The following is a 115,343-nucleotide window of genomic DNA, read 5'->3' on the forward strand; positions in this document are numbered from 1 at the left end:
GCACGGCAAGGTGAGCTTCGTGAGTGAAGTGCTCGATCCCGACACGCGCCGCGCCAAGGTGCGCATCGCGTTCCCCAACACCGACGGCCGTCTCAAGCCGAACATGTTTGCAACGGCGACGTTTGCCGTGCCCCAACAGCGCTCGGTCTTCGTGCCGAATTCGGCGCTGATCATGAACAACGACAGCACCGTGGTGTGGGTCGAAGTCGCCCCGTGGACCTTCGTCAAGCGCACGGTGCAGCCGGGTTACGGCGAGCCGGACGGTGCGCGCGTCGGCGCCGGGCTGACGGCAGGCGATCGCATCGTCGTCAAGGGCGGGGTACTGCTCAATGATTAACCGCCTCATTACCTTCTGCCTGCACAAGCGTGTCGTCATCTGGGTGGTGGCGCTGCTCGTGGCTGCCTTCGGCTGGTACAGCTGGACGCAAATGGCCGTCGAAGCCTACCCGGACATCGGCGACGTGACCGCGCAGGTCACCACGCAAGCCCCCGGCCTTGCGGCCGAGGAAATCGAACAACAGATCACCGTGCCGCTGGAGCGTGCGCTGGGTGGTACGCCCGGCGTGGTGTCGATGCGCTCGTCGTCGACGTTCGGCCTGTCGCTCATCACGCTGGTGTTCCGCGACGGCGTCGAAGACTACTGGGCCCGTCAACGGATCAACGAACGCATTGCAGGCGTCACGCTGCCCTCGGGCATCACGCCGGGACTCGACCCGGTGACCGGCCCGGCGGGCGAAATCTATCGCTACACGCTGGAGTCGGATACCAAGAACCTGATGGAGTTGTCCGAGCTTCAGCGCTGGGTCGTGATCCCCGCGCTGCAACAGGTCGCGGGTGTGGTGAATGTCGACAACTTCGGCGGCTTCACCATGCAGTACCAGCTTGAACTCGACCCGGTGCAGTTGCAGCGCTACAGCATCGGTCTGAACGACGTCACCACAGCCATCAACAACAACAGTGCCAACGCTGGCGGCAGCCGCATCTCGCGCGGCGAGCAGGGCTATGTGATTCGTGGCATCGGCATGGTGCATTCGCTCACCGACCTCGGCAACATCGTGGTCACGCAGCGCAATGGCGTGCCCGTGCTGGTGAAGGATCTGGGGCGTCTGACGTACAGCCATCAGGAACGCGAAGGCATTCTCGGCAAGGACCACAATCCGGACACGATCGAAGGCATCGTCGAGATGCTCAAGTATCAGAACCCGTCCGAAACGCTCAAGGGCGTACACGCGAAGGTTGAAGAACTGCGCAAGCAGCTTGAGCCGCAAGGCGTTCGTCTCGTGCCTTACATCGACCGCGACGACCTCGTGCAGAACACCATCCACAAGGTGTCGCACACTGTGGCTGAAGGCGTGGGTCTCGTGTGCATCGTGTTGATCCTGTTCCTCGGCAGCCCGCGCAGTGCGCTAATTGCCGCTGTGACGATTCCGCTCGCGCTCGTGGCCGTGTTCATCATGATGCACTTCACGAACATGCCGGCGAACCTGTTCTCGCTGGGGGCGATCGACTTCGGCATCATCGTCGACGGGGCCATTGTCGTGACTGAAGCGATCTTGCGACGGCGAGAAGCGGCACCCGAGGCCGTGCTCACCGAAGGCGACGTGCTGAGCGCGACCCTACAGGTGGCACGCCCGATCCTGTTCGCCACGCTGATCATCATCACCGCCTACCTGCCGCTGTTCGCCTTCGAGCGCGCAGAAGCCAAGCTGTTCTCGCCGATGGCCTACACGGTGGCCTACGCATTGGCCGGCGCCTTGCTGTGCACGTTCATGCTGATTCCCGGACTGGCGTACGTGGCACTGCGCAAACCGCGCAAGGTCTTCCACAACGTGCCGCTTCAGCGCGCGCAGGCCGGCTTCCAGCGCTGGCTCGACAAGTTGCTGAACGCGCCCCGCATGGCCATTTCCATCGGTGTGTTCGCACTGGCGGCGGTGGTGGCGCTGGGCGCGACGACCGCTCGCGAATTCCTGCCCGATCTCGACGAAGGGTCGCTGTGGCTGCAAGTGCAATTGCCGTCGGGCCTCTCGCTCGACAAGGCCAGCGAGATGGCCAGCGAATTGCGCACGGTGCTGCTGAGCTTCCCCGAAGTGTCGTATGCCGTCACGCAGTTGGGGCGCAGCGACAGTCAGGCCGATCCGTGGACGCCGTCGCATATCGAAGCGCCGGTGGGGCTCAAGCCTTACGACACGTGGCCGCACGGGGAAACCAAGGCCGAGTTCGTCAGCAGGCTCAACGATCGTCTCAAGCAGATTCCGGGCATGTCGGTCGGCATCAGCCAGCCGATCATCGACGGCATCAACGACGCCGTGGGCGGGGCTCACAGCCCGCTGGTGATCCGCATCGTCGGCGACGATTTCAAGGAACTTCGCCGTATCGGCACCGAAGTCGTTGGCGTGCTCAAGCAAGTACCAGGCACGGCCGACGCGTCGATCTTCGAAGAGCCGCCAATTCCGCAGATCGTGGTGAACGTGGATCGGGCTGCGGCTGCGCGGTATGGCATCAACGTGTCTGACGTGACGAATCTGATCCAGACCGCGATTGGCGGTGCGTCGGTGAGTCAGGTCTACGTGGGCGACCGCCAGTACAACGTGACCGTGCGCTTCCCGCCCAACACTCGCAATAGCCCCGAGACGCTGGGCAATCTGTTCGTCAATGCCCCGGGCGGTGCGCAGATTCCGTTGTCGGCACTCGCCAGCATTCGGTATCAGAGCGGTGAGGCGACCATCACGCACGACATGAGCAAGCGTGAGCTGATCGTTCGCATCGACTATGCGCAGCGCGGGCTGTCGGATTATCTGGCCGACGCCGAGAAGCGCATCGATGCCAACGTGAAGTATGACCACAGCAAGTACCAACTCGTGTGGGGCGGACAGTTCGAGAATCAGCAGCGGGCGCAGGCACGGCTCACGCTGATCATGGGGCTGGTGCTCGCGTTGATGCTGGTGTTCCTGTTCGCGGAATTCGGCAAGCTGCGTCAGGCTGCGTTGATTCTGGGCGTGGTGCCGCTGGCAACGCTGGGCGGCTTGATTGCCCTGCGGCTGACGGGCGAAACGTTGAATGTGGCGAGTGCGGTGGGCTTCATTGCGCTGTTCGGGGTGGCCGTGCAGAACGGCATCATCATGATTGCCAACATCAACCGTGTGCGCGCGGAGGGGCTGGGCTTGCGTGAGGCGGTGATTGCAGGCGCGGTCGAGCGCTTCCGTCCGGTGCTGATGACGGCGACGGTCGCGACCGTGGGCATGTTGCCGGCGGCCATGGCCATTGGTGTCGGCACCGACGTGCAGCGCGCACTCGCCACCGTGGTGGTGGGCGGGTTGATCGTCGCCACGTTGCTGACGCTGTTCATTCTGCCGACCTATTACTACGTCCTCGAACGCTATATGGAGGAACGCGCCGCAAAGCGTGCCCTCCAAGCGGCCGAACCGGCACAGGGGTAAAACATGACTTATCGTTATTCCGGGGCGCGCTGCGCCGTGGCGCTGGCAGCCGCGCTGTCGATGGCCGGATGTGCCGTCGGGCCCGATTTCAAAACGCCGGAAGCGCCTGCCAATGCGGGTTACACCGTCGACGCCCTGCCTGCGGGCACCACGTCGGCCGACACGACGGGCGGCAGCGCCCAGCGTTTTGTCTCCGGCATGGATATTCCTGCGCAGTGGTGGACGCTGTTCCACTCGCCCGAACTCGATGCCCTCGTGAAAGAGGCCATCGAACGCAATCCCGACATGGACGCGGCGCGAGCCGCGCTCAAGTCGGCCCACGAAGCAGTGCGAGTGCAGCAAGGCGACTTCTTCCCACAGGTCAATGCGTCGTTCGCTCCGACGCGCCAGCAAATCGCATCGCCGCTGGCGAGCCCGGCCGCCAGTGGTGACGATCTCTACAACCTGCACACGGCGCAGGTGTCCGTGTCGTACACGCTCGATCTGCTCGGCGCGAACCGGCGTCAGGTCGAATCGCTCATCGCGCAAGCGGATGCACAGCGCTTTGCACTGGAAGCGACGTATCTGACGCTGACCAGCAACGTGGTGGCCGCAGCCATTCAGGAAGCGTCGTTGCGTGGGCAATTGGCCGCTACGCAGGAGATCCTTGCGCTTCAGCAGCATTCGCTTGATCTGCTGCACAAACAGTACGACTTGGGGCAGGTGGCGCAGGCTGACGTGGCGGCACAAGAAGCGTCGTTGGCACAGGCGCAGGCAGCGGTGCCGCCGCTGGAGAAGCAGCTCGCGCAACAGCGCGATGCGCTGGCCCGCTTGCTCGGGCGCATGCCGAACGAGCGCATCGGTGCGCAGTTCGATCTGAGTAGCTTGCAGTTACCCGAAGCGTTACCGGTCAGTTTGCCGTCGCAACTGGTCGAACAGCGTCCGGATGTGCGTTCCGCGCAGGCGCAGTGGCACGCGGCGGGTGCTGCGGTAGGCGTGGCCGTGGCCGCACGTCTGCCGAGCATTACGCTGAGTGCGAGCTACGGGGCGAGTGCCGAAATTGCCCGGGAACTGTTCAGCCCGGGCACGGCGTTCTGGACGCTGGCGGGTAGCCTGACGCAGCCGATCTTTGCTGGCGGTGCCCTGTTGCACAAGCAGCGCGGGGCCGAGGCGGCCTACGAGCAGGCAGGTGCGCAGTATCGCGGCACGGTGCTCACGGCGTTCCAGAATGTCGCTGACACGCTGCATGCCCTGCGCACGGATGCCGACGCCCTGAGTGCATCGCTCAATGCCGAGCGTGCGGCGAAGCGCAGTCTGACGATTGCCCAGAAGCAACTTGAACTGGGCGATATCAGCTACCTGACGCTGCTCAACGCTCAGCAGACGTATCAGCAGGCGCGTATTGCGTTGGTGCAGGCGCAGGCCAATCGCTACGCCGATACGGTGGCGCTGTTTCAGGCGGTCGGTGGCGGCTGGTGGCATCGCGACGATATGCAGACGGCTAAGGCGGGCTGACGTCGCGACGACGCTTGCCTGAGGTTGACGTCATCGACGGTGTTACGATGCCGGCGCATGACGTCAACTGTGTTGCCAACGCTGTGGTGCTGACAGGAATCACCGAAATGATCGACTTCGCCGTACTGCCCTACTTCCTCGCCACCGTGGCGGTTCTCGTGGCCATTCCCGGCCCCAACACGATCTATGTGTCGACGGCGAGCGCGAGTCAGGGGTTCCGATACGGTCTGGCGTCGTGCTTCGGCGTGATGCTCGCGACGCTGGTGCATGTGGGTTTCGCGGCGGTCGGGCTCACGGCGCTGCTGATGGCGTCGCCGATTCTGTTCACGGCGATCAAGACGGTGGGGGCGGCGTATCTGGTCTATCTGGGCATCAAGGCCATCCGAAGCAAGGCGCAGCCCGACCCTGTCGACACCATGAAGGCGCCTGTACCTGCGCTTGGCGCGTCGGTGCGCAAGGGCTTTCTCGTCAATCTGCTGAACCCGAAGACGGGGTTGTTCATCGCGGCGTTCCTGCCGCAGTTCGTGAATGCTGCCGCTGGCAACGTCCCACTGCAAATCGTGACACTCGGGGTAATGCTCGTGGCAGTAGGCAGCGTGAGCGACGTGACATACGCCGCACTCGCCCGCACGATCGGCAAGGCCATCGCGAATCGGGGTGCCAAATCGGGCGCAGGCAAATACATCACCGGCCTGCTTTATATCGGCCTCGGCGCCGCCGCCATGGCGACGTCGAATGGTGCGGGGAAATAGGAGACACACGCCTCGCTACGTGAAAACAGCCGCTTGAGCGGCTGTTTGGCGGTCGCTGACCGTGTGTATCGCCGGGCTTCCCCGTTCGACTGTCGTCCATCATCCTCTCGATCATTTCGGGAATGGTCTGGATTCGCGGCCTACCATCCAACCTTGCCCCATAAGCACACGCGAAATGCCTCATGCGCGCCAGTGATCGGTCCCATCGATCACCTCACGTCCGGGCGTCATTGTGGGCGGGCTGTGCAAGCCGCAAACTATCGGGCATGAACCCGATCTCCGTCTCCGGTCAGTTGCTCGACGCAACCGGCCATACTCGCCGATTCATCGATCTGCCTGCCCTCTTCGGCGATACGCTCACGCGTCTGCCGGTCGTCTTACGCCTGTTGCTGGAAAATGCGCTGCGCAACCTGTCCGGCGATGAACGTCAGGCGGCGATCGACGGTGTGCTCGATTGGCTGGAACGCGGCACCAGTCTCCACGAAATTGCGTTTTACCCGCTGCGCGTGCTCATGCACGACACCACCAGCACGCCCGCGCTGATCGATATCGCCGCCATGCGCGATGTGCTCGCCGAAGCCGGTGCCGACCCGTCGCAACTCAACCCCGTGCTGCCCGTCGACGTCTCCGTCGATCACTCGCTCGCCGTGCAATTCCATGCGCAAGCCGATGCCGCGCAGCGCAACCTGTCCGAGGAAATGCGCCGCAATGCCGAGCGTTATCGCTTTCTGCGATGGGCGTCCGGCGCACTCGACCGCGTTCGCATCCATCCGCCGGGCACCGGCATCATGCACACCATCAACCTCGAACAACTCGCCACCGTCGCGAGCGAGTGCGAGATCGACGGTGAGCCGTGGCTCGTCCCCGACACCCTCATCGGCACCGACAGTCACACGCCGATGATCAACGGTATCGGCGTGCTCGGCTGGGGCGTAGGCGGGCTCGAAGCGCAAACGGTCATGTTCGGCATGCCGGTCATGCAACGGATTCCGGATGTCATCGGCGTTCGTCTCTCCGGGGCACTCCCGGCAGGGACCACCGCCACCGATCTTGCACTGCGCGTGACCGAAGCCCTGCGAAACCTTGGCGTCAGCGGCGAATTCGTCGAGTTCTACGGCACCGGCGTGGCAACGCTCAGCGCCAACGAACGCGCCGTGGTCGCCAACATGGCCCCCGAATACGGCGCCAGTACCGGCTACTTCCCAGTGGATGCCCGCACCCTTGCCTATCTGCGAGAAACCGGACGCGACGCGTCGCATATCGCCAACGTCGAAACGCTCTACCGGCGCGCCGGACTGTGGTTCGACCCGCACGCCACGCCGCGCTACACCCGGACGATCGATATCGACCTCGATAGCGTCGAGCGATACGTCGCGGGCCCCTTCCGGCCGCAAGACCGGCTGCCCAGCGGCGCGACAGGCCGCACATTGGGCACCGATCCGGCCTCGCGCCGGGGCGGCTTGCCCGACTGGCCGATTGCGCTAGCCGCCATCACCAGTTGCACCAACACGTCAGACCCCGCCTTGCTCATCACCGCCGGATGGGTCGCGCGCCGCGCAAGAGCGCGTGGCCTGCACGTGCCGTCGTGGGTCAAGACGTCGCTCGCCCCCGGTTCTCCCGCCGCCGCCGACTATCTCGCCCGCGCGGGACTCGATCACGACCTCGCCGCGCTAGGTTTCGATATCGTCGGCTTCGGCTGCACGACGTGCATCGGCAACGCAGGTCCGCTGCCGGAACCGATTGCCCGCGCCCTCGCGGACGCCGCCGCAACGCCCGTCGCGGTCGTGTCGGGCAATCGAAACTTCCCCGGACGCATTCATCCAGACCTCGGGCACGCGTTCATCATGTCGCCGCCGTTGGTCGTTGCCTTCGCGCTGGCCGGTACCGCTGCCATCGATATCGAGCACGATCCGATTCAATTCGACGCCCACGGTCTGCCGGTTTATCTGCGCGATCTCTGGCCCACGCGCGAAACCGTCGCCGCCAGTCTGGCAGCCGTGCGCGCCGACGACTTCGGTACGGCATTTCACAACGCGAGCGGCAATCCGCTGTGGGCCGGTCTCGACGTATCGCACGCCCCTCGCTATGCATGGTCGCCACGCTCCACCGCACTGCGCCGGCCGCCCTTCGTCGCCCGTGACGAAGGCAGCGTGCTCGGCGACTACGACGCGCATGTGCTGCTCGCCCTCGGCGACGATGTCACGACCGACCATATCTCCCCGGCCAGCGCCATTCCGCCCGACAGTCCCGTGGCCGACTTTCTGGTCGAACGCGGCGAGCCGCGCGACGACCTGAACGTCTTCGCCTCAAGGCGAGGCAACTGGGAGGTGATGGTGCGCGCGGCGTTCTACAGCAAATCGCTTGTGAATTTGCTTGCCGCCGACTTGCCCGTCGCGCATACGGTGCATGGACCGAGTCAGGACGTCATGCCGATTTTCGATGCCGCCCAACGGTATCGCGAAGAGGGCCGCCCCGTCGTTCTGGTCGCCGGTGCCCGCTACGGCACCGGGTCGTCGCGTGACTGGGCGGCAAAAGGACAACGGTTGCTGGGCATTCGCGCCGTCGTCGCCGTGAGTTTCGAACGCATCCACCGCTCGAATCTGATCGGCATGGGTATCTTGCCCTTGCGTCTACCGGGGGGCGTCACACCGCAGACGCTTGCGCTGACCGCGCAAGATCGCATCCGGATCAGGGCATTGCCGTCGGACGTCGCACCGCGCGCCGCCATCGAGATCGTGATCACGCGTGGCGACGGCCGTACAGAATCGCTGGTTACGACAGCGGCGGTAGAAACGCGTCTGGAAGTGGACCTGCTGCAACGCGGTGGCGTGATCCCGTCGATCCTCGCCCGCGCGTTGCGTTGATGGTCTAGTTGAAGGGCTTGATTGTCTTGCCCCGGCGGGCTGAGTTCTTAGCCCGCCGTACGCCGCCCGGTCGAGCCATGCACCAGTCGTGAGTACGACACGAGCATGGTCACCAGCTCCTGCGTGGCCATTGTGAACGGGGCCGAACGCCGCGCGATCAGGCAGACGTCGCGCGGGTCGAACGTCTCCCGAATCGGGATGCTGATCAACGCGCCAGAGAATAGCGGCATCTCGGCGAGCACTTGCGGCTCGATCGTCAGATAGTCCGACTCGGACACGATATGCAGCGTCTCGAGCAGCGACTCCGCCGTCAACGCGATCTTGGGATGTCCCAGACTCTCCGTATTGAACAGACTGATGAGCCGGTTCTCGGCACCGACGATCCCCGCCGGACGAATGCTGACCCACTCGCAATCGACGAGATCGCGCACCGACGTGGCGTTCGCCTTCGGATGCCCCTTGCGGGCAATCACACTCGGTGACGACCGATACAACCGCTCGATGCTCAGGTCGACATCGCTCACCTGCGGTGCCAACGGCGCGATCACGAAATCGAGCCGGCCATCGCGAATGCGCTCGATCAGCATCTTCGTGTAGCCACTCGTGACATGCACCCGCACCTTCGGAAAGCGCTCGACAAAGCGCTTGACCACCGGCAGCAGCAACTCGGCCAGCGGCTCGGAGGTCACGCCCAGCGTGATATTGCCTTCCTCTTCACCAGTCGATTGCTTGACGTCTTGCGTGGCCAGATCGCAGTCACGGATGATGGCGTTGGCCCGGATGAGGAAACGCTCGCCCACCGGAGTGAGTGTCACCCCCTGATGCGAGCGGTTGAGCAACGCCGTGCCGAGCTCCGACTCCAGCGCCTGAATGGCCTGTGTGAGTGTGCTCTGGGCGATGTCGAGCGCGCGCGCCGCCGCGCGGAAGCTACCCTGCTCGACGACGGCGCAAAACACGCGCAATTGAATGAGTGTCATGCTCAGCATCCTACCCGAAACCGCCTGTCGCCAGCCTCGGCGACGGCGTTCGTTGTCGGCGTGTCACACAGCGCAAACCGGTGCAATCCCAACCGTTTTGACGGTCTTCACCGGTAACACCGGCGCCACCAGACTATAGAGATCCTTGCAATCGTCCGGCTCGGGAATCAGGTCGATGGTCTTGCCTGCGCCCGCCGTCTGCGACAGATCGCGCAGATAGCGCAACGTGGAAAAATCTTCCAGCGCGAAGCCTACGGAATCGAACACGGTCACCTGCTCGCGCGACTCGCGCCCGGCGCTCTGCCCGGCAAGCACTTGCCAGAAATGCACCACCGGCGAATCCGCAGGCATTTGCTGGATCTCGCCCTCGAGACGCGTCTGTGCTTCGAATTCGACCATCACGCGAGCGGTTTGCAGAATATCGCGATCCAGTTCGGTCTTGCCCGGGCAATCGCCGCCGACCGCGTTCAGATGCATCCCCGGCTCGATCATGTCAGCCGTGAGGATCGTGGCGTAGGTCTTGTCGGCAGTGACTGTCGTCACGATATCGGCACCGCGCACCGCGTCGCGCACCGATGCCACCGGCAGCAATCTGAGCCCGGGAACGCCCGCGAGATTACGCATGAGCTTGGCCGTCGCGCCCTGATCCACGTCGTACAGGCGGATCTCGTCGATCCCGAGCATCTCGTGAAACGCCAGCGCCTGAAACTCGCTTTGCGCGCCGTTGCCGATCAACGCCATGACGCGGCTGTCGGTGCGCGCCTGACAGCGGGCCGCCAGCGCCGACGTCGCCGCCGTGCGCAGTGCCGTCATCAGTGTGAATTCGCACAGCAGCAGCGGATATCCGGTGCTCACTTCGGCGAGCGCGGAGAACGCCATCACCGTCAGCAGGTTGTGCCGCGTGTTGACGGGATGGCCGTTGACGTACTTGAATCCGTAGAAGCGGGCATCAGACACCGGCATCAGCTCGATCACCCCGTTATCGGAGTGATTGGCCACGCGTGCCGACTTATCGAAGTCGTGCCAGCGCAGGTAATCGTCCTGCACATAGTCCGCGAGCGTGCGGATGAACGGGGCAACGCCGGTTTGGCGCAACAGGGTCTGTATATCGTTGACGTCGAGGAATCGAGTCATATGCATCTCTTTTGTGGAGGTTCGGTTCGGCCTACATTGGCGGGCAGTCGGGTGTCGTAACGGTCAGGGTCAGGGTCAGGACGAAAGGGACGAAAAGGATCAGGCGCCGAGCAGCATGCCGGAGCGCTGGACGCGCTGGCCGGTAACGCGGCCAAGCGGATCGCCCGCATTGACGAATCGCACGTCGCGGCGCATATACAGCACGCCTTGTGTCCGGCTCGACACGGTGCGCACTTCGCCCGTCAACGGCGCAACGATGTCGAAGACCGGTTGCCCGACTTCGACCATCGTCCCCAGTGCCGCGCGGTGCACCAGAATGCCGGCGCACGGCGCGCGGAATTGCTCGCTGCCGGCCAGCGGCGTGGCGGGATGCAGCAGCGGCGGCAACGGCTGGGCATCGCCCGCGATATCGCCAATGTGGGTCAGGTATTGAATGATCGCGTCGGCATCGGCGTCGGCCTGCTCGTAACTGACGTCGCGCTGGCCGCGATGCTCAACGGTGACAGAGACCGGCCCTTCTGGCATCGGGTAAGTCGTGCCGAAGTGCTGGCGAAGCTGCCACCACGTGTAGCTCTGCGCCTCGTCGAACGAAAACGCGCCCGAATCCAGCGCCAGCAGACTCGCCCTCGAGCCGAGATAGCGCGCCAGCGGCTCGGCCGCCGGCCAGCATTCATCGCCGGTATAGAGGTGCATCGTCGCTTCGCGCGAGCAATGCAGATCGAGCACGATATCGGCGTCGTGAGCCTGCGTCATCAGCAGGCGTTGCAACGATCCGAACGCATCCGTCACGGGCAATTCCGCCAGCGCCTCGCCCCAGGCCGTGCGTACGCGCTGACGATTGACGTCGACGTCGTCGGTCAGTGCGCCTTCCAGACGCTGCACAACGGCCTTGAACACCATCGGGAAGCCACGGTTGTAGTTGCGCCCGCTGGCCAGCTCGAAGCGCCCTTGCGGCGCGCCCATCAGCCATTGGTTCAGCCCCATGGGGTTCGCCATGACGACGAGTACGACTTCGGCGCGCAAGCGGCCCTGCGCTTCGAGCGCGAGAAACTTGTCGCGAAGCCTCGTCGCTACCAGCATGGCGGGCGTCTCGTCGGCATGCAACGCTGCCTGCAAGTAGACCTTGCGGCCCGAGGATGCATTGCCGAAATGCTCGGCGACCACCGCTTGCGAGGTGCCGCTGCACAAATGAGAGATGGGATGCGTGACGCTATGCATGGTAAGAAATTAGTGACCTAACGTAAGACGGCTAACTCGCACAGCGCAGGCCGGCGAATCGATATCAGCATGGTAGGCAGTCGCCTGACCGGCAGGAATGCAGATCCGCCGATCGGGATTGCCTATAACAATCACTGCCCGCTCGCGAATACCGCGACGCGGTGTTCCGGGTCGGGACTGTGGGCGACCGGGCACAGATGCGGTAAGGCTTCGCCCCCCTGTTCTGGATCGAAGTACGCCAGCGGCGCATCGTTCGACTCGTGTTCGGAAAATTCGCGCGTATGCACGGCAAAGCCCGACTCGCGATCGCCTCGCAATTCCGGCACGGCGCGCAGCAGACGGCGTGTGTACGGGTGCGCGGGACAGTCGTAGATCGCATCGCGCGTGCCGCGCTCCACGACGTGCCCCCGATACATCACGATGACGTGATCGGACAGTTGTTCAACCACACCCAGATCGTGCGAAATCAGCAACAGCGCAAAGCGATAGCGCGCCTGCAATTCGGTGAGCATGTCGAGCACTTGCTTCTGCACCGTGACGTCCAACGCCGATACGGGCTCGTCGGCCACGATGATCTGTGGATGTGCCGCCAGCGCGCGCGCAATGGCCACGCGCTGGCGCTGACCGCCCGACATCTGATGAACAAACCGCGTGCCGAAGCTCGCCAGCCCCACGTCGGCCAGCACTTGCGCCACCCGCTCGCGACGCTGCGCGGTACTCAGCGACGTGTCCAGCCGCAGCGGCTCCTCTACCAGCGCGTCCACGCGCATGCGCGGATCGAGCGACGAGTACGGGTCTTGAAACACCATCTGCACGGCCCGGCGCGACGCCCGCATGGCAGCGTCGCCACCCTGCGCCGGAAACGGCGCACCGCGCACGCTCACCTGCCCTTGCGCGCGGGGCAGCATGCCCATCACAGCCTTGGCGAGGGTTGTCTTGCCGCTGCCCGACTCGCCCACGATCGCCAGCGTCTGACCGGCATGCACGCGGAACGAACACGGGTAGACGGTTCGCACGGCCTTGCGCCGGAACCAGCTTTGCGGAACAACGTAATCCACCGCCACATCGGACACTTCCAGAATTGGCGCATCGGTGATCACAGTGCCCGCAGGCGCGCGCGTCCCCGCGTCGCGGCGTGGCAAAGACTCAAGCAGACGCAACGTGTAATCGGTTGAAGGATGTGACAACACCCGCGCCACCGGCCCCGACTCGACGGCGTCGCCCTGACGCACCACCAGCACGCGCTCGGTGTACGCCGCCACCAGCGCCAGATCGTGACTGATGAACACCAGCGCCGTTCCCTCCTCGCGCGCGAGACCGATCATCACGTCGAGGACTTCTTTTTGCACCACACAGTCGAGTGCTGTTGTCGGCTCATCGGCGATCAACAACCGGGGCTTGAGCAGCATCACAGCGGCGAGCAGGATGCGTTGCCGCATGCCGCCCGAGAACTCATGGGGATACCGCGCCATGCACCGCTGCGGATCGCGCACGCGCACCCGGGCGAGCATCGCCAGCGCTTGCTGACGCGCCTGTGCTGCCGCGACGCCGCGACGGCGCACGAGCGCTTCGATCATCTGCTCGCCGATGCGCATGGCCGGGTTGAGCGAGACCATCGGCTCCTGAAACACCATACCGATCTCGGTGCCTCGCACGTCGCGCCATTGCGTGGCGTCGAGAGCGAGCAACGAGCGGCCGTCGAACGCCAGCGTGCCGGCGCGGGCCGTCGCCGATTCCGGCAGCAGGCCGAGCAGCGCCTTGCCGATCAGCGTCTTGCCACTCCCCGATTCGCCCACGACGGCAAGCGATTCACCGGCGCGCAGCGTCAGATCGATATTGCGCACGACATCGCGCTGACCGCCTTTACCGTCGGGAAAAGCAATGCACAGCCCCTTGATGTCGAGCAGCGGCGCGCTCGCTGAGGCCGCTTCGGTCCCCTGCGTAGACGACGGCGGAACCGGCTCAACCGACTGGGCGTTTGCGAGCGCGTTCATTTGACCTCCTTCAGTCGCGGGTCGAGCAAATCGCGCACGGCGTCGCCCAGCAGGTTGATACCGAACAACGCCAGCGAGATGGCCGCGCCGGGGAACAACACCACCCAGAACGCCTGATCGATGGCAGAGCGACCGTCCGCGAGCATGCCACCCCACGTGGGTTCCGGGGCGGGCACGCCAAGCCCGAGAAAACTCAGGGCACTCTCCGCGAGCAGGGCCGAGCCGAACAGCGACGTCGAGAAGATCAGCAACGGCTGCACGCAGTGAGGCAACACGTGCCGCACGAACGTCCACGCCTCGCGATTGCCCATGGTGCGCGACGCTTCGACGTAATCGCGCATGCGCAGCGACAGCACGGCCCCACGCGCAATGCGGCTCACCGATGGCGTGTAGGCAAGGCCCAGTGCCAGCACTACCCCCCATTTCGAGGGCCCAAGCACGGTCATGACGCCGAGTGCCAGCAGCAGACCGGGGAAGGCCATCAAGGCGTCGACCAGCATGCCCGCCAGCCGGTCGGGCCAGCCGCCGACGTAGCCGAAAATCGCGCCGATCAACGTGCCGGCAGCCAGCGCCAGCACGACCGAGGCAACACTCACCGTCAGGCTCAGACTCGCGCCGGCCATGATGCGCGAGAGCACGTCACGGCCGAACGCGTCGGTGCCGAACCAATGCGCCGCGCTCGGTGCGGCGTAGCGGGCGTAGAGATCCACGTCCACCGGGTTATAGGGCGTGTAGACGAGATCGACGGCGGCGATGAGCACCAGCAGGCCGACCAGAAAGCCGCCGATCCACAAATTGGCCCGTCGCACGGATAGCAGGGAGAACAAATAGGTCATGGGGCGTTCAGTGCTTGATTCAGTGCTTGATTCAGTGCTTGATTCGAGGGTCGAACAGCGGATACAGCAGGTCGACGGCCAGATTGATCACGACGTAGATCAGGGCGATCACCAGCAAACAGCCCTGCACGACCGGGTAGTCACGCGCGTAAATGCTCTCCACCAGCAGGCGCCCCATGCCGGGCAGCGTGAATACGGTTTCGATAACCGCGCCGCCTGCCAGCAAGTGGCCGACCACGAGGCCGATCACGGTGAGCGTCGGGCCGAACGCGTTGGGCAACGTGTGCCGCACCAGCACGCGGCGCTCGCTCAGGCCCTTGGCACGGGCATGGGCGATGTACTCCAGGCGCAGCACGTCGATGCTGCTCGCGCGGATCATGCGGGTGACGACAGCGATCTCGCCCAGCGCAATGGCAATCACCGGCAGCACGAGATAGCGCAGCGAGCCCCAGCCGGCCTGCGCAAACGTCTGATAGCCGAAAGTGGGCAGCCAGTGCAGCTTCACCCCGAAGATCCAGATGAGCAAAATGCCCGACCAGAAACTCGGAATCGAGACGAGCAGCACCGTCGTCATGACGATCGCCAGATCGCTGCGGCGATTCTGCCGCCACGCCGCAAACAGCCCGGCGGGTATCGCGAAGAGGCAGGCGACGAACGTTGCGCCGAGCACGATCTTTGCCGTCACCGGAAAGGCTTCTGCGATCAGCGCGCTCACCGGACGATGCCGGGCAATCGACATGCCCAGATCGCCGCGCAGCAGGTGTTCGATCCAGTGCAGATACTGCGCAGGCCAAGGCTCGTCGAGCCCCAGCGAGTGACGCAGATGTGCGAGCAGCGCCGGGTCGTTCAGGTCGCCCAGCATGAGCGTGGCGGGGTCGCCCGGAATGGCGCGAATCATGCCGAACACGAGCAGCGTCACGATAAAGACCGTGGGCACGGACATTGAGATGCGCTTGAAAAGGTACGCCGGCATGCCGTCAGTCCTTCGTCACGTTATAGAAGCGTTTGAGACGGATGGGCCAGCTTGTCACGCCATGCAGGCGAGAACTGACCAGCATCAGATCGGGCGAGTTGTAGAGCACGAGCATGGGCACATCGGCCAGCATGCGCTGGTGCAATTCGCCGAACACGCGCGCACGCACGCGGTCGTCGGTCTCGCCCGCGATGCTGCGCAACAGGTCCAGCGCCGCCGGGTCTTCCCACTGCACCAGCGCATTGCGCGACTTGTCGCCTAGCACGTCGGCATACATCAACGCCGGGTCGGTGCGCGCCGTGTAGCCGAACGCCATCAGTTGGAAGCGCCCGGCGCGGTAGTCCGCCAGTTGCTTGCCCCACTCCACCACTTGCAGCTTCACATTGATGCCGGCGCGCGCGAGCAGCGATTGCAGATACACGGCCATGGTGAACATGTGCGTGTAGCGGCGATTGGTCTCGAGCGTGATCGGCTGGCCGCGATAGCCCGCTTCGTCGAGCAGGCGCTTCACCTCCGGCAGCGACTTCACGTACCCCATGCGCGTGGCCGGGCTTGCCAGCGCACTCGCGTTCGGCACGAGCGACGGGTTGTAGTCCGAGCGCCCTTCCGTCACAGCATTCGCAATGCCCGGCAAGTCGGCGGCCAGCGCAATTGCACGGCGAATGCGCACATCGGCCAGCAATGGGTCGCGCGACTGAATCAGCAGCATGGCGGGGTCGGCACCCGGCCCGGCCACGACGTGCCATGCCGGATCTTTCGGCGGCACCATTTGCTCGGAGAGATTCATGGCGTCGATCTGGCCCGACATCAGCGCGGACATCTGCGCCGTCTCGTCCGGAATCGTAACGAAGCGCACGTCGGCATGCGCCACCTTGGCACCGGCTGCCCCGTTCGCCGGCTCCGGACGCGGCCGGTAGGCAGCAAACGGTTTGAGCAACACGTACTGTCCCGGCTGCCAGTCGGCGAACACATAAGGCCCGGTGCCGATGGGCTGCGCCCAATGACCCTCGGCATCCACGCTGTCCGGACTGAGTACCGCCAACGGGCAGCGCGGGTCGGCCATGTGATTGAGGAACAAAGCCGACGCGCGATCGAGATCGAACGTGACGGTGTAGCGATCGATGACGTGCACGCCCAGCACCTTGGCGCCCGCGTGGCCATCGTAGGCGCGACGGCAATAGAACCCGGTCGACGGGTTCATGAAGTATTCGTAGCTCCACTTCACGTCTGCCGCCGTCATCGGCTTGCCGTTGTGAAACTGCACGCCGTGGCGCAGATGAAACGTGTAGGTCTTGCCGTCGGGGGAGATGTCCCACCGGTCGGCAAGCATCGGACCGATGCTCAGGTCCGCACGCAACGCGACGAGTGACTCGACCACGTGCGCGAGGATGTTGTCCGTCGCCGTGTTGCGTAGAAGGCTGCCCGGCATCGACGTGGGCGTGTCGGAACTGACGGCAAAACGAATCTCGTGACGGGGTGCGGCAGGCTGCGATTGCGGCTGTGATTGCGCCTGCGCCGACGAAGCGCACACCAGCGCCGCTGCCAACGCGAGGCTCGCCGCAAGACCGGCGTGCCAACGCTTGCGGAGTTCGCGCCGACAAGGTGGCCGGGACATCGGAGATAACTGGGAGATCGGGGACATCGGGGACATCGGTTTGTCGTTGTACTGAGGGGACTGTCCGGGCGAAGCGGCGCGCAGGCTCATGCCTGGCGCCCCGCCGCATGCGCTCAGCGCAACCGATATTCGACGAATTCGCGCGATTCGTAGGGCTTGCGCGCGATCCACAGCACACCGTCGGCGGCGTCCATCAACGTGGTGCAAACCGTCGCCGCAATGCTGTCGAAGCTCACCTTTCGCGGCACGCGCAGCACGCCTACGGGGCTGCCGAAGTCATCGGCGAGTACGCCCTTGATGACGGTCCAATCGATCTTGCCGAAGCGTTCGCGGCCGATGTTCAGGCCTGCGGTCACGCGGCGCTGGCGGTAGATGGAATCGGGGCTCTTGGCCAGACCGAGATCGCGCAGCTTGGTGCGGGCCACCGGGCACAGCCAGTGATTGGCATGCACGAGGAGGTCGTCAGTCGGCGTGAGCCAGAAAATCTCGTCCGGTGCGCATTCCAGATTCACGGCCTCACCGCGCGCATCGGCCAGCATCAGGTTATTCGACGCATAGCGGCGCGTGTTCCACAGCGCTTTCATGGCGTCGGCAAGACTGGTGGAATCGAGCATGCGACGGCGAATCAGCGAGAGCGGCGTATTGGCTTCGCTCGCGTTTACATAGTCGCGATCGGACGTCAGGAAGTTGCCGGACAGCGACAGGCCTGCGCTGTTGATGCCGTGGCGGCCAAGCGTACCGGCTTCGGTAAAGACGAGCAGATCGGGGCCGTCGTCGCGGCGCATGCGCAGCACGATCCCGGTATCGGCGCACTCGGCCCGCCAGTCCCAGTTATGCGCATGCAACAGACGCCCGTTGGTGCTCGCCTGCGGCATGACGATCAGGCCCGTGCAGCCATCGTCGAGCGCCTTGCGCGCTTCGCCGATCTCGTCGTGCCCGTACATCATCTCGGTGCGGCAATTGATGATGACGACGTCTTCGAGCGTGACGTTCGCGCCCTCGGCGATGCCCCGCATTTCCTCCAGATACGTCGCGTCGAAGGCTTCGATGGTGGGCACCATCCGACGTGCCAATGCCTGTTGCCGTTCGCTCGACACGCCCCGGCGATCCAGTTGCGTGCGATACAGCGCCAGACTGCGCGCCACGCGCTCGGGCACCTGACGACCGTGTGCAAGGCCCCGTTCGAACGGCGTGCCGCTCACATCGACGAGGGGAAAGGCTTCATTGGCATGCATGGCTTGGCGTATCCGGTGGTGAACGTGTGGATGAATGACACGCTGCCATCGTAGAAGGCCAAATAGACCGCGGGAAGCACGGTCCCGGTGATCGGTATCGGAAATTCCGATCACCCCTGCGCGATACCTCGAGATATCGATCGAATCGGGCACATCGAGCGGAGCCAAGACCCCCGCCGATGGCCGATGCGACGCAATCGCGGCAATTTTGATTAGGGTTTATACCAATCTCGAAGCGCCGTATCGGAAAAACCGATCGCGATTGCACCGTGCCATCAATACGTCATCGTCTGGGACGCATCGACGCCATTCGTTCAGAACGTGTGCCGCATGCCGATGCGCACCGCCGTCGACGACGGCCCCTGCCCGGTGTAGGTCCCCTTCACGAAGGTGGGTGCCGCCCCGCCGCCGAGGAACACCGGTGCCGCGCCACCGCCCGCATACAGCCACGTGGCTTCGACGTAGACGTCGGTGCGCTTGGACAGTGCGTAGTCGGCGAGCCCCGTCACGTTCTGCCACTTCTGCACGCCCATCTTCGAATACCAGTAGCCCGCCATGAACGTCCACGCCGGGCCCCAGCGATAGATCTGATTGGCCTCATAGGTATTCATCACGGTACTCTCGTTGCCGTTGCGAAAGCGCGTGCTGGTGAACAGCAGGCGCGTCGTATTCGGCCCATAGCGGTAGCTGCCACCCACGCCCCAACTGGCGATGTTGTCCAGCACGGCCGGCCCCGGCGGCAGATCCGGGAAAATTGTCGTCCCCGCCTGCGTGGGCGCATTGACGCCGGAGTTGTGGGTATTGGTATAGGCCGCCCCGAGGCTGAGGCCGTCGTTCGCATACTTCGCGCCGAAGGCAAACACGCGGCCGGTCCCGGCGGAAACATCGGACGACGGCGTGGCGTACAAGCCGCCCACCGTCAGCCCTGCCCAGTTCGGCGACGTGTATTTGATAGCGTTATTGATGTGCAGCGTACCCGCCAGATGGTCGAAGTCGCCCGGGTGCCAAGAGTACTGCCCCGCCAACTGCCCCATCGTGAACTGCGTGAGGTTGTCCCAGAAGAAGTCGTACTGCTTGCCGAGCGTCAACGTGCCCAACGTGTTGTCCTGAAGCCCCAGCCACGCCTGCCGGCTGAACAGCACGCCGGACTGCACCATCGTGCCGGAGTAGAGATTGAAGCCGTTCTCGAGGGCGAAGATGACGCGACGTCCGTCGCCCAGATCCTCGGTGCCACGCAGGCCCCAACGGTTGGCCTGAATCGCGCCGTCGTTCGCCACGAAGGTGCCATGGCCGTTCAGGTTGCTGAAGTACGTGAGGCCGGCATCGATGATCCCGTACAACTGCACCGAGCTTTGCGCCTCGACGGGAGCGGCAACGGCCAGCAAGGCCGGGGTCAACAGAACAGCGAGCAGCGAAGCGAGCGGCGTACGGCGTGCAGCAAGGCGAGTCATGAGGTTTGTCTCCATATGTATTTTTTTAGGCAAAACGAAGCCGTCACCCTCTGGTGGGGCGAGACGGGAACAGCAGGGACTACGGAATCTTCAGAAGTCGGGGCAGGCGTCGGCTATTGCATCGGCCACCGGCCCTCGCAGGTCATCCGGAAAACCGGTAGACGACGGAATCGACCCGAAAGCGCACGTCGGCGTCGAGACTGTTGGTTACGACCACATAGCGCTCGCCATCGATATCGAATGTCGACGCATCGGTGCCGCCGAACGTATCGATCCATGCGAGCGCATCGAAGCCGTCGCCACGCCATTGCCACAACACCGATTGCTGGACAGGCTCGGGGGCCTTCGGTGTGCCGGTGATGAAGCGCACTTGCAACAGATAACGCGGTGCGCCGGGACGGCTGGCAGGTATCTCGCAAAGCTCGCGGCCACCCGCGCCGTCGAGCGTCTGCGTCGCGATGAATTGGACGCCGTCGAAACGGTACAGCGTTGTATGGCTGAGCAGATTGGCGTGGACGAGCCATAGCGTCTGGCCGTCGACGAAGAAATGGAAAGCGCGTCCGCCCGGCTCATCGAAGGTTTGAAGCGTCTCGAACTGGCTGCCGTTCCAGCGAAAGATGCGCGATCCACTGACGTGATCGGCGTAAGCCACATAGTGTTTGCCGGCATGCGCGATGTGCGCCCAGTTGTAGCCCCATCGGCCACCGGTCGCCTGAAACGGTTCGAAGCGCTCGCCATTCCATGCGAACACGCAGGACTGATCGGGGTGCCGGGCTACCGGCCCCTCCACCGTGACGCCTTGCGCGAGGCCAAGGAAGTGCCGCCCGTCGATCTCGAAGTGACGCCACTGTTTGCCTGCGAAGACTTCGAATCGCTGGTGCTCACGCCATTCGCCATGAAGACGCTCGTACAGCACGGCATGCGTATTCAGATCGTACGGCCCGCTTCCGGTGCGAATGCCCACGCAGGCGAGGAATTCCCGCGTGCCGATAGTGAAGTGCTCGACGTCTTCGCCACCGGGCAGTGACAGGCGCTCGGCGAGTGTGAAAGCGCCCGCGCCCTCCCCCGCTTTTGCTCCAGCCTCCCAGCGGTAGAACAGTGCATCGACGTTACTGTCGCCGCCGTTCATATAGGGCACTTCGCCCGCCACGTCCTTAGACATCTGCGCAATCGCCAGCCAGCGCTCGCCATCGCGGGTGAATGTCGCCACGGCTCTCGCAGCGCTGGTCGGCAGCGTCTGCACCGGGGTGAAATTAACGGCCATGATTCACTTCTCCGTGCGGCACTGGTGCGCCGTAGGTATCGGGGTGTCGTTCATGCCCTTCCGCCTGAGGCGGCGTGCGCCAGCGGGCAACGCTCACGCCAAGGGCACCGATGACGGCCAGACAGGCAGCGAAAACGAAGAGTTGCGGCAACGGCATCTGGCGGGCAATCAACCAGCCACCGACGGTCGGTCCGATGATCGAGCCGAGACGCCCGATGGCCATCGTCGCGCCGACCCCGGCGGCACGCACGTCCGTCGGGAACAGACGGCTGGCAATCGCCGGAAACGTCAGTTGCCCGCCGACCAGACACGCGCCGACCGCGAAGAGCATTCCGAACGTGGCATGCCCCACGCCGATGAGATTGCCGAGCACCACGGTCAGCACGGCACCGCCGATGAAAGAGCACGCCACGGGCACGAACGGCCCGGCCCGCGTCACGACCGTCGAGAGCAGCAGCGCGCCGACAATCGCCCCAATGTTGAGCGTGACCGCGCCCATCGCTGCACGGTCGGGCGCTACGCCGTTCAGGTGCAACAGCGTCGGCATGAAGCTCACGAGAAAGCCCGACAGAATCATCGTCGCGAGCACACCGACCCACAGCGCCGATGCCGCGACACCACGTCCGTCGGCGAATACGCGCGGCAACATGCCACGGCGTTGCAGGACGGCCCCCGGGCGTTCGCCTTTGTGGGCACCGGCAGGCGCCGTGGCGGGCAGCACCCAGAGCACCGGAAGGATGACGAGCAGCGCAAACGCCCCGCCCATCTGGAACACGAACGGCCAGCCGAAGCGCATCATCAGCACGGCCGAAATCGCGCCGCCCACGACTGCACCCAGCGGAAAGCCGATGAACATCAGAATGACGAGTGCCGAGCGGCGGCGCACCGGTGCGCTTTCTGCCGTGATGGCCGTCACCGGCGGAATCGCACCGCCCATACCCAGACCGCCGAGCAGGCGAAGGATCGACAATTCCGTGGCCGAGGTGGCCCACGCGCACGCCAGCGTGAATACACCGGTCATGATCAACGCGGCCACCAACGTCGGGCGGCGGCCGAAGCGGTCGGCGAGCGGCCCTGCAATGAGCGAGCCGACGACCGTGCCGATAAAGCCCGCGCCGAAGACCCGCCCCAGTGAGGCCGGGTCGATATTCAACGACTTGGACAGCAACGGCGCGACGAAGCTGAGCATCAGCGTGTCGAAGCCGTCGATCATCGAGACGGCGAAGCACACCAGCGTAATGGCGACGATCCGTCGTACGGGTAGCGCAGCAGAGACACTGGGTGTCCCCTCGTTCTGCATCAGATTCATGGTTGTCTCCTGATAGGGCTATTTGATGTCGTGTTCAAACCGTCTTGAAGCGGTCCCCCGGACGATGAACGGTGCAGCGCCCCTGCTGCCCGTTTCTCGTTTGTTGCTTCATTTCCTGCTTCGTCCGTGGTTGTCTCTGCGGATCAATCAGTTCATACGTCTGTGCGTGATTTAGCGAATTCGCGTCGGGTAATTCACATGCGTAAAGCCGGGGATGACCGCGCGCGACGGGTCGTTATCGCAACGGGCCAACTCGTCGACGATGTAGTCCGCCACGCAGTTGGATAGGAGTTGCGCCGGGTCTTCCATGATGCGGCGCAGCCGTGCCGCCATGACCTTGCGGTCCTGTGCGTCGGCCAGCGGCGGCATGGCTTCGTCAGGCGACGGCGCGAACGAAAATCCGGGCGCTTCCGGAAACATCTTGCGGGCAACTTCAATGCTGGCGCGTGTGTTGTGCCACAACTCGCGGTAGCCCGCCTCAAGGGATTTAAGGTCATCCGCAGTGCCGAGATTCGCCACGGAAAAGCCCGGGGCGTGCGGCGCAACCAGCAGACGCTCCGGCGGCAGTTGTTCGCGTGAAGCCCGCCAGATGAGGTGGCACATGTTGTTCGACGACCATGTCGCCCCCGCCGTCGGACGGCCCGACCGCCCCGAGACGATGACCATGGCGCGCGTCCAGTCGATCGATTGCGCGCGCAGCCAGTTGCCGATGCGATAGACGATGTCCAGATACGCCAGACCGAAGGTCGCAAACATCACGTCGTTCATCGGCACCGGCAAGTCGCTGCCCGGCGCGGCCTCAAAGTAGTCTGCGACGAGACGGTCGAAGTCCAGCCGCGACGGGTTGGCCAGTGCTTGCGTGAGCCAGCGAATGGAAACGCCGCACGTGTAGTCGATCAGATCGACCAGCCGGGCTTCGTTGCCGCGCAGACTCTGCACCGCAACGGCGTCGCGCCAGTGCGCCAGGGTATTGGCCTCGCGCACGTGTCCGGCATGCTCGATCAGTCGCTTCGCTTCGGCGCGCCATGCGGCCGCTTCGCTGTCGCCCTGCCCTTCGTCGTCCAGTTCGCGCAAACGGGCGAGATAGGCCAGCGCCAGCGGCAGATGCGAGACCGCCGTCAGTTCGATGAATCCCCGCGTCGACTTGCGAAAACTCTCGATCTGGGCGGGTGCGCCAGCACCCGGAAACAGCGCAATATCCGAGCCGGTCGAGACCAGCAGCGGCAGTGCCGCGTCGCGTGCCGACATCGTCTTCGCCAGCCGGTTGCCGAGACTATTCGGGTCGGAGGTGAAGGCGTGAAACAGCCCGGCGAAGGCGGAATGAGGTTGGTAGCTCATGAACGAACTCGATCAGAAATCGTAGAGGCGGGCCGGATTATCGACGAGGATCCGGCGACGCGTCACGGCGTCTGTCGTCCAGTCGCCCAACAGGTTCAGCAATTCACCGGTATCGCGTTCGCCCATCGGGATGTGCGGCCAGTCCGATCCCCAGATGACCTTGTCCGGGGCCGTCTCGATGATCGCCTTCGCCATCGGCGCGACCGACGACAGCGGGCGCCCCTTGGCGACGCGATACGGTGCCGACAGCTTGAGCGTGCAGTTGCCGTCCTTCAGCAGTTGAAGCAGGCGCGTGAAGTCATCGCTCGTGAGCCCGTCTTCCTGCGTCATGTAGCCCATGTGGTCGATCACGAACGGCGTGCGCACGTCAGCCAAAAACGGAATCAGGTTTCGCACGATCGGGCCCGGCGCATAGAACTGGAGATGCCAGCCGAGGCTTTCGCACAGCGCCGCCATGCGGCTGATGTAGGCCTGAATTTCTTGCGTGGGTTGTTCCGCACGGGAGAACAGATCGAGCCGGATGGCCCGCACGTTGGCGCGATGCCAGGCGTCTAGCGTGGCGGCGGGCAGCCCCTCGTCGATCATGACGACGCCGCGTGCTGCATCTCCCGCCTTGGCCAAGGCGTCGAGCAGGCAACGATTGTCCGTCCCGTAGAAGCTCGGCTGGACGATGGCGAAGCGGCGAATCGAAAGCGCGTCCATCACCTCGCGGTACTTGTCGAGCCCGCCATCGGGCAAGGTGTACTGCGGCTTGCCCACGCTCGGATACTGCGAGAGCGGCTCGAACACGTGCATGTGCGCATCGCAGGCGTTCTCGGGCATGTCGAATGCGGGGCGGGTCAGCGAGCTTGCGGCGCGCATCGGGGTAGAGGTCAGCTGGCCGGCGTATTGGGTTGCCATGTGAGTGGGTTCTGTGGAGTTGGCAAAAAGGAATTTGATGAAGCTAATGCTCAGGCGGGCGTCAGCGCGGTGCGATCGGCCGCCACGCGACGCCGCATCGCATCGAGAAACAGGTCGCCGTCGATGCCGCTGAAAACGAACGGCGCAGCGCCGTCGGCGCGCAGTTGCGTCAGGGCTTCGCCTTCCGGCATGCCGCCGACGATGGCGATCTTGCCTTGGGCACGCACGGCGGCGACGACTTGGCGGCAGGCGGCCAGCACGTCGGGATGGGTCGGATTTCCGGTATGGCCGAGGTCGGCAGACAGATCGTTGCAGCCGAGAGCCACGATGTCGACGCCGGGCACTGCCGCGATTTCTGCTGCATTTTCTACGCCTGCGCGGCTTTCGATCAGCAGCTTCACGGCCGTCACGGCATTCACGCGGCGATTCATTTCCGCGGCCGGCAATTTCTCGTAGCCGACGAACGGCAGCGTGGCCAGTTGGGAGCGCTGACCGTGCGGGGCAAAGCGGCTCGCGGTGACGATTTCGCGGGCCTGTTCGGCGGACTCGATACGGGCGGCGATGATGCCCAGTGCGCCGCCGTCGAGCACGCGGTTGATCATGCCGTAGTCGCGTTCCGGCACGCGCACCCAAGGCATCAGGCCGAGATCGACCGCGCACAGGCAAAGCTGCGAGACGGTGTCGACCGGCATCGGGCTGTGTTCCATGTCGATCCATACCGTGTCGTAACCGGCGGCGCGCGCCCAGCGCACGACGTCGGGTGAGCGTGCGGCGCGCATGCCCAGTGCGAATACGGGTTGGCCGGCGCGCAGGCGCGCCATGAGTTCGGTACTTTCCATGCTGTCTCCGAAGCCCTTGGGGCTTGGTCTCGTTCGAGTGGTTTCGTGACAGTATGGCCCCGGCAATCGATTTCATTTATTCTTTGAAATCACGTTAATGATTTGCAAATCAAATCAATGAAAGGCACCGGGCGATGATGAATATTCGGCATCTGGAGTACTTTGCGGTGCTGGCGGAGGAGTTGCATTTCCGGCGCAGTGCCGAGCGGCTGGGGATCACGCAGGCCCCGCTGAGCCTGGCGATTCAGGCGCTTGAAGAATCGTTGGGGGCGCGTCTGTTTCACCGCACCCGGCGCTCGGTCTCGCTGACCGAGGCGGGCATTGCGTTAGCGGCACAGGCACCGGCGATCCTCGCGCATATCGAACATGCGCGTGAGTCGGTGTGGCAGACCGTGAGCGGAGAAGTAGGACGGTTGCGCGTGGGGTTCACGAACGCGTCGTCGCTGTCGCCCGTGTTTCCGCAATTGATTCACGCCTATCGCAAGCAACGGCCGAAGGTGCAGGTTCAGTTGCACGAGTTGCCGTCGTCGCGACAGCTTGATGCGCTGGAAGCGCGCGAGATCGATGTCGCGTTGTTGCGCCTCGATGCGCAGCAACCGGCGCCGTCGTCTTTGGTGCTGACGCCGTTGGTCGTCGAGCCGCTGGTGTTGGCAATGCATGCCGGACATCCGTTGGCGAAGGCCGCCAAGGTGCGGATTGCCGATTTGCGCGACGAGGCGTTCATCGCGTATCCGCGCTCGGCGGGCGTGGTGATGTTCGCGCAGATTCATGCGCTGTGCGCGAAACGCGGGTTCGAACCGAAGATCGTGCAGGAGGCTCAGCAGGCTTCGACGCTGATCGGGCTTACGGCAACCGGCCTTGGCGTGACCATCGTGCCCGCGTCGCTGAACGCCATCGCGGTACCCGGCGTCGTGTTTCGCGACTTCGCGGATACGGACACGACGACAACCCTGTACATCGGCCACCGCTACGGCGACGCAAACTCACGCGTCAAGTTGTTCGTGGAGTTGGCGGGGACGTTGCGGGAGCAAGACGGCGGCGGCGGGCCGGCGACGGGTGGGAAGAAGGTGCCGGCAAGGAAGCGCAAGGTGGGTGGGTGACACTTGATGACCAGTCCTTAGCTGGGTGCCGTTAGCGTCGCCAAAAAATACACACAATTACACATTTTCATTGAAAATCTCCGATTTTTGTGTATATTTACACACTCGAACACCGGAGATACCGATGAACTCATCGAAACTGATCCGGATGCTCGATGAGGACGGCTGGAAGTTGGTTCGTATTACCGGCAGCCACCACCACTTCAAACACCCGACGAAGCCGCTCCTTGTGACGGTGCCTCACCCGAAAAAGGATCTGCCAGTCGGTACTGTAAGAAGCATCCTGAAAACCGCCGGCCTGTGAGGCCGGTGGTTTTTTCGAAAGCGCGATCTGACAAAAATTGTGGGAGTGCACACATGGAATTTCCCATCGCAATTCATAAGGACGAAGGGAGCACCTACGGTGTTACCGTGCCCGATGTGCCGGGCTGCTTCTCTTGGGGCGACACCATAGATGAAGCCATCCGGAATGCCAAAGAGGCGATCAGTGGTCACATTGAAACGCTAATAGCGCAGGGCGAAGAAGTCTCATTGACTTGCTCGGCCATTGAGGATCTGGCAAAACAGGAAGCGTTCGCCGATGCGATCTGGGCGTTCGCCGATGTCGACATCAGCAAGCTCGACAGCAAGCCAGAACGTATTAATGTGAGCTTTCCGCGCTTCGTCCTGCACAAGATCGATGCCTATGTTGCGAAACGCCACGAAACACGAAGCGGCTTTCTTGCACGTGTTGCCATGGCGGCGATCGTGCATGAGGCGTAGCTCCGATTAAGTCGGGACTACGCGCGAAACAACCTATCCCGGAGAACGAACATGCCTCAAATCAACGATATGAAACCTTCCAATTCAAATACTCATATCGAGGTATCTAATGTTTTCGTTTTTCGAGGAATACGTTAAGCATTCCGCGCTCAACTTTGGTCAGGCGGCGCAGGGATTTCGGTTCTTGCTGACCCACCCGGATGCCGACTCGCTCGCGCGTCCCGGAACCGTGAGGCACGCTGTAGCAGCACTGCCAATTCGTGCCAAGCGAATCGCGAATGATCTGTTCTTCGCCGTGATTCCCCCGCATTGGCATCACACCGATCAGGAACTGAAATCACTTCACGGTTATTCCGTAAAGCAATGGTTTGACGCCGGCTACGGCCCGTACCGGTTTGCCGAAACCGGTGAATATCTGCCTGCACATGAGATAACGCACGAACCTCGCTGGGACCCGCGTTGCAAGGAATAAATAGCGAGGAGCGAGGCATTGTCCTGCCACTCATGCTTCGCGTCCGAGGAAGCATGGGTGGTCAATTACTTCAAGACAGCATCGGCATCAAGGCAAAAATCGAGGTAAAAACCACCTGTGACACGGACACAACAGGATATTGAAATTGGTGCGCCTACGGCATAAATTTCAGCCACGGGGACTTCTTCTTCAATAAAGAAAATTGTCCTGGGAGCGTGCCTATGAATGCCACGGCGCTTGCAAACCGTACCTGCCCTGCCCCCTTAAAACCGCTGCTCTTTGCCATTCCGCTTTGCACGCTCGGCACCGCCCATGCCGCATGCGACAATCTGAACCCGTCAAGCAATACCACGGTCACCTGCACCGGAAGCGGTGGCGCGGTCCTCGCGCAGAGCGGCAGCACCAACGTTACCGTCAACGTCACGCCGGGAAGCGCCGTTTCCCTGATTCGTGGCACCCCCAATCTCGCCATCATCACTGTCGACTCCGCCAGCACGATTTCCAACGCCGGCGCGCTCAGCCTGTCCGGCTCCTCGTCGACAGGACGTGGCGCAGCGATGCTGGGGCAGAACAACGGCAATTCCCTCGTCAATGCGGCAACCGGCACCATTACGACCAGCGGTGCCAACAACGACGCCATGGCGCTGAACGGCAACAACGGGTCGATCACGAACAACGGAACGATCACGCTCTCGGGCCCCAACAGCTATGGCATGACAGCGTCGTGGGGCCAATCGACATCGCTCGGACAATTCACGACGTTCCTGAACACCGGGACCATCACCGCCACCGGCTCGGGCAGCCGCGCAATGAGCTCGACGGGCGGGCAGAGCACGCTGACCAATACCGGCACGCTGATCACCACGGGCGGCACGCCCTCCAGCCGGTCGTTCACCGTCTTCATGCAGGGCAACAACATCACGTTCACCAACAGCGGCTATGTCGAGGCACGAGGTATCAACAGCGACGCCGTGGTGTCGAATACCGGCGCGGGTTTCACCGGCACCATCGTCAATCAGGCGGGCGGTCAGATCATCAGCCAGCAGGGTTACGGCGTGCGCACCGTGAATGGCACGATCTCGATCACCAATGCCGGCCTGATCCAGAGCGACGTCGGGACCGCCATTTTCATGAACCCGGCGGCTCGCTCGAACACATTGACGTTGCAAACCGGCTCGCAGATCGTCGGCACCGCAGATGGGGGCGCGAGCGCCGTGAGCACGCTGGTGTTGCAAGGCACGGGGACAGCCAGTAATCCGTTCATCAATTTCGGCACCCTGCTCGCGCAAGGCGACAACTGGACGTGGAGCGGCAGCGGCAATTTCAACAACGCCCAGATGCAAAGCGGCATCTTCAACCTGACAGGCACGTTGGGTGGCGTGACGACGACGGTCGCGTCCGGTGCCACCCTCACGGGCACCGGCACGCTGACCGGCAACGTCACTAATCTGGGCACCGTTCATCCCGGCGATGGCGCAGGCAACGGCACGCTGACCATTGCCGGCAACTACACCGGTCAAGGCGGCAAGCTTCTCGTCGACTCGGTGCTGGGCAACGACAGTTCACGTGTTGCACCGCTCACGGTGAGTGGCGGCACGATCGGCGGAAGTACCACCGTTGCCATCAACAATCTCGGCGGCCTCGGCGCGCTCACGACAGGCAATGGCATTCCCGTCGTGCAGGCCGTCGGCGGCACCACGTCCTCAGGCTCGGCGTTTTCGCTGGGTGCGCCCGTCAGCGCGGGGGCCTACACGTACTTTCTTTACAAGGGCGGCACCACCGCCAACAGCACCAACAGTTGGTATCTGCGCTCGACGGTCCCGACGCCTGAGGAAGTTGTCGTGACCACCATCGATCCGGTCACGGGAGAACCGGAAACCGAAGTCGTACCGCCCCCGACGGCGGCGATCGGCACCCCACCGACCGCGACGCTCCAGCCGGGTGATGATCCTCTGCCCATCTATCGGATCGAAGTTCCGGTCTATTCGATGATGCCGGAGTTAGGCAGAACCGCAGGCTTCGCCCAGTTGGCGACATTCCACGAGCGGCAGGGCCAGCAGGGATTGCTCGACGAGCGTGGGTGGTTGACCGATGGCTGGGCCCGGGTCTGGGGGCAAACCGAGCAGCTACGCGCGAAAGGCGACGTGACGCCTCAGTTCGACGGCAATATCGGCGGCATACAAATCGGACACGACCTCTTCGCCGGACGCAGCGACACGGGTCATGCCGATCACGTCGGCGTGCTCGGCGGATGGACTCGCGCGTCGGGCGATGTTCAGGGGCTGGCGCTGGGCATGCCCGACACCCACGCGGGCACATTGGCGCTGGACATGTACAGCGCGGGTCTTTACTGGACGCATGTGATGCCGGGCGGTGCGTATACCGACGCTGTGGTACTCGCGTCCGCCATGCAATTTCAATCGAAGCCGATCAGCGGGCTGAACCAGAGCGTTCACGGCAAAGGGCTGGCGGCCTCTCTCGAAACCGGATGGCCGATTGCGCTGACCGAAACACTGGCACTCGAACCGCAGGCGCAAATCGTCTGGCAGCGTCAGGCGATCGACGATTTCAACGATGGGATTTCGAGCGTTGGATTCAACAATGTGAATAGCTGGCTGGCACGCATCGGGGCACGGCTCGAGGCAAATTACGACGGTGCGCGGGGTCTGCTGCGGCCGTATTTGTTATTCAATTTGCTGCACGCATTCGGCAACGACGGCCGCGTTCTCTTTGGCGGCACGACGCCGGTCGTGACGAGCGCCAACAGCACGGCGGCGCAATTCGGGATCGGCGTGGCAGGCCGCTTCAATAAAGCCGCAAGCGTCTACGCCACTCTTGCCTACCTGACACAACTCGACGCGACGAGACAGCAGTCGGTGTCCGCCACGCTGGGTCTGCGCTGGACGTGGTGAGGCAAAGGGTGAACATGCGGGAATCAATACCCAGCCGTGATGTCCTCCATCTTCCAGCGCTTGTCAAAATACGCCTCGGTTGGCCCATAAAGACGGAAATAGGCAAACCAATGCTTACCGGCCACGGTTTGCACCCAATTGCTTTCCTCGCCCGGCGGTGGGTTGGGGCCAAAGTACAGATCCACCGAGCCGTCGGCATTTTTCCGTAGATTCTCGCGGCTGGAGACATCCGATTTTTGCTTGGAATTCTCCACAAAGCGGCGCGTGTCAGTGTCGTAGACGGTCAGTGACCAGAACTGCTTCGCTGGCGGATTCGCGGCAACACGCAACTTGTAGTTCTTGCCGCCATCGAGCCAGGTATCGTTCTTGTCGGTGTACGCGCCCAGATAGGCCTGTCCCAGCCCTGGTGTAGAGGAGATCATGCCCTTGGTGTCTGTCACCGCCTCATAGAACCACGCCGTGCGCTCAAGCAACTGATCGTAGTTGGCCACGCGTTGCGACGGGTCCTTGATGAACAACGCATATTCCCAGCGCCGGTCCGGCCAATGGTTCACGTTCTCAAATCGCTTCGCGTAGGTATTCGTCTGCGCCAGCAGCTTGCCTGCCGTGGCGCCTTGCTCCAGCGCCTTGCGTTGACGCTCGTCGGGATTGAAAGACTTGCCCTTCTCGATCCCGAGGTTTGCCAGCATCGCCATGTAAAAGCGATCGCGCTCGTTCACCGGCTCGCGCTGGATGATCTCGTGCAAGCGCTGCCAGTAGGCCATGCCATCTGGCTGGGTGCCCGACCAGTCGCGGCCGTCTGGCGAAACAAGACGCATATTGGGTGGGGACTGGCGATCACGGTACGAATACACTTTGATCTTGCTGACGATAGCTTTTGCTTTCGCCGGGTCGGGCTCGAGTACCCGGAAGCCAAGCAACACGTTGTTCGTCTGCGACTGTGCGACGTAATACCCTTTCGCGTCCGCAGGGGCTTTCACACCCGGTGGCAGGATCAGATACTTGCCGCCTCGGCCTTTATCTGGCCCGGTCTGTCCCATATCGATCATGGACCGTTGCCAGAAGTCACCTACCCCGCCGGCTGTCGGGCCGGCCGGCATATCGATGACCAATGGTCCGGATTTGTCCAGCTCGGAAAATCCGAGAATGTACGGTGTTGTCGCATTGGCCGTGAGAATGCCCAGTTTGTCTTTCCATGTGGTGTAGACCACCAGGTCATTCGGTTTGGCACCGAGTTTTTCGTAGGACTCTTTCTGCCATTGGGCATAAGCCACAAGCGGCAGTGCCCAAAGGTAGGCTTGCGTCGCCTGTTGAAAATCCAGCTCTGCGAACAACCCCGGGACGGCGCTGCGCGCGGGCAGCGTTCCGTCCATCTGGACGTTGCCGAACGGTAGCGCCTCGGGTGCGCCATGCACTTGCGTGCCGACCACGCTAAAAGTGAATGCCGCAAGTACGGTCATTGATTTCGGTGCTTTGAACATGTACGCCCCAAAAATGAAGTGTCACTTGGTGGGTTGCAGATCCCCCGGCTTCCAGGTCTTGTCAAAGAACGCCTGGGTCGGCCCGTACAAACGCAAGATTACGAAGTAGCCCTTTCCCGGCAGGGTCTTCAGCCAGTTCTTGCCGGTGCCCGGTGCACTCGGGCCGAAATAGATATCGGTGCTGCCGTCGGCGTTCTGTGCGGGCTTATCCATCGTGTTGATCGAGGGGAAGGCCTGACCGTTATCGACGCCCGATGCTGTGATCGAATCGTAGATCGTGACGGACCAGAACAACGCGGCCGGAACGTCCTTGGGCAGACTCAGCTTGTAAGCTTTGCCGCCGGACAGAAACGCACCCTTCGCATCGACAAAGGTCGCGGGATACTTGGCGCCGACGTTGACCATCTCAACAGCCATGCCAGGGCTGGTGGAGTAGGCATTGGTGAAGAAACCCGTGCGTGCATCGATGTAGTTGAATGTTGGTGCGGTAAACGTGGCGTTGCCCGGGAAAACGTTGAGCCAGCGGCGATCCGGATACCAGGTGCCGTTCTCCACGATCGCCTGCGGCTCGTAGGAGATGGCGTGCCCCATCTTGGCGGCAGTTTTGGCGGCTTTGTCCAACAGGCTGCGCGTATGGGCGTCCGGTTTGAAGGGTTTGCCCTTTTCAATGCCGATGGCGGCAAGCATGCCGCGCATTTCCATATCGGCCGGATCGGCGTATTCGTTCTCGAAGAACTGAGCGAGCAGGTCGAACGCGCTTCCGTCCGTGGGATACAACATGTTGACCGGCACGCCTGAAGCGTTCGGGAACTGCATTGGCTTCGCTTCGGCCTGTTTGCCCAGTGGATAAATGCGCGTTTGCTCCATCACCTTGACGGGCTCGTCGAGTTGGGACGGATCTTTGAAGAAACCGCGCCAGAAAACGAATACGCCATAAGTGCGCGACCGCAGTACGAAATATCCCTGTGGGATCTCGCCCTTGTAATCTGGCGGCAGCACCAGATATTTTCCACCTTGCCCCTTGTCAGGACCGGGCAGGCCGACGTCGCCGCACCAGACACGCCCGTCGATCGGTCCCTCAGAACAAATCGGGCGCTGGAAGAAGTCGTCCAGAATCCCTTGTAGGCCTTTGGGCACTTCGATGACCATCGGGCCGTCCGCCTTGAGGTCGAGATACCCCATCGCGTAAATAACGTCCGAGTTCGGTGTGGTTACCAGCGTTTTAGCATTCAGCCGGTCTTTCCAGATGGGCAACACGTTGTAGCCCTTGCCGAACGTCTTCTCCGAACCGCGCTGCATACCCAACATGTTGAGTGCCGGCAGTGCCCAGATGTAGGCCTGCACGCCGCGCTGAAACGTGAGTTCATCCTTGAGTTGCGCGATCCCCTGCGCTGTCGGATACCCGCCATTGAATGGCAGATTGGCGAGTGCGTCGAAGCGCGAATCCGGCGCGGCCGCAAAAGCGGGAGATGTGGCCACCACGGTCAACGCAGCAAACACGGCCGTTGCTAGAAAACGCATGAGTACCCCCTTGAAGATACGGGGCGCCGCGCGCACCCGGTAGTATTCAAATCATTGAATTGCGCCCAGGTGCCAAGCCTCCGAAGGAGGTGTGTTCAGAAAATCTCGCTTATATATTTTATAAAAACAGTAATTAAAATTATTTTTATAATTAAAATTACTCAACGAGAAAACATCAAAACACATTAAAACAATATGCCCGACCAAATAATTAATCAGATCGGGAAAATAATCAATGTTGACGGCTGCTCCAAGAGCGGCTTGTCCTCCGTTACACCCAGTGAAAGCAAGCCACACGGATCGATTGCCAATACCAAATCACCAGCGCCTATCGCCCAGCCTGACGCCCAGTGCATCAGACACCGGCGCCATGCAGCCACCCCGCCGCCGGTGACGATGACGATAACGAAGGATTTCAGCTACGAGATTTGCGCGCGAAAGCGGGGACCGATAAGACTGACACGGCGGGCGATATCCGGCAGGCGCAGAAGCCGCTGAAAGTCTTATGGCGGAAAGCAGCAGGAGTCGAACCTACCTGGGAACGGCTGACGCCCCCAACCGGGTTTGAAGCCCGGCCGCATCACCGGATACGGATGCCTTCCTTCGTGTAACGAAATGATGGTCTGACGAGAACGTATCGATATCGCGTTGATCTCGATAAAAACGCCACGCGAAACCTCGCGTGGCGTTTTTGCTATGCCGTGCCCCAAACCACGCCGGGACGCCGCACATGCGTATCGCCAACGCGGCGAGTATAGCCCGCGCGGTCGAAGAATTCCAGAATCTGCACGGCCCGCTTGCGCCCTAAACCCGTCGCATCGCGGAACCCGCCGGCCTCTATCCGGCCATCGCCTTGCGCCACCAATTCGGCCAGCGCCTGCACGCAAGCATCGTCGTAGAACAAGTCTTTGACGATCTGATGCACCCGCCCCTGTCGCGCCAGTTTGCGCAGCACCGCGCGCACCCGCTCTTCCGGCGCGCTCACGTCGCGCCCGAGATCACGCACCCACGGCGGATCGAATCGGCCCTGCGCAATGCGCGGCAATAACGCCTCTGCCAACGCCGTCTCTTCCGCACTCATTTCCACACGGTGCGTCGGTAAATGCAGCCACGCGCCAGTACGTGTCAACGAACCGTCGGCCACCAGCGCCTGTACGATCGCGCGCCAACGCGTCGCTTCCAGCGCCGGCCACGTCATCCGTCCAAGACGCGCAGCATCAAGCCCCGGCTCATCGGCCAATCGCGCATGGTAGTCGCGCAACACGTCGAGTACGCGCGTGCGCATTGCCTCCCACGGCTGCGGCGCAAATGCCAACGACTCGCCGTCTGCCGCCGCCAGTACCACGGCATCCGACGGCCATTGCCACGTCGCCGACGACAACCCTGTCAGCGCCGTCACCTGTGCACTCGTCAGCCCCTGCGGGGACTGCGCCAGCAGCCCAGAGAGACCGTCGCCATCCAACGATCGCGCCATGGCATCGAGCCACGCCAACCGCGCCGCCGAACGCCGCTTCCGCTCCGGCCCCGCCGGATCGAGCACCCGACCGCCCCCGACGGTTGCCGTCGCCTGCGGATTGCGCACGATGAACCGGTCGCCCGGCATGGTGCACACCGGCGTGTCGAAGACCAGTTGCACACGCATCGTGCCGCCCGGCGCAAGCGTGTCGCCATCGAGAAGCACCGTACGCGCCTGCACGTGCGTCGTGCCCAGATGCACGTGCAGCGGAAACCATTGCGTCAGCGGCGCATTACCATCGAGCCAATGCAACTCGACGTCCACATGCGTGGAAGGTGCCGAGAGTCCCGGCGCGACGATCCAGTCCCCTCTGTTGATCTGATCGCGTTCCACGCCCGTCAGATTCAACGCGCAACGCTCCCCTGCCCGGCCAGCTTCGACGGCACGGTTCTGCGCATGAATGCTACGCACGCGTACCGGCAAGCCCTGCGGCATCAGCGTCAACGTGTCGCCCACGCGTACGGTGCCAGCAAACGCGGTGCCGGTGACCACCGTGCCGTGACCCGCCAGCGTGAATACCCGGTCGACGGCCAGACGAAACAACGCATCGTCACGGCGCGCCGCATTGCCCGCCGCCTTCAATGCCTGCGCCGCATGCGTCAATTGATCGCGCAGCACCGCGACGCCCGCATCGCCCGGCGTGGTCGCCGACACCGGCACGATCTCTGCGCCAGCCAACGGCGTGTTCGCAAGCCACTGCGTGATCTCGCGTTTGACCCTGCCCAATCGCGGAATATCGACCCGATCCGCCTTCGACAACACCACCACGCCCTGACGCACGCCCAACATCGTGAGAATCGCCAGATGCTCGCGCGTCTGCGGCATAACGCCGTCGTCCGCCGCGATGACCAGCAACGCGAAGTCGATGCCGACTGCGCCCGCCGCCATCGTATGAATCAACTTCTCGTGACCCGGGACATCGATGAAGCCGAGGACTTCACCATCGGGCAACGGCGTATACGCATAGCCCAGTTCGATGGAAATGCCGCGCGCCTTTTCTTCTTTCAGACGATCGGTGTCAACGCCGGTCAGGGCGCGCACCAGACTCGTCTTGCCGTGGTCGATATGACCCGCCGTGCCGACGATCATGCGCGCAACTCCGCGAATTGCAGCGTCAGGCACGCCTCGTCGCTCGCCTCAAGGCAGCGAAGATCGAGCCACAACGTCTGGTCGGAAATACGTCCGATGACCGGATACGGCAGCCCGCGCAACGCCGCCTCAAGCTTGGCCAGCGCGCGTCCGCTGCCGCGCTTGCCCCCACCCGCCGGGGCAATCGTCAACCCATAGCTAGGCAGTTGTTCGACAGGCAGCGCCCCGCTGCCGATCTGACTCACCATCGGTGCGGCGGCAACGGTATAGGCATCGCCCAGCGACTGCGCCAGCACCGGCGCAAGTCGCTCGGCCTGCGCGGCCATTTCGGCGCGCGTACGTGTGAGCAAACGCAGCGTCGTCAGGCGCTCGGGCAGATGTTCAGGATCACGATACAGACGCAGCACCGGCTCAAGCGCCGCCAGCGTGAGCTTGCCCACGCGCAACGCCCGCTTGAGCGGGTGCTTCTTGATTTTGGCGATGAGGTCCTTGCGGCCCACGATCATGCCGGCCTGCGGACCACCGAGCAGCTTGTCGCCTGAGAACGTGACCAAATCCGCACCGGCGGCGATCGTCTCCTGCACGGTGGTTTCGTGTGGCAGGCCCCATCGTTCGAGCGGCGTGAGCGTGCCGCTGCCCAGATCCACCGCGACCGGAATGCCATGCGGTTTCGCAATGGCAGCGACTTCCGCAACTTCCACACTCTTGGTGAAACCCGTCACTTCGTAGTTGCTGCAATGCACCTTCATCAGCAGCGCCGTCTTCTCACCGATGGCATTGCGATAATCCGCCGCGTGCGTGCGATTGGTCGTGCCGATCTCGACGAGCTTGGCGCCCGCGTGGGTCATGATGTCCGGAATACGGAACGCACCGCCAATCTCCACCAGCTCGCCACGCGACACGACCACTTCGCGCCGCTTGGCCAGCGTCGCCAACATCAGCAAGACCGCCGCCGCATTGTTGTTGACCACCGTGGCCGCTTCGCCGCCTGTGAGCTCGCAAAGCAGCGGCGAGATCAGATCGTCGCGATCGCCGCGGCCACCCGTTGCCAGATCGAACTCAAGATTGGCAGGCGACGTCAACGCCTGCATGACCGCATCGACCGCCGCTTCGGGCAGCAACGCGCGGCCAAGATTGGTGTGCAGCACCGTGCCCGTCAGGTTGAACACCGGACGCAACGTCGCACGATTGCGTGCGACCAACGTTCGCGCCACACGCGCGGCAAAGGCTTCGGGCGCCAACGCGTCGCGCGACAACGTCCCGGCAAGCGCTTCACCACGGCAAGCGTCCAGATCGGCACGCAACGTCGCAGTGACCTGCGTGCGTCCGAAGTCGGCGAGCGCGGCCTGAAAATCGGGCATGCCCAACAACCGGTCGAGCGACGGCAACTCTGCCGCGCCTACCGGCGCAAGATCGTCCTCGGCCATGTCGTTACTCCTCGGCGTTTTGCCAGAGCAACGGATTGCCGTTGGCGCGTGCGTAGCCCGCTTCGCCCATCAACACGTCGAGCGCCAGGCTCGCCAGATCGTCGGCAACCGGTTCCACGAACGGGTCTTTGTCCTGATAGAAAATCTTGCGGTAGCTGTGACAGTCGTCGCACGACTCGGCACGGCTGGGCGACGACGCCACGCGCTTGGCGGCTTCGTCGAGTTTGGGCCTGCCGGATTCCGTCAACTCGGGGGTCCCGGCGGCGGCGTCGGCAGCCTGCGCCGGGTGGGCAGCCTGCGCGAAAAGATCAGCCTTGGCGCTCGCCTCGCCCTGCTTGTCGACCACGTGATACGCCACGTGCTCGCTCGCTTCGCAATGCGTGCATTTCACGCGCACCATGTGCCATTCGGTCGAACACAGGCCACACGCGAGATAGCGATAGCCTTCGTGAGCGCCGCCGATGCGCACTACGCTCGCCACCGGCAGCGTGCCGCACACGGGGCAGATGTTCGGCACGTCGAGCATCGGCACTTCACCGGCATCGAACGTGCTTGCCACACCTGTCCACAGCACTTGCAGTGCCGCCATCAGGAACGGTGCACTCGCGGCATCCACGCCCTTGCCATGCCCGGCGAGCAGCGACTGTGCGGCCGTGTCCAGCGTGGCGGCGTCAGCATTGCGAATGCGATCGAGCACGCCGCGCACCGCCGGCGGCAAGTCGGCCTGTGCCGCCACGGCATCGAGCAACGGGGTGAGCAACGGCTTCCAGCGGCCGACTTCATAGCCGCTATTGGCCGGCACGAGCGGCATGCAATGCTGCTGCGCCTGCGCAATCGATTCCGCGGACGGACGCTCCGCCACAAAGTTCTCGATCTCGCTGCGCTGCGCATCGACCAGTGCGGCCATTAGCCGCAGGTAGTCGCCCAGCGGATGCCCCTCGGCAAGCTGACGCAAACGCGCCGCACGCGCCGAAAAAATTTCGGCGCGTTGCGGCATGCGAAGACGGGGGATGGCGGTGCGATCGAGGGACTCGATCTGTCCGGGTTGAAGGATGCGTTGCAAGGTGGCTGGCCTCGTAGGAGCGTCCAGCCACCGGGGCCGGACTTACTTGTTGAGCTGCTTGTACCAGGCGCGATGGTGTTTCCACGCCCAGCCGCGAGTCACGGTGCCACGTGTCATGGCACCCACGGACCCTTTGATCCAGATCGCCGCGTAGATGTGCGTAATGATGCCGCAAATCAATACGAATGCACACACCGCGTGCACGTCGGAGGCGAGCCGAATCACCCAGATCGGGAAGTAGAACGCGAAGTACGCGCGCCAGATCACGATCCCCGACGCGAGCAGGCCGAGCATGCACAGCACCATCACGTAGAAGAGCAGCTTTTGTCCGGCGTTGTAACGCCCGACTTCCGGCAGATTCTCCTCGCGATTGTTCAGCACATCGCCGATCTTCATCATCCACTCGCGGTCGCGCGACTCGAACTTGTTGTAGCGGGCAAGCCGCAGTGCGAGCCACACAAAACCGGCAAACATCACCAGTCCGACGAAGGGATGCAGAATCCGCGTCCACGGCCCGCCACCGAACAAATTGGTGAGCCAGAACATCGACGGATGGAACAGCGCCAGTCCGGACAGCGCGAGCAGGATGAACGTGCCCGCGACAATCCAGTGGTTGATGCGCTCCGCCGCGTTGTAACGCTGAATCAGATCGTCCTTCGGATGGTGCTGATGCCCCGTGTAGGACGGATATCCCTCATGGTCCGGCTGCCCCGGACGGACCTCACGTTCGCTAGGTTCTTGCGACATCGTCAGACCTCCTCGTGCGTGGCGACACCCTTCGGACCATTGCCGGGGTCATCGCCCTTGCGGGATGCATCGTACCGGCGGGCTTCCTCTTCATCCTCTTCGGTCGTCTCGTTCGGACCGGTCTTGATGTAGTGGAAGAAGCCGGCAATCGCGGTGAACGCCATCGCGGCCACGCCCAGCGGTTTCGCAATGCCCTTCCAGAACGTGACCATCGGGCTGATGCGCGGGTTATCCGGCAGGCCGTGGTACAGCGACGGCTTGTCGGCATGGTGCAGCACATACATCACGTGCGTGCCGCCCACCCCGGCCGGGTCGTACAACCCGGCATTGTCGAAGCCGCGTGACTTCAGGTCTTCGATGCGCTCTTCCGCCTGATCCTTCATGGCGTCTTTGGTGCCGAACATGATCGCGCCGGTCGGGCACGTCTTCACGCACGCCGGCTCAAGCCCCACGGACACACGGTCGGAACACAGCGTGCACTTGTACGCCTTGTGATCCTTCTGCGAGATGCGCGGAATATTGAACGGACACCCGGTGATGCAGTAGCCGCAGCCGATGCAGTTCTCTTCGTGAAAATCGACGATGCCGTTGGCGTACTGCACGATCGCCCCCGGCGACGGGCAGGCCTTCAGGCAGCCCGGGTCCTCGCAGTGCATGCAGCCGTCCTTGCGGATCAGCCACTCGAGGTCGCCCTTCGGGTTTTCGTACTCGGTGAAGCGCATGAGCGTCCACGAGTCCGCCGACAAGTCGCGCGGGTTGTCGTACACGCCCACGTTCTCGCCGACTTCGTCACGCAGATCGTTCCACTCCATGCATGCGGTCTGGCAAGCCTTGCAGCCGATGCACTTCGAGACGTCGATCAGTTTGGCGACGTCGCCCGTGTGCGATTCACGCACCGAGGGCGACGGCAGCGTGGTCGCCGAGCGCCGTTTGATATCAAGTGATTGCAATGCCATGGCGCCTCCCTATGCCTTCTCGACCTTCACCAGGAACGACTTCACTTCCGGTGTCTGCGAGTTACCGTCGCCGACGATCGGAGTGAGCGTGTTCGCAAGGAAGCCCGGTTTGGCGACCCCCTTGAAGCCCCAGTGAATCGGAATGCCCACGTGATGGACGGTCTTGCCGTCGATCTGGAGCGCCCGCAACCGCTTGGTCACTACCGCCTTGGCCTTGATAAAGCCTCGGTTCGATGACACCTTGACCGTATCGCCCGCCACCACCCCGACCTCCTTGGCCAGCGCTTCGCCAATTTCGACGAATTGCTCGGGCTGGATGATCGAGTTGAGCAACGCGTGCTTGGTCCAGTAGTGGAAGTGCTCGGTCAGACGATACGTCGTCGCCACATACGGGAATTTATCCGCAGTCCCCATCGTCGCCAGATCGTCCGGGAACACGCGAGCGCCCGGATTGCTGGTGACCTTGGGGTTCTTCGGATGCAACGGGTTGTAGCCCAGCGGCGTCTCGAACGGCTCGTAGTGCTCGGGGAACGGCCCTTCGGCCATGCCCGCCTTCGCGAAGAAGCGCGCCACGCCTTCGGGGTTCATGATGAACGGCCCCATACCGCCGGCCGGATCTTCATCCACCTTGAAGTCGGGCACGTCGGCGCCCACCCACGACTTGCCGTTCCACGAAATCAGCTTGTGCTTCGGGTTGAACGGTTTGCCGGCCACGTCGGCCGAGGCGCGGTTGTACAGAATGCGCCGGTTGGCAGGCCATGCCCACGCCCAGTTCAGCGTCTGGCCGATACCGGTCGGGTCGCTGTTGTCACGGCGTGCCATCTGGTTACCGGCCTGCGTCCACGAACCCGCGAAGATCCAGCAGCCCGATGACGTGCTGCCGTCGTCCTTCAACTCGGCAAAACCGGCCAACTGCTCGCCGGCCTTGCGCGTGACCTTGGTCGGGTCTTTCGGATCGACGATGTCCTTGAGCGCCTTGCCGTTGTATTCCTTGGCGATTTCTTCCGGCGACGGGCTCTCTGCCTGTGCATATGGCCACGAGAGATTGACGATCGGGTCGGGGTACTTGCCGCCCTGCGTCTTGTACATCTCGCGCAGGCGCAGGAACAGGCCCGACATGATCTCGATGTCGCTACGTGCCTCACCCGGCGGCTCGGCGCCCTTCCAGTGCCACTGCAACCAGCGCCCGGAGTTGACGAGCGCACCGTCTTCTTCCGCGAAACAGGTGGTCGGCAGACGGAACACCTCGGTCTGGATCTTGCTCGAATCGACGTTGTTGTGTTCGCCGAAGTTCTTCCAGAACTCGGACGTCTCGGTCGCGAGCGGGTCCATGATGACCAGGAACTTGAGCTGGGCCAGTGCGGAATCCCACTTGACCTTCGCCGGGGCCGCCGCGATCGGGTTGAAGCCCTGTGCGATGTAGCCGGTGATCTTGCCCTTGTTCATCAACTCCAGCACTTGCAACAGATCGTACGGCTTGTCGAGCTTGGGCAGATAGTCGTACGCCCAGTTGTTCTCGGCCGTGGCAGCATCGCCCCACCACGCCTTCATCAGGCTGACGTGGAACTTCGGGTAGTTCTGCCAGTAGCTGAGCTGGTTCGGACGCAGCGGCTTTTGCGTGCGGGCCGTCAGGTACTGATCGATAGACTGCTCGGCCTGCTTGGGCAACGACATGTAGCCCGGCAGCAAGTCGGTCATCAGCCCCAGATCGGTCAGCCCCTGAATGTTGGAGTGACCGCGCAGCGCGTTCATGCCGCCGCCCACCGCACCGATATTGCCCAGCAGCAACTGCACCATGGCACCGGTACGAATGATCTGCGAGCCGATCGAGTGCTGCGTCCATCCCAGTGCATACAGGATGGTCATCGTGCGCGTAGGCGTCGAGCACTCGGCAATCTGCTTGAAGATGTACTCGACCTTGTCGGCCGGCGTACCGCACACCCGCTCGACCATGTCGATCGTATAGCGCGAGTAGTGCTGCTTCATCAGTTGGAAGACCGTGCGCGGGTGTTGCAGCGTGGGGTCGGTGAGCACGAAGCCGTCCGCGCCCTTCTGGTAATCCCAGGAGCTGCGGTCGTAGGTGCGCTTCTCGGCGTTGTAGCCGGAGAAGAGCCCGTCTTCGAACTGGAACTCGTCTTTCACCAGGAAGGTGAAGTCGGTGTAGTTCTTGACGTATTCGTGTTGAATCTTGTCGTTCGTGAGCAGGTAGTTGATCAACCCGCCGAGGAAGACGATGTCCGTGCCGGTACGAATCGGGGCGTAATAATCCGCGACCGATGCCGAACGGTTGAAGCGCGGGTCAACGACGATCAGGCGCGCTTTGTTGTGCGCCTTCGCCTCGGTCACCCATTTGAAACCGCACGGGTGTGCCTCGGCTGCGTTGCCGCCCATGATGAGCACCAGATCCGCGTTCTTGATGTCGACCCAATGGTTCGTCATCGCTCCACGGCCAAACGTCGGGGCAAGACCTGCCACCGTCGGGCCATGTCAGACACGTGCCTGATTATCGAATCCCAGCATCCCGGTACTGCGGATGACTTTGTGAGTGAGATAACCGACTTCGTTGCTCGACGCCGACGCGGCCAGCATGCCGGTCGTGGTCCAGCGGTTGACCGTCATGCCGTCGTCGGTTTTCTCGACGAAATTGGCATCGCGGTCGGCCTTCATCAGCTTGGCGATGCGATCGAGCGCGTCGTCCCAGGAGATGCGTTCCCACTTGTCGGAACCGGGCTTGCGGTACTCGGGGTACTTGAGGCGGCTCGGACTATGGATGAAGTCGATCAGGCTGGCACCCTTCGGGCACAGTGTGCCGCGATTGACCGGGTGATCGGGATCGCCTTCGATGTGGAAAACGCTCTTCTTCGCGTTCTTTGCACCGTCGCCGTAGCTGTACATGAGAATGCCGCAAGCGACGGAACAGTACGGACAGGTGTTGCGGGTCTCGGTCGCACGCGCGAGCTTGAACTGGCGAACTTCGGCCAGCGCAGCGTCGGGTGCGAACCCGAGCATTGCCAGGCTGGACCCTGCCAGCGTTGCGCCACTCACTTTGAGGAACTGGCGCCTGGACATATTAAGCATGGGGGAATTCTCCTCAAATCTTTGGAAACTTTGCGGGAGTCTGTTGAGTATAGAGCAAAGTGTTCTGCGTTTTCCGTGACTTAGCACAAACCATGCCGAAAATGTCGTTGCAGTGCACAACGTGGGAACTTCCCCAACAATTTGGTATTCTGAGCGTCACTTTGGTCACCGTCCCCCGAAGGTAATGGATACATTGCCCCCTGTAGATGATGTGACGGACCTGATCGCGTGTCCCAATTGCGACACTCTGCACCGTCGCATGGATCTCCCGCCGCACGAGACTGCCCGCTGCGTACGCTGTCACTCGGTGCTCTATCGCTCTCCCGACCTTCGCCTGTCGCGCGTGCTCGCGCTCACGGTGACGTGTCTGATCGTCTTCGCCATTGCCAATGCGTTCCCGATCGTCGAGATCGAGGTGCAAGGCATCTATACCGAAACCACACTCATCGGCGCCGCCTGGGCGCTCTACCGCGAGGGCATGTGGCTGGTGGCCCTGCTCGTGTTCGCGACGACGGTATTGTTTCCCCTGTCGCAACTGCTCGCCCTCGTCCACCTGATCGCACCGCTCTCGGTCGGCCGCCGGCCGCGCGCCGTGTTTGCCGTGATGCGCGCGATCGAGTTCTGCCGTCCGTGGGGCATGATCGAAGTCTTCATGCTCGGCGTGCTGGTGTCGCTGGTGAAGCTCTCGGCCATGGCCAGCGTGTTGCCGGGCATTGCGCTCTGGGCCTTTTGTGCGCTCACCGTATTTCTCGCGATGGTGCTCTCGTACGACCTGCGCAATCTATGGCAGTTGATCGACCGCACGCCGGACCCTGTCGCCCAAGATGCCCGCGCCAAGGCCATTGACCGTGCCCGCAACGAACGCGGGACGGTGCCCCGATGAAGTATCTCACGGCGAAAGCGGCCGGGTTGGTGGCCTGCCACGTCTGCGGCCGGCTCGCACGCGAAGTCAAAACGGTGGAAAAGGAGCGCTGCCCACGCTGCGGCGCGGTGCTGCACCAGCGCAAGGTCGACAGTCTGGCGCGCACCTGGGCCTTGCTGATCGCGGCAGCCATCCTGTACATTCCCGCCAACCTCCTGCCCATGATGCAGACGCGCTCGCTGCTGGGTAACTCCAGCGACACCATCATGAGCGGCGTGATCTATTTCTGGACCAGCGGCGAATACGATCTGGCCATCGTGGTCTTCACGGCCAGTATTCTGGTGCCCATGCTCAAGCTCATTGCGCTGTCGCTGCTGTGCTTCACGGCGCAGCGCGGTGCCCGCTGGAAACCGCATCAACGCACGAAGCTCTATCACATGGTCGAATTCATCGGCCGCTGGTCGATGCTCGATGTTTTCGTCGTGGCACTGATGGTCGCGCTCGTGAATATCCAGTCACTGGCCGTGATTCAAGCCGGCCCCGGCATCGTGGCCTTCGGCTCGGTGGTGGTGCTGACCATGCTGGCCTCCATGCAGTTCGACCCGCGCCTGATCTGGGACCAGATCCGCGACGACGACACCGAACAGGACGACCATGACTGACCCGAAAGACGAGAAAAACAACAGCGACGCGAAGCAACCGCCGGCCGGTGCCGACGATTTGCCCACGCCCGCCATCGAGCGGCGCAAGCGCTGGGCCCCGTCGCTCGTCTGGCTGATTCCGCTCGTCGCCGCCGTGATCGGGCTCTCGCTGGTGGCCAAAGTCATCGTCGAGCGCGGCCCGACGGTCACCATCGACTTCAAGACGGCCGAAGGCCTCGAAGCCGGCAAGACCAAGGTCAAGTTCAAGGAAGTCGACATCGGCACGGTGAAGAACATCGAGCTCTCCGATGACCTCTCGTATGTGCGCGTGACGGTCGATCTCACGAAGAACGCCAAGCGCTTCGCCGTCAAGGATTCGCGCTGGTGGGTGGTGCGTCCGCGCGTGGCCGGTGGCAGCGTCTCGGGCCTTTCCACGCTGCTCTCGGGCGCTTACATCGGTGCCGATGCCGGCAAGACGAAAGACACGGCGGATCACTTCGTCGGTCTCGAAGTGCCGCCGGTCGTGTCGAGCGGTCAGCCCGGCAAGCCGTTCATTCTGCACGCCGCCGATATCGGCTCGCTCGACATCGGCTCACCAATTTACTATCGCCGCATTCAGGTCGGGCAGGTCGAAGCCTATTCGCTCGATGCCGATGGCAAGGGCGTCACGCTGCGCGTCTTCGTGCAGGCGCCTTACGATCAATATGTGGGCACCAACACGCGCTTCTGGCATGCGAGCGGCATCGATCTGCGACTCGATTCGAGCGGCTTCCAAGTGAATACGCAGTCGCTCGCGTCGGTCGTCATCGGCGGCATCGCCTTCCAGGCACCGTCGGATGCCGGCGCTGGCGTCATGGCCAAACCGGGGCAGGAATTCCGCCTCGCGCCGGACGAATCGACCGCCATGAAGGCGCCCGACACGCATCCGGTGCGCGTGGTGTTCCGCTTCCAGCAATCGCTGCGAGGTCTGGCGGTGGGCGCGCCGATTGACTTCCGGGGCATCACGCTCGGCGAAGTCACTTCCATCGGCGTGGAATTCGATCAGGCCACCAAGCGCATCGCCATGCCGGTGACGGTCGAGCTGTATCCGGATCGCTTGCGCCGTCGCGACGCGAAGAACAACCTGCCGCAGAACGAGCTGGCGAGCCATCAGATTCTCAACGCGCTGGTGGCGCGCGGCCTGCGCGGCCAGTTGCGCACGGGCAACCTGCTCACCGGCCAGTTGTACGTGGCGCTCGACTTCTTCCCGAATGTCGCGCCAGCCAAGGCCGAGGATGTCGACGGCATACTCGTGCTGCCGACCGTGCCCAACACGCTCGACCAGTTGCAGCTTCAGATTGCCGACATCGCCGGCAAGCTCGACAAGATTCCGTTCGACACCATCGGACAGAATCTCAACTCGTCGCTGGCCAAGCTCGACAAGACGCTCGACAGCGTGCAGGGGCTGTTCAAGCAACTCGATACCGAGATCGCGCCGGAAGCCAAGGCAACGCTGGGCGAAGCGAAGAAGAGTTTCGGTGCCGCCGAGCGCACGCTGTCCGAAGACGCCCCGGTGCAGCAGGATGTGCGTCAGGCCATGCAGGAACTGACCAAGACGCTGCGCTCGCTCAACACGCTCGCCGACTATCTGCAACAGCACCCAGAAGCGCTGCTGCGCGGCAAACCGAAGGATCCGCAACCATGATGAGGCCGACCGATATGTTCCGTAGCTCCCGAAGCATGTTGGGTCGCCGCGCCGTTGCGTCGGCTGCCACCGCAACGACGGTTGGGCTGGTGCTGGCGATGGCGGGTTGTGCGTCGCCAACGCCGAGTTTCTACACGCTCGCGGGCGCAGGTGGCGCTTCAAATACGGCCAACACGGCCAGTACGGGCAATGTAGGGACCAACGCGCCCGCGACGCCGTATGCCATCGAAGTGTCGCCGGTGGCCGTACCCGAGCAGGTCGACCGCCCGCAGATCGTGGTGACCAAGGGCGGCGGACAAGTCGATATTCTGGAAGCTTCGCGCTGGGCGGCACCGCTCAAGAACGAGCTGACGTCGACGATCTCGCGCGGCTTGACGCAACGTCTTGGCGCGATGGATGTGTATGGGTTGCCGCGCGCTGACGGCGTGACGGTGTATCGCCTGTCTACGTCGGTGCAACGTTTCGAGTCGGCGCCCGGCGAACAGGCTGCGCTCACCGCCGTCTGGACGGTGCGCCGTGTGCCGGGCGACGTGGTGCTGACGTGCCGTTTCAACGGCACGGAGCCCGCATCGGGCGGCATTCCTGAAGTGGTCGCCGCGCAGCGCAAGCTGGTCGGCCAACTGACGGACAGCATCGGCCGCGCCATCGCGACCAGTGCGCAAGGAACGACGCCTCGCTGCGACGGGTAACACCGCCGAAGCACGTTCGAACTGAATTGCCGGGCATCGGCAACATCCGCTGCCCGGCAACAGCATCAACGCTTCACGCGTCGCTCAGACGCGCTCGCGCGCCAGATACATCGCTTCACGGCCCACGATGGGCTCACGCGTCGGCATGATGACCGTACAGCCATCGAAAGGCGCGACAATTTGCTTGTCGCCGTCCGTCGCCACCAGTTCATCTTTGCCGAACACTTCGAACCCGATGACCGGGCGCGCGAAGCGAAACTCCGGCGTCTGCACCACGTGCGTCTCCACCAGTTCGAAACGGCGTCGCGCACTCGGCTGCGGCTCAGCGTCGCCTGCCTCACTCGCTTCAATGAGCCCGAAGTGCGTGAGGAATTTGGTCGCGGCGGCAATGGCCACTGCGGCACTGGAAGGCTTGAAGTGTTGCCCGCACTCGATCACGACGGCAGCGCCCGCCGTTGAGGCAGCTTCGCCAAATCGCCCGAACTGGATCAACGGCGTGCCCGACCCAAGCCCCTTCGGCATGATCAGATGCAAGCCGCACACGTCGATGGCTTCGGCCAGCGTGCTGTTGCGTTGCGCATCCGGGTACACCCAGAACGGCGGGACATCGAGCGACGTCGAGTGAATATCCAGCACGTGATCTGCCGCGTCCACGAACGGGGCCAGTTCTCGCATGCGCCGGATTTCCGGGCTGTCCGATTCCCCCTGCAAATACTCGTCGGACCAGATCCGGTTCAGGTTGTGCACCAGTTGACGGCTCGCGAAGGGTTTCGATTCGTCAAAGCTTTCGTAGGCTTCGACGTTGGCGAAAAGCAACGTCAACTTGCCTCGCGCCGGGCGCACGCCCCGGTCCAGCAAATGCGTCACGGCATGCATGCCGCAAAACTCGTTGCCATGCACGAGCGAACTGATCAGCAAATGCGGCCCGGGCAGCCCCGAATCGAAATGATGAACGTAGTCGGTGCCCGTGTTCCCCGCCTTGTAGGCGGAGATGTCTCGATACATTGCCTTGCTGTTTTGTGTGTCCATGGTGACCAGAGTGCCCGACGAATCGACGGCATTATAGGGCGCAATAGGGCTCGGCCGGGCATCGCACCCGCCTTGCAATGCCTAGAAAATTTACGGATTGCGCAATCGATTACGAGATGTTTAAGATATTCCAGACCTTGCCGGCATCACGACGGTGCAGCGGGTCGACATAACTCGAATATCGGAGACAAGCCATGCCCACCCCTATCCGGCGCGCGATTGCGTGTGCCGCCTCTGCGCTCGCCCTCGGCGCATTCACCGCCGGCTTCGCCCCGGCCGCTCACGCAGCAGCCATTTCCGACGGCGTCGTCAAGATCGGCGTGCTCACCGACCTGTCGGGCGTGTCGAGCGACAACGCAGGCAAAGGCAGCGTGCTCGCCGCCACCATGGCTATCGACGACTTTGCCAAGGACCACAAGGTACTCGGCGCGCCCATCGAACTCGTCTCGGCCGACTCGCAAGGCAAGACCGACACGGGTGCGACCATCGCGCGCGAGTGGTACGACCGCGACAAGGTCGACATGATCACCGACCTCACCTTCTCGAACGTCGCCCTCGCCGTCGACCGCATCGCCGACGAGAAGAAAAAGATCGCCCTCGTCACGGGCGCCGGTTCGTCGGCCATCAGCAACGAGCAGTGCACGGCGCATAGCGTGCAATGGATGTACGACACCTACGCGCTGGCCAACTCCACATCGCAGGCACTGCTGCGCCGCGGCCTGAAGTCGTGGTACTTCATCACCGCCGACTACGCGTTCGGTCAGGCACTGGAAAAAGACGCCAGCGAAATCCTCACGCGTCAGGGAGGCAAGGTCGTCGGCTCGGTCAAGCACCCGGTCAACTCCCCCGATATGTCATCGTACCTGCTGCGCGCACAAACCTCGGGCGCTCAGGTCATCGCACTGGCCAACTCGGGCACCGACACGCTCAACACGGTCAAGCAGGCGTCGCAGTTCAACATGATTCAGGGCAGCAAACAGGTCTTCACGCCACTGCTCTCGCTCATTACCGAAGTGCACGGCATGGGCCTGAAGAATGCCCAAGGCATGATTCTGACCAACGGCTATTACTGGGATCAGGACGACCGTTCGCGCGGCTTCGCGCAGCGCTTCTACGCGCAGCACAAGAAGATGCCGACGATGATGCAGGCAGCCGTCTATTCGGCGGTGCTCAACTATCTGAAAGCGGTTCAGGCGGCCGGCACCGACGAAGCAGACGCCGTGATGGCCAAGCTCAAGACGATGAAGATAGACGATCCGGTGATTCGCAACGGGCATATCCGTGCAGACGGCAAGCTCGTGCACGACATGCTGCTCGTGCAGGTCAAGACGCCCGCAGAGTCGAAGGGGGACTGGGATCTTTACAAGATTCTCGAAACGATTCCGGCCGACAAGGCATTCGCGCCACTGGCCGAATCGAAGTGCTCGCTCGTGAAGAAGTAAGCCCGGCGTGACGCACGGGCAGTCATCGCTGTAGTGACTGCCCGAGTACTGCGCTATCGGTTACTGCCCTGCCACACCGGCGACTGCCGGACGCTGCTCTTCCACCCGGCGGAACACCAACGCCGAGGCCAGCGTAATCAGGCCGACGCACACGAACGTCATCCTGAAGCCAGCTACGGTGCCGCCCATGCCGAGTTCGCCCGCCTCGCCCGCCAGATGGCCGAAGAGCGCCAGCAGTTGACCGCCGATGGTCACCCCCAGCCCTAGTGCGAGCATCTGCGCCATGGAGAACAGGCCGTTGCCCGCGCTGGCGCGACGCGCGCCGAGATCCTTGAGCGTCACACTGTTCATGGCTGCAAACTGCATCGAGCCCGCGCCGCCGAACACAGCCAGTTGCACAATGCCCAGCCACATCGGCCAGCCCGGCCCGAACAGCGCGAAGCTGGCAATCGAGCCGCCCACCACTGCCGTGTTGACCATCAGGAAGCGCGTGTAGCCGTAGCGCTTGACCAGCGGCGTGACCATCCGTTTGACGACGATCCCGGCGAGCGCCATGGGCAACATCGTCAGGCCCGAGATGAGCGGGCTGTAGCCCATGCCGACCTGCAACAACAGCGGCATCAAGAACGGCACCGCGCTGCTGCCGATCCGTGCGACGAGATTGCCGAGCAGTCCCAGACTGAAGCTGCGTGTCTCGAAGAGCTCCAGCGGAAACAGCGGCGCAGCGCTTCGGCGCGCGTAGGGCCAGTAGCCGACGGTCGTCGCCACACACAGCAGCGCCAAGGCCACCGACGGTGCCCATCCCGCTTGCGGGAACGGATGATCGAGCGCCAGCGTGAACGACACCATGGCCACCGACAGCATGGCAAAGCCAATCCAGTCGAAGCCGGTCTCGATCACATCTTCCTTGGCGGGTCGCGGCAGATAGCGCCGTACGGCCAGACTGCCGACGACGCCGATGGGCACGTTGATCAGGAAGATCCAGTGCCACGACGACACCTCGACCAGCCAGCCGCCCAGCACCGGGCCCATCATCGGACCGACCTGCCCGGCAATCGATACAAACGCCAGCGCGGCGAGATATTGCTCGGCGGGAAAGGTCCGCAGCACGGCCAGCCGGCCGATCGGCAGCAGCATCGAGCCGCCCGCGCCTTGCAGCACGCGCGCCACGACCAACTGTGGCAGCGTGTGCGCCATGGCGCAGCAGATCGAGCCCAATACGAAGAGAAGAATGGCGACGAAGTACACGCGGCGCGTGCCGAAGCGGTCGGCAAGCCAGCCCGACGCGGGCGTGAGCATGGCCATCGTGAGGGAATAGGCGACCACCACGGGCTGCATGCGCAGCGGGTTCTCGCCGAGGCTGGCGGCCATGGCCGGCAACGCCGTATTGACGATGGTGCCGTCGAGCGCCTGCATGAAAAAGCCCGCCGCAACGATCCACAACAGGGCGGTGAGTGACTTGTCTTGCTTCATGCGGCGAGGGGAGAAGGCTGGGACGGCACGCAAGAAGGCCGTGCCGTCTCAAGAATTAAGCGAAAGCCGAATTCTATCGCGCCAAATCTCCCGGGGACAGGGGAAAGGACAGGGAACGTCTGTCAGGCCGTGGTGTTGACGCGCGTGCCGGTGGTCTTGCTCGGGTCCATCAGCGTCTGGATCTGTGCGCGAATCGTCATCGCCTGTGCGGACAGCGTCTGCACTTCCGCCATCTTTTCTTCCGGCGGGATCGAGTCGTTGTTGCGCACGGCTTCGAGCTGCGCCATGACCTTGGCCAGCATGTCCTTGAGCTTCTGAATGGTCTGCTCGACGATGCCGTTGGCGGCAGGGCCCGCATTGCCCGCACCGCCCGCCGCGCCTGCCCCGCCAGCTGCCGCCCCGCCGATCGCCTTCGCGGCATCGCTCGCATCGCGCACGGACTTCACCATATCGGTGTCGATCTTGCGCGAACTCGTACCGTTATTGTTGGCATCGGGCGTGGTGGTGGACGCCGCTGTCGTCGCCGTGCTGCCGTCGGCGGGCTTTGCCGCCTTGTCAGACGTACCCGATGCATTCGCCGTAGCGGCCGTCCCGGCCTTCTGTCCGGCGACGTTTCCGCCGCCCGCCGCCTGCGCCTTTTCGGCCTGTTGCGACTGGATGTGGGCTTGCCAGACGTCGAGCAGGCTGGAAGTCGAGCTGTTCTTGACCGCGATGATAGTCATGGAGAGGGGGGCGCTCCGCAAGGAAAGATGGTAAGGATTCGAAAGTTATTACGGCATCCTTTGCGAATACCTTTAGCAATTCGTTATTCCCCTGCGAGATTTGGCAGTGCGCGCCAATCTCCGCCCGCATGCCGCCTGCATACCCCATACATGACCCGGGCCCGTGCGAACACGGGCCCGGCAAGGGTTAAGAGAGGTTTCGGATCAGGCGCGGACCGCCCGATACCCCACATGCTCGTAATGCGCCTCGTCGGCGGCGTCCTCGGCGTCGTTATCCGCCCGGTCGTCCTCGGTGAGTGCTTCGAGCCGAATCGCAGCATGCACCAGCGCGATGTGCGAAAAAGCCTGCGGGAAGTTGCCGACCTGACGCTTGTGGTGCGTGTCGTACTCCTCAGCAAGTAACCCGACGTCATTGCGCAACGACAGCAGTCGCTCGAACAACTTGCGCGCGTCACCCTGACGGCCCAGCATCACCAGACAATCGACCATCCAGAAGCTGCACGCCAAAAACGCACCCTCGCCCGCCGGCAAGCCGTCGTCGACGCGACTGGTGCGGTAGCGCTGCACCAACCCGTCTCGCATCAACTCGCGCTCGACCGCCTCGACCGTCCCGATGACACGCGGGTCGTCCGGCGGCAGAAAACCCACCAGCGGAATCATCAGGGCACTGGCGTCCATCTCGTCGGAGCCATACGCCTGCATGAACGCGTTGCGTGTCTTGTCGAAGCCATGCGTGCAGACGTCCGTGTGAATCTCCTGACATAACTTGCGCCAGTGATCGACCGGCCCCGGCAGATTGAAACGCTGCGCCGACTTGATCGCGCGGTCGAACGCGACCCACGCCATCACCTTCGAGTAAGTGAAATGCTGGCGCCCGCCACGCACTTCCCAGATGCCTTCGTCGGGCTTGCGCCAGACCGTCTCGAGATGCGCGACCAGCTTGGTCTGCACCTCCCATGTCGCGTCGTCCGGCGTCAGACCGCCAAGGCGCGCCTGATGCAGCGCGTCCATAACTTCGCCGTAGACGTCGAGCTGAAGCTGGCCGACCGCGCCGTTGCCCACGCGCACGGGTTTCGCGCCCTCGTAGCCCGGCAGCCAGTCGACTTCCCACTCCGGCAGCCGCCGCTCGCCGGACAGTCCGTACATGATCTGCACCTGCGACGGCGCGCCCGCGACGGCGCGCACCAGCCAATCACTCCAGTCGTTGGCTTCCGTGTAATAGCCGCCGAGCATGAGCGCCTGCAACGTCAGCGTGGCGTCCCTGAGCCAGCAATAGCGGTAGTCCCAGTTACGTTCGCCCCCCAGTTGCTCGGGCAGTGACGTCGTGGGCGCGGCCACCACGCCGCCCGTCGGCACGAACGTCAGCGCCTTGAGCGTGATGAGCGAACGGCGGATCGCGTCGGTCCAGCGGCCATCCAGTTGGCAGCGGCCCGCCCACGTGCGCCAGTAGCGCTCGGTATCGGTGAGCGCCGCCAGCGGGTCGATTTCGCGCGGATCGGCGTGATGCGAGGCCACCCGCGACAACACGAATGGCACGGTCTCGCCCGCCTTCACCTGAAAAGTGGCCCGCAGACTGCCCGGCACATCCTGAATGGGGACCGGCGTGCGCAATACCACCTTGTCAGGCCCGGCGATCAGGCGCATGCCCGGTCCGGTGGCGTCGTCCTTGTCCAGCGGGCGAGCCCACGGCACCGATGCGCCGTAGTCGAAGCGCAGAATCAGTTCCATCGACATGGTGATCGTGCCGTGGATCCCCTTGACCAGCCGCACCAGATCGGCCGCGCCATCGCGCAATGGCATGAAATCGATGATCGACACGCAGCCTTCGCACGTTTCAAAACGTGTTTCCAGAATCAGGGTGTCGTCGTGATAGCGGCGTGTGACGGTGGCCTTGGGATCGTCGGGGGCGAGTTTCCAATGACCGTGCTCGGGACCGCCGAGCAACGCCGCAAAGCAGGCGGGAGAATCGAAATATGGCCAGCAGAGCCAGTCGATCGAACCGTCGCGCGCGACCAGCGCAGCGCTTCGGCAGTCGCCAATCATGGCGTAGTCTTCGATGCGTGCCGGCATGCTCACCTCGCGAACGTCGATACGTGAAGCCCAATGGTACGCGCGTCGTTCTCGCGCGACCACCCTCCTGCAAAACGGCCGTTACATCGCCTGCGCCGCTCATGAAACCCGTTGCCAGCCCTGCTCAACTGCATGCGATCAGTCATCCCTTCCCTCCTTACGGCCGTGCCGTGTGGTGAGGTTCGTCGGTGGCCCGTGTTGCGCCAATGAATGTCCGGCTAACGATCAATTCACAATCCGTTAATGACCGACCGGCCCATCCGAGGGAAGTTCGGATCAATTTTCAACGCGGCGCGAATTAGCGCCGTTATTCCACTTCATGAAAAAAACGCCGGGCACCTCGGCGGTGCACGGCGTTTCTGATGACTTCAGGACTTTCTGCGTGACCTCAAATATCACGCTGCGGTGGCGCGCTCCGCCGCCAACGCATGAATCGCGCCTTGCGCCAGCAGGTCACGGATTTGCGCGGCGTCATAGCCATATTCCCCGAGCACATCGAGCGTGTGTTCGCCCAGCCTCGGTGCGGGGCCGCCGGTCTGCTTGGGCGTTTCCGAGAACCGGATCGGCAGCCCGATGCTGCGCGTAGGCCCGTCGAGCGGATGCACGGTCTCCACGACCATCTCGCGCGCGACGATCTGCGGATGCACAGCGGCCTCGGAGATCGGCAGCACCGGCCCGACGGGCAGCCCGACGGCGTCGAGCCGTTCGACCCACGCCTGCGTCGTGTCGCGCATCAGATATGCCGTAATCCGCTCAACGAGTTCGGCACGATTCGCCGTGCGGCCAGCGTTCGTAGCGAAGCGCGGATCGCCCGCGATCTCGGGCGCATCTAGCACTTGCAACAGCCGCTCGTAGTTGGCCTGATTCGCCGCACCGATATTGATCCAGCCGTCTTTCGTGCGAAACGCCTGATACGGCGTGCTGGTCGGATTGGCCGAGCCGAGTTTCGGCGGATTCTCGCCACTCGCGAAGAAGTTGGCGGCCGCCCAGTACATCTGCTGAAACCCCGCCTCAAGCAGCGACGTGTCGACAACTTGCCCCTGCCCCGTGCGCAACCGGTGTGCATACGCGGCCGAAATACCGAGCGCCGCCAGAATGCCTGCATTGATGTCGGCAATCGGCGAACCCGCCTTGATTGGGGCCTGCCCCGGTTCGCCCGTCACGCTCATCAGGCCCGAAAGGCCCTGCGCGATCAGATCGAAACCGCCCTTGTCGGCATAAGGCCCCGTGCGGCCATAACCGGAGATTGCGCAATAGATCAGCGCCGGGTTCGCCTCGCGCAGCGTCTCGTAGCCGAGGCCCAGTTTCTCCATCGTGCCTTTGCGATAGTTCTCGGTGACGACGTCGGCAGTGGCCAGCATCTTGCGCAACACCGCCTTGCCGCCTTCGGTCTTCAGATTGAGCGCAATGCCGCGCTTGTGGCGGTTGAGCATCATGAACGACGCCGATTCGCCATGCGCGAGGATGGGCGCGAAGCGGCGCGCGTCGTCGCCTTCCATCTTCTCGACCTTGATGACGTCGGCGCCCATGTCGGCCAGCATCATGCCGCACACGGGGCCCGACATGATGTGCGACAACTCGATCACCTTCACGCCCTGCAACGGGCCACCCTTGGGTTGAACGGTCTCGGTCATCTCAGCGTCCCTCGAACACCGGGGCCGTCTTCGCGAGAAACGCGCGATAGCCCGCTTTAAAATCGGCCGTGCCGAAACACGCAAAGCCCTCGTCGATCTGTGCCGGCGTCAGCGGCTTGCCGCTCGCCAATTCACGCACAAACCGCTTGTGCCAGCGCGCCACCAGCGGGGCACCGGCAGCGATGCGCTCCGCACTGGCGAGGGCTTCTTCCGTCACCTTCGCATCAGCGACCACGCGGGTGACGAGGCCGATGCGCTGCGCCTCCTGTGCATCGAAAATTCGCCCTTCCAGCAAGATTTCGAGCGCACGCGTGGGCCCGAGCAGGCGCACCAAGCCCGACAACTCCGCATGCGCCATGACCAGCCCAAGCTTGTTGATCGGCGCGCCAAAGCGGCTCGACTCGCCACAAATGCGCACGTCGCACGACGCGGCGATTTCCATGCCGCCGCCCACGCAAATGCCGTGAATCATGGCCACGAGCGGCACCGGGCAATTGGCCAGCGCATCGAGCGTTCTGTGCATCAACGCGCCGTATGCCCGGGCCTGTTCCACATTGGCACGATCGGTCTCGAACTCGGCGATGTCGTTGCCGGGCGCAAACGACTTTTCGCCCGCACCTCGCAGCACGATGCAGCGCACGCCGGGCGCCTCGGACAGCGCAAGAATCGCGTCGCCCAACGCCTGCCACATCGGCTTGGTCAGCGCGTTGAGTTTCTCGGGACGGTTGAGCGTCACCAGCGCCACTGCGCCGCGTTGCTCGGTCAGAACGGTCGATGTCACATTGCCTCCTTCTTACGCTGGCTCGCACCCCATGTGCCGCAGCCTTTTTGGTATACCAATTTTTGTTAACGATAGAAGTATTGGCGTAGAACTGGCAAGTGATAACCGTATAAATCAGGGTTAACGTGTGATTTACCACCCTAAGCGATTGACGGAACACTTCACCCCAATCAGAATTGGCATTCCATTTTAGAAATCACCGGCTCATGGACACGTCAGCATCGCTCAACGCCACCGCTTACGAAGCGCTCAAGGCGCGCATCGTCAGCGGCGAACTCCGCCCGGGCGCGCCGCTGTCCGAGCGGGCGCTGTGCGACGAACTCGCGGTATCGCGCACACCGCTGCGCGAAGCGCTCAAACGGCTGGCGAACGAAGGACTGGTGGAAATCTCGGAGACGCGCCGGGCCCGCGTGGCGCGCGTGAGCGTCGACGAGGTGGTGAATCTGCTCGCGGTGATGGCGGTGTTGGAGGGGCTGTCAGGCGAACAGGCCTGCGAGAAGGCGACGGAGGCCGATCTCGATGAACTCGCCCGCCTGCAAGTCGAGATGGAAGCAGCCTTTGCGCGCATGGATCATGAGGCGTATTTCTCGCTCAATCAGCAGATTCACCTGAGCATCTTGCGCATCGCCGATAACAGTCCACTGGCGGAATACTTCCACAATCTGAACGCGCGGCTACGGCATGTGCGTGAGCGTCTGACGCCCACGCCCGAGCGCTGGCGGCAAGCCGTGGACGAGCACGCGGAAATGCTCTCGCTCATGCGCCGGCGCGACAGCAAGCGGCTGCGCGCGCTCATGGAGACGCACCTGCGCAGCAAGACCGACGCCTACGTCGCGGCCATGCTCAATGAAGGACTGGTGAGTATGAGTCGCGCGGCATGAGTACGAGCCGCGCAGCTTAAGCGCGACTGATCAAGCGGCAGCGCGAACATGGGCCAGCACGACGTCGCACTTGGCCATCAAATGCGCGCGCAGCAGGCGCCCGAGCGTGACGCCATCACGCCGATGCAGCGCTTGCAGCATGGCGTCGTGTTCCGCGATGGCGCGCTCCCACTTGCCCGCATGCAGGTTCGAACGGAAACGCAGCGCCTGCAAGCGCCGGTTCACGGCCTGATACATCTGCATGAGTGACGGATTGCGCGCGGCGGCATTGATACGCTCGTGAATGCGCCGATTGCATTCGAAGTAACCGGGCAGATCGCCGTGCGCGTGGCACACGCCCATGGTGGTGTGCAGCGATTGAATCTCGTCGACTTCCGCCTGCGTGATGCGCTCGCAGGCCAACTCTCCCGCCAGTGCCTCAAGACCGCTAAGCAGCTCGAACGCGTCCGCAATATCGCCAGCCGAAAGCGTCACGACGCGGGCGCCGCGATTGGGCAGCAGCTCGATGAGGCGCTCGACGGCCAGCGCCTTGAGCGCCTCGCGTAGCGGCGTGCGCGACACGCCGAGTTGCTCGCACAATGCGCGCTCGTTCAGATGCGCGCCCGGCGGCAGCACCCCCTCGGTGATCATCCTGCGCAAGCGGTCCCCGACCGCGAGATGCAGCGCCTGACGGCTGATCGGCAAGTGCACGGCAGCCTCGGTCACAGGCGGGCCATGGGACGCGTGATCCGGAAAAACATTCAACGGGACAGAGTGCATAGGCTCGGCAAGGTCGCTCGCTTTTGGAAGAATGTTATCGACACCAGGCACGGCACTTTCGTGGGCGGCGGCGTAGCGCGCCAAGGACTTGTTGCGACGGACTCCACGAAATATTACGAACAATTACACGAGACCGATTCTCGCAGATCGATGTCACTTTGACTACGTTGACTGTTGTTTTCGCGCGGTAGACATCACGTTCGCTGCACTGCGCCATTGGCGTTGAATTATGTATACGATTCGTCTGTCAGACACACCGGCGTTCGCCCGACATTCGGGCACCGCCCGCCCCATACACCGGAGACCTGCTTCATGCCCGACACCCACGATACGCAAGCTGCCGTCGAGTCCCTCGCCCGTCTGTTGGCGGATACCCGCCGTGGCGACACGCCCATCGATTCGCCCGCTGCCGAGTTGCGCCCCATCGACGCCAATGGCGCTTACGCCGTGCAGTTGCGCACGCTCGATCTGCTCGGTGAGACGATTACCGCGTGGAAAGTGGGCGCCAAGGCACCGACCGATCTGCCGAACTGCGCACCGATTCCCGCGTCCGTCGTCAGTGAGACGGGTGGCGCGCTCGCGCTGAACGATTTCTTCCGCCCGGGTCTGGAACTGGAAATTGCGTTCCGGCTTTCGCGCGATATCAAGCCGGGCCGTCACGACGAGCGCGACATCTTCATGCACGTGGGCGGGACGCTGGTGACTATCGAAATCACCGACAGCCGCTATGCGGCAACCGGGCTCGATTCGCGTTTCGTGCTCGCCGATTTGCAGAACAACGGCGCACTGGTGATCGGCAGCGGGCGTGCTTACGACGCGTCGCTCAACTACGACTCGCCGAAGGTGACGTTCACGCTCGACGGCAACAACATCGCCCCAGCCCGCACGCGCAACCCCGCAGGCGACCCGCGCGCGCTGCTCACGTGGCTCGTCAATCACAACGGCAAGCGCGGCATCACGATGCGCGCCGGTGCCGTGATTACGTGCGGCTCGTATGTCGGCATGATTCCCGCCAACAGCACCGGCGTGTTGCGCGGCAACATCGACGGGATCGGTGAAGTGTCGGTCACGTTGCGCTAAATTGCCCCGGGTTTTTCAGGAGTCCGCCATGCCGTCTGCCGCTGAACTCGTCACGTCGCTGGGGCTACAGCCGCACCCGGAAGGCGGGCACTACCGCGAAACCTACCGCGCCTCAGACACCATTGCGGCGCAGGCGCTGCCGCCCGGTTTCTCGGGCGCACGCAGCATTTCCACGGCGATTTTTTATCTGCTCGAGGCCGGTGATTTCTCTGCGTTCCATCGGATTCGCAGCGACGAGATCTGGCATTTCCATCTTGGCGGCACGCTCTGGATTCACGAGATCGACCCGGCGGGCAACTTGACGACGACATGCCTCGGTGCCGATGTTGTGAACGGCGAGCACCTTCAGCACGTGGTTCGCGCGGGGCACTGGTTCGCGGCGCAGCCTGCACCGTCGACGAGCTACTCGCTGGCGGGATGTACCGTCGCGCCCGGGTTCGCGTTCGAGGACTTCGAGATGGCCGACCCGGCAACGCTCGCCGCGCAATGGCCGGTGCACCGCGCGCTGATCGAACGGCTCGGGCGCAGCGCGCCTGCGTGATTGCAGCGCCATGCCGCAGTGCAAAGCGTCCGGCATGGCGGGATCTTCAAATAGCGTCAGTGCTGTGCGGTGCGCCCGTCGGCGCCTGCCAGCATCTTCGGTGCGAGCAACGCAATCGGCACGATGCACAGTAAGCCAGCGGCCAATGCCACCGGCAAGCTGATGCCGTGTGCGATCGCCCCGATCAGCACCGGCCCCACGAGCAGGCCGAGATAAGCGAGACGCGCCATCACGGCAATCGCTTCGGCGCTCGCCATCCCCGCGCCGCGTGCCACCTCACCCGACGCCGCAAACATCACCGGCATCACATTCGACAGGCCCAGTCCGGCCAGCGCAAAACCGGCCACGGCCGCCGCAGGTTCGCGCCAGACCAGCGCGAGCATCACCCCGCCGACACACAACAAGCTGCTCACGCGCAGCAGGCGAGCGCCGCCCATGCGCGCCCGCACCGGGTCGCCACCGAAGCGTCCGCCCGCCATGCCGAGTGAGAACGCGGCATAGCCCGCGCCGATCCATGCGCCCTGTGCGGCCACCACTTCGCGCATGTAGACGGCCGTCCAGTCGTACATTGCGCCCTCCACCACCAACCCGAGAAACGCGAGAATGCCGAAGCCGGTCAGGCGGCGATGCAGCTTGCGGCGCGACACGTCATCGAGCGCGGGCGGCGGGACGGCTTTGCGCGGGGAATCATCCGACGATGCAGCCGCCGACGAAGCCACCGGCGCCTCGCCCGGCAACATGTCCGGCTGCATGAAGCGCGCACCGACCACCATCACGACGGCGCAGCCCATCGCCGCCAGACCGATATGCCACTGCGGCGAACCCTTATGCGCGAGCCATGCGCCACCCACGAGCGCGCCCGACATTCCGCCCAGACTGAAACACCCGTGCAGCGATGCCATGATCGGCTTGCGGTAGCGTGCCTCCAGCGTGGCCGCCTGCGCGTTCACCGCGACGTCATAGGTCGCGTTCGCTGCGCCATACAACGCGAGCCAGCCCACGAGGCCCCAGTAGTTCGGCATCGACAGAATGAACGCGCTGGTGACGGCCAGCCCCATGCCCGAGACGAGACTGGCGCGCTGGCTGCCCGCGCGACCGATCCAGCGGGCCATGCGCGACATGGTGACGATGGCCCCGCCTGCGATGGCAAACATCGCCACCGACAAGCTGGCATCGTTCAGATCGAACATCGCCTTGACCGTGGGCACGTGCACGCCCCACGTTGCATAGAGAAAACCGCTGCAAAACAGTAATGCCATCGTCGCCGCGCGCGCAGGCCAAAAGCCCGAGCGTGGCTTCGCAGATGCTGAAGTCATGGGAGTCTTGAAACTTGGGGGTGACACGGCGCAGTCGACTGCCATGTCATGACGAGAAGAGAGATCGTCAGGCCGTCGGCGTATAGCGCGACCTGCGAATGAAAGGAATTCTAGCGCAACCTCGATGACATTGCAGTGAACTGCCCCGCCAATGCCACGGCGTCCGAAGCATCAACGCCGCACTGAAAAAAGCTGGCCGCCGCGACGCGCCGGTCAAGTACGCGGGCGGCAGCCAGACAGGGGAAATAGTTCAGTCCGGGTTCAGTGAGGGTTCAATACAGGTTTGGCGCGGGGTCAATGCCGCATGCAGGGAATGCGTAACCCAAACTCAGCGAGGAAACTCCTGTCGCTCGGCGGGTTGTGCCGGCGCAGGGACTGCCATCGCCAGATCGCCAAGCATCACAGGTTTGAGTGGCGCTCGGATGCGGTAGTAGCCCACGTCCGCCACCTCGCGTCCCTGCGTCTGCGCGAGCAGTTCTGCCACTGTCAGGCCGCACAGGCGTCCCTGACAAGGCCCCATCCCGCAGCGTGAGAATGACTTCGTCTGGTTCGGGCCCACACATCCCAGCGCCGCCATGTGCCGCACGTCGCCCGCCGTGACCTCTTCGCAGCGGCACACCACCGTATCGTCGTCGGCGGGCCGGCGCATGGCATCGGACGGGCGATAGTACGCATCGAGAAACGGCCGGATCGCCGTGTGGCGCGCGAGTTCGCGTCGCAACGGGAATGCCGCCGAATCTCGACGTGACGTGTCGATGCGGCCAAGCGCATGCGCCGCCTGCAAGGCAGCCAGCCGCCCTGAAGGTTCCGCTGCGCGCGCCCCGGCAATACCGCCACCATCGCCAGCCACGAAGATGCACGGCACGCTCGACTCACCCCACGCATCGGTGCGCGGCACCCAGCAAAGTTGCGCGTCGTGCCACACGTGCTCGCAACCGATCGAGCGCGTGATCTGCGTGTTGGGCACCACGCCCTGATGCAACAGCACCAGTGGCGTGTCGATGCGCCTTGATTCACCAGCGACCCCGGCCACGCGGTATTCGATGGCTTCCGTCCGGTCTCCGCCCGCGCTGCCAAGCACGCGCAGCGCTTCGACATCCTTCACGTGCTCGACGCCTGCTGCCCGGATCGCGCGTAGCAACTTGATGCCTTTAGCGAGATAACCCGGTGCACGCAACGCGCCGCCAAGATGACGCAAAGCGTCGCGTCGGGCACTGCGTTGTGTCGTATCGAGAATTGCGCGTACAGGGACGCCAGCGCGCAACAACTGCCACGCGAACAGGTAGAGCAACGGCCCGCAACCCGCGAGCACGGCCCCGTGTTGCGGCGCGAGCGCCGCCGACTTGAGCAGCGTTTGCGCGGCCCCCACGCCCATCACACCGGGCAGCGTCCAGCCGGGAATCGGGAACGGACGCTCCATCGCGCCGCCCGCCAGCACAATCGCCCGCGCATCGATCTGCCACGTGCCTGCGCCTTCGCGGGTCGCAAACACGCGCCGGTCTTGTCCGATCTGCCACACCAGCGTGCGCGGCCAATACGCGATATCCGCATCTTCGAACGCCTGTACCAGCGTGTGGCCGTACAGATAGTCTTCGCCGAGCAACGCGGGGTCAGCCAACGGCGACGCGCCGACATTGCGATAGATCTGCCCGCCCGGCAGCGGGTTCTCATCGATCACCAGCGGCGTGAGGCCGCGGCGCTTCGCTTCCAGCGCCGCCGCCAGCCCCGCAGGGCCGGCACCGACGACGAGCAGGTCAACTGTCTTCACCGTCATGCCAGCTCCCTCGCCCCTTGCATGCGGCGCACGCGCATGCCGTCGCGCACGGGCGTCATGCAGCCCTGTCGATTGGGCACGCCATCGATTTCCACCAGACAGTCGAAACACACGCCCATCAGGCAATACGGTGCGCGCGGCGCGCCCGTCACGGGCGTGGTGCGGCAAACGGTATCGCCTGCGGCCAGCATGGCGGCGGCCACGTTGGCACCGGCCGGGGCATCGTACGGTGTGCCGTCGATGACGATGCGCACCGTCGCGCCATCGTGGCGCGCGAGCGACTTAAACAGCGAATCGCTGGGCATGGAATGGCTCCAGAAGGTCAGGACGCTCGCCGCCCATGATCCACGGCACGATGGTGTCGCAATGCGCGGCGGCCAGCGTCACGCCGCTATGGCAGGTCGTGAGAAACGCGCCGGGACAGTCGCGCGACGCTTCGTAAATCGGCAAGCCATCGGATGTCATGACGCGCAGCGCCCCCCACGCACGCACGACGCGCACATTGCGCAGCAGCGGAAACGGCGAGATGGCGCGGCGCGCGATATCGGCGATGACGTCGGGGGTCACACCGTCGTCGAAGCCCACGTCTTCCGCCGAGTCGCCCAGCATGACCGAGCCCTCGACCGTCTGCCGGACATAGATCGTGGGGTTCGACAAGAACGGCGCGACGCGCTCCGTCACGAGAATCTGCCCGCGCATCGGGCGCACGGGGGCCGACAGCCCGACCATCGGCGCGAGATCGCGATTGGCGAGTCCCGCCGCGAGCACGATGCGACCGGCATCGAGCGTGCGCCCGCCTTCGACGTCGAGCCGGAACGCACCGGCGCGCGGCGTGATGTTCGTCACACGCGCATTCGGCACGTACGTGCCGCCCGCCTGCGCGAAGGCAGCAAAGAGCGCGCGCAAGGTGTAGAGCGGGCTGACGTGACCATCGTGCGGCGAGTAGATCGCACCGGCGACGTGATCGCCAATCGCGGGGATGCGTTCGGCGAGCGCGTCGTGATCGAGCACGTCGTAGGTCAGGGCAGGCTCGCTGGTTTTGAGTTGCTGCATGACGGCGGCCTTGGCAGCCAGTTCCTGCGCCGTCTCGGCGATGTTGAAGCCCCCCGGACGCTCGAAGCCGACCGACACGCCCGTGCGGGCTTCCAGTTCGTCGGCGAACGCTTGCCAGCGATTTGCCGAATGCAACGACCAGCGGGCATAAGGCGGGCAACTCGCGCCCTTGCCCTGCACCCACACGAGGCCGAAGTTGCCACGCGCGGCGCGCAGCGCGTCATCGGCACCGTCGAGCACGACGACCGGCTCGCCACGCCGGGCGAGCCCGTACGCGATGGCCATGCCGACCAGCCCGCCGCCAATGACGGCGATCTCGCTTGTCTTTTGCATCGATGGGGAAACGGCCGCTAATGCAGGCAACGCGGGCAAAACAGGCAACGCCAGATGTTATGGCTTGCCGCTGCTGCGAAATCTCGCGCGGGCGTCTTGATTTATTTGAGAGTACCCAAGAATCGCTGACGCGCGCGGGTCCGTCAAATCACATTTTCTGCGACCGGTATGTTTGTATATTATGGCGACGTCACCGGCTCCCCCCTGCTCCCCCGTTCCCCCGCCGATCATGAAGATTCGCCAACTTGAAGCCTTTCGCGCCGTGATCCTGCGCCAGACGGTCACGCGCGCCGCGCAGATGCTGCATGTCTCGCAGCCTGCCGTCACCCGACTGCTGAACGATCTCGAAACCGATGTCGGGTTCGCTCTCTTCGACCGAAGCAACGGACGCCTGCAACCGACGCCCGAAGCGCTGGTCCTGTTCGATGAAGTCGAGCGGTCGTTCGCCGGGATGGAGCGCATCGCGCAGACGGCGGAACAGATCAAGTCGCTGCGGCGCGGCTCGCTGCACATTGCCGGTGCGCCCGCGATTGCACTCGACTTCCTGCCCATCACACTCACCCGTTTTCTGCGCGAACACCCGGGCATCAACACCACCCTGCTCGTGCATGCGTCGAACATCGTGGTCGATATGGTGCTCGGCCGCCGTTGCGATGTCGGCTTCGTCGCGCACCCGCTCACCCACCCGGGCTTGCAGGTGCAGCCGTTGCTGCGGGTACCGATGCGATGCGTGCTGCCGAAGGGGCATCCGCTCGCCGCGCGAGAGGTCATCACGCCGGAAGATTTGCGTGGTGAAGCGTTCGTGTCCTATCCCACTGAATCGGATGCGCGGCTCGATATCGACCGCGTGTTTGCCGAACATGGTGTGGATCGCGTCATGAGTGCAGAGTCGCAACTCTCCGCCGCCATTTGCACGCTTGTGGAGCATGGCGCGGGTGTCTCGATCATCGACGGCATCACCGCGTCGTTCGCGACGCAGCGCGTCGAAGTCAGACCGTTTGTGCCGCAGGTCCTGTCGACGTTCTCGGCCGTGACCTCGCTTCAGCACCCGCCGTCGCAGCTCGCAAAGGCGTTCGTACGGCAGGTTCGCGCCGCACTCGAAGCGCCAAGCTTATCCACAGATTTTGTTCACAAGCCTGTGGACAACCCCGCACAAAGCGATGGCAAATCTTTGATTTGATTAGGAATGCGGGTGGAATGCGCGGCCGCGGTCAGCCTGACGCCATCGGCATCATCGAAGTGTCCGCTAACTTTCAGCGGAAGTGGCGCGCGGAACACGCGCCACGAAAGATGAAGTTTTCAGGCCTTGCCGCCGGCTGCTTCAGCAGCGGTCGCGGCAGTGGCAGCCGTCGCGGCCGTCGCAGCGGTCACGAACGCCTGAGCGTCGCCACGCAGTTGCCCATTGCGTTCGCGTACGACGCGATGGATCAATTCCCACGTCGTCTGCGCGACTGGCGAGAGCGAGCGGTTCTTGCGGCGTGCGAGCACGATGGCCCGCTCGAATGCCGGCAGCAGCGGGCGCACGGCCAGCGTCGAATTCTCCGGCAGCGGCAGCGCAAACGGCGGCAGGATGCTGACACCCAGCCCTTCCTGCACCATGCGGAAGATGGTGCTCACATGCCCCAGCTCCTGCGTGATGGTGCCCTGCACTTTCTGCGTCGTCAGTGCGCGGTCGATCAGTGGACGGCTGCCCGAGCCCTGATTGAGCAGCACCAGATTTTCACCTGACAGCTCCGACCAATGCACCGCCGCTTGCGTCGCGAGCGGGTGATCGGTGCGGCAGACCAGACAGAACGGCTCGCTCATGAGCAGTTCGGTATAGAGATCGTCAGCGCCTTGCGGGGCGACGACAATACCGAAGTCCACATCGCCCGCGCGCACGCTGTCGAGCACGGCGCGTTGCATCTGGTCGACGAGTGCGAGCGCGATGTCCGGATACGTCGCCTGCGAGGCGAGTAGCACACGCGGCATGAGCGTTGCGGAGATCGTCGGGGCGGCGCCGACACGGACCCTGCCCGTGGTGCGGGCTTCGGCACCGTGCGTTTGCAGCAGTGCGATTTCCAGTTCGTCGAGTACGCGATCGAGACTGCCCGCGAGCGTCACACCGGCGTCGGTCAGCGAAACTTCTCGCGTGGTGCGATCCACGAGCCGCAGGCCCAGTTGGGCTTCCAGTTCGTTGATGCAACGGCTGATGGCCGGTTGTGTCAGGCCGATCTCGGCGCCCGCGCGGCTGAAATTCTTGCTGCGCGCCACGACCATGAAGACCTTGAGTTGTCTCAGCGATACGTTCATGTGCTAGTGCCCTGCCAGTAAGTAAGCAAACCAGCCACCGCAGTGGCGCTGGCGCGCCGTTGAAGCCGGCGCGCCCCGAGACCCCTGCTGCGTCAGGCCGCCGCCTTGACCATCTCTTCGACCACCTTCTTCGCGTCGCCGAACACCATCATCGTCTTGTCGAGATAGAACAGTTCGTTATCCAGCCCGGCGTAACCGGCGGCCATCGAACGCTTGTTCACGATGATCGTCTTGGCCTTGTAGGCTTCGAGAATCGGCATGCCGGCAATCGGCGATTGCGGATCGTTCTTGGCCGACGGGTTCACCACGTCGTTCGCGCCGAGCACGAGCACCACGTCGGTCTGACCGAACTCACCGTTGATCTCGTCCATCTCAAGCACTTGATCGTAGGGGACTTCGGCTTCTGCGAGCAGCACGTTCATGTGACCCGGCATGCGGCCCGCCACCGGGTGAATGGCATAACGCACGGTCACGCCCTTCTCCACCAGCTTGTCGGTCAGTTCCTTGAGCGCGTGCTGGGCACGTGCAACTGCCAAGCCATAACCCGGCACGATCACGATCGATTCCGCGTTGCTCATCAGGAACGCGGCGTCGTCGGGCGAGCCCGATTTCACCGGACGTTGCTGCTGTTCGCCGCCTGCGGCCGCAGCACCTGCCTGTGCGCCGAAGCCGCCGAGAATCACGTTGAAGAACGAGCGATTCATGGCCTTGCACATGATGTACGACAGAATCGCACCCGACGAACCCACCAGCGAGCCTGCAATGATCAGCATCGGGTTGTTCAGCGAGAAGCCGATACCGGCGGCAGCCCAGCCCGAATACGAGTTCAGCATCGACACGACCACCGGCATGTCTGCGCCGCCAATCGGGATGATGATCAGTACGCCCAGCACGAAGGCGATGGCCGTCATGGCGACGAACGGCGTCCAGCTTTGCGAGACGAAAAACGCACCGCCGAAGGCCAGCATCGCAATCGCCAGCGCCAGATTCACCATGTGCTGGCCTTTGAAGACCACCGGTGCGCCTTGGAACAGACGGAACTTGTACTTGCCCGAGAGCTTGCCGAACGCGATGACCGAGCCCGAGAACGTGATGGCGCCGACAAACGTGCCGATGAACAGCTCGATGCGGTTACCCGGCGGCAACGCCTCACCCGCAGCCACGATACCGAACGCAGCCGGTTCCGCGACGGCGGCGACCGCGATACACACTGCCGCGAGACCGATCAACGAGTGCATCGCTGCGACCAGTTCCGGCATCTTCGTCATCTCGACCTTGCGAGCAACGTAAGCACCGATACCGCCACCCACAACGAGACCCGCGAGGATCAGGCCGAGGCCCGAGTAGTTACCGCCCGAAAGCTTGCGCAACTCGTAAATCAGGGCAATCGTGGTGACGGCCGCGATGGCCATGCCGATCATGCCGAACGCGTTACCGCGACGTGCCATTCTCGGATTCGACAGGCCCTTGAGCGCCTGAATGAAACAGATCGACGCGACCAGATACAACAGCGTCACAAGATTCATGCTCATGTCAGTGGGCTCCCTTTGCGGCCGAACCATTAGCGGCCTTAGCGGGCGCCTTGTCTTTCTTCTTGAACATCTCGAGCATGCGCTGCGTGACGAGGAAGCCCCCGAACACGTTCACCGCTGCCAGTGCCACCGCCACGACACCCATCGTCTTGCCCAGACCGCCTTCCGTCAGGCCCGCCGCGAGCATGGCACCCACGATCACGATGGCCGAAATGGCGTTCGTGACCGCCATCAGCGGCGTGTGCAGTGCCGGTGTGACGTTCCACACCACGTGATAGCCGACGTACACCGCCAGCACGAAGATGATCAGATTGATCACCGTGTGATTGATCATTTCCATTCTTATGTCTCCCCCTTAAGCGGCGCGCAGGACTTGGCCGTCGCGGCACATCAGGCACGCTGCGACGATGTCGTCGTTGGTATCGATGACGAGCTTGTTTTCCTTATCGATCACCAGCTTGAGGAAGTCGAGCACGTTGCGCGCATACAGGGCCGACGCGTCAGCCGCGACCATGCCTGCGAGGTTCGTGTAACCGGCAATCGTCACGCCGTGTACCTTCACGATCTCGTCGGCCACCGACAGCGGGCAATTGCCGCCGCCGTTGGCACCACGCCCTGCGGCGAGGTCGATGATGACCGAGCCCGGCTTCATGGCTTTGACGGTGTCTTCCGCGATCAGCGTCGGCGCAGCACGCCCCGGGATCAACGCGGTGGAGATGACAATGTCCGCTTGCGTCAGACGCGTATGCACGAGCTGCGATTGGCGGGCGAGCCAAGCCGCAGGCATCGGGCGAGCGTAGCCGCCCACGCCTTTGGCGATCTCGCGCTCTTCATCGGTTTCGAACGGCACGTCGATGAACTTGGCGCCGAGCGATTCGATCTGTTCCCGAACCGCCGGACGCACGTCCGACGCTTCAATCACTGCGCCCAGACGCTTGGCCGTAGCGATGGCTTGCAGGCCCGCGACACCGGCTCCGAGCACAACGAGACGCGCGGCCTTGACCGTACCGGCCGCCGTCATCAGCATCGGCATGAAACGCTGATACAGATTGGCGGCCAGCATCACGGCCTTGTAACCGGCAATGTTGGCCTGTGAAGACAGCACGTCCATGCTTTGCGCACGCGTGGTACGCGGCGCGGCTTCCAGTGCGAAGCCGATGATGCCGGCGGCCGCCATGCGGGCGTTGTTCTCGGCATCGAACGGGTTGAGCATGCCGACCACGGCCGCGCCACGCGCGATCTGGCCGACTTCGGCAATCGACGGTGCGCGTACCTTCAGCACGAGTTCCGCGCCGAATGCGTCAGCCGCACTCCCGGTCGCAGCACCCGCCGCGACATACGCCGCATCGGGAACGCTGGCCGAATCGCCTGCACCTCGTTCTACGGTGACGCGATGCCCTGCGCCTACCAGCTTCTTCACCGTTTCCGGTGTGGCCGCGACGCGGGATTCGCCGCCGACCGTCTCCTTCGGAATGCCAATATGCATGGTTATTGTCTCGGGGTCTGGGCCCCTGTCGTGTTGTAAAACTCAGGCCAGCACGGAGCGCGGCGGTTGCATCGAACGTCCTTCATTGGCCGCTTCGAAGCAGCGCACCTTCGTGCAGTGAATCAGGTCACACAGAAATTCCGGTTCGTAGGCACGCAGCAGGTGCGGCTGATGCCCATCGAGATACGCGCCGATCAGCACCAGTTCGGCATGGCGCAGCGCTTGCGCCGACACCCCTTCGAGATAGGCCAGCGGCAGGTCGTCGTTGCCCGTCGTGCGCAACAACCAGTGGTAGGTGGGGTGATCCCAGTGCCAGTCGAGACCCAACTCGACAAACGCGTTGTTGAACGCATGCAGATGGGCATTGGCAACCGGGGCCAGGGCGGCGGGTTTGATATGCGTTTCGATGACAGACATGATGGCGCTCTCCCAAATCAGTGATCGTCTCCAGAACACGCGGACCCGCCTGTACCGTGCGTGATCGGGTGGTTTTTATTCCCTCCTCGTTCACGCTTCTGTCATGCGGGCTGCCATTGCAGATTACGCAGCCCCACCTATAAAAGACAGTTAAAGTTAATTATGCAAACCATCTACGATTGCTTATACTTCATCGCATGAAAAACGCCACGCTCCGCCAGTTGAAGGTCTTCGAAGCTGTGGCGCGCCATCTGAGCTTCTCGCGCGCCGCCGAAGAACTCCACCTCACGCAACCGGCCGTCTCGACCCAGGTCAAGCAACTCGAGACGCACGCCGGGCTGCCGCTATTCGAACAGCTCGGAAAGAAGATCTTTCTCACGCCGGCGGGTAGCGAAATGCTGCATTACAGCCGCGCCATCATTGCCCTCTTTCGCGAAACCGAAGAGGCAATGGATCACCTCAAAGGCATTACCGGCGGCAAGCTCAACGTGGCCGTCATCAGTGCGGGCGATTACTTCTTTCCGCGCGTGCTGGCCGCCTTCACCGCTCAGCATCCCGGCATTACCCTCAACCTCACGGTGCACAACCGCGAGGAACTGCTGCACCAACTGACCGAAAACCTGACCGATCTGGCCGTGATGGTGCGCCCGCCCCACGAGATCGATACCGTCAACGAAGTTTTCGCGCCGCACCCCTACGTCATCGTTGCGCCGCCCGACCATGCCCTCGCCGGACTTCGGCAGATAGCGTTTGCACGCTTGGCGGCCGAGCCGTTCATCTGTCGCGAGCGCGGCTCCGACACGTGGAACTCGATGCAGGACGCCTTCGGCCATCGCATGTCGCAGTTGCAGATTGCGATGGAAATATCGAGCACCGAGACCATCAAGCAGGCCGTGATTGCCGGCATGGGCGTCTCGTTCCTGTCGGCCCACACCGTCGGCATGGAGCTTCAGACCGGCAACCTCGTCGTACTCGACGTGCAGGGCTTTCCGGCATGGCAGAGCTGGTACATCGTGCATCGGCGCAGCAAGCGCCTGCCACCCGTCGCCCACGCGTTCCGCCAGTTCCTGCTCACCGAGGGCGCGGCCCTGATCGACGGCATGATGGCTTACAAGAGCCCGCTGCCGCCGCCCGAAGCGGCTGACCGTCCGGACAGATCCGACACCGCTCGCTGATATCCACGGATGCATGCGGCAGTCCGGCCGTTCGCGCGATACGCCTCGCGAATTGCCGGACTGCCGAATGAAAAAGGGCGATCGACTCAGGCCATTGCCACCCCGGCCGACCACCGTGAAATCAGTGCATCAGCCCATGCGGTTGGCGAGCGTGCCCAGGCCGTCGATGCTCACTTCCACCAACTGGCCTTCCTTCATCGAGCCCACGCCGACCGACGTGCCCACGGCGATCACATCGCCGGGCAGCAGCGTCATGTCTTGCGAGATGCGCGAGACCTGCTCCCACGGGTTGAAGATCATGTCTGCGAGCGGATAGCGCTGGCGTTCCGTGCCGTCCAGTTGCGTGACCAGTTCCGCTTCGCGCCAGTCGAAATCCTGCGCGATCACCGGGCCGATACAGCCGAACGTGTCGTAGCCCTTCGCGCGGGTCCACTGCGCGAAGTTCTCGTCTTCGCCGATGATTTCAGCGGCCGTAACGTCGTTGACCAGCGTGTAGCCGAGGATGTGATCGCGCGCCGCTTCCACGCTGACGTTGCTCGTACGCTTGCCGATCACGATGCCCAGCTCGCCCTCGAAGACGATCTTCCCCGCATACGCGGCGGGACGGCGAATCACCTCGTTCGGGCCGAGCAGTGTCGTGGCAGGCTTGATGAGAAAGAGCGGGTGCGAGGGCGCGGCCTTGCCGAGCTTCGCGCCGAGCGCGTGATAGTTGTTCCACAGCGCGACGATCTTCGACGGCTCGCACGGGCACAGCAGATCGACCGAGTCGCGCGCGATCGTGGCGCCCGTGGCGATCGGCGCGTCGTAGAGGCTGCCGCGGTGTTCGAGGATTTGGTCGCCCTTGAGAAGGCCAAAGCCGATGCGGCCGTGGGCGGTCTTGAAACGGGTCCAGAGCTTCATGCGTTTGCCATTCCGGTAACGGTCCGGCGACGCGGCACACCTGAGCATGCGCGCGCCGGACGCGACTTCTTGAGGTCATTCACACTGCGCCGACTTCGCGCAGTGCCGCGATCTGCTGCGAGCTATAACCGAACTCCGAGAGCACATCGTCCGTGTGTTCGCCGAGCAGCGGCGAGCGTTCCACGTGCGTCGGGCTGTCGGAAAGCTTGATCGGGTTGCCCACCGTGAGGTACTTGCCGCGCTTCGGGTGATCCACTTCCACGATCGTGCCCGTCTCGCGCAGCGACATGTCCTCGGCGATTTCCTTCATCGAAAGAATCGGGCCGCACGGAATGTCGTACTCATTGAGAATGTTCATGACCTCGAACTTCGTCTTGGTCATCGTCCAGAGTTCGATCGTGTCGAAGATCTCGCGCAGCCGCGGCAGGCGCGCGCGCGGCGTGGCGTATTCCGGATGTTCCACCCACTCCGGCTTGCCAATCACCTTGCAGATCGAGCCCCACACCGGCGCTTGCGTAATGAAGTAGATGTAAGCGTTCGGGTCCGTCTCCCAGCCCTTGCACTTCACGATCCAGCCGGGTTGACCGCCGCCTGACGCGTTGCCTGCGCGGGGCACCGCATCGCCGAACTGACCGTTCGGGTATTGCGGGTACTCTTCCATCACATTCGTGCGTTCAAGACGTTGCTGATCGCGCAGCTTCACGCGGCACAGATTCAGCACACCGTCTTGCATGGCTGCCAGCACGCGTTGGCCTTGACCGGTCATCGTGCGCTGGTACAGCGCCGTGACGATGCCCAGTGCCAGATGCAAGCCCGTGCCCGAGTCACCGATCTGCGCGCCCGTCACCATCGGCGGGCCATCGTCGAAGCCCGTCGTCGAGGCGGCACCGCCCACGCACTGCGCCACGTTCTCGTAGACCTTGCAGTCCTGATACGGGCCGGGGCCGAAGCCTTTCACCGAGGCCACGATCATGCGCGGGTTCAGCGAGTGGATGTGTTCCCACGTGAAGCCCATGCGATCGAGCGCGCCCGGCGCGAAGTTCTCCACCAGCACATCGCAGTCGCGAATCATGCGCTCCAGCACCGCCTTGCCTTCCGGGTGCTTGGTGTCGAGCGTGATCGAACGCTTATTGCTGTTGAGCATCGTGAAGTACAGGCTGTCGGCGTCGGGGATATCGCGCAATTGATCGCGCGTGACGTCGCCATGGCCGGCGCGTTCGATCTTGATCACGTCTGCGCCGAACCACGCCAGCAACTGCGTGCAGGTGGGGCCCGACTGCACGTGCGTGAAGTCGAGGATGCGCACGCCTTCGAGTGCCTTGCTCATGATCGACTCCCGTTCTTAGGCGTGCATCGTCTGCGCCGCTGCGGCCGGCGAAGAGACGACAGTGGGTTGGTCGGATTGCGGACGTTCGATGGCTACAGACGACATGGTTGTCTCCTCCTCGGGCACGGCAGCAGCGGCCGTTTATTTTGGTATGCGCTTGGAACGCGCTTATGCAATGAACTTACTGTGATATACAGTATTTCATACACGATATTTTATCAACGGCTATTTGTTGCCGATGCGATTTGCTGTGCTGCGGCATTTGATGGCTTAAATCGCCTTAAGCGGCTGATTTATTAAAGATTTGCGTCGCAACAATGACGACTTGCGAAATGCTCCGTAGGGGTTTACAGGCATGCAGCGACGGTCGATGCCCTCTCGCAACGGTCGACGATAAGACGTGCGCATCCGCTGATATATTGAATTCAAAATATATAAATAAGCATGGATGGGGTATGACCTAGCCCCTGCGGCGAAACACAATCCGCGCGAGATTTCCGACAGCGATCGATCGAGTGGGTCCGTAGCATCCGCCTCCCTGACCCGCTGAATGGATGCTCTCGAATCGCATGAATCCGCTGAATGCCTCCGGCGCCGCCTCGGCGCTCTGTTCGCTTCCCACCGAAATGCGAACGTTGATATTCACCAATCTGGGCGTGGAAGACATGCGCAGGCTATGGATAAGCGCTCAAAACGCTTCGGTGCGCGGCGCGGTAGAACTCGCGGCATGTGCTCGCGATGGCCAGGTCGGTGCACAACTGGCCCCGATACTGGCGGCAATGCCCGGCGGGCATCCCGTCAGAGACAGGCAGCAGCAAGACGCTATCGCCAAGTTGTTGGTCATACCGCCGGAATGGTGGCGGGTGGATCAGTTGAGAACGGCCGGCCTGAGTGAAGTCAATGCCCAACGGCTGATCGATCTTTCCGTCGACCGATCGGTGAACAGTTCCGCGCCTTGGCTTTGGGAAACGCTGAAAGAATTCCCCGACCCATCCACGCTGCTCCATAAGTGGGCCAACTCAATCGGGTATTTTTCTCAGGATCCGAAGTGTCTGCCGGATGAACGCGCTTTACTGGCACTGCAAATGGTGGGGTACGACATTGCCTCGGCAACGATTGCATCGTCGTCGATGCCAGCGGCCGAGCGCGCCCTATTGAGGGCCGCCCTGACACGGCTGAACCCGCCCGGCGGGCAATGCTACTTGAGTCCGGAGGGTAAGAAGTCGACGCATTCTTTAATGCGTGGCCTGAAGGCGTTGGGCTGCGACTTTTCCATCGGCGGCATGCCTGCGCTGTGCGCCTGCGCGCAATGGAATTACAGCCGGACCACGATGGACGCGCTGTTGAGCGCGAACTGCGACGTAAACGATCGCGTGCCTGCGAATGCCCGCTTCGCAGGCGCCACGGCGCTTCACTTCGCCTGCGCCAACGGAAACGGCGAGGCGATGACCGCCCTCATCGCCGCCGACGCCGACGTCAATGCACGTGACGCGCTCGGCAAAACACCGTTCATGTGGGTGGGTGCGCGCCATACCGCGCCGCTCGTCTGCCTGCGCAACATGGCGCACGCCATCGAAAAATTGCAATGGGCAGGTGTCGACATCGACCCGCTGGCGAGGCGTCACGTCATCACCCAAGTTGCAACGCATCTGATCGATATGGCGTGCACGCTCCTCGTTCCCGACGATCTCGACGCGTTCCAAGACGTGCTCGACCGTCTTGGCCCGTCACCCGCCGCATTGCGCGATGCCCTCTTTAACAAAGCGCACGACGGTGCGCCGGCCGTGGGCGATGCGTTGATCGCCGAGCTCAAAAGTGCCGCCCGGCGCGACGACCGGCGCCGTGGCACGGGCGTAAAGATCAAGCACCTGATGAAACGACTCAACGGCCTGCGCCAGATGCCGCCAGCGATCTGACCCGCGTTGACCCACGCCACGCCGGCTCGTCGCCCACGCAATTCACCTCCGCTTTCCTCCAACGCAATAGCTCCTATGCAAGCCATTTCGCACGTACAAAACACTTCCCCCAACCTCGCCCCTCAGGACATCGCGCACCTGCGCCAACAATCTGCCAACGAACTGCTCGCGCTTTGGACGAGCAACAACGACCCGGCACTCCATGACAGAATCCGCCAGGCCGTACGCGCAGGCGACAGCGCCGTGAGCCTCGGTTTGATGCACCGATTTGCGGCGCCCAACGGCACGCCGCTTCGCAACGCCCAGCAGCGTTCGGCCATCGCCGAAGTCTGCGTGACGCCACCTTCCGACTGGTCGCCCGACCTGCTTTGCAGCACCGGGATGACGCCGTCTGAAAGCCGTCGCATGATCGATTTATGGAATGTGCCGCAGCCCGCCGGAGCATCGACGACGGTATGGCAAATGTTGTCGGCGCATCCGAATAACCACAGTTTCTATTTTTGGTTTCCGCACCGTGAGGCGCCGTCACCGTCTACACCACCCGACGAGCGCCTCATGCGGTTGTTTCAAATGTTCGGAAGCCGCCTGCACACGACGACCGTCGACCATTACCCGACGTCGGCGCCCGGTCAACCCAACGCGACCGAACGCCGGGTCATACCCACGCTCAGTCTCTATTTGCTGCTCATGCAGCGATCGGTCGCCGCATTGGAACCGCAACACGTCGCACTTGCGGCTTCCTCCGTTCGGGGACTGATCAACATCGGGTGTCAAACGCCTAGCAAAGACGCCCCGCTACTGTGTATGGCAGTTCACTACGGCATGCGTGAGGTGGTCATTCGCACGCTGGTGAGCGCCGACCCCGCGCTATTGACCCATCGCATGCCGATCTCACACCCCTATGCCGGGGCGACGCCGCTGCACCTCGCGATGGCTCGCCGGGATATTTCGATCATTTCGCTGCTCTTGCGAGAGGGGGCCGCCCCCCACATCCTCGACCATGCCGGACGTGCGCCTGCCGACTACCTGACGCTCCCCCATCGTGCGTTCACCGGTGATCCCTTCCTTAAGGAACTCTGGCGCATGTGCAACCTGTCGCTCGCAGCGCCCGAGGCATTCCAGCCAGCGGCAAGCCCGCAGCGGGTCGCGCCATTGACGGACAACGCCTCGATCGCCCGCCTTTGCGACATCGCACATCACTTCTTGACGGATACCGGCGTCGCGCCACGCGCGGCCGCCTCGATCGCCCACGCAACGCTCACGCATCTTGAAACCACTCGCGAATCGTCGCTGGTCGAGCCGCTCCACGCCAGTGTGATCCGCGCCATCGACTCGACCAAGGCGTGGCTGCTGACGAATGCGCCGCACGATTGCGGGGCCGCTATCGACAGCTCGGACGATACCGATACCGATAGTGAAAGTGATAGCGACGACACAGGCGTCGCGCGGCAAGACGTGAATGGCGCGCTCGGCAGATTGAATCGATTCATGGCGACGACCGCCGATACCGCACCAGCGCCCTCGCTAGTGGCGGCGCCTTCATCGCTGGAAATCCATGATCTGCCCGTCGATGTGCATGCCAACATTTGCGCCCATCTCGAGGTGCTCGATCTCCAGTCGCTCTGGGTCGCTACCAACAACGGCCATGTGCACGAATCCATCACGGAAACCACGAGACGGCGCGATACCAATATGCGTCTTCAGATCGAACCGATGCTCGCACGCCATGCCGATCGGACCGTCGTGCGCAATAACGCGCAACGTATCGCAATCGCGCGCTTGTGCGTCAAGCCTGTCGCCGAATGGCAGCACTCCGATGTCGCTGCGACGGGATTGTCGTCAGCGCATGCGCAACGGCTGCTCGACCTCTCGAAGGGCTCCGAATACTCGTTATGGACGACACTTCAGCGCTTTCCACAACCCTCGGCGCTGGTCGATTGGATCACGCCCACCGGCACGCAACATGTGTCGTCGTCGGCCCCGCTCCCTGACGAGCGCGCCATGCTGGCGCTGCAAATGCTAGGACACGACATCGCCAACGTGCGCGTCGGTCCGCCGGCACAAGTGCAGCGAGACAACGCTGCCAGCCGGGCGCTTTTGGCCCCTCAGATGACGCTGCTACGTGCCCTGCTCGCGTACTCCGAGGCTGTTCCGGACCACCGATTCATTTCCAACGCAGCGCATGAGGCGCGTTTGGCAGCGGTGATTGCCGGGCTGCGGTCGATGGGGTGCCCAAGTCTGGCAAAACATCTGCCGACCATGCTTTGGGCACTCCAAATCGGACTCCGGTCCGAGGGTATTCGCGCGCTGATCAAAGCCGGCGAGTCCATCGATGCGACGCTGCCCAGCGATCACCCCCATGGCGGTGCCACCGCACTTCACCTCGCGATGGCAAAAAAGCGTGGCGATATTGCAGCACTTCTCGTCAGGTCGAATCCAGGACTGCTCGCGCTCAGGGACGACATGGGGCTGGACGCAGCGAGTTATGCCGGCGGTTACCCCGGCACGTTTTCTGAAGAGAGTCTCGTGGAGAGGCTCGAGGGTTTGCTGGATGTGTTGTATGAATGCAGCAAGACATGCGCCTACGCACCGTTCCAGCGCGCCATCGTCCCGAGAATCGTCGAACTGTTGGACAGGACATGGAATACGCCGATTCCGCCGATCGTTATGCCCGCGCTAAGTATCGAACTCGAGAACGCCTGTGAAGCCGTTGCCGATCTCGCCGATCGGATTTACACACGGCCCGGCGTCAACAAAGCCTCTCTCGGCGAGCGTTTCGAACAGGCCCTCAACGACCCTTCGCATCCGCACTACGCCGTCATTCGGGAAGATTTTGTTGATGACGGCGTCATTGACGGCATGGCGCAATCACTGACGCGCATACGCCTCAGGGCCAGTGCAGCATTGACTGGGCTGCCGGCACTAGCCGCAATGACAAAAACGTCCGAAACGCAACAAGCCCATGACATCGCCGTCGACCAACCGGCCTAATACGCTGCCTCGCGTCTGCGCTGCCCGCTGACGCTGGCAACGGACTCAGCTTGCAGCGACCTTTCCTTCCAACTCGGCAATACGCTTGCGTAGCTGCCGGTCTTCCTGAAAGCGTGCGGTCTCGTCGCGAATGACGGCGACGATACCGCTCACCTGCCCCTGCGCATCGCGCAACAGCGCCACGGTAAAGGCAATCGACATCGCGCGGCCGTCTTTGTGCGTCGCAGGCACCTTTAGCAAATCGCTGCCGTACTTCGTCTGCCCCGTGGCCATGGTCTTTTCATAGCCCTCGTTGTGGCGATGACGCAGCCGCTCCGGAATGATGATGTCCAGCGGCTGGCCCAAGGCCTCTGCCGCCGAGAAGCCAAACATCTTTTCCGCACCCGGATTCCACAACGTGATGATGTTTTCCGGGTCGGCCACGACGATCGCGTCGCCGACGACCTGAACCAACTGCGCTACGTCCACCGATGCACTCATGGTGTCTCCTGCTGTTCTATGGGGGATGATTTTCTGTTGCTAAAACATGCCACAAAAATACATGAATCAAAAGACAATACGGTCCCGAAAAAGCGACAAAAGGTGCCGCCCCCGAAAAAGGTGCGGCACCTGCACAACGACCTACGTCAGTTCACAACAACCGCTTAGATCGCCTTGGCGGTATGCAGCTTGCCAATCTGATCCTTGCTGTAGCCCAGCTCGGCCAGAATCTCTTCCGTGTGCTCGCCCAGCAGCGGCGAACCCGTGATTTCCGGCTTCAGGCCCGAGAACTTGATCGGGCTGCCGACCGTCAGGTACGAACCACGTTCCTTGTGCGGCACTTCCACGATCGTGCCCGACGCGCGCAGCGACGGATCGTTCGCGATTTCCTTCATCGACAGCACCGGTGCGCAAGGAATATCGAACTTGCGCAGGATGTCCACTGCTTCGAACTTCGTCTTGTCGGCGAGCCATTCTTCGATCGTCTTGAAGATGTCGAAGATGTGCGGCTGACGGGCTTGCGCCGTGGCGTAGTTCGGATCGCTGATCCACTCCGGCTTGCCCAGTGCGCGGCAGATCGGTTCCCAGGCGTGGCCCTGAATCGTGAAATAGATGTAAGCGTTCGGGTCCGTTTCCCAGCCCTTGCACTTCAGCACCCAGCCCGGTTGGCCGCCGCCGCCGGCGTTACCGCCACGGGGCACCACGTCGCTGAACTCGCCGTGCGGGTACTGCGGATACTCTTCCAGGAAACCGACACGGTCCAGACGTTGCTGGTCGCGCAGCTTCACGCGGCACAGGTTGATGACCGAATCTTGCATCGACACGGCCACCTTCTGACCACGGCCCGTCTGGCCGCGACCGATCAGCGCCGTCAGAATACCGATCGCCAGGTGCATACCCGTGTTGCTGTCGCCCAGTGCTGCGGCCGACACCGTGGGAGGACCGTCCCAGAAGCCCGTCGTCGAGGCGGCACCACCGGCGCACTGCGCCACGTTTTCGTAGACCTTCAGGTCTTCGTAGTGGTGACCGTCCGAGAAGCCCTTCACCGATGCCACGATCAGCTTCGGGTTCAGTTCGTTCAGGCGTTCCCACGTGAAGCCCATGCGGTCCAGCGCGCCCGGTGCGAAGTTTTCCACCAGCACGTCCGATTCACGCACCAGCTTCTCCAGCACTTCCTTGCCTTCCTGCGTCTTCGTGTCCAGCGTCAGCGAGCGCTTGTTGCTGTTGAGCATCGTGAAGTACAGCGCGTCGGCCTCGGGAATGTCGCGCAGTTGATTACGCGTCACGTCGCCCGAACCCGGGCGCTCCACCTTGATCACGTCCGCACCGAACCATGCCAGCAACTGGGTGCAGGCCGGGCCGGCTTGCACGTGCGTGAAGTCGATGATCTTGATGCCTTCGAGGGGTTTGCTCATGTCATGTCTCCTTAATTGACTCGAGTTACTTTTTCATCGCCGCGCTTTGCGGATTCAGATTGGTCAGGCGGCCGCTTTCCGTGCCCGCCGCTTCGTCGATCACGGCGTTGATCAGCGTCGGCTTGCCCGACTTGATGGCGTCTTGCAACGCCTTCGTCAGTTCTTCCGGCGTCGTGACGTGGTAACCGATACCACCGAAGGCTTCGATCATCTTGTCGTAGCGCGCGCCCTTCACGAACACCGTCGGTGCCACGTCCTTGCCACCGGTCGGGTTCACGTCGGTACCGCGATACACGCCGTTGTTGTTGAAGATGATCGTCGTGACCGGCAGGTCGTAACGGCAGATCGTTTCCAGTTCCATGCCGCTGAAACCGAAGGCGCTGTCGCCTTCAATCGCCACCACCGGCTTGCCGCTCGTCACCGCAGCGCCAATCGCGAAGCCCATGCCGATACCCATAATGCCCCACGTACCCGAGTCAAAGCGCTTGCGCGGCTGGTACTGGTCGATGATGCTGCGGGCATAGTCCAGCGTGTTCGCGCCTTCGTTCACCAGGTTGATGTCCGGGTACGCCTTCAGCACGTCGCGGATCGAGCGCAGTGCGCTGTGGAAATTCATCGGCGACGGATTCTGGTCGAGCGTTGCCGCCATCTTGGCCAGATTCTTGTTCTTGCGTTCTGCAATCGCGCCCGTCCACTCAGCACTCGGCTTGCCGAAGTTGCTGTCGATGCCGGCCAACAGTGCCGACACGCACGAACCGATATCGCCGATCACCGGCGCGGCAATCGCCACGTTGCTGTCGATTTCCGTCGGCGAGATGTCGATCTGCACGAACTTCTTCGGTGCGGCGCCCCACGTCTTGCCCTTGCCGTGCGCGAGCAGCCAGTTCAGGCGAGCACCGATCAGCACCACCACGTCAGCTTCCTGCAACACGAACGAGCGTGCGGCGGCAGCCGATTGTTCATGCGTATCGGGCAGCAGGCCCTTGGCCATCGACATCGGCAGATACGGAATGCCCGACTTCTCGACCAGCGCGCGAATATCCGCGTCGGCTTGCGCGTAGGCTGCGCCCTTGCCCAGCAGAATCAGCGGACGCTTGGCGTTCTTGATCACGTCGAGGGCGCGCTTGACGGCGTCCGGTGCCGGGATCTGACGCGGTGCGGCGTCGATCACACGAATCAGCGAGTCCTTCGCCTTCTGCGCATCGAGGGTCTGAGCCAGCAGCTTGGCCGGCAGATCCAGATACACGCCACCCGGACGGCCCGACACGGCCGCGCGAATCGCACGGGCCACGCCCACGCCGATGTCTTCTGCATGCAGCACGCGATAAGCGGCCTTGCAGTAAGGCTTGGCAGCGTTGAGCTGGTCCATCTCTTCGTAGTCACCCTGCTGCAAGTCGACGATCTCGCGCTCGCTCGAGCCGCTGATCAAGATCATCGGGAAGCAGTTGGTGGTGGCGTTCGCCAGTGCCGTCAGGCCGTTCAGGAAACCCGGTGCGGACACCGTCAGGCAAATGCCGGGCTTCTGGGTCATGTAGCCAGCAATGGCGGCAGCGTTGCCGGCGTGCTGTTCATGACGGAAACCGATGAAGCGCATGCCTTCCGCTTGCGCGAGGCGGGCCAGATCGGTGATGGGAATCCCCACCAGACCAAAGATAGTGTCAATGTCGTTCGCTTTCAGGGCATCGATGACCAGATGGAAACCATCAGTCGTTTCTGCCTCGGACACGATGTTCGCGTGTCGGCTGCTGTCTTTGAGCGTGTCGCCCGCGGTGTTGTTTTCCGCCTTGCCGACTGGCACGGTCATCGCAATGGACATAATTCTTTCCTCCAATTTTTCCGGTTTCAGTGTTGCGTCGTCTTTCGCTGACGATTACTTTAGGACTTCAATACTGTCTTGCATGCCGCGCGCTACCCCGTTAAGTCTGGTGGTGTCGCGCGCGGCACTCCTGCCGGCGCCTGTTCCTCAGGTCGTACTGCGGGACAAGTCTGCTGGTTTGGTAAGGACTTCCTCAGCGGCGCGGGCACTGCTGTCCGCGTAGCGTTGGGCCAGTCGGGCGCGCATCGGCTTGAGCACGAAGAGCGCAAGTACGGCGGCAGTGGCATTCATGACGACTGCAATCATGAACACGGCGTGCCAGCTACCTGTTGTGGCGGTGATGACGCTGGTAAATGGCACCAGCAATGCGGCCGTTCCCTTGGCGGTGTAGAGCATGCCGGCGTTGGTCGCGGCGTACTTCGAACCGAACGTGTCGGCGCAAGTGGCCGGGAACAGGCTGTAGATTTCACCCCAGGCGAAGAACACGAGACCCGTGAGAATCACGAACGCGACCGGGTGTTGACCCCAGACCGACAGTGCGTAGATACCCGCGGCTTCCATCGCGAAGGCGATGAACATCGTGTTTTCACGACCGATCTTGTCGGAAATCCAACCGAAGATCGGACGCGTCACCCCGTTCAGTACCCGGTCGATGGCCAGTGCGAAGGTCAGTGCCGGCAGCGTCAGGCCCATCAGCGAGACAGGCGTGCCGTCCAGGCCGTAGTCCTTGGCGATCGGGCCGAGCTGAGCCGTTGCCATCAGACCGCCGGCGGCCATCAGCACGAACATCAGATACATCAGCCAGAACACCGGGCTGCGCATGACTTCGGTCGGCTTGGCGTCGTAGCGGCGTGCGCCCGGGGCGAGCTTCTTGAGTGCCTCGAAGGCGGCCGGCGGCGAAGCGAGCGCGAGACCCAGTACCAGCACGATGATGCCCTGGCCAAGACCGAACACCAGGAAGGTGTTTTCGTAGCCGCTGCTCTTGATCATGTTGGCAATCGGCACCACGGTCAGGGCCGAGCCTGCACCGAAGCCCGCTGCCGTCAGCCCTGCGGCCAGCCCCCGGTTTGCCGGGAACCACTTGAGCGCGTTACCCACACAAGTGCCATATACAGCACCGGCACCGACACCCCCCACTGCCGCGGCGAAGTACAGCATCGCCAGCGAATCGGCATAGGCATTCAACGCCCACGCCACCCCGCAAAGCAGACCGCCGCCCACCACCACCGGACGCGGACCGAAGCGGTCGACCAGATAGCCTTCAATCGGCACCAGCCACGTCTCGGTGACCACGAAGATCGTGAATGCCACCTGAATGGCCGTGCGGCCCCAGTGATACTTTTCATCGATCGGGTTGACGAACAGCGTCCACCCGTATTGCAAGTTGGCGATCATCGCCATACAAATCACGCCGAACGCGAGCTGAACCCAAGGGCTCGCGAACACGGATGTCTTACCGTGTTGATTTGTCGTCTCCACTTGTACCTCCTCCATCGGTTTTCAGTTGTTTGACAGCTTCACAACAACAACACCTTCCGGATGGGGTCTATGCCCCCTGGGTATGCTTTTACGAGGTCTTGGCCTCGTCGACTTTGTCTCTGATGCTTGCGATGCGACGTCGCCCACCGCAAATATACCGAACGAAATATACGATATATCAGATATAAGTCAACACTAATTTATTGCTTTTCTCGCTATCCCCCTCGCGTGCCGCAGGCGTTTTCGGTCCATTGCTTCGAAAACGTCCACGGCACGCGAGGCACTGTTCCAAGTGGCGGCTAGATACAGTAAGGCAACTGTAGGCTGGAGCGCCGCAACAACGCAATGCGAAAATACTAAGGAGTTAACCTGATCCGGGAGGCACGCCGAATAAGGCGCTCCGCCCTTTTATATCGGCGTCCTTGAGGATTTTTAAAACGAGCACAAGACGATATTTTTGATAATTTCTCTCACAAGCGATGCGTGGCGACGAACGCTCGACCATGCTGTAACACGCCGTAATAATTCACTCGTCCTCCGCTTTTCGCGTCAATTCACCCGAACGCAATGACGGTCGCGCTCACACATCCTCTCGCCCCTTTGCGGGTCGACCACGGGGAAACCATGACACGTTAAGTGACAGGAAAGCTTGGTGCTTCCTGCCTTGTGATATACGATATACAACATTTGATATTAGAAAAATAAAAGGCCAAGTTTCGATTGACCATTTGTGGAGGGAGACTTCATGAAGATTTGCATCTATGGCGCCGGAGCCATCGGTGGTTATCTCGGCGTGCAGCTTGCGCGCGCCGGAGCCGATGTCAGTCTGGTGGCGCGCGGACCGCACCTCGCGGCAATGCGTGAGCACGGACTCAAGTTGTTGATCGACGGCGAGGAACGCGTCGCGCAGCTGCGTTGCACCGACGATCCGCGTGAGCTCGGTCCGCAGGACTACGTCATCATCGCGCTCAAGGCGCACTCGGTGCCGGCGGTTCTCGACGCCATGCAGCCGCTCATCGGGCCGGACACTGCGGTGGTAACTGCCGTGAACGGCATTCCCTACTGGTACTTCTATAAGCACGGCGGCGCACTGGAGGGCAGCACCCTCGAGAGTATCGATCCGGGCGGCCGTCAGTGGCGCCAGCTCGGCCCCGAGCGCGCGATTGGCTGCGTGGTTTATCCGGCCACCGAAGTCGTTGCGCCCGGCGTGATTCAGCACGTGTACGGCAACAAGTTCCCGCTCGGCGAAGCCAGCGGTGAACGTACGCCTCGCGTGGAAGCCCTGGCAAAGATCATGACCGAAGGCGGGCTCGACGCCCCGATTCGCGAAAACATCCGCGATGAGATCTGGCTCAAGCTGTGGGGCAACCTCTGCTTCAACCCGATCTCGGCACTCACGCACGGTACGCTGGACATCATCGCCAGCGATCCGGGCACGCGTGCCGTCGCCCGCGCCATGATGCTCGAAGCCAAGGCCATCGGCGACAAGCTCGGCGTGCATTTCCGCGTCGACGTCGAGCGTCGTATTAATGGTGCCGGTGCCGTGGGTTCGCACAAAACGTCGATGCTTCAGGATCTTGAGCGCGGCCGCGCCATGGAAATCGATCCGCTCGTCTCCGTCGTTCAGGAAATGGGCCGCCTCGCTGCCGTGCCCACGCCGACGCTCGATGTGGTGCTCGCACTGATTCAGCAACGCGAGTTCATGACCCAGCCCGATGCTGTCGCCGCTGCGCAGGCACGACTGGCCAAGGCCGCCTGAGCAAACTGAGCAAACTTGAGCGAGCCCGATCCATTCGCGGGATTTCGCTTCTGAAATAGGGTGTGTGGCAGATCGGCGCATGCGTCGATTGCCACGCACCCTATCTATATAGAAGGGGGGATGGCGGCAACCACTTGATGACGGGTTCGCCGCCATCGTGCCCTGCCCCGTTGGTCCCGATTTGTATTTGGCCCTTTTTGGGCGCCTTCGCCGCTTGCCCGCGGTATGTACGCAATACCGGCTGTGGTTTCGCGGCAACGCAATATCACCGTTTTCCCCTTGTTGAGGACGCCTTCGAACACGCGACTGACAACGCACTGCCAGCGCGTCCCGAAATCCGCACTCTTGCACGCCAACCGGACACTTGAGGAGGTCAGCGCCGCGCATCGACCCGCCCGGCACTATCGGAAAAAGAGACAAAATCGGCCCATCGACCCGGGGTGGCACCCATAGGACGTCCCGAAAAACGATAAATATTGATATTCCGTATGTGGTATATCTTGAGACTTGTTGCGTTGCGACATACAATGCAAAGCAAGTTCTCCCCCACGTACTGATCAATTTTCGTCTTTCAGGAGTGTCATCATGTTTGTCGCTGCGCTGACTTTGCTCGCCCTCGCTGCCGCCCTCGCCACCGGTATTGCCATGGTTCATCTGTACGCATCGCTGCCGGCGTCGATGCTTGAAAAGGCCGAGAAGAATGGCCGCTTCGCTTACCTGGCGGAAACCACGCAGGCAATCGAATCGGGTAAACTCGTCACGAAGCCGGCAACCGTCGTGGGGCAGCAAGCATTGCGCCTCTGAGGAGGCCGTAATACCTAGGAGACTATTGCATGTCCCTGATCACCCCAACTCCGGAGCGAGTGACACCACTCGCGCTGGGGCCGATCGATACCACCACGAGTTTTCGTAATCAGGCGTATGCGCGGCTGAAAAAAGCCATCGCCGACGCTGATATCTATAACCGGAAAGAAGAGATCCGCCTGGACGAGCGTCAGCTCATCCAGGAGCTTGGCGTTTCGCGCACCCCGATCCGCGAAGCGATGACCTTGCTGGAACAGGAAGGTTTTCTGCGTACTGTGCCGCGTCGTGGCATCTTCATCATCCGCAAGACCAAGCGTGAAATCGTCGAGATGATTCAGATGTGGGCCGCCCTCGAAGGCATGTCGGCCCGTCTGGCAACGCTGCACGCATCGGACGACGAGATCGCGAAGCTGCGTCACCTGTTCGATGAATTCGTCAACGCACCGCCGACGGACCACATCGAAGAGTATTCCGACGCCAACATCGACTTCCATCAGGCGCTGATCAACCTTGGCGGCTCGCAAGCGATTGCGAACACCATCAAGAACCTGTTCATTCACGTACGTGCCATCCGTAAAGTGACGATCGCTCAGAACGACCGGGCCGCGCGCTCGATTGTCGACCACCTGAAGATCATTACCGCGCTGGAAAAACGCGATACGGAACTGGCCGAGAAGCTCGCGCGCGACCACACCCTCGGTCTGGCCGCGTTCGTCGAAGAGCATTGCGACTTCCTCGACTGATCGCATGACCGGCGACTGACGTCCGCCAAGCGCATCGCATCTGCGCACAAAGAAAGCCAGCTGCACACTCGTGCCGCTGGCTTTTTTGTTTCCCCGCGCTTCTCATTCGACTCCACGGCATACTCTATTAGCCGCCCTCTGCGCGTCGCGCTCGCCGACGCCCCGCTTCATCCCGTCTTTCGCATCGTCTGCATCATCCAAGTCACCCGACCCCGGCCATCTCGGCACCTCGGGTAAACGAGCCTGCCAAACCCTCTCTCAAGCTATTGCACGTATACCGTATATCATATATCGTGTTTCACATACTGATGCTTCGACACCGACAAGACGGCCACTCCCCATGCCGCCTCTGACGTGACAAAGCGCCGCCCGGGAAAGTGGGCGACAAGCCGCTCGCAGATCAGCGAGGCTTGGCAGTTCCGGTTCATGATGTAAGCAACGGGCGAGAGGCCAGCTCGTGCGGCATATGGTGGGGGCTATGTGCCGCACACGCATCCGGCGTCAACGCTAATCGCTAGACCCGAGCCGCGTCTTCCGGATGCGTTTTTATCGGGCCTCTCGCCCCGGGGCAAGCCGAACAGGTTTGCCGGAATTTAATTGCGGTAGACAAAACATATTCATACCCGCAGGTGCGCCGTCCCCCCGGCAAGCCAAACAGGAGACAACTGCCATGCGCGAGGCTTATTCCGTCGCGACGGTGCAAGCGATTCTGGACGCTCATGCAGCGCAGGAGGGGCCGCTATTGCCCATCCTCCACGACGTTCAGGAAGCCTTCGGCTTCGTGCCCCCGGACGCCGTGCCCGTTATCGCCAACGCCCTCAATCTCTCGCGCGCCGAAGTTCACGGCGTGATCACGTTCTATCACCACTTCCGCACCAGTGCGCCGCCGCGCCACGTGGTGCAGATTTGTCGTGCCGAAGCCTGTCAGAGCATGGGGGCCGACGCCCTCGTCGCGCATGCCGAGCGCGTCATCGGTTGCGCGATGCACGCCCATAGCGGCGACGTCGCGCTCGAACCCGTGTATTGCCTTGGCCAGTGCGCCACGTCGCCGGCCATCACCATCGACGACAAGCTGCACGCGCGCGTCACCCCCGAGAAATTCGACCGCCTGCTCGCCCGCGCGAAGGATGCCGTATGAGCCAAGCTCCCGCCCAATCCAGCCCATCGACCGGCACCGTGCGTCTCTACCTGCCGCGCGACTCTGCCGCCCTCGCCCTCGGTGCCGATGAAGTCGCCGAGGCCATCGTCGCTGAAGCGGCCGCACGCGGCATTGCCATCGAACTGGTGCGCAACGGTACGCGCGGCATGCTCTGGCTCGAACCGCTGCTCGAAGTCGCCACGCCGGCAGGCCGCGTCGCTTACGGCCCGGTCGAGGTCGACGACGTGCCGGCTCTGTTCGATGCGAACGTCGTCACCGGCGGCGATCATCCGCTCGCACTCGGCCTGACCGAAGAAATCCCGTATCTGAAGCAGCAGGAACGCCTCACGTTCGCTCGCGTAGGCGTGACCGATCCCGTCTCGGTCGACGATTACGTCGCCCACGACGGCTATCGCGGCCTGCGCAACGCCCTCGCCATGGACGGTGCCGCCATCGTCTCGCAAGTGACCGATTCAGGCCTGCGCGGCCGCGGCGGTGCAGCCTTCCCGACCGGTATCAAGTGGAAGACCGTGCTGAACACGCCTTCAGCGCAGAAGTACATCGTCTGCAACGCCGACGAAGGCGACTCCGGCACGTTTGCCGACCGCATGCTGATGGAAGGCGACCCGCTCGTGCTCGTCGAAGGCATGACGATTGGCGGCATCGCCGTCGGCGCCACGCGCGGCTACATCTACGTGCGTAGCGAGTACCCGCATTCGATCGATGTGCTCAATGAAGCCATCGTCAATGCGAATGCCGCCGGCTACCTTGGCGAGAACATCCTCGGCTCGGGCAAGACGTTCCATCTGGAAGTGCGCAAGGCCGCCGGCGCGTATGTCTGCGGCGAAGAAACCGCGCTGCTCGAGAGTCTCGAAGGCAAACGCGGTGTCGTGCGCGCCAAGCCGCCGCTGCCCGCCATCGAAGGCTTGTTCGGCCAGCCGACGGTCATCAACAACGTGATCTCGCTGGCCTCGGTGCCGATCATCATGGATCGCGGCGCCGACTTCTATAAGAACTTCGGCATGGGCCGCTCGCGCGGCACGCTGCCGATTCAGCTGGCGGGCAACATCAAGTACGGCGGCCTGATCGAAAAGGCCTTCGGCGTCACGCTGCGCGAGATTCTGTACGACTACGGCGGCGGTGCCATCACCGGCCGCCCGCTGCGCGCGGTGCAGGTCGGCGGGCCGCTTGGCTCCTATCTGCCCGAATCGCAGTGGGACACGCCGCTCGACTACGAAGCGTTTGCTGCGCTGTGGGCCGTGCTCGGTCACGGCGGCATCGTGGCCCACGACGACACCGTCGATCTCGCCAAGCTGGCGCGCTACGCGATGGAGTTCTGCACCATCGAATCGTGTGGCAAGTGCACACCGTGCCGCATCGGCTCGACGCGCGGCGTCGAAGTGATGGACCGGATCATCGACGGGCGCGACCGCCCCAAACAGATCAAATTGTTGCGCGACCTGTGCGACACCATGCTGGCCGGCTCGCTGTGCGCGATGGGCGGCATGACGCCCTACCCCGTGCTGTCGGCACTGAACCATTTCCCCGAAGACTTCGGCGCGGCTGAAGCATCGAACCAGCCGACTAAGGCCGCCTAGGAGAGCCCTCACCATGATGGACCCGATGTTCGAAAAGGATTACGGCACGCCGCGTCGCGAGTCGCAGAAAGAAGTCACGCTCGAGATCGACGGCGAGCAGATCACCGTGCCCGCCGGCACGTCGATCATGCGTGCGGCGTCCGAAGGCGGCGTGAACGTGCCCAAGCTGTGCGCCACCGACTCGCTGGAGCCGTTCGGCTCGTGCCGTCTGTGTCTGGTGGAAATCGAAGGCCGTCGCGGCTTCCCTGCATCGTGCACCACGCCCGTTGAGCCGGGCATGAAAGTGCGCACGCAAACGCCGAAATTGCAGGAACTGCGCAAGGGCGTGATGGAGCTGTACATCTCCGATCACCCGCTCGACTGCCTGACCTGTGCGGCCAATGGCGACTGCGAATTGCAGGACATGGCGGGTGTCACCGGCCTGCGCGAAGTGCGCTACGGCTTCGACGGCGCCAACCACTTCGACAGCCAGAAAGACGAAACCAACCCCTACTTCACCTACGACGCCTCGAAGTGCATCGTCTGCAATCGATGCGTGCGCGCGTGTGAAGAAACGCAGGGCACGTTCGCGCTGACGATCTCGGGCCGTGGCTTCGAAGCCCGCGTCTCGCCGGGGCAGGACCAGCCGTTCATGGATTCGGAATGCGTGTCGTGCGGCGCCTGCGTGGCCGCCTGCCCGACCGCAACGCTGCAAGAGAAGTCGGTCATTCACCTCGGTCAGGCCGAACACGCCAAGGTCACCACCTGCGCCTATTGCGGCGTGGGCTGCTCGCTCAAGGCGGAGATGAAGGGCAATGAAGTCGTGCGCATGGTGCCGCACAAGGATGGTCAGGCCAACGAAGGCCACGCCTGCGTGAAGGGCCGCTTTGCATGGGGCTATGCCACGCACAAGGACCGGATCCTTACACCGAAGATCCGCAAGAAGATCACCGACCCGTGGCAGGAAGTGTCGTGGGACGAGGCACTCGACTACGCCGCGTCGGAGTTCAAGCGCATTCAGGCCAAATACGGCCGCGATTCGATCGGCGGCCTGGTGTCGTCGCGCTGCACGAACGAGGAAGACTACCTCGTGCAGAAACTCGTGCGCGCCGCCTTCGGCAACAACAACGTCGACACCTGCGCCCGTGTGTGCCACTCGCCGACCGGCTATGGTCTGAAGGCCACGCTCGGTGAATCGGCCGGTACGCAGACGTTCAAATCGGTGGAACACTCCGACGTGATTCTGGTGATGGGCGCGAACCCGACCGATGGTCACCCGGTGTTCGGCTCGCGCATGAAGAAGCGTCTGCGCGAAGGCGCCAAGCTGATCGTGATCGACCCGCGTCGCATCGATCTGGTGAAGAGCCCGCACATCCACGCCGACTACCACCTGCAACTGCGCCCCGGCACGAACGTGGCGATGGTCAATGCCCTCGCCCACGTGATCGTCACCGAAGGCCTGATGGCGGATGACTTCATCGCCGAGCGCTGTGAAGACCGTGCCTTCGGCCAATGGCGTGACTTCGTTTCCCGCGCAGAGAACTCGCCGGAAGCCACCGAAGTGCACACCGGCGTGCCGGCGCATCTGGTGCGTGGTGCCGCGCGTCTGTACGCCACGGGCGGCAACGCAGCGATTTACTACGGGCTGGGCGTGACTGAGCATGCGCAAGGTTCCACGACCGTGATCGGCATCGCCAACCTCTCGATGGCCACGGGCAACATCGGCCGCGAAGGCGTGGGCGTGAACCCGCTGCGCGGTCAGAACAACGTGCAGGGCTCGTGCGACATGGGTGCCTTCCCGCACGAACTGCCGGGCTATCGCCACGTCTCGGATGCCAGCGCACGTGCACTGTTCGAAGCCGAATGGGGCGTCGAACTGCAATCGGAGCCGGGTCTGCGGATTCCGAACATGTTCGATGCCGCGCTCTCGGGCACCTTCATGGGCCTGTACTGCCAGGGCGAAGACATCGTTCAGTCCGACCCGAACACGCAGCACGTGACCCACGCGCTGGAGCAGATGGAGTGCATCGTCGTGCAGGACATCTTCCTGAACGAAACCGCCAAGTACGCCCACGTGCTGCTGCCCGGTTCATCGTTCCTGGAGAAGGACGGCACGTTCACCAACGCCGAGCGCCGTATCTCGCGCGTGCGTCAGGTGATGCCGCCGCGCGGCGGCTACGCCGACTGGGAAGTGACGATCATGCTCGCCAAGCGTCTGGGCTACGAGATGAACTACTCGCACCCGTCGGAAATCATGGACGAGATTGCGCGCCTGACGCCGACCTTCAGCGGGGTGAGTTACGCCAGACTCGACGAGTTGGGCAGCGTGCAATGGCCGTGCAACGCCGAAGCGCCGGAAGGCACCCCGGTCATGCACATCGACGAATTCGTGCGCGGCAAGGGCAAGTTCCTGATCACGCAGTACGTGCCGACCGACGAAAAGGTGACGCGCCGCTTCCCGCTTATTCTGACCACGGGCCGGATTCTGTCGCAGTACAACGTCGGCGCGCAGACGCGTCGTACCGACAACAACCACTGGCACAGTGAAGACCGGCTTGAGCTCCATCCCCATGACGCAGAAGAACGCGGCGTGAAGGATGGCGACTGGGTCGGCATTCAGAGCCGCGCGGGCGAGACGGTGCTGCGCGCGATCGTGAGCGATCGCATGCAGCCGGGCGTGGTGTACACGACGTTCCACTTCCCGGAGTCGGGGGCCAACGTCATCACGACCGACAACTCGGACTGGGCGACCAACTGCCCCGAGTACAAGGTAACGGCGGTGCAGGTCACGCCGGTGGCGCAGCCGTCGGATTGGCAGCGCCAGTACTCGGACTTCAACCGTCAGCAGGAAGCGTTCCTGGGCCACGCACAAGGCGCGGCCGAAGCGAACGCGGGGTAAGCTTGGCCGGGTTTGCTTAAGGGGCAACTAGAGCAACCAGGGCAACCAGGACAATCCGCGTCCATCGCCGGGTGCCGGCGGGCTTCATCGTCCAACGCCATGAGACGATGCGGCGGACGCAGGATTGTCCACGGGACTGCCCCGTGCAGCGGGCCCGTCAAGTGACGGACTAGCGGACCAACGCAAAGACAGCGGATTACGAGAGGGGACAGAACAGATCATGGACACCGACAATCTGGTCAAGATGGCCAATCAGATCGGCGATTTCTTCGAGACGATGCCCGACCGCGACGAAGCGCTCGAGAGCATTGCGGGGCACTTGCGTCGCTTCTGGGCACCGCGCATGCGCATGACGATTCTCGAACATCTCGAATCGACCGACGGTCACGGCATGCGTGAAATCGTGGTGGCAGCCATTACGGCCCATCGTGCGGAGCTTTGGCCACGCAGTTGAACGCCGAACCAACCGGTGCGGGAGAACGGTTCATTCACCGGCTCATTCACCGGCTCAGGCACCAACTCATGCACCGAGTTTGATCAAGACCGCGCCGCCCACGACCAGGCTGCATGCCACCAGGCGGCGCGCGTTGAGCTTCTCGCGCAGGAACAGCCAGCCGAGCAGCACCGCAAAGATGGCACTCGATTCGCGCAGCGCCGAGACCACACCCATCGGCAGAAATTGCAGCGCGAACACCACCATGCCGTAAGCGCACTGCGCGACCACACCGGCACCGAGCGCCTCGATCACGCGCCGGCGCGGCGCCAGGAACATCCCGCGCCAGCCACCCCGCAACTTCCACACGCCCCCGACGAGCGGCACGCTGGCAAACAGGTAGGCCCACGCGATATAGCCGAAGCCATTGCCGTTCGACATCCGCACGCCAAAGCCATCCACGACCGTGTAGGCCGCAATGAACACGCCGGTGAGCAAGGCGGCGGGTACGCTATCGCCCGAGAAGCGACGCCCGCGCAGCGCGAGCGTGAGAATGCCGCCACAGATACATGCGATGCCGAGGGCGGCGATGCCGGAGGGCCACTCGCCCGCGAGCAACAGCGCCGCCCCCGAGATCAATAAGGGGGAGATACCGCGCGCAATCGGATAGATCTGCCCGAACTCCCCCACGCGATACGCGCGGATGAGCGCCACGGTGTAGCCGACCTGCGCACACGCCGAGAGCAAGATCAGCGGCCAGACCTGTATCGGTGGCAGCGGCAACAACACGATGCCGACCACGGCCGCAAGGAATTGCGGCACCGCCATCAGGCCGATTTGCCAGACGCGGTCGGGGCTTGCGTGGAGAAAGGCGTTCCAGGTGGCGTGCATCAGTGCAGAGAGCAGCACCAGCAGCACGATAGGCGTAGTGGTCATTAACGGGATAGCGGGTCGACGGGTCGACGGGGGTCGGTCGGGGCGACGGCAACCGGCGGGGTGTGATTGCGACGAATACGTGCTTTCGATGGATGGGCCGCCGGGCAAGCCGCTATTGTGGCAGCAGCGCGCGTGCCGCCATAGAGCCAGCGTCCAACAATCCCACGGGGCCAGACGATTTCGGTCTGCATGCCGAAACGGTGCCGGGGCGCAATCAGGGAAAAAACACGGACGGGTTCGCGTCTCGCGAGAAAAGTTGTCCACACCCTTTGTGGATAACCCACTGGATAACCCGCCCCTTCCCGCTCAAACCGCCCGTGCTTAGGGGCTGTCAAGAGCCTTGCCCAAAAAACGATCAGCACCGGAACAAATATTCGGCTTGACGGTCTGGCATCACCCTGCTCAAGCGCTATCGCCCTCGTTTTCGGCCCGATGCTACGGCTTCGGGGATGTGTCGGCGTCCTTTTGACCTGATGCGCCCGATGCGTCCGATGCTGAAGGGGGCGATGCCGGCGACTGCGGCACGGTGCGCAGTGCAGCGACGACACGGCCCTGCCCCATCACGGCTTCGGGGGCCTGTTGCAACGCCAGACGATATCGCTCGCCAAACTCTTCGTCGGCATCCCTAAACAATTTGGCAGCCATGTCCGCGAGCGCGATGCCACTGGCAGCCGTCGGCGGCGTCTGTTCCTGCCACTCGTCGATCGCGACGATCAGGCGCGAGAGCGGATCGAGCCACCGGAACCAGGGATCTTCCGTCAGTAACTGGACGAAGCGACCGGTCGGCACGGCGCCGAAGACCGCCTCGTACTGCTGACGGTCATTGGCGATCAGCACTTTGTGTTGTGCCAGCAGCGCCGTACGCAGGCCTTGCATGGCCGAAATTTGCGCAGCATCAGCAGCATCAGCGGCGGCGGATTCGATCGATTCAGTCATGGAAAGACTCGCGGCGTCAGAAAGTGTACGAAATGGAAATGGAAAGCGTCTGACATGCACTTTAGGACTTAGCCCATAGCCAACGCCCTACTAGATCACGATACTAACGCATCTCGCATACACCTCGCGAGATCAGGCTTTCACTTCCCCGTGGGAGGCCTGCTTCCTCACCCGCCCATCCGGCGGGTTTTTTTTGTCTTCGATTTACCTGCGATTTGCCGACGCGTTGCGCTCGGTCCAGCACGCGCGTGCTCGTCGTTGTGCCGCGAATTCGTTTATGATCGGCAGCGCTCAAATCCCGCTTCCCATATGACGGCGACTCCCCTCCCCCAACGTTCCAAAACCATCGGCGTGATGGGTTCCGGCAAGCAGCCGTGGGCCGAACTCGCTGCCCCGCTCGGTCACGCGCTCGCTGCGGCCGGATACCACTTGCTCACGGGCGGTGGACAAGGCGTGATGTGCAGCGTGAGCGAAGCGTTCTGCGCTGTGCCCGGGCGCGTGGGGCGCAGCATCGGCGTGGTGCCCACAGAAGCGGTGGAAAGTGAATTGGGTGAAAGCGGCACAGCCGATGTAGGAAAAGGCTACCGTCCCCTGCCCGGTTATCCGAACCCGTTCGTGGAAATCACCATCGTGAGTCCGCTGCCGCGTCACCTGCCCGATGCGCCGCCGGGTACGCTCTCGCGCAACTCCATCAACGTGCTGTCGAGCGATGTCATCGTCGCGCTGCCGGGCAGTCATGGCACGCGCGACGAAGTCAGGCTTGCCGTGCGTTACGGCAAGCCTGTGATTCTCTTCGGGGAAAGCGAGCATTTTGCAGACCTGCCGGCCTCGCTCGCTCGCACCACGTCGCTCGACGCGGTGCTGGCGTTCATCAGAACGGCACCGTGAGCTTCGCGTCGATCGACTGGAAGCGGTAGGACCAGCCCGGCGTGCCACCGGTGGATGGCATCCACGGCGCATTGAGCCGTTGCATGACCGACAGATCCAGCTTTGACGTGCCGAGATAGTGGGTGTGATTCAGCCCCACCTCGGCGTAACTGTCATAGGTATGGAGGGCGTTCGGATCTTCGGTACGGCTGCGGTTGTAGCGCAACTCGATCCCGGTCGAACCATTCGACGTGACATCGAACGCACGGCGCACGCGCCATTGCAGCGTCTGCGTCTGCGTGGTGCCGGTGGCGATCTGGTCGGTGGCTGCATTGGTCTTGCCCGTCAGCCCGACGGTCCAGTCCGCATCGATCGGCACGGAGTAGTTGGCCGTGAGGTCGCGATTGGTCGCATCGCGGCGCGCGTTCTGCAAGTCCTGACTCACCGTCGTGTTGAACTTGCCGTACATGCCGAGCGGGTTGTTCATCAACAGATTGGCCGTGCCCTGCATCTTGCCGGTGGTCGTCATGCCGCTGTTGTTCATGCCCAGATTGAACTGATACGGCTGCTCGTTGAGCACCTGCAAGCCCACCGCCCCTTCACCCGGCGTCTTGCTGCGCGAGGCGATGAGCGGCAGGTTGTCGTTACGCACCACCAACCCATGGCGCATCAGCATGCGGATATTGCGATCGGCGTAGCTCTCGCGGCGAGGCTGCCCGCGCAGGCACGAGGCTCGCGCAAGGAATCCGTTGGGCGGCGCGACGTCCGGCGCAGGAGGGGGTGCCGCCGGCTCAGGTGCCACTTCACCCGGCGCGAGCAGCGCCTTGGCAGAAATCGCCGTACCGTCGGCGCTCAATTCCGGCGCGACGGCAAAATCGGCTGCGGGCAATGGTGGCGATGGCGGTGGCGGCGGCGGTACGTCAGCCTGTGCAGCGGCTTCACTCGCCACGCCGTCGGCGCTGGTCGAGGCGATGTCAGCGCCAGCGGCACTGGCAACGCCCTCACCCACAGCAGGCCCTGCCGCCTCAGCGGCTTGCGCGGCTGACGCGGCGCGCTGTGCCGCTTCACGATCGACGGTGGCGGCAACGGCATTCGGATCGTCGCCGGCAAACAGGGCAATGGGATCGGATGAGACGCCCGGGTCCTGCGCAGCAGGCGCCGGTGCAGGCTCGGGGGGCGGCACGAAATACTGAGGCGACAGGCCGCGATCCCACAACCCGTAGGACAAGGCATTCTGCTCAGTGAAACACGGTGGATTGGGATCCGAGAACAATGACTGTGCGTGAGCGCCCGACGACGTGACGGCGTTGAGACACGCGACCATCGTCAAGCCACTGCGCACGACCGACTTTACCGACATTCGACACCCGAAGACCCACCCCCGCGCGCGTCGTTTCGCGAGCTTCGTGCGCCGCTGACGACATCGGGGGGTGTTTAGCGACAAGCGACCATTTTACGTCGATCGCATGACACGCTGCCAGTCACTTTCCTTGGGAACTCTTTCACGGGTTTGACGCTCATAACGCGTGACTTCCCCTGTAGTGACTTCTGCCCGCCTCGTGCGGGCATTTTTATTGGCGCGACGAAATGTCGCAAAACGGTGTTACGGGCCGCCCCAACCCTGCCGCCGTGGCACACATCGGGGAGATGGCCCACGGATTTCACATCGTAAAAAAGCCCGGGAAGGTGGTTCCCGGGCAATGGTCGATCGCCATGGAGGGGCGATCGAGGGGGGGCCTGCCGGCACCGCACGCGAAACGTGCGGCACCGTGGTCAAAGTTTGTTACCCGAAGGCGTGGCTCACTTCTTCTTGCCACCCTTGCCGGCGCCACCGGAGCCGCCTGCCAGATACCGCTCGTTGTACTCGTCCATGAGCTTGCGCACCGTCGCACCGATCTGGATGTAATCCGGCTCGTTCAGGTTGGCGAGCGACACGCGGCCCGACGGGTGGAGCGTACCGAAGCCGCGGCCCGGCAGCAGCACCACGCCGCTTTCCTTGGCCAGACGGAACAGCACTTCCGACGGATCGATGTTCTTCATGAACCAGTCGACGAAGCCCTTGCCGTAGATCTTCGTGCCCGAGACTTCCAGGTCGAGGATGTTGTAGTAGTCGACGGTGTTCGGACCGGTTTCCTCGGTGATACCGGCGGCGCGGTACATCACGGCCTTGCGGCGGCGGATGATGCGCTTCACGGCGTGCTTGTAGGCGTCCGGCTCGTCCATCAGGCAGAACAGCGAGAAGAGCGCCATCTGCACCTGTTGCGGCGTCGACAGACCGGCAGTGTGGTTCAGCGCCACGGCGCGGCTGTCGGCCACCAGGCGGTCGATGAACTTGAGCTTCTCGGGTTCGGTCGTGATCGACGAGTAACGCGCATTCAGCCCTTCGCGTTGCGCCTTGGGCAGCTTGGCGATCTTGTCGTCGAACACGTTCTTCTCGTGCGTGGCGATCGCGCCCAGACGCCAGCCCGTGGCACCGAAGTACTTCGAGTACGAGTACACGAGAATCGTGTTGTACGGCGCGATGGCGAACAGCGAGCGGAAGTCGTCGGCAAACGTGCCGTACACGTCATCGGTGAGGATGATCAGGTCCGGGCGCTTCTTGACGATGGCGGCCAGGTGATCGAGCGAGGCGTCGTCGAGCTTGACCGACGGCGGGTTGCTCGGGTTCACGAGGAAGAACGCCTTGATCTTCGGGTCGAGCAGCTTGTCGAGTTCCTTCTTCGAATACTGCCAGCCCAGTTCCGGGTCGGCGTTCAGGTTCACTTCGTGAAGCTGATAGTCGGCCAGTTCCGGAATTTCGATATACGGCGTGAAAATCGGCATGCCGAGCGCGATCGTGTCGCCGGCTTGCAGCAGATGGTTGGTCTTGAGCGTGTTGAACAGATACGTCATGGCCGCCGTACCGCCTTCGACCGCAAACAGGTCGAAGTTGCCGGTGAACGGATGCTTGCCGACCATCTCGCGGCGCAGGTACTTTGCCGAAATCTTCTCGGTGTTCTTGAGCATGCGATCCGGCACCGGGTAGTTACAGCCCAGAATGCCGTGCACCATTTCCGTGAGGAAATCCTCCACGTTCAGGCCCATCTGATCGCGGATATACGAGATGGCCTTCTCGAGGAATTTCACCCCTTCGGCTTGGTGATTTTCACGCGCAAAATCCTGCCAGCGTGCTTCGACGCCCTTGCCCGGGGGAATACCACCGACGCCTTCGGGCATGTACGTGAACTGACGCGAGGCTTCCGACAGCGCGAACAGTCCCAACTGGAAGAAGCCGTGACGCGGTTCGAGCGCGAGAAAGTTCGGGTTACCGCGCCCGGCATTGAGCATCGAGCGCTGGGCGCCATTCTCTTGCGCGAGTTCGATCAGCGTGTCCTTGAATTCGAACGGGCTGAGTTTGGCGAGTGCGTCGAGTTCCTTCGATTTCATAGCGTTATCTCCATGAACAACCAATTGCGATCAGACATTGACTGGCAATGACAAACGATCGGGCAAAAACTTTCGCTGTCCCGGGCCCTCGGGGGAGGGGCCCGATACGGCATTAGGACAGCGACACCACAAGCGGTCCTAGCAACGTGAGCAACACGTTGGCAATGGCATAAGTAATGGCGAACGGCACCGTCGGCACGTTGCTCTCGGCCTTGTCGAGAATCTCGCCGAAGGCCGGGTTGGCACTGCGCGAGCCCGACAACGCGCCGGCCAGAATGGCCACGTTGTCGTAGCGCAGCACATAGCGCCCGAAGAGATACGTGAGTAGCAGCGGCACGATGGTGACGATCACCCCGGCGACGAAGATCGAGACCCCGCTTTGTTGCAGCGTCTGCCATGCCTGTGCACCGGCAGACAACCCCACGCAGGTCACGAAGGTCGCGAGCCCCAGCTCCTTGAGCAGTGAACTCGCCGCCAGCGGCATGGCGCCGAAAGTCGGGTGCTTGCCACGCAGCCAGCCGAACACCAGACCGGCCAGCAGCGCACCGCCACCGCTGCCGAGCGTGAGCGGAATACCGCCGACCTTCACCACGATGTAGCCGATCAGCAGACCGAACACGATGCCGATGCCCATGTAGACGTAGTCGGTCTTGACCGAGTACGCGACCGGGTAGCCGGCTTCCTTGGCGGCGCGTTGCACGTCGCTGTCGGCACCGTAGAGCGTGACCACGTCGCCGTGGTACGCGATGGTGTCGTCGAGCACCGGCACGGGTTGCCCCATCCGCGTGATCTTGGCGATGTACACGCCGTGCTTGGTATCGCGCTCGACACCGGCCTTGAGCTCGCCCAGCGTCTTGCCGTTGCCGCCCTTGCGGGCGAACACCACGTCCTGCAAGCGCAGCGGGATATCGAGGTCGCGTGACGGCGGCTGTTCGTCGCCGAGCAGGCGCCAGGCTTCGGTAGCGGCTTCGCGGCGGCCGATGAGCATCACGTCGTCGCCCGTTTCGAGCACCAGATCGTCGGTCGCGATGATGATCTTGCCGTTACGGCGCAAACGCTCGATGGTCACCCCATCGGAGAGTTGCTTCTCGATGTCGACCACGCGTTTGCCGGCACCGGTCGTCACGCGATAGACGCGGCCCACGAGCGCGGGCAGCGAATCGACCTGATCGGCATTGAGCACCTGCTGGCCGCCGGCCATCGCGAGCTCGGCCTTCTTGGCGTCTTCCTTGAGCGTGCGGCCCATGAGCTTGGGCACCAGCGAAGCGCACACAATGATCGCGCCGAGGCTGCCGAAGATGTAGGTCACCGCGTAGCCGATGGCCACTTCGGATTGCAGGCGTTTGACTTCGTCGACCGGCAGACCCAGACGCGAAATCGCATCGCCGGCCGTGCCGATGATCGCCGACTGCGTGAGACCGCCACCGGCCACACCTGCGGCAAGGCCCTTGTCGAAGCCGAAGATCTTGGCGCAGATCAGCACCGTGACCAGACCGGACGCCGCCAGAAAGATCGCCATCGCAATTTCACGCAAGGTCTTGCGCGAGAGCGAATTGAAGAACTGCGGGCCGCTTTCGTAGCCGACGGCGTAAATGAACAACGCGAACATGATGCTTTTCACGCCTGCGTCGACCGAGATACCGATCTGCGAGACGACGACGGCGACGAGCAGCGAACCGCCCACACCGCCTAGCTGGAAGGAGCCGAACTTGATCGCCCCGAGTGCGTACCCGAGGGCGAGCGATAGAAAGATCGCCACCTCGGGGACATGGTTAAGAATGCTATGCACAATATCCACGGCAGAACCTCCGTCAGGAATAGGGGGCTAATGCGAAAACTGATGAGCGACGAAGACGACCGCCGGGCCCATCAGCGGCAGCAACACGTTCGACAGGGCGTAGGTCACCGTGTACCCCACGACCGGCAACGCGCTGTCTGCCGTTTGAACCACTGCGCTGATCGCAGGCGTGCTGGCCTGCTGACCCGCGATGGCACCGATCAGGATCGGACCGTCGATGCGCAGCAACTTGTGGCCGACCCAAAGTGAAACGAGGGCCGGAATGAGCGACACACAAATACCCACGACCGGCAGTGCAAGCCCGTGTTCGCGAAGCAGCACGGCCGCCTGCGGCCCTGCGGAAAGCCCCACGCACACGACAAACACTGCCAGCCCCAGATCCTTGAGCAGCTCGTAAGCTGCCGGCGGGAACGTGCCCCACGTGGGCCGGCGCGAGAGCAGCCAACCGCTCGCCAACCCCGTGAGGAGCGCCCCGCCGCCACTGCCGAGCGTCATCGGCACACCGCCGATGCGTACCGACAGGTGACCGATGCAAAGACCGAGAATCAACGCCAGACCGACGAACACCAGACTCGTCTTGTTGCCGTGCGGCACTTCCTTGCCCAGCACGGCACCCGCGCGCTCGATGTCTTCCTGCAAGCCTTGCAACGTGATCACGTCGCCGCGTTGCAGCGTAATCTTGCCCAGCGACGGCAACTGCATGCCCATCCGCTTTACGGATTTCACGAACACGCCGTGCCGCACTTCGACCGGGGCTTCCCGGCGCAGATCGGCGACGGTGCGCCCTTCGGCTTCCTTGTTCGTCATCACGAAATCGCGCTCGACGAGCACGATCTCGTTCGTCTCGGTGCCCGCCACTTCCGGGCCGACGAGCGCATGCGCTTCGAGCATGGCGTCGCGGCGTCCGACCAGCAGCAACTCGTCACCGGACTCAAGCGTCAGGGCCTGTGCTACCGGCACGGCGGCCGTGGCGCGCCGCACGCGCTCTACGGCGACACGCCCTTCGAGCGCCGCTTCAAGCGCGGCAACGGTGAGACCCGGGTGCGCCACCCGATAGCTGCGGCCGACGATATCCGGGGCAGCAGGTGCACCGGCATCGGCACCGTTCTCGTCTTCCATCTCGCGGGCCAGACGTGCGCTGTCCTGCTTGAGATCGATGCCAAGCAAACGGGGGCCAGCAGATTGGTGAACAACACGATGGTGATGAGGCCGAACACGTAGGTCAGCGTGTAAGCGGTCACCACGTTGGCCTGCAAGGCCTTGAAGGCTTCCGGGTCGAGGCCGAGGCGGTTGAGCGCTTCGATGGCCGTACCGACCATGGCGGACTCGGTCGCCGCGCCAGCCGCCAGACCGCCGGCCGTACCCGGATCGAGTCCGAGGAACTTCACGGCGATCATCACGATGCCGAAGACGAACACGACTTCGATGATCGACAACACGCCAAAGCGCAGGCCACGCAGATTCAGGTTTTCGACGAACTGCGGCCCTGCGGAGAAGCCCATCGCAAAGATGAACAGCGCGAACGCAAAGTCCTTGAGCGAGCCCTCGACCATGCAGCCGGTCTGCCCGATCAGCAGCGCGACGAGCAGCGCACCGCACACGCCACCGAGTTGAATCGGTCCGAGTTTGATGCGGCCAAGCAATTGGCCCAGTACAACGCATACGAATACCGTGATCAACGGCACAGCATCAAACAGCGGGACAGAACACTGCATAAATGCTCCAGCGACTTGTCACGCTAAGGTGACGGGGCCGCGCCAATCAAGCGACGGCGCGTGAGTTACGCATGCAAAAGGCAACAGTCAGCCCTACCCGGATGACAGGTACAGGGCAATTCGATCGGAAAGACCAGCTTTACGTTATGCGCCTGGACGTGACGCCGCCAGGCGTTGATGTGGGGGCAGGGAAAAGCAAAGTAACCAGAGCGGCACTCAGGCCGAAGCGTACGGTGTTCATAGCGGATCCCAAAACGTTGAGACAACCCGATAATCGATGACGCCCGCCTCCTCCCTCAGAAGCTCCAGGCGCTACACCATAAGCCGCATGACACGTGTTCCTAACGCTCGAAAACGGTTTGGTTATTCCCAAAAATCGTTTGGAGAGTTATTTAAATTACGCTATCTGCGACTGTTCCGCATTTCGTGGTGACGCGGTGTCGGCATAGTGTTGTTCAACGTTCCGGGCGTGTCAATATGTTTTGCGTAGCGGCTCAAGCTTGTGCCCGTCAAGTCTGCATGCAAATAGATACATAGCATTCCTGATTATTTTTTATAAATCCTTGGCAGTCCGTTGTCCAATCAAGCTTGAGGCGATTCGGTGAGATGGCGTGGCCGTAGCGCCCGCATCAATATGACATTTGCAATCGCAAATATTCGAAGGAAAAGATGAAAAACTTTCAAGTGCTGCGGCATGATGCCGCAACACGACTGCCAGTCGTTTTTGAGTGACGAATCACCCATCGTTCAACGCATCGCTTAGCTGATTTTTGATAGCCAATCAGTTTTGATAGCTGATGCATTTAACAGCCGATGCGCGCACGCCCCATCCGAATATCGGCCGTTTATTTGGGTGCACGAATCTCGTGAATGGTGCCGGGTCCCCAACTCGTGGGTGCCCATTTACCGTCGCGCAGCGTCCATTCGTGCGACGCCGTTTCCTCCCAGTGCGGGGGTGTGTAACGCATGCCCGGGCGCTTGGTTTCCATGTGACCGTCGATCCAGTCATAGCGTCCGGCAGTCCACTGCCAATACCCCGGCACCCAGAACTGTTTGCCCGTCGCGGCCGGCGGGTTCTCGACACGCGGCGGCGGCGGTCCGCGATCGACCGTGACGTCGGCCAGCACCGGCAGACTTGCCAGACACAGTGCGGCGGCGAGCGTTGCCATGCAGGCACGCACCAAGCTTGAGCGAGTGGAAGGAGGCAGGGAGGAGGAGGACGAGAACGAGAACGGCATGCGCAGTCGGTGAATCACGGAAAAGTGGGCGGGCGTGGGCGAGGGGTCATTGTACCGTCCGCGTTCAACGTAGCGTCCAACGTATAATCGGCGCCATCTTAAATTCGCCGCCCCGTGCGGATGACGACGGCACCGCCATGAACGGTTGCCGCATATCTTCGACATGAACCCTGCCCCTGCGAGCGTCGGTCACCGGCAACTCCTTCGTTTGGCCGTGCCCATTGTGCTCGCCAACCTCACTCAGCCCCTGCTCTCGGCCGTGGACACGGCGGTCGCCGGCCATCTGCCGGGCCCCGCGTATCTGGGCGGTGTCGCCCTCGGGGCACTGCTGCTCAATCTGATCTTCTGGGGCTTCTCGTTCCTGCGCATGGGCACCACCGGCCTCGCAGCGCAGGCATTCGGGTCGCGTGACGCCGTCGCATTGCGCGACACCCTGTGCCGCGCGCTGGCGCTCGCCTTCTCGATCGGCGCCGTTCTGTTGTTGTTTCGTGAGCCGCTGGTATCGCTCGGGGTCTCGTGGCTGGGCGGCAGTGCGCAGGTGCAGACGCTCGGGCGCGAATACGCGGGCATTCGCATCCTCGCTGCGCCGCTGGCGCTCGGCAATTACGTCGTGCTCGGCTACCTGTTGGCCTGCCAGCGCGTACGGCAAGGACTGATGGTGCAGGTGTTCATCAATGTGGTGAACATCGTGGCGGTGATCGTCTTCGTGCGCGCGCTCGACTGGGGCGTGGCAGGGATCGCCATCGCTACGGCGCTGGCCGACGTGCTGGGCTTTGCGCTCGGCGCATGGCTGCTGTGGCTGGCCCGCACGCCGGGCCTGCCGCCACTGCGACTAGCCGCGCTGGTCGAGCGCAGCGCGCTGTGGCGGCTGCTGCGGCTCAATCTCGATATCTTCCTGCGCACGCTGTTCTTGCAACTCGCGTTCGCGTGGTTTGCCCGTGTCGGTGCCCGCCTTGGCGATACGACGCTGGCCGCCAACGCGCTGCTGCTCAACTTTCAGACGTTCATGGCCTATGGTCTCGACGGCTTTGCCCATGCGGCCGAAGCGCTGGTCGGCGCCTATGTCGGCGCACGCCAGCGCGAGGCCCTGCTCCATGCCATTCGCTTGTCGCTCGGATGGGCGCTCGGCTGCGCCGTGGCATTCGCACTGGTCTACGCCGTGGCCGGCGGCGCGATCATCGACACCCTGACCGATCAACCGGTGCTGCGCGCCGCCGCGCGCGAGTTCCTGCCGTGGGCGGTGATCTCGCCGATCGTTGCCGTGTGGTGTTTTCAGTTGGACGGCGTATTCATCGGCGCGACGCGCACGCGCGAGTTGCTCAGTTCGTCGCTGATCGGACTCGTGGTGTTTGGCGCCGTGATGCCGTTCACGCTCGACGCGTGGGGCAATCACGGGCTCTGGCTGGCACTGATGTCATTTCTCGCCACGCGCGGTGTCGTGCTTGGCGTGCTGCTGCCGCGCATCTGGCGCGGCATGCCGTCAGCCGGGCTTCAGCGGCCCTGAATGCAGGCCAATGCGGCGGCGTGCAGTTCGGCGTTGGCGGCAGCCAGTACCCGGCCTTGTGAGGCCAGCGTGAGCGGCTGCCCGTCCCAGTCGGTAATCACACCGCCCGCGGCTTCGATCACCGGCGCGACCGCCAGATAGTCGTACGTCTGCAAGCCGGCTTCCATCACCAGTTCGATATGCCCGCTGGCCAGCAGGCCATAGGCGTAGCAATCGCCGCCGAAGCGACGGCGGCTCACCGCTTTCGTCAGGCGTTCGAATTGGGCGTACTCGGCGGCATCGAAGATGTCGGGCGACGTGGCATACACCGTCGCTTCGGCCAGCGATGTCACCGGACTCGTCGCACAACGCTCGCCGTCGAAGCGCGCTTCGCGCACCCCGCTGGCGGCATCGTTCACGCCGACCCAGCGCTCGCCCGTGGCGGGCATGTCGATCACCCCGACCACCGGCTTGCCGTCATGCAGCAGGGCCAGCAAGGTGCCCCACAGCGGGTGGCCGGTGATGAAGCTGCGCGTGCCGTCGATAGGGTCGACCGACCAGACATATTCCGCATCGGGGTTGAGCTTGCCGAACTCCTCGCCCCAGATGCCGTGGGACGGATAACGCGCGGTGATCTGCTGGCGCAGCGCCGTCTCCACTTCGCGGTCGGCGATCGTCACCGGGCTTTCGTCCGCCTTGTCGTCCACCGCGAGACGGCGGCGAAACCAGCCGAGCGAAAGCGGCCGCACGGTGTCGGCCAGCGTGGCGGCAAAGGCGGCGTACTCGGCAACAGGGGTAACGGGGGCGGACGACATGCGTGGGTCTCCTTTGAACTTTGCAGCGCGGCGATGGGAATCAAGGCCTGCGAAAAATAAGGGGCATCGGCACAGCGCCGGGCGCTGGCCGATATTGTCGTCGAGTGCCTCCAGCGAGGCACATCAACGCCTCGCGATCATACAAGGTGCCGATGTCACGCGTCTGCATTACGCACCAATCCAGCGCAAAACGACACAAATTTGCTATGCTCGCGGCCTGACTGCCGGGCAAGCCCCGGCCTCCCCCCCCGCCTTCCCTCAGGATTCTCATGCTTTCCGGTCGCGGCGTGATGCTCTCCGTCTCGGCATCCGTCTTGTTTGCAGTGATGCCTGCGCTTGTCTCGCAGCTTGCCCCGTTATCGGGGCTGGACGTGTTCGCCTGGCGCATTCTGCTCACACTCCCCGGTGCGCTGGTCATCGTCACCGTGCTCCAGCGCTGGCCCGTGCTCAAGCACACGATCTCGCACGTACTGCACCGCCCCGCCGCCCTTGGCGCGCTGGTGTTGTGTGCCGTGTTGCTGGGCGTGCAACTCTGGCTGTTCGTCTGGGCGCCGTTGCAGCAACGCATGCTCGACGCGTCGCTCGGCTACTTTCTGCTGCCGCTCACGATGGTGCTGGCCGGACGCACGGTGTACAAGGAGCGCCTGAGCCCGCTGCAAACGCTTGCGGTGACCTTCGCGATCGTCGGTGTCGCCCACGAGTTGTGGGCCACGCGCGCGCTGTCGTGGGTGACCGCGCTCATCATGTTCGGCTATCCGCCGTACTTCATGCTGCGCCGCCAGTTGCGGCTCGACGCCCTATGCGGCTTTGTACTGGAAATGCTGCTGATGACCCCGGTGGCCGCCATTTTGCTCTGGCACGCATGGCCGCAGAACGCCATGGTGCTGGCCGAGCCGCGCTTCTGGCTATGGTTGCCCGCCCTCGGCCTGCTGAGCGCCAGTGCGCTGGCCGGCACCTTCGGTGCGGCACGGCTGCTGCCCATTGGGCTGTACGGCATTCTGGGCTACGTCGAGCCGGTGCTGCTCTTCGCGGTGTCGCTGTTTGTGCTGGGCGAACCGTTCACCGCGCAAGGCCTGTGGACCTATGTGCCGATCTGGATCGGCGTCGCGCTGGTCGTCTTCGACAGTGTGCGCACCTTGCGCCGCCAGCGGCTTGGCCGCCCTGCCCCAGCAGGCGTGCCCGAGGCCTGACGCGAATCAGCCTGAACCGCAACCTCGGGCGGGCTAGCCCGGGGGCGATGGCAAGCCTCGCAGTGGGCACTGATAAGGCGGCAGGCTATACTCGCGTGAGCCAGTCAGGTCAGACCAATACGATGAAAAAACTCGCCAAGATCGCCATGTTGTTGTCCTCGGGGATGCTGACACTTTCGCTCTCCGCCTGCGGGACTTCCGCGCCGCTATTCACGTCCGACGGCCGCCCCACGCAGCAGATTCAATGCTCCGCCGCGTCGAGTGGCGACTGCGATCAACGCGCCCGCACCCAATGCGCCGGCAAGAATTACGATGTGCTCACCCGCGATGTGAGCGGCAATGTCGCCAATCTGGTGATTGCCTGTCAGGCAAACTGATTTCCGCTTCAACACGGCATTCCCGGCCGGCCGCGCACCCTGACGTGCGCGCGCCGGCCGTTGGCATTACGATGCGTTATTGCGTGCCGTCAATTCCCCCGCATCCGGTTGCATGACTTTCGATGCGTGCGGTGCGAGAATAAAAACATCCCGGATTCCCAATCCGCCAGCTCACCAGCCCTCAAGAGGACGCCATCATGTATGACCGCATTCTGGTATCGATCGACGGTAGTACGCCTTCCAATCGCGCTATCGACGAGGCCGTGAAACTCGTTGCCCTGAGCCAGGGCAAGATTCGTCTGGTCTCGGTGGTGCCGTCGCTCGCCAATGCCTACGCTGCCGGCGCTTACAGCGGCTTTGTGCCGCTCGAGAGCCAGGAATCGTTCGAGAAGGAAACAAGCGAGATCCTCGCGACGGCGCAGGCCGACTTGAAAAAGCGCGGCGTGGACGTCGAAACGAAGCTGGTCACGCTCGACGCCGGTACCGACGAGATCGCCGATGCCGTGCTGCGCGAAGCGCAGGAATGGAGCGCCGACGTGATCGTGCTCGGCACGCACGGCCGCCGTGGTATCAACCGCCTGTTGCTGGGCAGCGTAGCAGAAACGCTGTTGCGCATCACGACCGTGCCGGTGCTGCTCGTCAAGGCCGCCGACAAGTAATCAGCGCCACGGCGGCTCCGGCAGCAAAGCCCGCCTGAAGCAAAACGGCACGCCCCTGCGGCGTGCCGTTTTGTTTTGTATCCTCATCAATCAGTGCATCAGCACATCAACGCATCACCGAATCCCCGCGCGCATGAACGACTGCACGAACTGACGCTGGAACAGCAGGAACGCGATAAACAGCGGCGCGGCAGTCATCAACGTGGCGGCCGTAATCAGCGACCAGTCGATGCCCTGATCGGTCGACGAGAAGATCTGCAAGCCCACCGTGAGCGGACGCGTCTCAACCGAGTTGGTCACGATCAGCGGCCACAGGAAGTTGTTCCAGTGATGGCTGATCGACACCAGCGCGTACGCCACATACACCGGTCGCGCCAGCGGCACGTATACGCGCCACAACACCTGCCACGCATTCGCCCCTTCCACGCGCGCCGCATCGTCGAGCTCCTTCGGCACCGTCTTGAACGCCTGCCGCAGCAGAAAGATGCCGAACGCCGAGGCAAAGTACGGCAGTGCGATGCCGAGAATCGAGTCGCGCAGCCCCATCCACGCGATCGTGCGGTAGTTCTCGACGATCAGCACGTCGGGCATCACCATCAGTTGCAGCAACACGATCATGAATGCGACTTCGCTGCCACGGAACGTGAAGCGCGCGAACGCGTAGGCCGCGAGCGTCGCGAGCACCAGCTGCGCCGCGAGAATCACCGTGACCAGCACGAAGGTATTGATCAGATACCGGCCAAACGGGGCCGCCTGCCACGCGTGCACGAAATTATCGAGCGTGAGCGGTGCGGAGAGCGAGAACCGCGTTGCGTAGGCCGACGGGTGAAACGCGCTCCACAGCGCATAGAGCAATGGCAGCAGCCAGAGCAAGCCAAGCAACCACGCGCCGGCGATGTCGACAAGGCGGGTGTCGCCGGTAGCGGAAAACGCGGGCAACGCCGCGCGCGGCTCTTTCCCGCCAGCGGCAGTCGCCGGATCGATCGGGCGGGAAGTCTGAAGCGGCTGTGCGGGTGTCGTCATTGGTAGTGCGTGCGCGAATCGAGCAGACGGAATTTCACGAAGGCAACCACGGCCAGCAGGGTGAGCAATACCACCGTGAGTGCCGCCGCGTACGACGTGTCCCAGAAGCTGAACGCCACCTGATAGATGTAGTACAGCAGCAGTTGCGTGGCGTTATCGGGCCCGCCACGCGTCATCACCACTACGTGATCGACCAGACGGAAGGCGTTGATCACCGCGTTGATCACCACGAACAGCGTCGTCGGCATGAGCAGCGGCCATTGCACCCGGCGGAAGAACTGCCAGCGCGACGCGCCTTCCAGTGCCGCGGCTTCCGCGAGCGTCGGCGAGATCTGTTGCAGCGCCGCCAGATAAAAAATCATGAAGAACCCGGCTTCTTTCCAGATCGTCACGATCATCAACGCAGGCAACGCCGTGCCCGGCTGCCCCAGCCAGTTGTAATCGCTGCCGCCAAACGCTTGCGAGATCTGCGCGATCAGGCCGTATTGCGGCGTATAGAAGAAGAGCCAGATGTTCGCCACCGCAATCATCGGCAAGATGGCTGGCGTGAAATACGCGAGACGCAGCAGCGCGCGCCCCGGCACCTGACGGTGCACCCAAAGCGCCATGGCAATCGAGATCGCCATCGCGAGCGGCACAGTAATCAGCGCAAACAGCACGTTGTTACGCAACGCTTGCCAGAACACCGGGTCGTCGAGCAACAACTGATAGTTCTCGGCCCCCACGTAGACCGAAGGCGCCCCCGCACGTGCTGTCGAAAAGAAGCTGTGCCACAAGGTGGCCACCGCCGGATAGTGCGTGAAGGCGACGAGCAGCACCAGCGCCGGTAACAGCAGCAGCCAGGGCACCCACGAGGAGGAAGAGCGGTTCATCGACAGTCCATCGATTCGGTACTCGGGACCGGACACCCCGGCACGTCGTGACATCGATGTGCCGGCATGTCGCGGTCCCGCATTTCAATTAGCGAGCGTAAGCACGCAGGATGCGATCCGATTCGCGTTGCGCATCGTCAAGCGCCTGCTTCGGCGACTTGGTGCCCGTCAACGCGGCTTGCAGCGCGTCGTTGAGCGCCTTGGTCACGCGCTGGTTGTCGTGCGTCGAGAACTCGGCGACGCTGCTGCCCAGTTGATCGCGCGCGACCGCCGCTGCCGGCACCTTCTGCACGTATTGCTTCATCGCCGGCGTCTCCCACGCGGCCGGCGTCACGGCCACGTAGCCCGTATCGATACCGAACTGCGCCGCACGCTCCGGCGTGGTAGCCCACTTGATGAAGGTCATCGCTGCCTGCTTCTCTTCCGGCGTGCTCTTCTTGAACACGTAGAAGTTGCCGCCGCCGGTCGGGCTGCCGCCGCGCACCTTCGCCGGCATCTTGCCCACGCCGAACGGGAACGTGGCGTTGGTGCGAATGTTGGTCAGGTTGCCCGTGGTCGTGTAGATGATCGCGGCCTTCTTCTCGAGGAAATCCTTCGGCGTGGTGCCCCACTCGATCGACCCCGTCGGCATGGCCTTGTACTTGGTCGCGAGATCCACCCAGTACTGGAGCGATTCGACCGCTTGCGGCGCATTCAGGAACGTCTTGGTACCCGACGCGTTCATCAGCTCGATACCGGCCGGCGTGGTGAACGCCTGGAACAGCCAGTAACCGAAGCCCGTCGACGGCACCTTGATCCCCCACTGCGTCACGTTGCCCGACGCATCGCGCTTGGTCAGCTTCTGCGCGTAGGCGGCAAGTTCTTCCCAGTTGGCCGGGGCACGATCCGGGTCGAGACCGGCTTCACGGAACAGGTCCTTGTTCCAGTACATCACGATGGTCGAACGCTGGAACGGCACGCCCCACGTGTGACCGTTGATGCGCGAGTTCATCATCAGCGCCGGGTAGAAGCCGTCGAGCCACTGCTTGTCGGCCAGCGTGCTGGCGATGCTGTCGATCGGCACCACGGCATCTTCGTCGATGAGCGTGAACACGTCAGCGGCGGCCAGGACGGCCAGTTGCGGCGGCGTGCCGGCCTTGGCGGCCGTCAGTGCCTTGACCACCGAATCCTGATAGGTCCCGGCGTAGACCGGCTTGAGCTTGATGTTCGGATGATCTTTTTCGAAGTCGGCCACCAGATCGTTGATGATCTTGGTCACCGGGCCGCCAACGGCCACCGGGTAGTAGAACGTCAGTTCGACCGGCTTTTGCTGCGCCATGGCCGAGGTCGTCAGGCCGCCCATTGCCAGTGCGGCAAGACTGGCCGCAAACGTTTTCAGAATCGTGCGTCGCATGTCGCTTGGTTCCCCATGAAAGCGTGGTGGTGTGACTCGTAGTTTTGTGGTGATCCGCCGAAGCCGTGCGCGTGGTGCGCCGGTCAGGCGTGTTATGCGGTGGTCGCGGTGGTCGCTGCCGTCGTGGCTTGCAGCGTGGCCGGCGGCACCATCGTCGCGAGTGACGCAGGCGCATCGGCCACGTCAGGCGCGTCGTCCCCGGCGGCGGCAGTGGCGGCAGTGGTGTGATGCCCCTGCCCTGCCGCCAGACTCGTGCGCAAGCCGGTGTCGACGTCGAACAAGTGCTGATCGGCCGCATCCCATTGCAGGCCGATGGCGTCGCCCGGTGCAAACGGACGATGCCCCGGCACGCGCGTGGCGATCTCACCCGCCGCGCCCAGCGTGCAGGCAACCAACGTGTCCGCGCCGAGATATTCGACCGCGCTCACGGTGGCAAGTACGGCACCCACGGACGTCGGCGGCACGGCGAAGACATGTTCCGGGCGCAGGCCCAGCAGCGCACGCTCCCGTGTGCCCGCCGAGGCGAGTGCCGGGCCGGTCTGGCCCGCCGGCACCAGCGCTTCGCCATGACGCACCAGTTGCAGCAACTGCATCGGCGGCGTGCCGATAAAGCTCGCAGCAAAGCGGGTTGCGGGGGCGGTGTAAAGGGATTGCGGTGCGCCGGCCTGTTCGATGCGGCCATCGCGCAGCAGCACGACCTGATCGGCCATGCTCATGGCTTCGGTCTGATCGTGGGTCACATAGACCAGCGTCATGCCGAGCTTTTGTTGAAGCGCACGAATCTCGCGACGCATCTCCTGACGCAGTTGCGCGTCGAGATTCGAGAGCGGTTCGTCCATCAGGCAGACCGAGGTCTCCGCAATCACAGCGCGGCCCAGTGCCACGCGTTGCTGCTGACCGCCGGAGAGTTGCGAAGGCTTGCGATCCAGATAGGGCGCGAGGCCCAGCAGGTCGGCCACGCGGGCCAGACGCTGCGGGTAGCCGCTAGACGGCTCTCCACGCACGCGCAAGCCGAACAGCAGGTTCTCGCGCACCGACAGATGCGGGAACAGCGCATACGACTGGAACACCATCGAGAGCTTGCGACGCGCGGGCGGAAGATGGGTCACGTCGGTGTCACCGAGCAGAATACGGCCGCTGCTTGGCGTCTCGAGGCCCGCGATCATGCGCAGCAGCGTCGATTTGCCGCAACCCGACGGGCCGAGCAGCACCACGAGCGAGCCAGCCTCAGCGGAAAAGCTCACCTCGTGAAGCGCGTGTGTATCGCCCCATTGCTTGCTGACGGAATCGATGGTGAGCGATGACATGGCCGGATATGCAGGAGCCCTGACGGGCGCCGGGATCGTAAAACCCCGACCATAACCGGCCATCGATGGCAGTTTGATGACATGTCACATCCCCGGTATTGCACGGGGTTGGGGCCGCTCCCCCTAACGTTGTGACTTACGCTGCCGCCTGACGGCGCTTGGCGCGCAGCAGCGCCTTGGAGATGATGCGCGTCTCGGTCGACGCCGCACCGGTGCGACGTGCCACGGCGTCGCGGAAAAAGCGGCGCGTCTCGTCGGCCACGGTCTCGCGCTCGTTGTCCATCGTCAGGATGTGATAGCTCTCACTGAGCAAGCACTTCTGCTTCACTTCCGACGACACACCGTCGTAGACGATGCGGGCATTGTGCGGGCTCGACGTGTCGTCGTCGACCGCGTGAATCACCAGACAGTCGGCCGTGACGCGATCCAACCGGCGACGCACATGCGCGGCCAATCGGCGCGCGTGATACAGATGCGCGAGCGGCAGCGACGCGGCACCGATTTCCGACGCGTCGTGCTGCGACATGGACTTGGCCACGCGCGCACGCAAGGCTTCGTTCTTCAGCCCGTACGGCGCCTTCTCGTGATACCGGTAGCGATGGCGGAACGGCGTGTGGAAGACCAGATCGATGAGCGGGTAGTACCAGGGAATGGTCCAGCCGTCGTACACCAGCGTGACCGCCAGCAATGAGAGCGCCGCCACGTCCTCTTCTTCCTGCGCGACGGCCAGACTCAGCGTGGCGCCGATGCACAGCCCGCAAAGCGACACGGTCTCATGCGTCTCGCGCAATTCGCGGTACTTGGCCCGCGCGGCAGCGATCCATGAACGCCAGTCGCTGCAAGGCGCGCCGAGGCCGTAGCCTTCGATATGCGGCACCGAGACGGTGTAGCCCTCACGATGCAGCGCACGTGCGACGGGACGCATTTCGAGCGGTGTGCTCGACAGTCCCGGCAGCAGCAGCACCGCGTGTTCGCCACCCTTGTAATAGATATCTTCTTGAAACATGCTCAAACTCCGCCCGAGACGACCGGCGCCTCTTTAACTTCGCGCGCATTCGCAGCGGGCGTGAGCGTATGCAACGGGGTGACCGGACGCACGGCCGGCCCCGAATGCAGACGCAAAATGACATACGTCCCCAGATGGGCCTGAAAGTATTGCAGTTCGCAGGCAAACATCTCATAGCCGCCGTCGCGGCTCAGCATGCGCAGGTTGTGGGCGCCGTGTTGCGGGCGCTGCGCATCGGGATTGAACAACCCGGCCAGACGCCGTGCGTCCTCCGGATGCAGCAAGGCACGCAGGCCGTCGCGCTTGACGACATCCGGCGCAACACCGGTCGCACGACGAAAATGCTCGTCGATGAACTCGTAGTGGGTGGTCGGGTTCGCCAGATAGAAGATCGTATCCAGATGCTTGGTCAGATACGTCATCAGCGCGTTGCTCAACTGCACCGAGTCGGACAGCACCATGCGCTCGTTCTCGGCGCGCAGCAGCATTTCGTAGCGCGTCTGGGCCACTTCGGCGATCAGTTCAGCCCGGTATTGCGCGCGGCGCAGGCGTTCGATGAGCACGACAGCGAGCGGCGTGATCGTCAGAAAGCCCGTGACGATCATCACGTCGCGACGGTCGAGCATCGCGATGTCGCGAAACGGTGGCACGAAGAAGAAATCGAAAATGGGGATGCTGATGACCATCGCCATCAGGGCCGGGCCGAGGCCCCAAATGAATTCGACGATGATAACGGCGCAAGCGAAGAAGATACCCGGCATCGAGTGATCAAGCACCGGATGCAAGAGGCTGCGAAAGAGAAACGCAGCAAATACCACCATCAATGCCCCGGCATAGCGCTTGGCGCCGGGCTCCGCCCAACGTCGGGCGTTTCTGATATCCATGATTCCCCGTCGGTCATGGCCGACGCTCAACAATCCACAGACATGACCGCAGCGGTCGCCTGTTACAAAATATTACGGATTATCGCACGGCACCCAAAACGCGTCGGCTGTCCCAAACCCTAACTCAGTCGCTTCTTAACAACAGCGCAGTGGATGCCCGGCTGGCATGGGTTTGCCGCGAGTTTCCCGGTTCAGCGTCTCGCCGTTGCCCTCATGGGAAAGACACTGGCGGCATTAGGGTCAGGGGCAGTCGAGAGGGGAAACCGGGCGATTACCGCAGCATCGACGACATCGCCGAGAGGCAGTTGAGCATGCGCACGG

Annotated in this window: 94 protein-coding genes and 1 tRNA gene (2 of these 95 running past the window's edge); 34 read left to right on the plus strand and 61 right to left on the minus strand. The window is 63.1% G+C overall.

The window, feature by feature from the left end; translation table 11 throughout:
- The 5 genes from CDV46_RS14285 to acnA all read left to right on the plus strand — a co-directional run.
- Positions 1-337, plus strand: the final stretch of a protein-coding gene (locus CDV46_RS14285; RefSeq protein WP_087688378.1) for an efflux RND transporter periplasmic adaptor subunit. Its footprint begins 827 nt before the window's first position; only the last 337 of its 1,164 coding nucleotides appear in the window; its start codon lies beyond the left edge, outside the window; the stop codon is at positions 335-337.
- Positions 330-3,437: an efflux RND transporter permease subunit gene (locus CDV46_RS14290; RefSeq protein WP_087688379.1), complete on the plus strand. Its 3,108-nt coding sequence runs from the start codon at positions 330-332 to the stop codon at positions 3,435-3,437. The genes CDV46_RS14285 and CDV46_RS14290 overlap by 8 nt, the downstream gene beginning before the upstream one ends.
- Before the next feature lie 3 nt (positions 3,438-3,440).
- Positions 3,441-4,931, plus strand: coding sequence for an efflux transporter outer membrane subunit (locus CDV46_RS14295; protein WP_087723147.1), 1,491 nt, complete (start codon positions 3,441-3,443; stop codon positions 4,929-4,931).
- A gap of 107 nt (positions 4,932-5,038) precedes the next feature.
- Positions 5,039-5,683, plus strand: a complete 645-nt coding sequence (locus tag CDV46_RS14300) for a LysE family translocator (RefSeq protein ID WP_170935972.1) — start codon at positions 5,039-5,041, stop codon at positions 5,681-5,683.
- A gap of 266 nt (positions 5,684-5,949) precedes the next feature.
- Positions 5,950-8,547, plus strand: coding sequence for an aconitate hydratase AcnA (acnA, locus tag CDV46_RS14305; RefSeq protein WP_087723149.1), 2,598 nt, complete (start codon positions 5,950-5,952; stop codon positions 8,545-8,547).
- A 47-nt stretch (positions 8,548-8,594) separates the two neighbouring features.
- Here acnA and CDV46_RS14310 read toward each other — a convergent pair whose 3' ends face one another.
- The 14 genes from CDV46_RS14310 to CDV46_RS14375 form a co-directional block, all read right to left on the minus strand.
- Positions 8,595-9,524: a LysR substrate-binding domain-containing protein gene (locus tag CDV46_RS14310; protein WP_087723310.1), complete on the minus strand. Its 930-nt coding sequence runs from the start codon at positions 9,522-9,524 to the stop codon at positions 8,595-8,597.
- A gap of 63 nt (positions 9,525-9,587) precedes the next feature.
- The gene (locus CDV46_RS14315; protein WP_087723151.1) at positions 9,588-10,658 is read right to left on the minus strand and encodes an ornithine cyclodeaminase; all 1,071 of its coding nucleotides are present in this window, start codon (positions 10,656-10,658) and stop codon (positions 9,588-9,590) included.
- A 99-nt stretch (positions 10,659-10,757) separates the two neighbouring features.
- The gene (locus CDV46_RS14320) at positions 10,758-11,876 is read right to left on the minus strand and encodes a succinylglutamate desuccinylase/aspartoacylase family protein (protein WP_087688384.1); all 1,119 of its coding nucleotides are present in this window, start codon (positions 11,874-11,876) and stop codon (positions 10,758-10,760) included.
- A gap of 131 nt (positions 11,877-12,007) precedes the next feature.
- Complete coding sequence (locus tag CDV46_RS14325) at positions 12,008-13,870, minus strand: dipeptide ABC transporter ATP-binding protein (protein ID WP_087723153.1); 1,863 nt, start codon at positions 13,868-13,870, stop codon at positions 12,008-12,010.
- Positions 13,867-14,706 (minus strand): ABC transporter permease, encoded by an 840-nt coding sequence (locus tag CDV46_RS14330; protein WP_087723155.1) that lies wholly within the window; start codon positions 14,704-14,706, stop codon positions 13,867-13,869. Before CDV46_RS14330 ends, CDV46_RS14325 begins: the two co-directional genes overlap by 4 nt.
- A 31-nt stretch (positions 14,707-14,737) precedes the next feature.
- Positions 14,738-15,679: an ABC transporter permease gene (locus tag CDV46_RS14335; protein WP_087723157.1), complete on the minus strand. Its 942-nt coding sequence runs from the start codon at positions 15,677-15,679 to the stop codon at positions 14,738-14,740.
- Positions 15,680-15,683: 4 nt separating this feature from the next.
- A complete protein-coding gene (locus CDV46_RS14340; protein WP_176399084.1) occupies positions 15,684-17,294 on the minus strand; it encodes an ABC transporter substrate-binding protein in 1,611 nt (536 codons plus the stop codon).
- 113 nt (positions 17,295-17,407) lie between these two features.
- A complete protein-coding gene (locus CDV46_RS14345) occupies positions 17,408-18,529 on the minus strand; it encodes a C45 family autoproteolytic acyltransferase/hydolase (protein ID WP_087723161.1) in 1,122 nt (373 codons plus the stop codon).
- Between the two features lie 314 nt (positions 18,530-18,843).
- The gene (locus CDV46_RS14350) at positions 18,844-19,980 is read right to left on the minus strand and encodes a porin (RefSeq protein WP_176399085.1); all 1,137 of its coding nucleotides are present in this window, start codon (positions 19,978-19,980) and stop codon (positions 18,844-18,846) included.
- A gap of 142 nt (positions 19,981-20,122) precedes the next feature.
- Positions 20,123-21,244, minus strand: coding sequence for a hypothetical protein (locus CDV46_RS14355; RefSeq protein ID WP_087723165.1), 1,122 nt, complete (start codon positions 21,242-21,244; stop codon positions 20,123-20,125).
- Positions 21,234-22,553, minus strand: coding sequence for an MFS transporter (locus CDV46_RS14360; protein ID WP_087723167.1), 1,320 nt, complete (start codon positions 22,551-22,553; stop codon positions 21,234-21,236). The genes CDV46_RS14355 and CDV46_RS14360 overlap by 11 nt, the downstream gene beginning before the upstream one ends.
- Before the next feature lie 171 nt (positions 22,554-22,724).
- Positions 22,725-23,891 (minus strand): DUF5624 domain-containing protein, encoded by a 1,167-nt coding sequence (locus CDV46_RS14365; RefSeq protein WP_087723169.1) that lies wholly within the window; start codon positions 23,889-23,891, stop codon positions 22,725-22,727.
- A 12-nt stretch (positions 23,892-23,903) separates the two neighbouring features.
- Positions 23,904-24,791, minus strand: a complete 888-nt coding sequence (locus CDV46_RS14370) for an amidohydrolase family protein (protein ID WP_217896738.1) — start codon at positions 24,789-24,791, stop codon at positions 23,904-23,906.
- 50 nt (positions 24,792-24,841) lie between these two features.
- Positions 24,842-25,630, minus strand: coding sequence for an HpcH/HpaI aldolase family protein (locus CDV46_RS14375; protein WP_087723173.1), 789 nt, complete (start codon positions 25,628-25,630; stop codon positions 24,842-24,844).
- A gap of 134 nt (positions 25,631-25,764) precedes the next feature.
- Here CDV46_RS14375 and CDV46_RS14380 point away from each other — a divergent pair, with 134 nt between their 5' ends.
- From CDV46_RS14380 to CDV46_RS14400, 5 genes are all read left to right on the plus strand, one after another.
- The gene (locus CDV46_RS14380; RefSeq protein ID WP_087723174.1) at positions 25,765-26,730 is read left to right on the plus strand and encodes a LysR family transcriptional regulator; all 966 of its coding nucleotides are present in this window, start codon (positions 25,765-25,767) and stop codon (positions 26,728-26,730) included.
- Positions 26,731-26,854: 124 nt separating this feature from the next.
- Positions 26,855-27,034 (plus strand): type II toxin-antitoxin system HicA family toxin, encoded by a 180-nt coding sequence (locus CDV46_RS14385; protein ID WP_087723176.1) that lies wholly within the window; start codon positions 26,855-26,857, stop codon positions 27,032-27,034.
- A 53-nt stretch (positions 27,035-27,087) separates the two neighbouring features.
- Positions 27,088-27,492, plus strand: a complete 405-nt coding sequence (locus CDV46_RS14390) for a type II toxin-antitoxin system HicB family antitoxin (protein WP_087723178.1) — start codon at positions 27,088-27,090, stop codon at positions 27,490-27,492.
- A 109-nt stretch (positions 27,493-27,601) separates the two neighbouring features.
- Positions 27,602-27,964 carry a hypothetical protein gene (locus tag CDV46_RS14395; protein ID WP_087723180.1) on the plus strand — a complete coding sequence of 121 codons (363 nt, stop codon included), beginning with the start codon at positions 27,602-27,604 and terminating at the stop codon, positions 27,962-27,964.
- A 221-nt stretch (positions 27,965-28,185) separates the two neighbouring features.
- Positions 28,186-30,876, plus strand: a complete 2,691-nt coding sequence (locus tag CDV46_RS14400; RefSeq protein WP_087723182.1) for an autotransporter family protein — start codon at positions 28,186-28,188, stop codon at positions 30,874-30,876.
- 23 nt (positions 30,877-30,899) lie between these two features.
- Here the strand turns inward: CDV46_RS14400 and CDV46_RS14405 are convergent, their stop codons facing one another.
- From CDV46_RS14405 to fdnG, 9 genes are all read right to left on the minus strand, one after another.
- Positions 30,900-32,357, minus strand: coding sequence for a DUF1254 domain-containing protein (locus CDV46_RS14405; RefSeq protein WP_217896739.1), 1,458 nt, complete (start codon positions 32,355-32,357; stop codon positions 30,900-30,902).
- 21 nt (positions 32,358-32,378) lie between these two features.
- Entirely contained in the window at positions 32,379-33,857 is a 1,479-nt protein-coding gene (locus CDV46_RS14410; RefSeq protein WP_254916057.1) for a DUF1254 domain-containing protein, read from the minus strand.
- A gap of 527 nt (positions 33,858-34,384) precedes the next feature.
- A tRNA-Sec gene (locus CDV46_RS27140) sits at positions 34,385-34,480 on the minus strand.
- 92 nt (positions 34,481-34,572) lie between these two features.
- Positions 34,573-36,483, minus strand: coding sequence for a selenocysteine-specific translation elongation factor (gene selB / locus CDV46_RS14420; protein ID WP_087723188.1), 1,911 nt, complete (start codon positions 36,481-36,483; stop codon positions 34,573-34,575).
- Positions 36,480-37,910, minus strand: a complete 1,431-nt coding sequence (gene selA, locus CDV46_RS14425) for an L-seryl-tRNA(Sec) selenium transferase (protein WP_087723190.1) — start codon at positions 37,908-37,910, stop codon at positions 36,480-36,482. The genes selB and selA overlap by 4 nt, the downstream gene beginning before the upstream one ends.
- A 4-nt stretch (positions 37,911-37,914) precedes the next feature.
- Positions 37,915-38,964 (minus strand): formate dehydrogenase accessory protein FdhE, encoded by a 1,050-nt coding sequence (gene fdhE, locus CDV46_RS14430; RefSeq protein WP_140413369.1) that lies wholly within the window; start codon positions 38,962-38,964, stop codon positions 37,915-37,917.
- A gap of 51 nt (positions 38,965-39,015) precedes the next feature.
- Positions 39,016-39,720, minus strand: a complete 705-nt coding sequence (locus CDV46_RS14435; protein ID WP_249277532.1) for a formate dehydrogenase subunit gamma — start codon at positions 39,718-39,720, stop codon at positions 39,016-39,018.
- A gap of 2 nt (positions 39,721-39,722) precedes the next feature.
- A complete protein-coding gene (fdxH, locus tag CDV46_RS14440; RefSeq protein WP_058379604.1) occupies positions 39,723-40,676 on the minus strand; it encodes a formate dehydrogenase subunit beta in 954 nt (317 codons plus the stop codon).
- Between the two features lie 9 nt (positions 40,677-40,685).
- Positions 40,686-43,754 (minus strand): formate dehydrogenase-N subunit alpha, encoded by a 3,069-nt coding sequence (gene fdnG / locus CDV46_RS14445; protein WP_140413365.1) that lies wholly within the window; start codon positions 43,752-43,754, stop codon positions 40,686-40,688.
- Positions 43,755-44,013: 259 nt separating this feature from the next.
- On the opposite strand from fdnG, the gene CDV46_RS14455 reads away from it, so the two are divergent.
- The 4 genes from CDV46_RS14455 to CDV46_RS14470 are packed head-to-tail and all read left to right on the plus strand — an operon-like array spanning position 44,014 to position 47,630.
- Positions 44,014-44,637: a paraquat-inducible protein A gene (locus CDV46_RS14455; protein ID WP_254916058.1), complete on the plus strand. Its 624-nt coding sequence runs from the start codon at positions 44,014-44,016 to the stop codon at positions 44,635-44,637.
- Complete coding sequence (locus tag CDV46_RS14460) at positions 44,634-45,278, plus strand: paraquat-inducible protein A (RefSeq protein ID WP_058379608.1); 645 nt, start codon at positions 44,634-44,636, stop codon at positions 45,276-45,278. The genes CDV46_RS14455 and CDV46_RS14460 overlap by 4 nt, the downstream gene beginning before the upstream one ends.
- Positions 45,271-46,941, plus strand: a complete 1,671-nt coding sequence (locus tag CDV46_RS14465; RefSeq protein WP_087688403.1) for a PqiB family protein — start codon at positions 45,271-45,273, stop codon at positions 46,939-46,941. Before CDV46_RS14460 ends, CDV46_RS14465 begins: the two co-directional genes overlap by 8 nt.
- Positions 46,942-46,976: 35 nt before the next feature.
- Positions 46,977-47,630 carry a PqiC family protein gene (locus CDV46_RS14470; RefSeq protein WP_176399086.1) on the plus strand — a complete coding sequence of 218 codons (654 nt, stop codon included), beginning with the start codon at positions 46,977-46,979 and terminating at the stop codon, positions 47,628-47,630.
- Positions 47,631-47,714: 84 nt separating this feature from the next.
- On the opposite strand, the gene CDV46_RS14475 is transcribed toward CDV46_RS14470, so the two are convergent.
- The gene (locus CDV46_RS14475; RefSeq protein WP_087688405.1) at positions 47,715-48,659 is read right to left on the minus strand and encodes a succinylglutamate desuccinylase/aspartoacylase domain-containing protein; all 945 of its coding nucleotides are present in this window, start codon (positions 48,657-48,659) and stop codon (positions 47,715-47,717) included.
- Between the two features lie 194 nt (positions 48,660-48,853).
- Here CDV46_RS14475 and CDV46_RS14480 point away from each other — a divergent pair, with 194 nt between their 5' ends.
- Complete coding sequence (locus CDV46_RS14480; RefSeq protein ID WP_087723199.1) at positions 48,854-50,101, plus strand: ABC transporter substrate-binding protein; 1,248 nt, start codon at positions 48,854-48,856, stop codon at positions 50,099-50,101.
- Between the two features lie 60 nt (positions 50,102-50,161).
- On the opposite strand, the gene mdtD is transcribed toward CDV46_RS14480, so the two are convergent.
- The 5 genes from mdtD to CDV46_RS14505 form a co-directional block, all read right to left on the minus strand.
- Complete coding sequence (gene mdtD, locus CDV46_RS14485; RefSeq protein WP_087688407.1) at positions 50,162-51,574, minus strand: multidrug transporter subunit MdtD; 1,413 nt, start codon at positions 51,572-51,574, stop codon at positions 50,162-50,164.
- Positions 51,575-51,696: 122 nt separating this feature from the next.
- The gene (locus CDV46_RS14490; RefSeq protein WP_087723201.1) at positions 51,697-52,296 is read right to left on the minus strand and encodes a FlxA-like family protein; all 600 of its coding nucleotides are present in this window, start codon (positions 52,294-52,296) and stop codon (positions 51,697-51,699) included.
- A gap of 204 nt (positions 52,297-52,500) precedes the next feature.
- Entirely contained in the window at positions 52,501-54,366 is a 1,866-nt protein-coding gene (locus tag CDV46_RS14495; protein WP_087723203.1) for a glycoside hydrolase family 15 protein, read from the minus strand.
- A gap of 395 nt (positions 54,367-54,761) precedes the next feature.
- Complete coding sequence (locus CDV46_RS14500; protein ID WP_087723205.1) at positions 54,762-56,000, minus strand: CaiB/BaiF CoA transferase family protein; 1,239 nt, start codon at positions 55,998-56,000, stop codon at positions 54,762-54,764.
- A gap of 1 nt (position 56,001) precedes the next feature.
- Complete coding sequence (locus tag CDV46_RS14505) at positions 56,002-56,781, minus strand: enoyl-CoA hydratase-related protein (RefSeq protein ID WP_087723207.1); 780 nt, start codon at positions 56,779-56,781, stop codon at positions 56,002-56,004.
- 206 nt (positions 56,782-56,987) lie between these two features.
- On the opposite strand from CDV46_RS14505, the gene CDV46_RS14510 reads away from it, so the two are divergent.
- Entirely contained in the window at positions 56,988-57,662 is a 675-nt protein-coding gene (locus tag CDV46_RS14510) for a GntR family transcriptional regulator (protein ID WP_087723209.1), read from the plus strand.
- Between the two features lie 30 nt (positions 57,663-57,692).
- Here CDV46_RS14510 and CDV46_RS14515 read toward each other — a convergent pair whose 3' ends face one another.
- The gene (locus CDV46_RS14515; RefSeq protein WP_369597108.1) at positions 57,693-58,367 is read right to left on the minus strand and encodes a GntR family transcriptional regulator; all 675 of its coding nucleotides are present in this window, start codon (positions 58,365-58,367) and stop codon (positions 57,693-57,695) included.
- 366 nt (positions 58,368-58,733) lie between these two features.
- Between CDV46_RS14515 and CDV46_RS14520 the strand changes: the two genes are divergently transcribed.
- Entirely contained in the window at positions 58,734-59,501 is a 768-nt protein-coding gene (locus tag CDV46_RS14520) for a 2-keto-4-pentenoate hydratase (RefSeq protein ID WP_087723211.1), read from the plus strand.
- 28 nt (positions 59,502-59,529) lie between these two features.
- Positions 59,530-60,042, plus strand: coding sequence for a cupin domain-containing protein (locus CDV46_RS14525; protein ID WP_087723213.1), 513 nt, complete (start codon positions 59,530-59,532; stop codon positions 60,040-60,042).
- A gap of 56 nt (positions 60,043-60,098) precedes the next feature.
- Here CDV46_RS14525 and CDV46_RS14530 read toward each other — a convergent pair whose 3' ends face one another.
- The 4 genes from CDV46_RS14530 to CDV46_RS14545 form a co-directional block, all read right to left on the minus strand.
- On the minus strand, positions 60,099-61,358 hold the full coding sequence (locus CDV46_RS14530) for an MFS transporter (RefSeq protein ID WP_087723215.1): 1,260 nt from the start codon (positions 61,356-61,358) through the stop codon (positions 60,099-60,101).
- Between the two features lie 328 nt (positions 61,359-61,686).
- Complete coding sequence (locus CDV46_RS14535) at positions 61,687-63,132, minus strand: FAD/NAD(P)-dependent oxidoreductase (RefSeq protein WP_087723217.1); 1,446 nt, start codon at positions 63,130-63,132, stop codon at positions 61,687-61,689.
- Positions 63,129-63,437, minus strand: a complete 309-nt coding sequence (locus tag CDV46_RS14540; protein ID WP_087688417.1) for a (2Fe-2S)-binding protein — start codon at positions 63,435-63,437, stop codon at positions 63,129-63,131. Before CDV46_RS14540 ends, CDV46_RS14535 begins: the two co-directional genes overlap by 4 nt.
- Complete coding sequence (locus CDV46_RS14545; protein ID WP_087723219.1) at positions 63,415-64,518, minus strand: NAD(P)/FAD-dependent oxidoreductase; 1,104 nt, start codon at positions 64,516-64,518, stop codon at positions 63,415-63,417. Before CDV46_RS14545 ends, CDV46_RS14540 begins: the two co-directional genes overlap by 23 nt.
- A 229-nt stretch (positions 64,519-64,747) precedes the next feature.
- Between CDV46_RS14545 and CDV46_RS14550 the strand changes: the two genes are divergently transcribed.
- Complete coding sequence (locus CDV46_RS14550) at positions 64,748-65,698, plus strand: LysR substrate-binding domain-containing protein (protein WP_254916059.1); 951 nt, start codon at positions 64,748-64,750, stop codon at positions 65,696-65,698.
- 119 nt (positions 65,699-65,817) lie between these two features.
- Here CDV46_RS14550 and CDV46_RS14555 read toward each other — a convergent pair whose 3' ends face one another.
- The 5 genes from CDV46_RS14555 to CDV46_RS14575 form a co-directional block, all read right to left on the minus strand.
- Positions 65,818-66,810: a LysR family transcriptional regulator gene (locus CDV46_RS14555; RefSeq protein ID WP_246185564.1), complete on the minus strand. Its 993-nt coding sequence runs from the start codon at positions 66,808-66,810 to the stop codon at positions 65,818-65,820.
- A gap of 92 nt (positions 66,811-66,902) precedes the next feature.
- Positions 66,903-68,342, minus strand: coding sequence for an NAD(P)(+) transhydrogenase (Re/Si-specific) subunit beta (locus CDV46_RS14560; protein WP_087688420.1), 1,440 nt, complete (start codon positions 68,340-68,342; stop codon positions 66,903-66,905).
- A gap of 1 nt (position 68,343) precedes the next feature.
- Positions 68,344-68,682: an NAD(P) transhydrogenase subunit alpha gene (locus CDV46_RS14565; protein ID WP_087723223.1), complete on the minus strand. Its 339-nt coding sequence runs from the start codon at positions 68,680-68,682 to the stop codon at positions 68,344-68,346.
- 15 nt (positions 68,683-68,697) lie between these two features.
- Positions 68,698-69,828, minus strand: a complete 1,131-nt coding sequence (locus CDV46_RS14570) for an NAD(P) transhydrogenase subunit alpha (RefSeq protein WP_058379630.1) — start codon at positions 69,826-69,828, stop codon at positions 68,698-68,700.
- A gap of 42 nt (positions 69,829-69,870) precedes the next feature.
- Positions 69,871-70,245 (minus strand): hypothetical protein, encoded by a 375-nt coding sequence (locus CDV46_RS14575; RefSeq protein WP_058379631.1) that lies wholly within the window; start codon positions 70,243-70,245, stop codon positions 69,871-69,873.
- Between the two features lie 197 nt (positions 70,246-70,442).
- Here CDV46_RS14575 and CDV46_RS14580 point away from each other — a divergent pair, with 197 nt between their 5' ends.
- Entirely contained in the window at positions 70,443-71,420 is a 978-nt protein-coding gene (locus CDV46_RS14580; RefSeq protein ID WP_087688423.1) for a LysR family transcriptional regulator, read from the plus strand.
- A 129-nt stretch (positions 71,421-71,549) separates the two neighbouring features.
- Here CDV46_RS14580 and CDV46_RS14585 read toward each other — a convergent pair whose 3' ends face one another.
- A complete protein-coding gene (locus CDV46_RS14585) occupies positions 71,550-72,320 on the minus strand; it encodes a fumarylacetoacetate hydrolase family protein (RefSeq protein ID WP_087688424.1) in 771 nt (256 codons plus the stop codon).
- A gap of 79 nt (positions 72,321-72,399) precedes the next feature.
- On the minus strand, positions 72,400-73,647 hold the full coding sequence (frc, locus tag CDV46_RS14590) for a formyl-CoA transferase (RefSeq protein ID WP_058379634.1): 1,248 nt from the start codon (positions 73,645-73,647) through the stop codon (positions 72,400-72,402).
- A 569-nt stretch (positions 73,648-74,216) separates the two neighbouring features.
- Here frc (CDV46_RS14590) and CDV46_RS27430 point away from each other — a divergent pair.
- On the plus strand, positions 74,217-75,563 hold the full coding sequence (locus tag CDV46_RS27430; protein WP_087723225.1) for an ankyrin repeat domain-containing protein: 1,347 nt from the start codon (positions 74,217-74,219) through the stop codon (positions 75,561-75,563).
- A 75-nt stretch (positions 75,564-75,638) separates the two neighbouring features.
- The gene (locus CDV46_RS14600) at positions 75,639-78,554 is read left to right on the plus strand and encodes an ankyrin repeat domain-containing protein (RefSeq protein ID WP_087723227.1); all 2,916 of its coding nucleotides are present in this window, start codon (positions 75,639-75,641) and stop codon (positions 78,552-78,554) included.
- 45 nt (positions 78,555-78,599) lie between these two features.
- On the opposite strand, the gene CDV46_RS14605 is transcribed toward CDV46_RS14600, so the two are convergent.
- The 4 genes from CDV46_RS14605 to oxlT all read right to left on the minus strand — a co-directional run bounded on the left by CDV46_RS14605 (position 78,600) and on the right by oxlT (position 83,759).
- On the minus strand, positions 78,600-79,034 hold the full coding sequence (locus CDV46_RS14605; RefSeq protein ID WP_087723229.1) for a PAS domain-containing protein: 435 nt from the start codon (positions 79,032-79,034) through the stop codon (positions 78,600-78,602).
- A gap of 164 nt (positions 79,035-79,198) precedes the next feature.
- On the minus strand, positions 79,199-80,449 hold the full coding sequence (gene frc, locus CDV46_RS14610) for a formyl-CoA transferase (RefSeq protein WP_058379636.1): 1,251 nt from the start codon (positions 80,447-80,449) through the stop codon (positions 79,199-79,201).
- Between the two features lie 25 nt (positions 80,450-80,474).
- Positions 80,475-82,265 carry an oxalyl-CoA decarboxylase gene (oxc, locus tag CDV46_RS14615; protein WP_212677111.1) on the minus strand — a complete coding sequence of 597 codons (1,791 nt, stop codon included), beginning with the start codon at positions 82,263-82,265 and terminating at the stop codon, positions 80,475-80,477.
- A 147-nt stretch (positions 82,266-82,412) separates the two neighbouring features.
- Positions 82,413-83,759 carry an oxalate/formate MFS antiporter gene (oxlT, locus tag CDV46_RS14620; protein WP_170935978.1) on the minus strand — a complete coding sequence of 449 codons (1,347 nt, stop codon included), beginning with the start codon at positions 83,757-83,759 and terminating at the stop codon, positions 82,413-82,415.
- A gap of 730 nt (positions 83,760-84,489) precedes the next feature.
- Here oxlT and CDV46_RS14625 point away from each other — a divergent pair.
- The 7 genes from CDV46_RS14625 to CDV46_RS14655 all read left to right on the plus strand — a co-directional run bounded on the left by CDV46_RS14625 (position 84,490) and on the right by CDV46_RS14655 (position 93,118).
- Positions 84,490-85,503 carry a 2-dehydropantoate 2-reductase gene (locus CDV46_RS14625; protein WP_087688428.1) on the plus strand — a complete coding sequence of 338 codons (1,014 nt, stop codon included), beginning with the start codon at positions 84,490-84,492 and terminating at the stop codon, positions 85,501-85,503.
- 585 nt (positions 85,504-86,088) lie between these two features.
- The gene (locus CDV46_RS14630) at positions 86,089-86,307 is read left to right on the plus strand and encodes a hypothetical protein (RefSeq protein WP_058379639.1); all 219 of its coding nucleotides are present in this window, start codon (positions 86,089-86,091) and stop codon (positions 86,305-86,307) included.
- A 29-nt stretch (positions 86,308-86,336) separates the two neighbouring features.
- The gene (locus CDV46_RS14635; protein ID WP_058379640.1) at positions 86,337-87,050 is read left to right on the plus strand and encodes a GntR family transcriptional regulator; all 714 of its coding nucleotides are present in this window, start codon (positions 86,337-86,339) and stop codon (positions 87,048-87,050) included.
- Positions 87,051-87,720: 670 nt separating this feature from the next.
- Positions 87,721-88,188 carry a formate dehydrogenase subunit gamma gene (locus tag CDV46_RS14640; protein WP_087688429.1) on the plus strand — a complete coding sequence of 156 codons (468 nt, stop codon included), beginning with the start codon at positions 87,721-87,723 and terminating at the stop codon, positions 88,186-88,188.
- On the plus strand, positions 88,185-89,786 hold the full coding sequence (locus CDV46_RS14645) for a formate dehydrogenase beta subunit (RefSeq protein WP_087723231.1): 1,602 nt from the start codon (positions 88,185-88,187) through the stop codon (positions 89,784-89,786). The genes CDV46_RS14640 and CDV46_RS14645 overlap by 4 nt, the downstream gene beginning before the upstream one ends.
- Before the next feature lie 13 nt (positions 89,787-89,799).
- Positions 89,800-92,664: a formate dehydrogenase subunit alpha gene (gene fdhF / locus CDV46_RS14650; RefSeq protein WP_087688431.1), complete on the plus strand. Its 2,865-nt coding sequence runs from the start codon at positions 89,800-89,802 to the stop codon at positions 92,662-92,664.
- Positions 92,665-92,884: 220 nt separating this feature from the next.
- Complete coding sequence (locus CDV46_RS14655; protein ID WP_058379644.1) at positions 92,885-93,118, plus strand: formate dehydrogenase subunit delta; 234 nt, start codon at positions 92,885-92,887, stop codon at positions 93,116-93,118.
- 66 nt (positions 93,119-93,184) lie between these two features.
- On the opposite strand, the gene CDV46_RS14660 is transcribed toward CDV46_RS14655, so the two are convergent.
- The gene (locus CDV46_RS14660) at positions 93,185-94,033 is read right to left on the minus strand and encodes an EamA family transporter (RefSeq protein WP_087723233.1); all 849 of its coding nucleotides are present in this window, start codon (positions 94,031-94,033) and stop codon (positions 93,185-93,187) included.
- A gap of 435 nt (positions 94,034-94,468) precedes the next feature.
- Positions 94,469-94,969 (minus strand): hypothetical protein, encoded by a 501-nt coding sequence (locus tag CDV46_RS14665; protein ID WP_087723235.1) that lies wholly within the window; start codon positions 94,967-94,969, stop codon positions 94,469-94,471.
- 309 nt (positions 94,970-95,278) lie between these two features.
- Between CDV46_RS14665 and CDV46_RS14670 the strand changes: the two genes are divergently transcribed.
- Positions 95,279-95,857 carry a DNA-binding protein gene (locus CDV46_RS14670; protein WP_254916060.1) on the plus strand — a complete coding sequence of 193 codons (579 nt, stop codon included), beginning with the start codon at positions 95,279-95,281 and terminating at the stop codon, positions 95,855-95,857.
- On the opposite strand, the gene CDV46_RS14675 is transcribed toward CDV46_RS14670, so the two are convergent.
- From CDV46_RS14675 to CDV46_RS27150, 6 genes are all read right to left on the minus strand, one after another.
- Complete coding sequence (locus CDV46_RS14675; RefSeq protein WP_087723239.1) at positions 95,841-97,196, minus strand: ShlB/FhaC/HecB family hemolysin secretion/activation protein; 1,356 nt, start codon at positions 97,194-97,196, stop codon at positions 95,841-95,843. The genes CDV46_RS14670 and CDV46_RS14675 overlap by 17 nt on opposite strands.
- A gap of 440 nt (positions 97,197-97,636) precedes the next feature.
- A complete protein-coding gene (locus CDV46_RS14680; protein ID WP_058379649.1) occupies positions 97,637-99,262 on the minus strand; it encodes a bifunctional aspartate transaminase/aspartate 4-decarboxylase in 1,626 nt (541 codons plus the stop codon).
- 112 nt (positions 99,263-99,374) lie between these two features.
- A complete protein-coding gene (gene aspT, locus CDV46_RS14685) occupies positions 99,375-101,060 on the minus strand; it encodes an aspartate-alanine antiporter (protein ID WP_087688436.1) in 1,686 nt (561 codons plus the stop codon).
- A 27-nt stretch (positions 101,061-101,087) separates the two neighbouring features.
- On the minus strand, positions 101,088-101,951 hold the full coding sequence (locus CDV46_RS27620; protein WP_369597110.1) for a hypothetical protein: 864 nt from the start codon (positions 101,949-101,951) through the stop codon (positions 101,088-101,090).
- Between the two features lie 95 nt (positions 101,952-102,046).
- Positions 102,047-102,775, minus strand: a complete 729-nt coding sequence (locus tag CDV46_RS27625; protein WP_369597109.1) for a hypothetical protein — start codon at positions 102,773-102,775, stop codon at positions 102,047-102,049.
- Between the two features lie 845 nt (positions 102,776-103,620).
- Positions 103,621-103,944 carry a YXWGXW repeat-containing protein gene (locus CDV46_RS27150; protein ID WP_087688438.1) on the minus strand — a complete coding sequence of 108 codons (324 nt, stop codon included), beginning with the start codon at positions 103,942-103,944 and terminating at the stop codon, positions 103,621-103,623.
- Positions 103,945-104,176: 232 nt separating this feature from the next.
- Between CDV46_RS27150 and CDV46_RS14700 the strand changes: the two genes are divergently transcribed.
- A complete protein-coding gene (locus tag CDV46_RS14700) occupies positions 104,177-105,517 on the plus strand; it encodes an MATE family efflux transporter (RefSeq protein WP_087723315.1) in 1,341 nt (446 codons plus the stop codon).
- Here the strand turns inward: CDV46_RS14700 and hisN are convergent.
- The gene (gene hisN / locus CDV46_RS14705) at positions 105,505-106,311 is read right to left on the minus strand and encodes a histidinol-phosphatase (RefSeq protein WP_087688439.1); all 807 of its coding nucleotides are present in this window, start codon (positions 106,309-106,311) and stop codon (positions 105,505-105,507) included. The two genes, CDV46_RS14700 and hisN, sit on opposite strands and share 13 nt — an antisense overlap.
- A gap of 269 nt (positions 106,312-106,580) precedes the next feature.
- On the opposite strand from hisN, the gene rarD reads away from it, so the two are divergent.
- The 3 genes from rarD (at position 106,581) to CDV46_RS14720 (ending at position 108,537) form a co-directional block, all read left to right on the plus strand.
- On the plus strand, positions 106,581-107,501 hold the full coding sequence (gene rarD / locus CDV46_RS14710) for an EamA family transporter RarD (RefSeq protein WP_087723241.1): 921 nt from the start codon (positions 106,581-106,583) through the stop codon (positions 107,499-107,501).
- A gap of 95 nt (positions 107,502-107,596) precedes the next feature.
- Positions 107,597-107,878: a hypothetical protein gene (locus CDV46_RS14715; protein ID WP_141118732.1), complete on the plus strand. Its 282-nt coding sequence runs from the start codon at positions 107,597-107,599 to the stop codon at positions 107,876-107,878.
- Positions 107,879-108,075: 197 nt separating this feature from the next.
- Positions 108,076-108,537: a universal stress protein gene (locus CDV46_RS14720; protein ID WP_058379657.1), complete on the plus strand. Its 462-nt coding sequence runs from the start codon at positions 108,076-108,078 to the stop codon at positions 108,535-108,537.
- A gap of 114 nt (positions 108,538-108,651) precedes the next feature.
- On the opposite strand, the gene CDV46_RS14725 is transcribed toward CDV46_RS14720, so the two are convergent.
- The 7 genes from CDV46_RS14725 to CDV46_RS14755 form a co-directional block, all read right to left on the minus strand.
- Positions 108,652-109,560: a carbohydrate ABC transporter permease gene (locus tag CDV46_RS14725; RefSeq protein ID WP_254916061.1), complete on the minus strand. Its 909-nt coding sequence runs from the start codon at positions 109,558-109,560 to the stop codon at positions 108,652-108,654.
- A complete protein-coding gene (locus tag CDV46_RS14730; protein WP_087688441.1) occupies positions 109,557-110,432 on the minus strand; it encodes a carbohydrate ABC transporter permease in 876 nt (291 codons plus the stop codon). Before CDV46_RS14730 ends, CDV46_RS14725 begins: the two co-directional genes overlap by 4 nt.
- 88 nt (positions 110,433-110,520) lie before the next feature.
- A complete protein-coding gene (locus tag CDV46_RS14735) occupies positions 110,521-111,825 on the minus strand; it encodes an ABC transporter substrate-binding protein (protein ID WP_087723243.1) in 1,305 nt (434 codons plus the stop codon).
- Between the two features lie 92 nt (positions 111,826-111,917).
- Positions 111,918-113,132 (minus strand): ABC transporter ATP-binding protein, encoded by a 1,215-nt coding sequence (locus CDV46_RS14740; RefSeq protein WP_087723246.1) that lies wholly within the window; start codon positions 113,130-113,132, stop codon positions 111,918-111,920.
- Positions 113,133-113,268: 136 nt separating this feature from the next.
- Positions 113,269-114,138: an alpha/beta hydrolase gene (locus tag CDV46_RS14745; RefSeq protein ID WP_087688444.1), complete on the minus strand. Its 870-nt coding sequence runs from the start codon at positions 114,136-114,138 to the stop codon at positions 113,269-113,271.
- 2 nt (positions 114,139-114,140) lie between these two features.
- Positions 114,141-115,022, minus strand: coding sequence for a DUF4118 domain-containing protein (locus tag CDV46_RS14750; RefSeq protein ID WP_084656314.1), 882 nt, complete (start codon positions 115,020-115,022; stop codon positions 114,141-114,143).
- A gap of 271 nt (positions 115,023-115,293) precedes the next feature.
- Positions 115,294-115,343, minus strand: partial view of a M55 family metallopeptidase gene (locus CDV46_RS14755; protein ID WP_058379663.1) — the final stretch only. Its footprint extends 769 nt past the window's final position; 50 of the gene's 819 nt are visible here — the last part of the coding sequence; the start codon falls outside the window, past its right edge; it ends in the stop codon at positions 115,294-115,296.

It is taken from the genome of Pandoraea sp. PE-S2T-3 (assembly GCF_002179965.1).
Lineage (GTDB): Bacteria > Pseudomonadota > Gammaproteobacteria > Burkholderiales > Burkholderiaceae > Pandoraea.

Coding starts and splice junctions, on each gene's coding strand:
- CDV46_RS14290 (WP_087688379.1), top strand. CDS start 330: ATGATTAACCGCCTCATTACCTTCTGCCTGCACAAGCGTGTCGTCATC.
- CDV46_RS14295 (WP_087723147.1), top strand. CDS start 3,441: ATGACTTATCGTTATTCCGGGGCGCGCTGCGCCGTGGCGCTGGCAGCC.
- CDV46_RS14300 (WP_170935972.1), top strand. CDS start 5,039: ATGATCGACTTCGCCGTACTGCCCTACTTCCTCGCCACCGTGGCGGTT.
- acnA (WP_087723149.1), top strand. CDS start 5,950: ATGAACCCGATCTCCGTCTCCGGTCAGTTGCTCGACGCAACCGGCCAT.
- CDV46_RS14310 (WP_087723310.1), bottom strand. CDS start 9,524: ATGACACTCATTCAATTGCGCGTGTTTTGCGCCGTCGTCGAGCAGGGT.
- CDV46_RS14315 (WP_087723151.1), bottom strand. CDS start 10,658: ATGACTCGATTCCTCGACGTCAACGATATACAGACCCTGTTGCGCCAA.
- CDV46_RS14320 (WP_087688384.1), bottom strand. CDS start 11,876: ATGCATAGCGTCACGCATCCCATCTCTCATTTGTGCAGCGGCACCTCG.
- CDV46_RS14325 (WP_087723153.1), bottom strand. CDS start 13,870: ATGAACGCGCTCGCAAACGCCCAGTCGGTTGAGCCGGTTCCGCCGTCG.
- CDV46_RS14330 (WP_087723155.1), bottom strand. CDS start 14,706: ATGACCTATTTGTTCTCCCTGCTATCCGTGCGACGGGCCAATTTGTGG.
- CDV46_RS14335 (WP_087723157.1), bottom strand. CDS start 15,679: ATGCCGGCGTACCTTTTCAAGCGCATCTCAATGTCCGTGCCCACGGTC.
- CDV46_RS14340 (WP_176399084.1), bottom strand. CDS start 17,294: ATGTCCCGGCCACCTTGTCGGCGCGAACTCCGCAAGCGTTGGCACGCC.
- CDV46_RS14345 (WP_087723161.1), bottom strand. CDS start 18,529: ATGCATGCCAATGAAGCCTTTCCCCTCGTCGATGTGAGCGGCACGCCG.
- CDV46_RS14350 (WP_176399085.1), bottom strand. CDS start 19,980: ATGACTCGCCTTGCTGCACGCCGTACGCCGCTCGCTTCGCTGCTCGCT.
- CDV46_RS14355 (WP_087723165.1), bottom strand. CDS start 21,244: ATGGCCGTTAATTTCACCCCGGTGCAGACGCTGCCGACCAGCGCTGCG.
- CDV46_RS14360 (WP_087723167.1), bottom strand. CDS start 22,553: ATGAATCTGATGCAGAACGAGGGGACACCCAGTGTCTCTGCTGCGCTA.
- CDV46_RS14365 (WP_087723169.1), bottom strand. CDS start 23,891: ATGAGCTACCAACCTCATTCCGCCTTCGCCGGGCTGTTTCACGCCTTC.
- CDV46_RS14370 (WP_217896738.1), bottom strand. CDS start 24,791: ATGGCAACCCAATACGCCGGCCAGCTGACCTCTACCCCGATGCGCGCC.
- CDV46_RS14375 (WP_087723173.1), bottom strand. CDS start 25,630: ATGGAAAGTACCGAACTCATGGCGCGCCTGCGCGCCGGCCAACCCGTA.
- CDV46_RS14380 (WP_087723174.1), top strand. CDS start 25,765: ATGATGAATATTCGGCATCTGGAGTACTTTGCGGTGCTGGCGGAGGAG.
- CDV46_RS14385 (WP_087723176.1), top strand. CDS start 26,855: ATGAACTCATCGAAACTGATCCGGATGCTCGATGAGGACGGCTGGAAG.
- CDV46_RS14390 (WP_087723178.1), top strand. CDS start 27,088: ATGGAATTTCCCATCGCAATTCATAAGGACGAAGGGAGCACCTACGGT.
- CDV46_RS14395 (WP_087723180.1), top strand. CDS start 27,602: ATGTTTTCGTTTTTCGAGGAATACGTTAAGCATTCCGCGCTCAACTTT.
- CDV46_RS14400 (WP_087723182.1), top strand. CDS start 28,186: ATGAATGCCACGGCGCTTGCAAACCGTACCTGCCCTGCCCCCTTAAAA.
- CDV46_RS14405 (WP_217896739.1), bottom strand. CDS start 32,357: ATGTTCAAAGCACCGAAATCAATGACCGTACTTGCGGCATTCACTTTT.
- selB (WP_087723188.1), bottom strand. CDS start 36,483: ATGATCGTCGGCACGGCGGGTCATATCGACCACGGCAAGACGAGTCTG.
- selA (WP_087723190.1), bottom strand. CDS start 37,910: ATGGCCGAGGACGATCTTGCGCCGGTAGGCGCGGCAGAGTTGCCGTCG.
- CDV46_RS14435 (WP_249277532.1), bottom strand. CDS start 39,720: ATGTCGCAAGAACCTAGCGAACGTGAGGTCCGTCCGGGGCAGCCGGAC.
- fdxH (WP_058379604.1), bottom strand. CDS start 40,676: ATGGCATTGCAATCACTTGATATCAAACGGCGCTCGGCGACCACGCTG.
- CDV46_RS14455 (WP_254916058.1), top strand. CDS start 44,014: ATGGATCTCCCGCCGCACGAGACTGCCCGCTGCGTACGCTGTCACTCG.
- CDV46_RS14460 (WP_058379608.1), top strand. CDS start 44,634: ATGAAGTATCTCACGGCGAAAGCGGCCGGGTTGGTGGCCTGCCACGTC.
- CDV46_RS14465 (WP_087688403.1), top strand. CDS start 45,271: ATGACTGACCCGAAAGACGAGAAAAACAACAGCGACGCGAAGCAACCG.
- CDV46_RS14470 (WP_176399086.1), top strand. CDS start 46,977: ATGTTGGGTCGCCGCGCCGTTGCGTCGGCTGCCACCGCAACGACGGTT.
- CDV46_RS14475 (WP_087688405.1), bottom strand. CDS start 48,659: ATGGACACACAAAACAGCAAGGCAATGTATCGAGACATCTCCGCCTAC.
- CDV46_RS14480 (WP_087723199.1), top strand. CDS start 48,854: ATGCCCACCCCTATCCGGCGCGCGATTGCGTGTGCCGCCTCTGCGCTC.
- mdtD (WP_087688407.1), bottom strand. CDS start 51,574: ATGAAGCAAGACAAGTCACTCACCGCCCTGTTGTGGATCGTTGCGGCG.
- CDV46_RS14490 (WP_087723201.1), bottom strand. CDS start 52,296: ATGACTATCATCGCGGTCAAGAACAGCTCGACTTCCAGCCTGCTCGAC.
- CDV46_RS14495 (WP_087723203.1), bottom strand. CDS start 54,366: ATGCCGGCACGCATCGAAGACTACGCCATGATTGGCGACTGCCGAAGC.
- CDV46_RS14500 (WP_087723205.1), bottom strand. CDS start 56,000: ATGACCGAGACCGTTCAACCCAAGGGTGGCCCGTTGCAGGGCGTGAAG.
- CDV46_RS14510 (WP_087723209.1), top strand. CDS start 56,988: ATGGACACGTCAGCATCGCTCAACGCCACCGCTTACGAAGCGCTCAAG.
- CDV46_RS14520 (WP_087723211.1), top strand. CDS start 58,734: ATGCCCGACACCCACGATACGCAAGCTGCCGTCGAGTCCCTCGCCCGT.
- CDV46_RS14525 (WP_087723213.1), top strand. CDS start 59,530: ATGCCGTCTGCCGCTGAACTCGTCACGTCGCTGGGGCTACAGCCGCAC.
- CDV46_RS14530 (WP_087723215.1), bottom strand. CDS start 61,358: ATGACTTCAGCATCTGCGAAGCCACGCTCGGGCTTTTGGCCTGCGCGC.
- CDV46_RS14535 (WP_087723217.1), bottom strand. CDS start 63,132: ATGACGGTGAAGACAGTTGACCTGCTCGTCGTCGGTGCCGGCCCTGCG.
- CDV46_RS14540 (WP_087688417.1), bottom strand. CDS start 63,437: ATGCCCAGCGATTCGCTGTTTAAGTCGCTCGCGCGCCACGATGGCGCG.
- CDV46_RS14545 (WP_087723219.1), bottom strand. CDS start 64,518: ATGCAAAAGACAAGCGAGATCGCCGTCATTGGCGGCGGGCTGGTCGGC.
- CDV46_RS14550 (WP_254916059.1), top strand. CDS start 64,748: ATGAAGATTCGCCAACTTGAAGCCTTTCGCGCCGTGATCCTGCGCCAG.
- CDV46_RS14555 (WP_246185564.1), bottom strand. CDS start 66,810: ATGAACGTATCGCTGAGACAACTCAAGGTCTTCATGGTCGTGGCGCGC.
- CDV46_RS14560 (WP_087688420.1), bottom strand. CDS start 68,342: ATGAGCATGAATCTTGTGACGCTGTTGTATCTGGTCGCGTCGATCTGT.
- CDV46_RS14565 (WP_087723223.1), bottom strand. CDS start 68,682: ATGGAAATGATCAATCACACGGTGATCAATCTGATCATCTTCGTGCTG.
- CDV46_RS14570 (WP_058379630.1), bottom strand. CDS start 69,828: ATGCATATTGGCATTCCGAAGGAGACGGTCGGCGGCGAATCCCGCGTC.
- CDV46_RS14575 (WP_058379631.1), bottom strand. CDS start 70,245: ATGTCTGTCATCGAAACGCATATCAAACCCGCCGCCCTGGCCCCGGTT.
- CDV46_RS14580 (WP_087688423.1), top strand. CDS start 70,443: ATGAAAAACGCCACGCTCCGCCAGTTGAAGGTCTTCGAAGCTGTGGCG.
- CDV46_RS14585 (WP_087688424.1), bottom strand. CDS start 72,320: ATGAAGCTCTGGACCCGTTTCAAGACCGCCCACGGCCGCATCGGCTTT.
- frc (WP_058379634.1), bottom strand. CDS start 73,647: ATGAGCAAGGCACTCGAAGGCGTGCGCATCCTCGACTTCACGCACGTG.
- CDV46_RS27430 (WP_087723225.1), top strand. CDS start 74,217: ATGAATCCGCTGAATGCCTCCGGCGCCGCCTCGGCGCTCTGTTCGCTT.
- CDV46_RS14600 (WP_087723227.1), top strand. CDS start 75,639: ATGCAAGCCATTTCGCACGTACAAAACACTTCCCCCAACCTCGCCCCT.
- CDV46_RS14605 (WP_087723229.1), bottom strand. CDS start 79,034: ATGAGTGCATCGGTGGACGTAGCGCAGTTGGTTCAGGTCGTCGGCGAC.
- frc (WP_058379636.1), bottom strand. CDS start 80,449: ATGAGCAAACCCCTCGAAGGCATCAAGATCATCGACTTCACGCACGTG.
- oxc (WP_212677111.1), bottom strand. CDS start 82,265: ATGTCCATTGCGATGACCGTGCCAGTCGGCAAGGCGGAAAACAACACC.
- oxlT (WP_170935978.1), bottom strand. CDS start 83,759: ATGGAGGAGGTACAAGTGGAGACGACAAATCAACACGGTAAGACATCC.
- CDV46_RS14625 (WP_087688428.1), top strand. CDS start 84,490: ATGAAGATTTGCATCTATGGCGCCGGAGCCATCGGTGGTTATCTCGGC.
- CDV46_RS14630 (WP_058379639.1), top strand. CDS start 86,089: ATGTTTGTCGCTGCGCTGACTTTGCTCGCCCTCGCTGCCGCCCTCGCC.
- CDV46_RS14635 (WP_058379640.1), top strand. CDS start 86,337: ATGTCCCTGATCACCCCAACTCCGGAGCGAGTGACACCACTCGCGCTG.
- CDV46_RS14640 (WP_087688429.1), top strand. CDS start 87,721: ATGCGCGAGGCTTATTCCGTCGCGACGGTGCAAGCGATTCTGGACGCT.
- CDV46_RS14645 (WP_087723231.1), top strand. CDS start 88,185: ATGAGCCAAGCTCCCGCCCAATCCAGCCCATCGACCGGCACCGTGCGT.
- fdhF (WP_087688431.1), top strand. CDS start 89,800: ATGATGGACCCGATGTTCGAAAAGGATTACGGCACGCCGCGTCGCGAG.
- CDV46_RS14655 (WP_058379644.1), top strand. CDS start 92,885: ATGGACACCGACAATCTGGTCAAGATGGCCAATCAGATCGGCGATTTC.
- CDV46_RS14660 (WP_087723233.1), bottom strand. CDS start 94,033: ATGACCACTACGCCTATCGTGCTGCTGGTGCTGCTCTCTGCACTGATG.
- CDV46_RS14665 (WP_087723235.1), bottom strand. CDS start 94,969: ATGACTGAATCGATCGAATCCGCCGCCGCTGATGCTGCTGATGCTGCG.
- CDV46_RS14670 (WP_254916060.1), top strand. CDS start 95,279: ATGACGGCGACTCCCCTCCCCCAACGTTCCAAAACCATCGGCGTGATG.
- CDV46_RS14675 (WP_087723239.1), bottom strand. CDS start 97,196: ATGTCGGTAAAGTCGGTCGTGCGCAGTGGCTTGACGATGGTCGCGTGT.
- CDV46_RS14680 (WP_058379649.1), bottom strand. CDS start 99,262: ATGAAATCGAAGGAACTCGACGCACTCGCCAAACTCAGCCCGTTCGAA.
- CDV46_RS27620 (WP_369597110.1), bottom strand. CDS start 101,951: ATGCTCGAAGCGCATGCGCTCGTCGGCCCGGAAGTGGCGGGCACCGAG.
- CDV46_RS27625 (WP_369597109.1), bottom strand. CDS start 102,775: ATGCAGTGTTCTGTCCCGCTGTTTGATGCTGTGCCGTTGATCACGGTA.
- CDV46_RS27150 (WP_087688438.1), bottom strand. CDS start 103,944: ATGGCAACGCTCGCCGCCGCACTGTGTCTGGCAAGTCTGCCGGTGCTG.
- CDV46_RS14700 (WP_087723315.1), top strand. CDS start 104,177: ATGAACCCTGCCCCTGCGAGCGTCGGTCACCGGCAACTCCTTCGTTTG.
- hisN (WP_087688439.1), bottom strand. CDS start 106,311: ATGTCGTCCGCCCCCGTTACCCCTGTTGCCGAGTACGCCGCCTTTGCC.
- rarD (WP_087723241.1), top strand. CDS start 106,581: ATGCTTTCCGGTCGCGGCGTGATGCTCTCCGTCTCGGCATCCGTCTTG.
- CDV46_RS14720 (WP_058379657.1), top strand. CDS start 108,076: ATGTATGACCGCATTCTGGTATCGATCGACGGTAGTACGCCTTCCAAT.
- CDV46_RS14725 (WP_254916061.1), bottom strand. CDS start 109,560: ATGACGACACCCGCACAGCCGCTTCAGACTTCCCGCCCGATCGATCCG.
- CDV46_RS14730 (WP_087688441.1), bottom strand. CDS start 110,432: ATGAACCGCTCTTCCTCCTCGTGGGTGCCCTGGCTGCTGCTGTTACCG.
- CDV46_RS14735 (WP_087723243.1), bottom strand. CDS start 111,825: ATGCGACGCACGATTCTGAAAACGTTTGCGGCCAGTCTTGCCGCACTG.
- CDV46_RS14740 (WP_087723246.1), bottom strand. CDS start 113,132: ATGTCATCGCTCACCATCGATTCCGTCAGCAAGCAATGGGGCGATACA.
- CDV46_RS14745 (WP_087688444.1), bottom strand. CDS start 114,138: ATGTTTCAAGAAGATATCTATTACAAGGGTGGCGAACACGCGGTGCTG.
- CDV46_RS14750 (WP_084656314.1), bottom strand. CDS start 115,022: ATGGATATCAGAAACGCCCGACGTTGGGCGGAGCCCGGCGCCAAGCGC.